The sequence below is a fragment of the Mycobacterium ahvazicum genome (genome assembly GCF_900176255.2).
GTDB lineage: Bacteria > Actinomycetota > Actinomycetes > Mycobacteriales > Mycobacteriaceae > Mycobacterium > Mycobacterium ahvazicum.
In genome coordinates this window covers 905467-1020809 of the sequence record NZ_FXEG02000005.1, presented here as the reverse complement: position 1 = coordinate 1020809, position 115343 = coordinate 905467, and the positions used below count along the sequence as shown (strand labels likewise).

Below are 115343 nucleotides of genomic sequence, written 5' to 3'. Positions count from 1 at the left end.
CGACTGGCATTCTGGCGGCACGGCAACGCCGAGGGCCGCACCGTCGGCGTCGGCACCGTGCGCACGGTGGCCGGCGAGCGGCAGGTTTTCATCGAAGTGGTCGCCGTGTCGGGCGAGACGTTCATCGGCCGACTGGCGCGCTGCGAGGACGACCTGGACGTGTCGGTGCTGCGGCCAGGCCTTGTGGTTCTGGTCGCGTTCGATCCCGCTGCCCGCGAAGAGCTTTCGCTGCCCGACGACGTGTTGGCCGTTCATGCGTCGTGGCTGGCCGCGGTCTGAGTGCTAGCGTGCGCCGTCGACCGCGAAGGTGACCAGCGCCGCCCAGTACAGCGGATTGGCGGACAGGTCGCCGTCGCGCCAGCGCCGCATCTGTTCGCGCTGCCATCGATTGACCGCGCACCCCGCCTCGGCGGCCTCGTGTGCGCGGTCCACGGCGACGACCACATCGGACATCGGATCGGCCGCATCACCGGCGTCAGCGGCGAACTGACGGTAGGCGGCAGTGGTGGGCAGCGACCACAGCGTGGCGGTCACCAACTGTGCGCCGCCGAGGATCATCGCCGCGACCAGACCGGTCGCCTCGTCGAATCGGTAGTCCCCGCCGGACCCGCAGGCCAGCAGGGCCACCCGCGGCGGCATCGGCAGCCGCAGCGCCATCAGGTCCGACGCGGTGAGCGGGCGGTGGTCCCCGATGGTGTCGGCGTCGCCCCGCGCCGCCGCCGTACACGCGAGATGCAGGGCCGCGCGGTCGGCCTGGGTGGCGTGATCATGTTGTGCGTCAGCAGAACTCGCGTGGCCGACGTAGAGCAGCCTGCTGGGGGCCCGCGCCAGCAGGCCAGCCAGCCAGCCGCGGTCGGCGTCCTGACGGCGGAACAGTTCGACCGCCCCGTCGACTCCGGGCAAGACCGCGCGGTTGCCCATCAGTTCGGCGAAGTGGCGGGCCAACGGCGTTTCCGCGGACGGCTTGCCGAGCACCGAACCGAGTGCGGAGTCGGGCCGTTGCCCCGGTACCCGCGGGTCGAGGACCAGCACCGGTGGACCGTTCTGACGGGCATCCCATCGCGCCGGGGCGCGTGGCGCGTGCACGATGTTGGCCGGCACCGCCATCAGCACGTCGACCAACTCCATCAGTCGATGGCCGTCGGTATGGTCGGCGATATTCGCGAGCTGCCAAGGGATCCGGGCGGCCACCCGACCGCTGGACGTGATGGCGTCCTGGCGAGCACGCACCAATTCCTCTTTGCTGGGGCCCGATTTCGGTACCGCCAGCAACCCCCACGGGACGCGGGCCAACCGCGCGCTGGGGGCCACAAACAACGTGGCGCGCGGCGAGGACACACACTCGTCGAGCAGTTGCCAGCCCTGCGCCGAAATCAGCAGTACACCCAGGATGTAGGCGACGGTGAGTTCGGTGTCCGGATTCGCGAAAGGGCCAGTGGCCAAAGCACGCTCGATGGCGTCGCGACGGCTCTCGGTGCCATGCGGCTCGGGGATGGCCTCAGTCAGTTCTTCGAGGGCCGCCAGCAGCAGCGGTTCTTCCACCACCCAGGTGACGGTCCGTGATGGCTGTCCGATGATCCGCAGGCTGCCGTAGGTCGCGATCCCCACGTCGGCGTAGCGCAGGACCAGAGTGAGCCGGTCGCTCATGGCCAGGTCGACCAGGGGGCTTCGGCGGCGGTGACGTCGCGGCCGTAGCGCTGCAGCGCCAGGGCGCGGTAGTGGCTCATGATCGGCGGGCTGTCCGGCTGCATCTGTAACGGCGGCAGCGGGCCGAGTCTGGTGAGTGAACGTCCGGCCGCCGGCGGACCGGCCGCGGCCAGCGCCGGTTCCAGGTCGGCGTCGACCAGCACCGTGGCGGTGCCCGTAGACGCCCACTCGCCGATGGCCGGACGCTGCGGATCGTTGTCGAAAGTGCCGCGCGCACTGTGGTATTCGACGAGCTCACTGATCAGTTGGGTGTTCTCCCACTCGTACGCGACGGCGAAGGCCCCGGCCAGGATGGGTGCCGAAATGCTGGTTGCCCAGCGCGCTCGCGCGTCGGCGTCGGCGATCGAAAACCGCACGGAGTCGACCGCGAGCGCTGCCGGTACCTTGAGCTCGGCGGCCTGTTCGAGTTTTTCCATGCCGCGCCAGTATTCGGGAGTTCCGACCTCGCCCTTCAGGATGCCGAGTCCCTCGGCCTGCCGCGCCTCGGTTTCCTCCAGCGTTTCGCCGGGGTCGCCCGAACTGTCGAAACCCAGGTCCGCCAAGGCATCCGCGCGCCACACCGTGCCCAGATGACTGTCCAGTTGGGCGTACTGCAGCCAGCTGCTGCGTGGTGAGGAGTCGAGCAGTTCCCGGGCCTGGGCAATCAACTCGACAGCGTCGGCGAACTTACTCCAGAAGATCGCTATCCAACTGCGCTGCAACAGGATACGGTGCAGGTGTAATGGCTTGCCCAGCTCGCGCCAGTGCCGCTCGGCATGCCCCCAGCATTCGTCGGCGCCTTCCAGCGCGCCGGATGCCAACCGGGTGAGCCCCATGTACAGCCAGCACCGTGCGACGTCGTGTGCTCGCTCATATCTTGCGATGACGGGATACGCCTCGGAGACCAGCTGCTCGGTCCCCGCGTGATCACTGACCAGCCAGCGCGCCGCCGCACGCTCCAATTGCGTTCTGGCCTCGGCTAATTCCCACCCGCGCTTCTTCGCCCGCGCTCCGGCTCGACGCAGCCAGGGTTCGGCTTCGCTCAGCCGGCCGGTCTCGACGCAGAATCTGCCGTATCCGGTGGACGCGTCCACCCGCAGCTGGTCGTCGAATTCGTCGTCGCCCAAGCGATCGATCGCATCAACCACGCTCTCCCACAACGGAACCGATCGAACATGCAGGTCGTCGTCGCACAACGCTGTTGCGCACAACAGTTGCGCGTGCACGATCAGGCGGGCGTGCTCGTCGGCCAGCTCGGGAAACGTCGCGTCGGACCGGCTCAACTCGGCCAGCGCCGTCTCGGCGCCTTCGTGGTCGCCCAGCGCGGCGGTCATCCCGGTCTGCAGGAACTGCGCTCGTCGCGAATAGCGACGGATCATCCGCGCGATGTCGGCTGCCGGCATCGTCACCGAAGCGGCGGCTTCGGGCATCGTGCCGGCCAAGACTGCGGAGTAGATCGCCAGGCAGTCGCGGATGCGCCGGATGCACTCGTGCACTCCGTCATTCGCGCCCCGCGACAGGTAGATACCGCCCAGCTGAGCGAAGACCTCCAGGACCAAGTCGTCACGGTCTTCGCGCTCGATCGCGGGCACCAGGGACAGCAACAGGTCCCGGGCGCCGGTCTCGTCGGCGACCAGTGTCAGGCGGCGTGCTCGCTCTAATTCGCCGGAGATCGACACGGCTGCATCATAAGTCTCGGGACAGCCCGGTGCGGCGGACGTGTGAGTGAGGCACGTCCGCCGCCCGGAGTGGAACCGATTAACCGCACGTCACCTTGATGCTGAAGTCCTTGGTGATCATTCCGGCCATCGGGTTTTTCAGGTCGGCGCCCTGCGCCTGCCCGGTGATGGTGTAGGTCTTGCCGTCGACCGCCACGTTGGCCGACCCGACCTTCGCGCCCATGTTGTTGGCGACCGACAGGGCGTTGCCGTCCACCACCAACGCCAACGATTCGACCTTCGGGGTCGCTTCGTCGGTCATCACGACGGCCAGCGCCTGCTGTGCACCGCCGGTGGAACCGCTACCGATGTCGATCTTGCCGCCCTGCCTCACGCAGGTCACCGACGCCGGGTTGACGCCCGCCAGGTCGGCCCCGCCGACCTTGACCTGGGCACCGCTCCCGGAGGCGACGCTGGCGGCTGTGCTCGACGCCGGGCTGGCCGAGTGGCCGCCGCTCGAGCAGCCCACGACGGTCGCGGCCACGCCGAGCGTTCCGATTGCGCCCACGAGAAGACGTTTCACTTGTCGTTCCTTCCTTCATGCGTCGCCCCGTTGGCGTCGTCATGACGTAAGTACAGAACTCCGGCGTTGCTACCGATCCCAATTTTCAGGTGCAGCCGGTAGGCTCCGTCGGCGGGGAGCCACGAAGGGAGAGATCCGATGGCCAGCGTGAAGTGGCTGGAAACGCCTGAGGCGCATGACTTTCCGGCAGCATCTGATTACCTGGACCTACTCGCCGACCCGCCGACGGTCAAGAAGCTCGCCAAACGGCTGCAGAGCGGATCGGTGACCCACAAGAAGGCCAAGGACATCCTGCGGGCCGCGCGGCTGAGCCTGCTACCCGTCGACAACCCGCACGTCGCCGCCGATCTCACCAAGATCGAGAAAGGCATTGCGCTGTCGCCGATCCTGCTGGTGCGCGGTGACATCGTGACCGGCGTTCCGCTGCAGATCGCCGACGGCTATCACCGCGTCTGCGCGAGCTATCACTCCGATGAGAACACCGACATTCCGGTGATCCTGGCCAGGTTGACCCACCAGCAGTAGCGCTTCCGGCGAGTGCTTGAGTGTCCTTGTGATAGAGATCCAGACTTTGAAAACGGGGCCGGCTTCGGTGCGGGTGTTGACCCTGTCGTCGGGGCGCGTCAACGCCCTCGATGTGGAAGTGCTCGAGGAGCTGACCCGAACCTTTCGTGAACTGCAGGAGTCGGGCAACGGTCCGCTGGTCGTCACCGGCTCGGGCCGGGTGTTTTCCGCGGGGGTCGATCTCAACCGGGTGGTCGAGGGTGGCCGTGACTACACCGATCGGCTGGTTCCGGCGCTGTCCGACACCTTCGACGCGCTGTTCAACTTTCCGTGGCCGACCGTGGCCGCCATCAACGGCGCCGCGATCGCGGGCGGGTGTGTGCTGGCGTGTGCCTGCGATCGCCGGCTGATCGGACCCGAAGCGGGTATCGGTGCGGCCGAGGTTCGCGTCGGCGTCTCCTTCCCGGTCGCCGCGCTGGAAGTGATGCGTTATGCCTGCGGGGATCGCGCCGAGGAAGTGTTGCTCGGCGCCGGCACCTACAAGGGGGCCGAGGCGATCACCCGGGGTCTGGCTCATCGCGTGGTCACCGACGATCTGGTCGAGGCGGCGGTCGCCGAGGCCGCGGAGCTTGGCGAGCTGCCGGTCGAGGCGTACAGCGATACCAAGACGCAGCTGCGCGCCCCGGCCGTGGCGCGGATTCGGCACGGAGCTGCGACCGACGCCGGCGTGCGCGAGCTGTGGGGTTCAGACGAGACGCAGCAGCGCCTGGCCGCCTACGTGGAAAGTCTTAAGCGCCGCGACTGATCACTCGTCGAGCGCGACGCCGCCGCGGGTGCGCCTGCGCCGCATGCGGTGCGAGCCCTTGCCCTCCGGGCGACGGTTACGCAGCCCGGAGCGAGGTTCGTCGGTGTCGTCGCCGGACTCGTCGGACGGCTCCGCGGCGTCGTCGGTCAGCGGCTTCTCGGCTTTGACGGCGTCGACAGCCTTCGCGGTGGGCTCGACGGATTCTGCTGCGGGCTCGTCGGCTGGTCCCGGTTCGGCTTCTTCGGCGGTGACGGTCTCGGCCTCTGCGACGTCGGCGGCCTCGGTGTCCTCGGCTTCGTCGGTTTCCGCCTCGTCGGCGTCGGTGGCGGCCTCGGCGTCCGCCTCGTCGCCCTTCTTACGGCGCAGACGACGCTTCTTGGGCTTCTTCGCCTTGATCGGCTTCGGCGGAGGCGGCGGCAGCTCGGCGACAAACGACAGATAGAACGCGAAAAATCCGAGCAGGGCGATCGCCGCGGCCGCGCCGTAGATCCCGAACAGATACTGTCCGGCGGCATCCAGGCTGAGCCAGATCTCGCTGATCGCGGTGCCGATGATCAGCACCCCGGCCAGCACATGCCCCACGATCGACCAGACCCGCAGCGTCAGGGCCATTTGCGGGACGCCCAGCTCCGGCTTGCGGGTGCGCAGCTGGGTGAACACCACGGGCAGCGCGGCCAGGGCGATCAGCGCGCCCGCGCCGATGCGGCCCGCCATCCCCAGTCCGCGCGAGGTGTCGCCCATCAGCTCGGACCAGCGGGGCAACACGCAGAGGAAATAGAGGACGCCGGCACCGATCGAAAACACCAAGTGCCACGGTATGGCGACCTTGCGCCCCATACGCCTCCCTCATACTGGTGAGCCCACGTCAGCCTAAAGGCAGCCAAACAGATTCCAAACAACCGTTTGGCCGCGTCTGCCAACCGAGTGGACCCGATTTGCGGAGGATGCGGGATTTGAACCCGCGAGGGCTGTTAACCCAACCCGCGTTCCAGGCGAGCGCCATAGGCCACTAGGCGAATCCTCCGTGGCAATGGTAGCGGCTGGGTCAACGTGGAATGTCGGTCGGCCGTCATCGGCTGCCCCGAGCCAGGTATTACACTCGCCATGGACCCCGCGCGGCGTCTATCCTGTGAACTCCCCCAGGGCCGGAAGGCAGCAAGGGTCAATGGGCTCTGTCGGGTGCGCGGGGTCCCCTATGTGCGGGGCCGGGCAACCAGCGCTTACGCCGCGAGCCGGCCCGTCACCCTCCGGCGTTCGACAGTGAAGGGGCCTCCAAAAACATGGCGGCGTTCGATTCCCTCAGTCCCGACGAGCTCACCGCGTTGCACTCCCGCAACCAGCAGGACTACGCGGAATTGCAGGCCAAGAAGCTGCACTTGGATCTGACCCGTGGGAAACCCGCCCCCGAGCAGCTCGATCTGTCCAACCAGCTGCTGAGCCTGCCCGGCGACGACTTCCGCGATGCCGAGGGGACCGACACGCGCAACTACGGCGGCCTGCACGGCCTGCCCGGACTGCGGTCCATCTTCGGCGAGTTGCTGGGCATCCCGGTGCCCAACCTGATCGCCGGGAACAATTCCAGCCTGGAGCTGATGCACGACCTCGTCGCCTTCTCGATGCTCTATGGAGGCGTGGACTCGCAGCGTCCCTGGAGGGACGAGCCGGGCATCAAGTTTCTGTGCCCGGCGCCGGGCTACGACCGGCACTTCGCCATCACCGAGACCATGGGCATCGAGATGATCCTGGTCCCGATGCGCGACGACGGCCCGGACGTCGACATGATCGAGGAGCTGGTGGCCGTCGACCCGGCGATCAAGGGGATGTGGACGGTGCCGGTGTTCGGCAACCCAACCGGCGTGACGTATTCCTGGGAGACCGTTCTTCGGCTGGTGCAGATGCGAACGGCGGCGCCCGACTTCCGGATCTTCTGGGACAACGCGTACGCGGTGCACACCCTGACGCACGACTTTCTGAGCCAGATCGACATCCTCGGGCTGGCCGCCGCGGCCGGCAACCCGAACCGGCCGTACGTCTTCGCGTCCACCTCGAAGATCACCTTCGCCGGCGCGGGCGTCAGCTTCCTGGGCGGATCGTTGGGGAACATCGCCTGGTATCTGCAGTACGCGGGGAAGAAGTCGATCGGCCCGGACAAGATCAACCAGCTGCGGCACCTGCGCTTCTTCGGCGACGCCGACGGGGTCCGCCTGCAGATGCAGCGCCACCGGCAGATCCTGGCGCCGAAGTTCGACCTGACGCTCGAGATCCTCGAGCAGCGGCTCGGCGACTCCAAGATCGCGTCCTGGACCGAGCCCAAGGGCGGCTACTTCATCAGCCTCGACGTGTGGCCCGGGACCGCGCGCCGGACCGTTGCGCTGGCCAAGGACGCCGGTATCGCCGTCACCGAGGCGGGTGCGACGTTCCCCTACCGCAAGGATCCGGAGGACAAGAACATCCGTATCGCGCCCACCTTCCCGTCACTGCCGGACCTGCGCGACGCTGTCGACGGGCTGGCGACCTGCGCGCTGCTGGCGGCGTCCGAGGCCCGGCTGGGCGCACCGGCGCCGAGTGTCAACTGAACTGACGCCCTGAGTGTGCGCTGAGGGCGGCGTCCACGCACACTCGACGCCGCTAATGCACACTCGACGCCCGGCCCCGGCCGTAGTCACCGCGCGCCGGTAGCCTGCTGACCGTGGCTCTCTACCGCAAGTACCGACCGGCAACCTTCGCCGAAGTGGTGGGGCAGGAGCATGTCACCGAGCCGTTGTCGATCGCACTGGAAGCCGGCCGGATCAACCACGCGTACCTGTTCTCCGGGCCCCGGGGCTGCGGAAAGACGTCGTCCGCCCGCATTCTGGCCCGGTCGCTGAACTGTGCGCAGGGGCCGACGGCCACCCCGTGCGGGGTGTGTGACTCGTGTCAGGCGCTGGCGCCCAATGCGCCCGGCAGCATCGACGTGGTGGAACTCGACGCGGCCAGCCACGGCGGCGTGGACGACACCCGCGAACTGCGCGACCGCGCCTTCTACGCGCCGGCGCAGTCGCGCTACCGGGTGTTCATCGTCGACGAGGCGCACATGGTGACCACCGCAGGGTTCAACGCGCTGCTCAAGATCGTTGAGGAACCGCCCGAGCACCTCATCTTCATCTTCGCCACCACCGAACCGGAGAAGGTGCTGCCGACGATCCGGTCGCGCACCCATCACTACCCGTTCCGGTTGTTGCCGCCCAAGACCATGCGCTCGCTGATCGGGCGGATCTGCGAACAAGAAGGTGTCGCCGTCGACGACGCGGTGTACCCGCTGGTGATCCGGGCCGGCGGTGGTTCGCCCCGCGACACGCTGTCGGTGCTCGATCAGCTGGTGGCCGGCGCCGACGACAACCACGTCACCTACCCGCGGGCACTGGGCCTGCTGGGCGCCACCGACGTCGCACTGATCGACGACGCCGTCGACGCGCTGGCCGCCGGGGACGCCGCCGCGCTGTTCGGCGCGGTCGAATCGGTGATCGACGCCGGCCACGACCCGCGCCGCTTTGCCACCGACCTATTGGAGCGGTTCCGCGATCTCATTCTGCTGCAAGCGGTTCCGGATGCGATCAGCCGCGGCGTGGTGGACGCTCCGGAAGACGTGCTGGACCGCATGCGCGATCAAGCGGCCCGAATCGGTGCCGGGACGCTGACCCGCTACGCCGAAGTGGTGCAGGCGGGCCTGGGGGAGATGCGCGGTGCGACCGCACCGCGGCTGCTGCTCGAAGTGGTCTGCGCCCGTTTACTGCTGCCGTCGGCCAGCGACGCCGAATCGGCTCTGCTGCAACGCGTCGAGCGCATCGAGACCCGGCTGGCCATGTCCATCCCCGCCTCGGAAGCGGCGCCGGTCGCCGCACCCGCGGCCACACCACCGCCGGCCGCTACCCCGGCCGAGCCCGTTGCCCGCCCCGCCGCGCGCCCGCTGGTCGCGGCAACGCCGGTCGAGCCCTCCGAACCCGAGCGCGAGCCGACCCCCGAACCGGTGGTGGCGCCGCCGCCCGATCCGGTGCCGAACCCGGAACACACTTCGGTCACCGTATCCGAAACATCCTCTGCCCCAGGCGAACTCAATGCCGCAGCGGTGCGCACGATGTGGCCGACGGTGCGGGACAAGGTGCGCGAGCGCAGCCGGACCACCGAGGTGATGCTGGCGGGCGCCACCGTACGCGCCGTGGAGGGCGACACCCTGGTGCTCACTCACGAGTCGGCGCCGTTGGCCAAGCGGCTCTCCGAACAGCGCAACGCCGACGTCATCGCAGAGGCACTCAAGGACGCGCTGGGCGTGAACTGGCGGGTCCGCTGCGAGGCCGGCTCCCCCGCGGCGGCACCGTCCGCGCCGCCACCGCCCGTCAACGCGGTCGCGCCGCCACCCCCTCGTCGCAGAGTCGTGCCGCCACCCGTCGAGGACGAGACCCCCGTAAAAGATGCTGCCGCAGCGGAATCCGCTCAACGTGACGAAGAAGAACACATGCTCGCCGAAGCCGGTCGCAGCGACCCGTCGGCACCGCGCCGCGACCCGGAAGAGGCCGCGCTCGAACTGCTACAGAACGAGCTGGGGGCACGCCGGATCGACGGGTCTTAGCCTCGTTAGGGTCGCCACCACGGGCGCAGCGGCAGATCGTCGGCGCCGCGCCGCTCCACGTTGGCGGCCAGCACGTGATGGAGCTGAAGGTTGTTCTCGTCGAACGCAACTCGTGATGCCGCCATGTACAGGCCCCACACCTTGGCGACGGGAAGACCCACCTCCTCCACCGCCTCGTCCCAGTGCTCGACGAGGTTGCGGCACCAGTCGCGCAACGTCATCGCGTAGTGGTGGCGGAAGTTCTCGGTGTGCAACACCTCGAAACCCGAGTCCTGAATGTCGATCATGATGCGTCCCGAACCGGTGAGCTCCCCGTCGGGGAAGACGTAGCGGTCGGTGAAACCGCCGGCAAAGGTGTGCTGCTCGTTGTCGTGACGGGTGATGCAGTGGTTGAGCAGCAGCCCGCCGGTGCGCAGCTTCGACTTGAGGAAACTGAAATACGTGGGGTAGTTCTTCACCCCGACGTGCTCGGTCAGCCCGATCGACGAGACGGCGTCAAAGCCCGACTCCCGCACGTCGCGGTAGTCGGAGTGGCGCACCTCGGCCAGGTCGGCGAGGCCCTCGTTCTCGATCGCCCGTTGGGCCCACTTCGCCTGTTCGGCCGACAGCGTGGCGCCGATGGCCCGGACGCCGTGGCGAGCGGCGTAGCGCACCATGCCGCCCCAGCCGCATCCCACGTCCAGCAGTCGGTCGCCCGGTTGCAGCTTGAGCTTGTCGAAGATCAACCGGTACTTGTTGTCTTGCGCCTCTTCCAGAGTCGCGTCGGCGTCCGGATACACCGCGCAGGTGTAGGTCATCGACGGCCCCAGTACCCATTCGTAGAACGTGTTGGACACGTCGTAGTGGTGATGGATGGCTCCCGCGTCGCGGGACTTGCTGTGCAGCAAGCCTTCTGCGAACCGGCGCCACCGCGGCGGGGTTTCCAGCGCCGGCGGGGCAATCGGCAGCAGGTGCTCGATACCGATCGAGCGGACCACCTGAGCCAGGGTCCACGCCGACGGCCGCTTGAAATCCACGCGGTCGGCCAGCATTCGGAGCAGCTCGTAGGGATCGCCCGGATGCACGCCGATGGGCTGCAGGTCTCCCGAGATGTAGGCGCGGGCGATGCCGAGCTCGCCGGGCGCCGTCGCCAGGTAGGTCGTGCCGCGCGGCGAGCAAAGGTCCAGTCCCAGCTTGGCGTCTGCGCTTCCGGCTGTGCTGCCGTCGTAGGCGGTGAACTTGAGTGGGTGCCCACCGCTCGCGGTGAAGATGGCCAGCACCTCGGCCATATTCAGTTTGCCCGTAATGGAGTGGTCGGGCTCTTTGGTTGTCGTCATCGCCGTTGCACCGCCTTTGCATAGAGATCGAGCAGACGAGAGTCGGGATCGTAGGACTTCTTGACCGTCTTGTACGCCTCGCCGCCGTACAGCTGGTCGAATTCCTCACGGCTGTAGAAGGAGTCGGAGTACAACGACTTGTGCCCGTCGAGCTCACTGACCTTCGCCTCGATCGCCCGGTTGGTGACTCCCGCACCGTCACCGGCGGGCACCGAAGACCAGAACCCGATGTTGACGTAGCTGACCTCGGCCGGTATCGGATACAGCGGCCAGCCCTCGTGATCGCGAAGTCGCAACGGGCACAACCAGATCGGTGTGATCGGCACCTTGTCCAGAAACCACTCCAGAAATTCGCAGGCACGCCCGATCGGTACCTCGACGTCCTGGACCACCCGTTCCCGGGCCGGACGCCCATGGCGGGCCTCGATCCGGTCGGGGACACCGAACCGGCGATCCATCGCCACGAGCTTGGAGTAGATGCTGCTGCGCCGGTAGCGGCGCGGCCACCAGCGGCGCAGCCGCGGGTTCTGCACGCCGAATGCGCGTGAGCACCAAAACCAGTCGGTGTCCCAGCGCCAGAAATAGTCGTGCATCGTCAGCCGGTCGTCTTTGCTGTCCGCCGGGCCTGCGGCGTCGTACTGCATCGACTGGTAGTAGATGTTTTTGCCGGTGTAGTCGCTGACCGGCCCAGGGGTGGTAGTGCGCCGGCCCACGCACAGATAGCTCTCGTCGGGACCGAAGACCACCCCGTCCAGATAGTCGACCGGGATTCCACCCTGCCCGCCGGTGTCGATGATGCGTTCGGCGGCCGCAATCAGTTCGGGCAACGAGTGAAATCGGATGTGCCGCAAGGCCACAAACGGCGCGATCGGTTCTAGCTCGATCCGCAGCCGCGTCGAATAGCCGAGTGTCCCATAGGAATTGGGAAAAGCCCGGAACAGATCGCAGTGCTGATCGCGCGAAGCGGTGAGTAATTCGCCGGCGCCGGTGAGGATATCCATTTCCAGCACCGATTCGTGTGGCAAACCGTTACGGAAGGACGCCGATTCGATGCCCAGGCCAGTGACCGCGCCGCCGAGCGTGATGGTCTTGAGCTGCGGAACGACCAGCGGCGACAGGCCGTAGGGAAGGGTCGCGGCCACCAAATCCTGATAGGTGCACATGCCGGCCACATCGGCGGTGCGGGTATCGGGATCGACACTCAGGACGCCGGTCAGTCCCGAGGTATCCAGGCCGCGGGCATCGCGTTTCGTGCGGGCGCGGAACAGGTTTGACGTGGGCTTGGCGAGCCGAACCGCGGACGTTACGGGGATGGAGCGATAACTCGCCATCAACCGATCGACGCCCGACGTGTGAGCCGAGAGTGCAGATCCAGAGCCTGGCACCACATATACCCTAGTCTTCGACCACATCCCGTGCACCCGCTCACGAGCGGCATCACAACAGAGGAGTCGCGCCTGATGGCACAGGTCAGCGCAGCCAGCACCATCTTGATCAACGTCGAGCCCGGGGCCACGCTCGCCGCGGTGGCGGACTACCAGACCGTGCGCCCGAAGATTCTGTCCCCGCACTACAGCGAATACCAAGTGCTGCAGGGCGGTCAGGGCCAGGGCACCGTTGTGAAGTGGAAGCTTCAGGCCACCAAATCCCGGAGTCGCGACGTGCAGGCGACCGTCGATGTGGCTGGTCACAGCGTCATCGAGAAGGACGCGAACTCGTCGATGATCACCACCTGGACGGTGGCTCCGGCGGGCCCCGGATCTAGCGTGACCGTCAAAACCAGCTGGAAGGGCGCCGGCGGCGTCAAGGGCTTTTTCGAAAAGACGTTTGCCCCGTTGGGACTGAGGAAGATTCAGGGTGAGGTACTGGCCAATCTGAAGAAGGAGCTCGAAGGCTAGGCCTCAGCGCTGCGTCACCCTGGTGTGCAGATATAGCCCGAGTTGTTCGCCGTAGGTGCTCAGCGCATCGGCGGTCAGCATCTCGAGATGCGTGCTGTCGACCGAGTAGATCGCGATCTCTCCGGCGACGTACGGACGCCAAAGCCGCTGCTGGGACCGGGCCGCTCGCCCGGTTCGGAGGCCCCGCCACCGTGACCTTCCCCGCCTGTCGTCGGTTCTGCCCCGGGCGGCGGAGAAGATGACCATGTCACCGTCGAACACGCCGGGTACGTGGTCCAGCAGGTGTCGCTGGTTGGCCTGGACGCTGTGCACCATGAACTCCAGCAGCTGCTGGGGCGGCAGCGGGATCCCCGCTCCGTGCTGATGCACCAATTCTTCGGCTTGCCGGTATCCCAGCGGTCCGGACTGCGCGGGAATGTCGATCCGATTGGTCCGCAAGATGTGTTCCAGGATGTGGCTTTCATCCAGCGCCTGATTCTGTGCAATGGCCCGGTTGGCGTTGAGTCTCGCGACGAACTTGTTGGCGCTGAACACCGGGTCGATCAGCACCAGGCTCTCGACGACGCGGCCGCGCCGCTGCAGTTCGATCGCGAGTTCGTGGGCGACGACGCCGCCGAACGACCAGCCGAGCAGCTTGTAGGGCCCGTCGGGATAGCGGGCTTGGATCCGGTCTGCGTAGTTGGCCGCGAGACCGCGAATCGAAGCCGGCTCGGCCTCGCCGTCGTGCGAGATCTGGTTGATCCCGATGATCGGGCAATCCACGTACTCGCCCAGCGCGCGATACGCCCAGCTCAGTCCGAGGCCGTCGTGAATGCAGCACAGCGGTGCGCCGGAGCCCTCCTGGAAGACCTCGACTCCGACCACCTCCGCGGCGCTGTCCTGGGCGCCGAGCTGCTCACTGAGGTTTCGCACCGACGGGGCGTAGAACATGGTGCGCACCGGGAGGTGGACATCGAGAGCGGCGTTGATCGCGGCGATCACGCGCATCGCGGATAGCGAATCGCCGCCGAGATCGAAGAACGAGTCGTCGACGCCGACCCGCTCGATCCCCAGGACCTGGGCGTAGATCCCCGCGATGACCTGCTCGGTCTCGGTGTGCGGGGCCTGGAATGGCGTGGCGGCGAACACCGGCGCCGGAAGCGCCTTGCTGTCGATCTTGCCCGACGAGGTCAACGGGAACTCGTCGATCACCACGATCTGCGCCGGCACCATGTACTCGGGTAACCGCGCGCTCAGCCGCTGGCGCACCGCGCTGATCTCCATGTTGGTGTTGGGGTTGTTGGCGTGCGTGCCGCGCTGGTGGGTCTCGGCGCGGGGCAGGTAGAGGTCGGTCAGCGGAACACCGGCGGAGACGAGGAAGACGGCGTCAAGGCTGCCCGGCTCGGTGCCCCAGGTGACCGCGACCTGGTAGCCGGCGTTTTCGCCGAGGCGGTGCAGTTGTTCGGGAGTGACGCTGTCGGGGCCCGGCGGGGGCGGGGTGAGCGCATCGGCCAACGGCAGCCCGTCGGCGAGGGCGCGTTCGATGCGCACGTCGTCGGCCAGTCCGGCCCGCGGGATCCCGGTGACGCGCACCGCGGCGGGACGTTGCGAGGCCAGGCGGGTGTGCAGGCCGAGCAGGCCCGCGCATTCGCTCCACGTCCAGCTGGGCGCCGACGCCACGGAACGTACGGGCCCCGGGGTCTTGCGGATGACGACGTCGTAGCGGTACCGGTTGAGCTCGTTGTCGGCAACCCCGCGCTTGACCTGGATGTCGAGTCCGGCAGCGGACGGGTGGTCGGCGGCCCAGGTGGTGAAAAACTCTGGGGCCAAGAGTAATTCAGGTTCGCTGACGACGGCGCGGTGGACCCGCTGGCGGATCTCGGCGACGTCGGCGGTGGTGGTGCGGGCCAGCGCGACCCCGGTTTGGAAGGCGTCCTGCAGGGCGTGGTTACGGATGTCGCCGAGGAACAGTGCGCCGCCCGGCGCGAGCAGCTCCATGGCGTTGCCGATCACGTCGGCCAGGTATGCCGCGTTCGGGAAGTACTGGACGACCGAGTTGACGATGATCGTGTCGAAGTCGCCGGCACGCAATCCCTCGGTGACGTGGGCGGGCCGGGCCAGCAGCTGGACCCGATCGCGCCACGGGATCTGCAGCCGCTGTAGCGAACGGGTGAGGTTCTCGACGGCCACCGCCGACATATCGGTCGCGACGTAGCGCTCACAGTGCGGGGCGATCTGTGACAGCAGCAGCCCGGAACCGGCGCCGATCTCCAGTACCCGGCTGGGCCGCAGGCTCATGATCCGGTGCACCGTGGCCGCACGCCACTCGTACATCTCCTCTAACGGAATCGGCTCGCCGGTGTAGCTGCTGTTCCAACCCCGGAAATCCATGCCGAATTGCGGCACCGCGTCGTGGCCGTCGTACAGGTCGTCGTACACGTCCTGCCACTGGCCGACGATTTCGGCATCGTGGTCGGCGGTGCTGGTACGCCGCAGGGTGAGGTAAGCGACGAGATGCTCGCCGGCGTTGCCGTGGTGCACCATCGTGACGGCCTGGGTGACCTGCGGGCAGTCCAGCAACGCATTTTCGATCTCGCCGAGTTCGATGCGATAGCCGCGGATCTTGACCTGCTCGTCGGCGCGCCCGACATACCGCAACTGCCCCTCGGCGCTCCAGGACACCAGGTCGCCGGTGCGATACATCCGTGTCCCCGGCTCCCCGAAGGGGCACGCCAGGAACCGTGACGCCGTCAAGTCGGGCCGGCGCACGTATCCGTCGGCCAGCCCGGCACCGGCCACGTACAACTCCCCGACCACACCGGCCGGAACCCGGCGTAACCAATTGTCCAGCACGAAAAACGCCAGATGTGCCAGCGGACCGCCGATGGGGCTGACCGGGCTGTCCACATCGCCGTCGACGAGCTCCCGGAACGAGGCGTGCACCGTCGTCTCGGTGATGCCGTACATGTTGATCAGTCGTGGCGAGCGCGGATGCCTCTGCAACCACGTCCGAAGACGTTGTGGCTCAAGGGCTTCACCGCCGAACACCACGGTCTGAAGCTCCAGCTGTTCGGCGAGCTCGGCCGACAGCCTATCGGCGGTTTGCAGCGCATAGAACGCCGTCGGGGTTCGGCTCAGCACGCCGACGCGTTCGGCGACCAGCAGCGCGTGGAAGTCCTCGGGCGAACGGGCCACCGATTCGGGCACCACCACCAGGCGCCCGCCATAGAGCAGCGCACCCCAGATCTCCCACACCGAGAAGTCGAACGCCAGCGAATGGCATTGTGTCCAAGCCTGTTTCATCTCCAGCTCGCTTTCTAGCGAGTGCAGTAGGCGGGTCACGTTGCGGTGCGCGACGGCGACACCCTTCGGAGTGCCGGTGGTGCCCGACGTGTAGATGATGTAGGCGGTGTCATCGGGGGCAGGCATTGGCAGAGCGGTGCTCGGGTAACCGGAGATGCGGGGATCGTCGACCGAAATGACCGCCAGGTCGTGCCCGTCCAGACGGCCGGACAGCGCGGCGGTGGTGATCGCGGCGACCGGCTTGGCGTCGGCGACCATGAATCCGATGCGGGCGTCGGGGTGGGCCGGATCGATCGCCAGGTAGGCCGCCCCGGTTTTCAGCACCGCCAGGATCGCGATGATCGCCTCGGCCGAACGGGTAAACAGCAGTGCCACGGTCTGTCCCGGGGCGGCTCCGTGCGCGGTCAGCAGATGCGCCAACCGGTTCGCGTCCTCCTCGAGTTCCCGGTAGGTCATCGACAGTCCGGCGAAGGTGACGGCGAGCGCACCGGGAGTGCGTGCGACTTGCTCGGCCCAGCGCAGCGGGATCGACGCGACGTCGGAACTGCGCCCGCTCAGCACTGCCCGGTTGCCCCAACGGTCCAGGCGCTCATATTCTTCGGGTTCAAGGAGATCCGCCGACGACAGCCGTTGAGTTGGGTCGGTGGTGATGGCCACCAACACCCGTTGCAGGCGCTCGATCAGCGCACTGATGGTGGCCGCGTCGAACACGTCGGTGCGATATTCGACCGTCCCGCCGATCCCGGCCGGGTCACCGGCGTCGTCCCAGTGCTCGGCGAGGTGGAACACCAAATCCATTCGGGCGGTTTGGGTGTCCATCGGCAACTGAGCGACCTGCAGATCATCGAGGGTCAATCCGGTGGCGGAGTCGACCCGGGGTCCCGGGGCGCTCTGCCAGGCCAGCATCACCTGGATCAGCGGGTGATGGGTCAGGGAACGGGTGGGATTGATGCGCTCGACGAGCACCTCGAAGGGGACGTCTTGGTGCTCGTAGGCGGAAAGGCTGCGTCGGCGGACCTGCGCCAGCAGCTCGGCATAGGTGGGGTCACCGGCCACCTCGACGCGCAACACCAGGGTGTTGACGAAGAAGCCGACAAGTTCGTCGAGCGCGGGGTCACGCCGCCCGGCGATCGGGAAGCCCACCGCCACATCGCAACTGGCGCTGACCGCCGAGAGCAGTACCGCCAGGGCGGCCTGGATCACCATGAAGCTGGTCGCGTTGTGCTCGCGGGCGGTCTCGCGGATGCGCTGTTGCAGCTCGGCCGGCCACTGCAACGCCACGTGGGAGCCGCGGTAATCGGCGACCAGCGGGTAAGGCCGATCGGTGGGCAGCTGCAAGCGCTCGGGCATTCCGGCCAGCGCGTGTTCCCAGTAGGCCAGCTGCGCGGCGATCGGGCTGCCGGCGTCGGCCAGATCACCGAATTGTTTGCGCTGCCACAGCGTGTAGTCGACGTACTGCACCGACAGCGGCGCTTGTTGCGGGTTCCGGTGCTGTCGTCGAGCCCGGTAGGCTTCGCCGATGTCTCTGACCATCGGCGCCAGCGACCATCCGTCAAAAGCAATGTGGTGCACCACAATCCCGATGTAGTATTCCTCGGCTGTGACCGAGTAGATCTGGGCACGAATCGGGATCTCGGCCGACAAATCGAACCGGTAGTTCGCCAATGCCACCATTTCGGAGACCATGTGGTGGCGCGCCAGCGGTACCACCGCGTCGCGGCCGCGCCGCCACATTCCCGCCGCGGCCGGTAGCACCTCCTGGTAGGGGACGCCGTCGATCTCGACGAAAATGGTGCGCAGTGATTCGTGCCGCGCGATCACGTCGTCGAGGGCCGCGTCCAGTGCCTCGATGTCCAGTGACCCGCTGATCCGGAACGCGGTCGGCATGTTGTAGGTCGCGACCCCGCCCTCGAACTGATACAGGAACCACAACCGGGATTGCGCGAACGACAGCGGAATCAGGGCCGGCCGCTGACCTGCGACCAGCGGCTGACGCCGCCCGGTTCGGTCGGTGCCGATGCGGGGTGCCAACCGCGCGATGGTGGGTGCGTCGAACAAGGTGTGCACTTCGAGGCCGGCGTCGAGAGCGGAGTTGATCGCGGTGATCAGGCGCATCGCCGAGAGCGAGTCGCCGCCGAGGTCGAAGAAGGAGTCGTCGGTGCCGACGTGCTCGAGCCCCAGGACTTGGGCGTAGATGCCGGTCAGGATTTCCTCGACGGCATTGGTCGGGGCGCGGTAGTTGCTACGGTCGTGGTAGTCCGGCGCCGGTAAGGCGCGGACATCGAGCTTGCCGTTTGTGGTCAGCGGCAATGCCTCGAGTGCCACGATGGCAGCCGGGATCATGTAGGCAGGAAGCCTGTCCGCCAACGCATTTCGCAGCACGGCGGGGTCGGCCGTTCCGGTGATATACCCGACCACACGGGTGGTGGCGGGCGCGTCCTCGCGGGTGATGACCGCGGCTTGTTCGACGCCGTCCAAATTGGCCAGCGCGGTTCGGATTTCACCCAGCTCGATACGGTAGCCGCGGATCTTGACCTGCTCGTCGGCGCGCCCGACGTAGTCCAGCTGCCCGTCGGGATGCCAACGGACCAGGTCTCCGGTGCGATACATTCGTGCACCGCGCTCGCCGAAGGGGCAGGGCACAAATCGTGATGCCGTCAATGCCGGTCGGTGCAGGTATCCGCATGCCACGCCGTCGCCGGCGACATACAACTCACCGACCACGCCGATGGGGACCGGGCGCAGCCAGTCGTCAAGCACGAACAGCGCCGCGGTCGAAACCGGTCCGCCGATGGGCGCCGTCCCCGACCCCGCCGTCAGGGGCGCACTCATCGAGGCGTAGACGGTGACTTCGGTGGGGCCGTAGGCGTTGATCACCACGCGGCCGTCCGCCCATTGGTCCACGACGTCGGCGGGGCAAGCCTCGCCGCCCAGCAACACCGCCATCGAGCCCAATCGGTCTGGCGTCAATGTCGCTGCGGCTGAGGGGGTTTGGGTGAGAACCGTGACCCGTTCATTGACGAGTAGATCGTGGAAGTCCTCGGGTGAGGCGGCTACCGACTCCGGCACCACGACGAGGCGTCCGCCGCCGAGCAGGGCGGCCCAGATCTCCCACACCGAGAAGTCGAAGCCGTAGGAGTGACACTGCGTCCACACCTGTGCCAGCGGCAGGTGTGTGGGCGTCGAGCTGACCAGGTGGGCCAGGTTGCGATGAGTGACCGCAACACCTTTGGGAACACCGGTGGTGCCGGAGGTGTAGATCAGGTACGCGATATTGTCGGGCGACGGTGCCGCCGGCGGGGTGGCGGGCTGGGTGTGCACGACGGGGTCGTTGACGTCGACGATCGATACGTCGTAGCCGTCGAGTCGCGGGCGCAGATCGTCGGTGGTGAGCGCCGCGATCGGGGTGGCGTCGGCGAGCATGAACCCGATCCGTGCGTCGGGCAGCGCCGGGTCGATCGCCAGATAGGCCGCTCCGGTCTTGAGCACCGCGAGCATCGCGACAATGGCTTCAGGTGAGCGCGTAAACAGCAGTGCCACAAACTGTCCCGGGCCGGCACCGTGGCCGGCCACCAGGTGCGCAAGCCGGTTGGCCGCCGCATCCAGCTCGCGATAGCTGTGCGAGCGTCCCCGGAAGCTCACCGCCACCGCATCCGGGTCGCGTTGTACGTGCTCGGCGAATAACTCGGGGATCGACACCGGCGTGGCCGCGCGCCGGGCCAACATCGCCCGGTTGCCGACCTCATCCATCAGGGCCTGCTCGTCGGAGTCCAACAGCTGAACCGACGACAACCTGCGGGTGGGTGCGGTGGTCATGGCCAGGAGTACGTCGTGCAGCTGCGGGATGAGGGTGTCGATGCTGTCCGCCGCGAAGATGTCGGTGTTGTATTCGACGCGCAGCCCGAGTTCCTTGCCGGGCATGGCTTGCAGCGTCAGGGGGTAGTGGTTGTATTCGCGCGCGGTCATCTCGGTGATGGCCAGCCCGTCGACACCGGCGAGGCTGGCGGCGTCGACAGGGTAGTTCTCGAACACGAACAACGTGTCGAAGAGTTGGTCGTGACCCGTCACGCGGTGGATCTCGGACAGCGCCAGGTGCTGGTGCTCGAGGGTGTCGTTGTTGGCGCGATGCAGTTGGTTGAGCAGGTCGGCGGTGGTGGTCAGTGGCGTGCAGTTGGCCCGCACCGGGACCGTGTTGATCAGCAGGCCCACCATCGAATCCGCGCCGGGGAGCTCGGTGGGACGGCCGGAGACCGCGGTGCCGAAGGCGACGTCGTGCTGACCGGTCAGCCACATCAGCAGCTGTGCCCAGCCGACCTGCAACACCGTATTGAGCGTGGTGTGATGTGCGCGAGCCAGGTCACTCAGCGACTGGGTCATCTGTTCGCCGACCCGAGATGTCCGTACCCCTCTGCGCCCCAGCCCGATTCGCGCTGGTGGACCCACCAGGGTGGGAATCTCGAACCCCGCGAACGCCGCTCGCCAGGCCGCTTGCGCGGCACCGATGTCTCGTTCGGCCAGCCAACTGACGAACCGGCGGTAGGGCGTGGGTGCGGGGAGTCGATGCCCGAAATAGCCGGCGAAGATCTCCTGGGCCAGGATCGGTAACGACCAGCCATCCAGCACGATGTGGTGGTTGGTGAGCAAAAGTCGATGGCGATCCTTGGCGGTGTGGATCAATGCGACCCGGAATGCCGGTGGCTCAGTGAGATTGCAGACCGCGCTACGTTCGGCGGCGGACACTTGCCCGACGGACTGCGCATCATCGCCGAGTTCGATGTATTGCCACGCCGGCACCGGATCGGCCGGGATGACCTGGACCGGTTCGTCGAATTCACGGCAGAAGCGGGCGGCCAGGTTGGGGTGGCGGCCGACCACGGTGTGTACTGCCCGGCGCAACCGGTCAGGGTCCAGCGGGCCGGTGATGGTGATGCCGAGTTGCATGGCGTAGACATCGTCGGTGTTGCCGTGGATTGTGTTGGCGTGGAACAGCAGTCCCTGCTGCAGCGGGGTGAGCGGCAGGATATCGGCGGTGGGGTCCTGCCGGCACAACTCGTCGATCTGCTGCTGATTCAGTTGCGCCGGGACGATATCGGACGGGGTCAGTCCGCCGCCACCGCGCTGGACGTGAGCGCAGATTCCCGCCAGGGCGTCGAACCACAGCTGGCTGAGCCGGCTGATCTGCGCCTCACCGATCGCCGAGGGCGCCCAGGTCCAGTTCGCGTGCAGCGCAGGTCCGGCGTCGGTGTCCAGCGTGCTCGCGTTGAGTTCGACGGTGTGCCCCAACGGCATTGGAATCGCAGCCGATGCCGCGGCCATCGAGAGCCCGTCTTGGCTGATCTGCCACAGGTCGTCGGAGAGTTCGGCCGCGCCGCCGAGCCGCCCGAGATAGTTGAACCCGATTGCCGGGTCGGGCCCGGTCAGGTCGACCTCGGGGTTAAGATAGCGCAGCAGCCCGTAGGTGAGTCCGTCGGGCAGCGCGCGCAGTTGTTCTTTTGCATCCTTGATCAGCGCACCCAGCGGCGGGTCGCCGGCGCGCACCCGCGTCCAGTTCAGGCCGTCGACACTCAGTGCCACCGGGTATTTGGTGGTGAACCAGCCCACGATGCGCGACAGGTCCACATCGTCGGCCAGCTCCTCGTGTCGGCCGTGGCCCTCGACTTCGATGCCGATCGGCGAGTCGCTGTTCAGAAACTCTGCCCAGGCCATTGCGAACGCGATCAACAGAATGTCTTGCACGCCGGCGTGAAACGCGGCGGGCACCTCCCCCAGCAGCATTCGGGTGGTCTCGATGTCCAGCTCCACCGCCAGCTGGCCGGCACTTGCGTAGGTGTCGACGTCGGGGTTTGGTGCGGGAATCGCGGCCGGGGTCGCCAGCGCGCGCGTCCAGGCGTCGGCCTGCTCGACGACCGCCGCGGCGCGCGCGTATTCGGACAGCAGTGACGACCAGCGGGCGAACGACGTTCCGCCGGCGGGTAGCGCGATCGGTTGCCCGTTGTGCTGCTGACCCCAGGCGATATTGATGTCCTCCAACAGGATTCGCCATGACACCGCATCGACGGCCAGGTGATGGATGATCAGCATCAGCTGACCGGTGCGGGTCGCCCACACGGCGCTCAACATCGCCCCGGCGGCCGGGTTCAGCCGCGCCCGGGCCGCGACCAGCGCCGATTCGGACAGTTCGTCGACGGTGTCCAGGCACCCGCGGGCATCCGCCGAACCGACCTCGGGTACTTCCAGGGAGCCGTCGGTGGCTACGCGCAACCGCAGCATGGCGTGCCGATCGAGCAACGCCTGGAGAACGAGCACCACGTCGTCCTCGGTCACCGCGGCGGGCGCCTGCACCACCAATGCCTGGTTGAAATCCTCGACCGGACCGTCGGTGTTCAGCAGCCAGCGCATAATCGGGGTAGCCACCGCGGGCCCGACGCCGTCATCGACGATCACTTGATCGCGGGCCACCGTGGCAACCTGGGCCAGCCGCGCGACCGTCTGTTCGACGAAAATGTCGCGCGGACGGCATACCACACCGGCCGCCCGCGCCCGGGCGACCACTTGCATCGACAAGATGCTGTCGCCGCCCAGATCGAAGAAGGAATCGTCGACCCCGACCCGCTCCAGGCCGAGGACTTGGGCGTAGATCGTGGCCAGGATTTCCTCGGTGGCGCTACCAGGAGCGCGGTAGCGATCCACATCGCGATACTCCGGAGCCGGCAGGGCGCGGGTGTCGAGTTTCCCGTTGACCGTCAACGGCAGCGCGTCGATCAGCACCACCGCCGACGGGATCATGTACGGCGGCAGCCGATCGGCCAGCGCCGCGCGTATCTGAGCGGGGTCGGCGGTGCCGGTGATGTAGCCGACCAGGCGGGCAGTGCCGGGGCGGTCTTCGCGGGTGACCACCACCGCCTGGTCCACGCCGTCCAAACTGGCCAGCGCTGACCGGATCTCGCCGAGCTCGATGCGGTAGCCGCGGATTTTGACCTGCTCGTCGGCACGCCCGAGGTAGTCGAGCTGTCCGTCCGCCCGCCATCGCACCAGGTCTCCGGTGCGATACATCCTTTGTCCAGGCGATCCCGGTTCACCGAAGGGGCACGCAATGAACCGTGCTGCCGTCAGGCCGGCTCGTCCGACATACCCGCACGCCACGCCGTCGCCGGCGATGTACAACTCGCCGACCACGCCAATGGGCACTGGGCGCAACCAGCCATCGAGGACGAACAGCGCAGCTGTCGACACCGGCGCACCGATCGGTACCACTGCCGTGTCCGGCGCCAACGGGGCGCTCATCGATGCGTACACGGTGGCCTCGCTGGGGCCGTAGGCGTTGATCACCACGCGACCGTGCGCCCATTGCCGCACCACCTCGGCCGGGCAGGGCTCGCCGCCGAGCAGCACCGCCGTCGACTCCAATTGCCGCGGCGCCAACGCCGCTATCGCAGAAGGAGTTTGGGTCAGCACATTGACACGCTCGGTGACGAGCAGGGCGTGGAAGTCGTCCGGTGAGGTCGTCACCGCCTCGGGCACCACCACCAGCCGGGCTCCGCCGAGCAGGGCGGCCCAGATCTCCCACACCGAGAAGTCGAACGCATACGAGTGGCACTGCGTCCACACCTGGTCGCGCGGCAGCTCTCGCGGTGTCGACTCCGCCAAGTGCGCCAGGTTGCGGTGCGTGACCGCCACCCCCTTGGGAGTGCCGCTGGTACCCGAGGTGTAGACGAGGTAGGCGATCTCGTCGGCCGACGGCGCCGGCAGCGCGGTTCCGGGCTGAATGCCCACCGCGGGGTCGTCGATGCTGATCACCGCGAGGTCGTGACCGTCCAATCGGTGCAGCAGCTGCCGGGCGGTGATCGCGGCGGACGGCGCGGCATCGGTGAGCATGAAGCCGATCCGAGCGTCGGGCAGCGCCGGGTCGATCGCCAGGTAGGCAGCACCCGTCTTCAGCACCGCGAGCATCGCGACGATCGCCTCGGCCGAGCGCTCCATCACGAGCGCCACACACTGTCCAGCCCGCACGCCGTTAGCAATCAGCAAGTGCGCCAATCGGTTCGAGGCCTCATCGAGGCCGCGATAAGTCAACGAGTCGCCCTCGAAGGTGATCGCCACCGCTTCGGGTGCGCGGGCCACATGTGCGGCGAACAGTGCCGGGACCGACTTCGCGGTCGCGGCAGGCCGGGTCAATATGGCGCGGTTGCCGATCTCGTCGAGGCGGCCGCGCTCGCCCACATCCAGCAACCGGATCGAGGAGAACCGCCGGGTGGGGTCGGTGGTGACGGCTTCCAGCACCCGCTCGAATCGCCGGGTCAGGGTATGGATACTGTCGGCGTCGAACACGTCGGTGCGATACTCCACCGTCCCGCGGATACCGGCAGGCTCACCGGCGCGGGTCCAACGTTCCACCAGTGAGAACGCCAAATCCATTCGTGCGGTGCGGGTTTCAATCGGCAGCGGGGTGGCCCGGACTTCACCTAGCGCCAACGCGGCGGCGGGGTCGTCGCCGTACAGGTTCTGCCAGCCCAACATCACCTGGACCAGCGGGTGATGCGCGAGGCTGCGGGAAGGGTTGAGGCGTTCGACGAGAACTTCGAAGGGTACGTCCTGGTGTTCGTAGGCGCTCAGGCTGCGCTGGCGGACCTGGGCCAGTAGCTCGATGATGGTGGGATCGCCGTTGACCTCGACGCGCAGCACCAGGGTGTTGACGAAGAAGCCCACCAGCTCATCGAGTGCCACCTCGCGGCGCCCCGCGATCGGGAAGCCCACGGCGACATCGGAACTCGCGCTGACGGATGCCAGCAGCACGGCGAGGGCGGCTTGCACCACCATGAAGCTGGTCGCGTTGTGCTCGCGGGCCAGCGTACGCACCCGCTGCTGCAATTCGGCCGGCCACTCGATGTCCACGGTCGCGCCGCGCTGGTCGGCCACCGCCGGGTAGGGCCGATCGGTGGGAAGCGTCAAGCGTTCGGGTATTCCGGCCAGCTCGTCTTGCCAGTAGGACAGCTGGGTGGCGATGGGGCTGCCGGGGTCGTCCAGACGGCCGAACTGCGCGTGCTGCCACAGTGTGTAATCGGCGTATTGCACCGGCAATTGCATCCAGGCCGGTGGTTGTCCGGCACACCGCGCGGCGTACGCCACGCCCAGATCGCGTACCAGCGGGGCGACCGAGGAGCCGTCGGCGGCGATGTGGTGAACCACGCCGACCAGTACGTGCTCATCGGTGGCCAGGTGGAAAAGAGTTGCGCGTAGCGGGATTTCGTTTGTCAGATCGAAGGTGTATCCCGCTGCGGCCTCGAACGCCGCGTCCTGCTTCGCGGTGGTCCAGTCGCGGGCATCGACCACCTGCCAGGTGAACTCGGCGCGCTCGGCGGCCACCACCACCTGCTGGGGGACGCCGTCGGGCGCCACATACAGCGTCCGCAAGCTCTCGTGCCGGGCGACCACATCGTCGAGCGCGGCTCCGAGCGCGTCGACATCGAGGCGACCGGACAACCGCAACGCGACCGCCATGTTGTAGACGGGGGACGGCCCTTGCAACTGATCCAGGAACCACAACCGGGATTGGGCGAAGGACAGCGGCACCACCGCGGGTCGCGACCAGGCCGCCAATGGCTCCAGCCATCCTCGACCGGTCCCGACACGCGGTGCCAGCCGGGAGATCGTCGGGGCATCGAACAGGGTGTGCACCTGCAGACCTGCGTCGAGGCCCGAGTTGATCGTGGCGATCAGGCGCATCGCCAGCAGCGAGTCGCCGCCGAGGTCGAAGAAGGAATCGTCGACACCGACCTGTTCGACACCGAGGACTTGCGCGTAAATGCCGGCGAGGATCTCCTCGATGGCCGTAGACGGGGCGCGGTGATCGCCGCCGATACCCTGATATTCGGGTGCGGGCAGGGCACGGATGTCGAGCTTGCCGTTGGGCGTACGCGGCAGTGTCTCCAGGGCGACCAACGCGGACGGCACCATGTAGGACGGCAGCCGCTCGACCAGTGCGCTGCGCAGCGCGGCCGTGTCGGCGGATCCGGTGACGTAGCCGACGAGCCGTTTGGCGCCGAGGCGGTCCTCGCGGGTGATCACCACGGCCTGTTCGACGCCGTCGAGGCTGGCCAGGGCGGTTTGAATTTCGCCGAGTTCGACCCGGTAACCGCGGATCTTGACCTGATCGTCGGCACGGCCCAGGTAGTCGAGTTGCCCGTCGTCGCGCCAGCGCACCATGTCTCCGGTGCGATACATCCGATCGCCCGGTCGTCCGTAAGGGCATGCGACAAAACGGGATGCGGTCAACTCGGTGCGGCCTAGATATCCACCTGCCACGCCCGCCCCGGCCACATACAACTCGCCGACCACTCCGGGTGACACCCGGCGCAACCAGCCGTCGAGGACGAACAGGGCCGCGGTCGATACCGGCGCTCCGATCGGGACGACGGCGGTGCCCGGTGTCAGCGGGGCGCTCATCGAGGCGTACACGGTGGCTTCGGTGGGGCCGTAGGCATTGATCACCACCCGGCCGGGCGCCCACTGATCCACCACCTCCGCGGGGCATGCCTCCCCTCCCAGCAGCACCGCTACCGACTCGAGGCCCTGCGGAGTCAAGGCCGCTGCGGCCGAGGGTGTTTGGGTGAGCACGTTGACCCGTTCGCGCACCAGCAGGGCGTGGAAGTCCGGTGGCGAGCTGGTCACCGCCTCGGGTACCACCACCAGGCGGCCACCCCCGAGCAGCGCGGCCCAGATCTCCCATGCCGAGAAATCGAAGCCATAGGAATGGCATTGCGTCCACACCTGTGGCACGGGCAGCGCAGCGGGCGTCGACTCGGCCAGGTGGGCCAGGTTGCGATGAGTGACCGCAACACCTTTCGGGACACCAGTGGTGCCGGAGGTATAGATCAGGTAAGCGACGTCGTCCGGCGACGGCGTTGCTTCTGGCGCACTGGCGGGTTGCAGAACGACGGCGGGGTCGTCGACGTCGATGATCGGTAGGTCGTGCCCGCGCAGCCGCGGCCGCAGGCCCGCAGTGGTGAGCGCGGCGACGGGCGCGGCATCGGTGAGCATGAACTCGATGCGGCTGTCGGGATGCGCGGGGTCGATCGCGAGGTACGCCGCGCCGGTCTTGAGCACCGCCAGCATAGCGACGATGGCCTCGGCAGAGCGTGAAAAAAGCAGTGCCACCGAATGTCCCGGGCGAGCACCCTGGTCGGCGAGCAGATGCGCCATCCGGTTGGCGGACTCGTCCAATTCGCGGTAGGTGATCGAGTGGCCGTCGCAGGTGATCGCGATCGCATCGGGGGTGCGTACGGCCTGCGCGGTGAACAGCTGCGGAATCGGCTTGGGAGCGGGACCATGTCGCGTCAGCGCCGCTCGGTTGCCGAGCTCGTCGAGCCGGGCGTGTTCGGCGTCGTCCAGCAGCTGGATCGAGGACAGCCGTTGTTCCGGATCCGCGGTCATCGCCGCCAGTACCCGGTGCAACCGCCCGATCAGCGCCTCAACGGTTTTCGCGTCGAATAGCTCGGTGTCGTATTCCACGCGCAGGCCGAGTTCGTCGGCGGGCATCGCCTGCAGGGTCAGCGGGTAGTGGTTGAATTCGCGGGCGGTCATCGCGGTGATGGCCAAGCCGCCGCCGAGCGCGGTGGACGTGTCGATGGGGTAGTTCTCGTAGACGAACAGGGTGTCGAAGAGTTGGTCGTGGCCTGCGGCGCGCTGGATTTCGGTCAGCGCCAGGTGCTGGTGGTCGAAGGTGTGGTTGTTGGCGCGGTGCAGCTGATCCAGCACGTCGGCGGTGGTGGTGACCGCGGTGCTGGTGGCCCGCACCGGCACGGTGTTGATCAGCAGGCCGACCATCGAATCGGAGCCGGCCAGCTCGGGCGGGCGGCCCGAGACAGCGGTGCCGAAGACGACGTCGCGCTGGCCGGTCAGCCACATCAGCACCTGCGCCCAGCCGGCCTGCAACACGGTGTTGACGGTGGTGTGATGCGCGCGGGCCAGCGCGCCCAGCGCGTGGGTAGTCTGCTCCGACAAGGCCGAACCGGCGCTGCCGCGGCGTCCGGGCCGCACCCGACCCGGCGGGCCCACCAGGGTGGGCGAATCCAAGCCGGCCAACACTTCTCGCCAGGCCAGCTCCGCGGCGCCGACGTCTCGTTCGGCCAGCCAGGCGACGAACCTCCGATAGGACCTGGCCGCGGGTAGCCGCTGCCCGTGGTAGCCGGCGAAGATCTCCTGCGCCAGGATGGGCAATGACCAGCCATCCAGCACGATGTGGTGATTCGTCAGCACACAGCGGTACACGTCGTCGCCGGTGCGGATCAACGCGACCCGGAATGCCGGCGGTTCGGTCAGATCGCAGACCGCGGTGCGTTCGGCGGCACAGATCTGCTGGATTCGCTCCTCGGAGCTCAGCACGTAGAACCGCCAGGCCACAACGGGATTGACGAGCATGACCTGCACCGGCTCGTCGAACTGCCGACAGAATCGGGCGGCCAGGTTGGGGTGCCGGTTGACCACTGTACGCACCGCTTCGTGCAGCCGGTCCGCATCGAGCGGCCCCGCGATGGTGAGATCCAGCTGCATCGCGTACAGGTCGTCGGTGTTGTCGTTCGCGGCGCTGGCGTGGAAGAGCAGCCCCTGCTGCAGCGGGGTGAGCGGCAGGACGTCGGCGACGTGGTCTTGCCGGCACAGCTCGTCGAGCTGCTGCTGGGTCAGGCGGGCCGGGAGAATATCCGACGGTGTCAGCCCGCCTCCGCCGCGGCGAACGTGTGCGCAGATCCCCGTCAACGCGTCGAACCACAACGCGCTGAGGCGGTCGACCTGCTCGCCGCCGAGCACCGAGGGCGCCCATGTCCACGTCGCCTGCAGGCGTGGACCGGTGTCGGTATCAATGGTGACGGCATTGAGTTCTACGCTGTGTCCCAACGGCATTGGGATCGCCGAGGCGGTGGTCGCCACCGCTGCGCCGTCCCGGCTGACCCGCCACAGATCGTCGGACAGCTCGGCGGCGCCAGCGCCGAGTCGTCCGAGGTAGTTGAACGCGATCGCGGGGTCGGTTCCGGTCAGCTCGGCGTCGGGATTGAGATAACGCAGCAGCCCGTAGCTGAGCGGATCGGGCAGCGCCCGCAGTTGTTCCTTGGCGTCCTTGACCGCCGCACCCAGCGCGGGATCACCGGCAATCAGCTGCGCCCAATCCAGATCGCCGATGCGCAGCGCCACCGGGTATTTCGTGGTGAACCACCCCACCGTGCGGGACAAGTCGACACCGGCGGCCAATTCGTCGTGGCGGCCGTGGCCTTCGACATCGATACCGATGGCCGCGCCGGTGTCCAAGAACTCCGCCCAGGCCAAGCCGAACGCGATCAACAGAATGTCTTGTACGCCTGCGTGAAACGCCGCGGGGACCTCGGTGAGCAGCATGCGGGTCGTCTCGGCATCGAGTTCGGCCGACAACTGTCCCGCGCTGGCGTAGGTGTCCAGCTCGGGCCGGGGTGCCGGCAATGCGTTCGGCACGGCGGCGACCTGCCGCCACGCGTGCGCGCTTCGAAGCACCGCCGCGGAGTGGGCGTGCTCATCGAGCAGCGAAGCCCACCGGGCGAACGAGGTCCCGGGCGCCGGCAGTGTTATCGGCTGCCCGCTGCGGTGCTGGGCCCACGCGATATTGATGTCCTCCAACAGGATTCGCCACGACACCCCGTCGACGGCCAGATGGTGAGCGATCAGTACCAACTGGGACGTCGAGGTGATCCACAGCGCGCTCACCATCGTCCCGCTGCCCGGATCCAACCGCTCACGCGCCCGCACCAGCACCTCATCGGAGAGCACTTCCACGGATTGCAGACAGCTCCGCGCGTCGACCGCTCCGGCCTCGCGCACCTGCAACGACCACGCATCGCCGACCCGTAGCCGCAGCATCGCGTGCCGATTCAGCAGGGCTTGCAACACCATTGCCACGTCGGCCTCGGTCACGCCCGCCGGTGCCTGCACGACGACCGTCTGGTTGAACTGCGCGACCGGGCCGTCGACGTCGCGCAGCCATCGCATGATCGGGGTGGCCACCACCGGTCCGATGCCCGCATCGTCGCCGGCGGCTTCGTCGTCGACCACGCTGGCCACCCGGGCCAGCCGCGCCACGGTCTGCTCGACGAAAATGTCACGCGGACGGCACAACACACCGGCCGCGCGCGACCGGGCAACCACTTGCATCGACAAGATGCTGTCGCCGCCCAGGTCGAAGAACGAGTCATCGATGCCGACGCGTTCGAGGCCGAGGACTTGGGCGTAGATACCGGCCAGGATTTCTTCGATAGCGTCCGCGGGGGCGCGATAGCGACCGGCATCCTCGTAATCGGGTGCGGGCAGCGCGCGGGTGTCGAGTTTTCCGTTGACGGTCAGCGGCAGCGCGTCCAGCACGACGATCGCCGACGGGACCATGTACGCCGGAAGCTGCTCGGCCAGCGCGGCGCGCAGCCCGGCCGGGTCGGCCGTCCCCGTGACGTAGGCGACGAGCCGGGTGGCGGCGCGCTCGTCGCGGGTGACGACGACGGCCTGATCCACGCCGCCGAGGGCGGCGAGCGCGGTTTGGATTTCGCCGAGTTCGATTCGGTAGCCGCGGATTTTGACCTGCTCGTCGGCGCGGCCGAGGTAGTCGAGTTGCCCGTCGGCGCGCCAGCGCACCAGGTCGCCGGTGCGGTACATCCGGGTGCCGGGTTCGCCGTACGGGCAGGCGATAAATCGCGAGGCCGTCAACTCGGCCCGGCCGAGGTATCCGTACGCCACCCCGGTGCCGGCGACGTACAGCTCGCCGACCACTCCGGCCGGTACCGGGCGCAGCCAGGGGTCCAATACGAACAGCGCCGAGGTGGCCACGGGTACGCCGATGGGTGCGGCGCCCGATCCCGCCGCGAGAGGGTTGCTCATCGAGGCGTAGACGGTGGCTTCGGTGGGGCCGTACGCGTTGATCACCATCCGCCCGTGCGCCCACTGATCCACCACCTCGGCGGGGCAGGCCTCCCCGCCGAGGAGCAGCGACACCGACTCCAGCCCGTCCGGAGTCAATGCCGCTGCAGCGGAGGGGGTTTGGGTGAGCACGTTGACGTGTTCGGCAACCAACAAAGCATGGAAGTCGTGCGGCGAGGCCGCCACTACTTCGGGGACGACGACCAATCGTCCGCCGCCGAGCAGGGCGGCCCAGATCTCCCAGACCGAGAAGTCGAATCCGTAGGAGTGGCATTGCGTCCATACCTGCATCACCGGCAGCTGGCTGGGCGTGGACACCGCGAGGTGGGCCAGGTTGCGGTGGCTGACCGCAACACCTTTGGGTACACCGGTGGTGCCCGACGTGTAGATCAGGTACGCGATGTCGTCAGGCGAGGGCGCCGGCAGCGCCGTCGCCGGCTGCGATCCCACGACAGGGTCATCGATGTCGATGACCGCGAGGTTGTAATCGCTGAGCCGCGGTCCCAGCTCCGCGGTGGTGACGACGGCGACCGGCGCGGCGTCGGTGAGCATGAACCCGATTCGCGCGTCGGGATGCGCCGGATCCATCGGCAGATACGCTGCCCCCGTCTTCAGCACCGCCAGCATCGCGACAACAGCATCGGTGGAACGCGAAAATAACAGCGCCACAATCGTTCCCGGCCCAGCACCTCGGGTGGCCAGTAGATGTGCCAGCCGGTTGGCGGATGCGTCGAGTTCGCGATAGCTCAGTGACCTGCCCGCGTAAGTAATGGCTACCGCGTCCGGGGTGCGCTGCGCATGCTCGCCGAAGAATTCCGGCACCGACACCGCCACCGGCGCGGGCAGTGCCAACATCGTGCGGTTACCCAAGATATCCAGCCTGGCATGCTCGTCGGCGCCCAATAGCTGGATCGACGAGAGGCGTTGCGCCGCATCGGATGTCATAGCCGTTAACACCCGCTGAAGGCGCTCGGCCAATTCCTCGATGCTGTCGGCGTCGAATACGTCGGTGCGATATTCAATCGTGCCGGAAATCCCGGCCGGCTCACCGGCCGCGGTGAAGAGTTCGGTCAAGGAGAACGACACGTCCATGCGTGCGGTGTGGGTATCGATCGGGAGCGCCGTGGCCTTCACATCGCCCAGTCGCAGCTCGGCGGGCTGGGCGTTTTGCCAGCCCAGCATCACCTGGATCAGCGGGTGATGTGCCAGGCTTCGGGTCGGGTTCAACCGTTCGACCAGCACCTCGAACGGTAGGTCGTGGTGTTCGTAGGCGGCCAGGCTGCGCTGGCGAACCTGCGCCAGCAGCTCGGCGACGGTGGGATCGCCGGTCACGTCGATGCGCAGTACCAGGGTGTTGACGAAGAAGCCCACCAATTCGTCCAGTGCCGGGTCAGGGCGCCCGGCGATCGGAAAGCCAACGGCCACATCCGAACTCGCGCTGACGGCCGACAGCAGTACCGCCAGCGCCGCCTGGGCCACCATAAAGCTCGTCGCGTTGTGTTCGCGGGCCACCTCGTGTACCCGCCGCTGTAACTCGGCCGGCCACTGCAACGCCACCGTGGCGCCGCGCTGATCCGCGACCGCCGGGTACGGCCGGTCGGTCGGCAGTGCAATGCGCTCGGGCATCCCGGCCAGGGCGTCACGCCAGAACGCCAGCTGGGCGGCGATCGGGCTGTCGGGATCGGCCAGATCACCGAACCGCGTGTGCTGCCATATCGCGTAATCGGGGTACTGCACCGGCAATTCGGTCCAGGCGGGCGCTTGTCCTCGGCATCGGGCGGCATACGCCTGACCCAGATCGCGCACCAGCGGAGCGATCGACCACCCGTCGGCGGCGATATGGTGCACGACACCCACCAGCACGTGCTCGTGATCGCTGCGCCTGAACAGGGTGGCCCGAAGGGGCAGTTCGGCAGACAGGTCGAAGCGGTGACCCACCGTGGCGTCGATGGCGTCGTCGAAAAGAGTCGCGGACCATCGGGTGGAATCGACGAAGCGCCAGCCGAACTCGGCCCGGTCGGGATCCAGCACGACCTGCCGCGGGATGCCGTCGGGTGCCGAGAAGACCGTTCGCAGACTTTCATGGCGCGCCACCACGTCACCCAGTGCCGCGGCCAGCGCGTCGACATCGAGGCTTCCGGACAGCCGCAACGCCACCGCCATGTTGTACACGGCGGACGGTCCTTGCAGCTGATCCAGGAACCACAACCGAGATTGGGCATACGACAGCGGCACCACCGCCGGTCGTTCGAGAGCGACCAGCGGCTCACGGCGGCTCGCCGGCGCGCCGAGATAGGGTGCCAGCTGGGCGACAGAGGGTGCGTCGAAAAGCCTGCTCACCTTGAGGTCCGCGTCCAGAACCGTATTGATCGCGGCGATCACCCGCATCGCCGACAGCGAGTCTCCGCCGAGATCGAAGAAGGAATCGTCGACTCCGACCCGTTCCACATTCAGCACCTGGGCGTAGACCCCGGCCAGGATCTCCTCGACGGCGCTGGCCGGCGCCCGGTACCGACCGGCATCGCGGTAGTCCGGTGCCGGCAAGGCCCGGGTGTCGAGCTTGCCGTTGACCGTCATCGGCAACGCGTCGACCACCAGTACCGCCGACGGCACCATGTACGGCGGAAGCAACTCGGACAGCTGGGCACGGACCAGGGCCGGGTCGGCGGTCCCGGTGATGTAGCCGACGAGACGCTTGGTGGCGAGGCGGTCCTCGCGGGCGATCACCGCAGCTTGTTCCACGCCGTCCAAACCGGCCAGGACCGCGCGTATTTCGCCGAGTTCGATGCGGTAGCCGCGAATCTTCACCTGCTCATCGGCGCGCCCGACATATTGCAACTGCCCGTCGGCGCCCCACCGCACCAGGTCGCCGGTGCGATACATGCGGGCACCGGGACTCCCAAAAGGACAGGCCATGAATCGCGATGCGGTCAACCCGCCGCGGCGCCAATACCCGTATCCCACCCCACGCCCGGCCAGGTACAACTCGCCGACCACGCCGACGGGTACCGGGCGCAACCAGCCATCGAGCACGAAGAACGCCGCGCCCGCTGTCGGCGAACCAATCGGCACCACAGCGGTTTTCGGGATGAGGGGCGCACTCTTGGACAGCCACATCGTGGTCTCGGTGGGCCCGTAGACGTTGACCATCGTCCGCCCGGGCGCCCATCGATCCACCACCTCGGGTGGGCAGGGTTCGGCGCCGATCACCAGCGCCGCCGATTCCAAACCGTTAACGGAAAGGGCGGCCACCGCGGACGGGGTTTGGGTCAGCACCGTGACGCGTTCGTTGACGAGCAGGTCGTGGAAGTCGTCGGGTGAGCGGGTCATCTGCTCGGGCACCACCACCAGCCGCCCGCCGTGGAGCAGCGCGCCCCAGATCTCCCACACCGAGAAGTCGAACGCATAGGAGTGGAACTGCGTCCACACCTGCTCCGCGGTCAGTTTCAGCCCGATCTCCAGTGAGTCGAAGAGCTGGGTGACGTTGGCGTGGTTGACCGCAACGCCTTTGGGCGCCCCGGTAGTGCCCGAGGTGTAGATGATGTGGGCGACATCGTCGGGCTCCGGCATCGGTAGCGCGGTGGCGGGTTGAGCACTGAGCGCGGGATCGCGGATATCGATCGTCGTCAGGTCGTACCCGTCGATTCGCGCGCGCAGCTCGGTGGTGGTGAGTGCGGCGATCGGCGCGGCGTCGGTCACCATGAATTCGATCCGTGCCGCGGGGTGTGCCGGGTCGATCGGCAGGTATGCCGCGCCGGATTTCAACACCGCCAAGATCGCGACGATGGCCTCGGCCGAGCGCGAAAACAGCAGTGCCACAAACTGTCCGGGGACCGCCCCGTGCGAGGTCAGCAGGTGCGCCACCCGGTTGGACTCTTCGTCGAGCTCGCGGTAGGTGATCGAGCGGCCGTCGAACGTGATCGCGATCGCGTCGGGGGTGCGCGCGGCCTGTGCGGCGAACAATGCCGGCACGGATATCCCGGTTGCCGGCCGAGTCAGCACCGCTCGGTTACCGATCTCATCGAGGCGGTGGTGTTCGTTGGCGTCGAGCAGATCCATCAGCGACAGCCTGCTGGTGGGATCGTTGGTGATGGCCACCAGGACCCGCTGCAACTGCCGGATGAGGGTGTGGACGCTGTCCGCGGTGAAGACGTCGGTGTCGTACTCGATCCGCAGGCCCAGTTCGTCGCCGGGCATTGCCTGCAAAGTCATTGGGTAGTGGTTGTTTTCGCGAGCGCTGTACCCGGTGACGGCCAGGCCGTTGACGCCGAACAATGCGGGATCAACGGGGTAGTTCTCGTAGACGAACAGCGTGTCGAAGAGTTGGTCGTGGCCTGCGGCGCGGTGAATCTCGGGCAGTGCCAGGTGCTGGTGTTCGAGGGTGTGGTTGTTGGCGCGATGCAGTTGGTCGAGTAGGTCGGCCGTGGTGGTGGCCGTGGTGATCGTGGCGCGCACCGGCACCGTGTTGATCAGCAGGCCGACCATCGAATCGGAGCCGGCCAGCTCGGGCGGGCGGCCCGAAACCGCGGTGCCGAAGGCGACGTCGCGCTGGCCGGTCAGCCACATCAACAGCTGCGCCCAGCCGGCCTGCAGGACGGTATTGACGGTGGTGTGATTCTGCCGCGCCAGCTCGGTTACGGCCTGGGTCGTGTCGGCGGGCACTCGCGACGTCACCACCGCTCGCCGCCCGAGCCCGGCGCGCCCCGGCGGGGCCACCAGGGTGGGAACCTCGAAACCGGCGAACATTTGCCGCCAGGCCGTCTCGGCGCTGCCGCGGTCCTGGTCGGTCAGCCAGGACACGAACCGGCGGGACGGCGCCGGTGCCGGGGGTCGCTGGCCGGAATAGGTTGTGGAGATCTCTTGCAACAGGATTGGCAGTGACCAGCCATCGAGCACGATGTGGTGGTTCGTCAACACCAACCGGTGCAGGTCGCTGCCGATGCGGATCAGCGCGACCCGGAACGCGGGCGGCTCGGTCAGGTCGACGACTGCCGTGCGTTCGGCAGCGCACAGCCGCGCGAGGTGTTCCTCGGTATCGACGGCCCCGTCGAGTTCCAGGTATTGCCAAGCTGATTCGGGGTCGATCGGAATGACCTGGATCGGGTCGTCGAACTCCGGGCAGAACCGGGCTGCCAGGTTGGGATGGCGGCCGACCACCGTGTCGACCGCGGCGCGCAACCGGTCGGGTTCCAGCGGGCCGGTGATGGTGATATCCAGCTGGACCGCGTAGAGCTCGCCCAAATCGCTTGTGCCGTGGGTGTTGGCATGGAACAGCAGGCCCTGTTGCAGCGGCGTGAGCGGCAAGATGTCGGCGATGTGGTCGCGTCGGCACAGCTCGTCGATCTGCTGCTGGCTGAGCCGCGCCGGGGCGATATCCGACGGAGTCAGACCGCCACCACCGGCGCGGACATGAGCGCAGATCCCGGTCAGGGCGTCGAACCACATTTGGTTGAGCCGGCCGATCTGCTCACTGGTGAGCGCTGAGGCAGCCCAGGTCCAGGTCGCGTGCAAGCGTGGGCCGATGTCCGTGTCGAGCGTGCCGGCGTTGAGTTCCACGGTGTGCCCCAACGGCATTGGGATGGCCGAGGCCACGGCGGCGACCGTCACACCGTCCTCGCCGATCAGCCACAGATCGTCGGAGAACTCAACGGCGCCGGCGCCCAGGCGTCCGAAGTAGTTGAACCCGATCAACGGGTCGGCCGAGTCCAGATCCACTTCGGGGTTCAGGTAGCGCAACAGCCCGTAGGTCAGGCCGTCTGGCAGTGCGCGCAGTTGCTCTTTGGCGTTCTTGATCAGCGCGCCCAGCGCGGGCGCACCGGCGAGCACCTGTGCCCAGGACAAGCCACCGCCGTCCAGGGCCACCGGATATTTGGTGGTGAACCATCCCACCGTCCGTGACAAGTCCATGTCGCCGGCCAGCTCACCGTGGCGCCCATGGCCCTCCACGTCGATGCCGATCGGGCCGGCGCCCAGAAACTCCGTGCAGGCCAACCCGAACGCGATCAGCAGAATGTCTTGCACGCCGGCGTGAAACGCCGCGGGCACTTCGCCCAATAACATCCGAGTGGTGTCGACGTCGAGGTCCACCGACAACCGGCCCGCACTGGCGTAGGTGTCCAGCTCGGGCCGGGGTGCCGGCAGTGTGGACGGGACCGCGGCTATCTGCCGCCACACCTGCGTCTGGGCGACGACTTCGGGATCGCGGGCGTGCTGATCGAGCCACGACGCCCAGCGGGCAAACGACGTTCCCGGTGCGGGCAACGCCACCTCTTGGTCGGCGCAATGCTGTGCCCAGGCAAGGTTGATGTCTTCCAACAGGATTCGCCATGACACCCCGTCGACGGCCAGATGGTGAATGATCAGCACCAGCTCACCGATCGGCGCCACCCACAATGCGCTCAGCATCTTTCCGGTGACCGGATCCAGCCGGGCCCGCGCTTGGACCAGTACCTCATCGGTGAGCTCGTCGACGACGCGCAGGCAACCTTGCGCGTCCACCGAACCGGGCTCGGGCACCCACAGTGACCAGCCGCCGGCGAAGTCGTCGTCGACGCGCAGCCGCAGCATCGCGTGCCGGTCCAGCAACGCCTGCAGCACCACCACCACGTCGGCTTCGGTCACCGTGACCGGGGCCTGAATGGCGACGGTCTGGTTGAACTCCTCGACGCGACCCGCGACGCCCTCCAGCCAGCGGATGATCGGGGTGGCCGGCACCTCGCCCACGCCTTCATCGACGACTCCGGCGTCATCCGTTGCGACACTGGCTACTCGGGCCAGCCGGGCGACAGTCTGCTCGACGAAGATGTCCCGAGGTCGGCACACCACCCCGGCCGCGCGCGCCCGGGACACCACCTGCATCGACAGGATGCTGTCCCCGCCCAGGTCGAAGAACGACTCATCGACCCCGACGCGCTTCAACCCCAGCACCTGCGCGTAGATCCCGGCCAGGATCTCCTCGACGGCATCGGTGGGGGGGCGGTAATGATCGGCATCCTGATATTCGGGTGCGGGCAACGCGCGGGTATCAAGTTTGCCGTTGACCGTCATCGGCAGCGCGTCGAGCACCACCACCGCCGACGGAACCATGTACGGGGGAAGGCCGTCGGCAAGCGCGGCCCGGGCGTGGTTGGGGTCGGCGGTTCCGGCGATGTAGCCGACGAGGCGGTTGACGCCGGGCCGGTCCTCGCGGGCGACGCCGACCGCCTGCTCCACGCCTTCCAAACGTGCCAGGGCCGCTCGTATTTCGCCGAGCCCGATGCGGGAGCCGCGAATTTTGACCTGTTCGTCGGCGCGGCCCAGGTAGTCGAGTTGCCCGTCGGGACGCCACCGCACCAGGTCGCCGGTACGGTACATCCGGGCGCCGGGCTCCGCGAACGGACAGGCCATGAAACGCGACGCGGTCAGCCCGCCCCGGCGCCAGTACCCGCACCCGACCCCGCGCCCGGCCAGGTACAACTCACCTACCACGCCGACGGGCACCGGGCGCAACCACTGGTCGAGCACAAAGAACGCGGCCCCCGAGACCGGCGAGCCGATCGGCGGAACGCCCGAACCCGTTGCCAGCGGCGCACTCTTGGCCGCCCACATCGTCGTTTCGGTCGGTCCGTAGACGTTGATCATCAGTCGGCCGCGTGCCCACCGATCCACCAGTTCCGCCGGGCAGGGTTCGGCGCCGATGACCAGCGCGGTCGATTCCAAGCCCTGCGGGGAGAGCACGCCGACCGCGGACGGGGTCTGAGTGAGAACGGTGACGCGTTCGGCGACCAGCAGGGCGTGGAAGTCTGCCGGTGAACCGGTCACGGCTTCGTGCACTACCACCAGTCGGCCACCGTGTAACAGCGCGCCCCAGATCTCCCACACCGAGAAGTCGAAGGCGTACGAATGACATTGGGTCCACACTTGTCCGGGTGACAGTTCCAGGCCGGTGTCGAGCGAGTCGAAGAGTTGAGTGACGTTGTGCTGAGTAACCGCAACGCCTTTGGGCATGCCGGTGGTACCCGAGGTGTAGATGATGTGAGCGATGTCGTCTGGCGACGGTCCGGGCGGCGCGGTCGCGGGCTGGGCGTCGATGCGGGGGTCGTCCACGTCGATGATCCGCAGCTCGCATTTCTGCAGCCGCGGCCGCAGCTCGGCGGTGGTGATCGCGGCGATCGGCGCGGCGTCGGCCACCATGAACGCGATACGTGCCGATGGGTGGCCGGGATCGATCGGTAGGTAGGCCGCACCGGATTTGTGTACCGCCAGGATCGCGATGATCGCTTCGGCGGATCGCGAAAACAGCAGTGCCACAGACCCTCCCGGTGCAGCGCCTTCGGCGCGCAGGAGGTGTGCCAACCGGTTGGCGGCCGCGTCGACCTCGAGATAGGTCATCGACCGGCCCTCGAAGGTTACGGCTACCGATTCCGGGGCGCGGGCCACCTGCGCGGCCCACAGTGCCGGAACTGTGGTCGGGGTCTGCGGCCGAGCCAGTACGGCGCGATTGCCGAACGCGTCGAGCTGGTTGCGTTCGGCGTAATTCAACAGCTGGATCGACGAGAGCCGTTGGGCAGCATCGGTTGTCATGGCGGTAAGCACGCGCTGCAATCGCCCGACCAACGCCTCGATGCTGTCCGGGTTGAACACGTCGGTGCGATACTCCACCGCCCCGCCGATTCCGGCCGGTTCACCGGACGCGGTGAAGCGCTCGGTCAGAGTGAAGGCCAAATCCGTTCGTGCGGTGCGGGTGTCGATTGGCAATGGGGTGGCTCGCACATCGCCCAAGGCCAGTTCGGCCGGCTCCGTGTTCTGCCAGCCCAGCATCACCTGCACCAGCGGGTGGTGCGCCAGGCTGCGGGTCGGGTTCAGCCGCTCGACCAGAACCTCGAACGGCACGTCCTGGTGTTCGTAGGCGGCCAGGCTGCGTCGCCGTACCTGAGCCAACAACTCCGCGACGGTGGGATCGCCAGCCACATCGACCCGCAGCACCAGGGTGTTGACGAAGAAGCCCACCAGCTCGTCGAGCGCGGGATCGCGGCGCCCGGCGATCGGGAAGCCCACGGCCACATCGGAACTCGCACTGATCGCCGACAGCAGCACCGCCAGGGCGGCCTGGACCACCATGAAGCTGGTGGCGTTGTGCTCCCGGGCCACTTCGCGGCCCCGCTGCTGCAATTCGGCCGGCCACTGCACGGCCACACTGGCCCCGTGCTGATCGGCCACCGGCGGGTAGGGACGGTCGGTGGGAAGCGGCAGTACCTCCGGCATCCCCGCCAGCGTCTCTTCCCAATAGGACAGTTGCGACGCGATCGGGCTTTCTGCGTCGGCCAGGTCTCCGAATTGCGCGTGCTGCCACAGCGTGTAATCGGCGTACTGCACCGGCAATTCGGCCCAGTCCGGTTCGCGTCCGAGGCACCGAGCGGCATACGCCTGCGCCAGATCACGCATCAGCGGCGCAATCGACCAGCCGTCGGAGGCAATGTGGTGCAGCACGCCGATCAGCAGATGATCGTCGTCGCCGCAGCGGAAAAGCGTTGTCCGTAAGGGTATCTCGCTGGTCAGGTCGAAGGTGTGGCGCGCCGCCGCATCGACTGCCTCATCCAGCCGGAATGCCGGCCAGCCGTTGGCATCCACGACCTGCCAACCGAACTCGGCACCGTCGGCGGCCAACACCAGTTGCCGCGGGGTGTCCTCGGTCGCGGGGAACACCGTACGCAGGCTCTCGTGCCGGGCGATCACATCGGCCATCGCGGCGCCCAGCGCGTCGACGTCGAGGCTGCCCGACAGCCGCAACGCGACCGCGATGTTGTACATCGGCGATGGACCTTGCAGCTGGTCCAGGAACCACAGCCGCGACTGGGCGAACGACAGCGGAACCACCGCCGGGCGCCAGCCGGCCGTCAATGGCGTCAGTCGCTCCTGCCCGGTGTCGATGCGGGGTACCAGCTGCGCGATCGTCGGGGCTTCGAACAATGCCCGCACCGAAAGCCCGGCGTCCAGGGCGGTGTTGATCGCGGCGATCACCCGCATCGCAGAAAGCGAGTCTCCGCCCAGATCGAAGAACGACTCCTCGATTCCGACCCGGTCCACTCCCAGAACCTGGGCATAGATACCGGCCACAATCTCCTCGACCGCGGTGGCCGGTGCGAGGTAGTTCTCGACGTCGCGGTAGTCCGGTGCCGGCAGCGCGCGGGTGTCGAGCTTGCCGTTGACCGTCAAGGGCAAGGCGTCGATCGCCAGCACCGCGACCGGCACCATGTACGCGGGCAACCGCTCGGCCAGTGCGCTGCGCAGCTCGGCCGGATCGGCGGTGCCGGTGACATAACCCACCAAGCGCTTTTCACCGGGGCGATCCTCGCGGGAGATCACCGCGGCCTGCTCGACCCCGTCGAAGCCTGCCAGTGCGGCGCGGATTTCGCCGAGCTCAATGCGGTAGCCGCGAATCTTGACCTGCTCGTCGGCGCGCCCGACATAGTCCAGCTGTCCGTCGGCGCCCCAGCGCACCAGGTCTCCGGTCCGATACATACGGGCGCCGGGTCCGCCGAAGGGACAGGCCACGAACCGCGATGCTGTCAACGGGGACCGCGCCAGGTAGCCGTATCCGACGCCGCTGCCTGCCACGTAAAGCTCGCCGACCACCCCGGCGGGCACCGGGCGCAGCCAGTCGTCGAGCACAAACAGTGCCGACGTGGAGACCGGCGCACCGATCGGTACCGCATTCCCGGCCGACAGCGGCGCGCTCATCGCCGCGTAGATCGTGGTTTCGGTGGGGCCGTAGGCGTTGATCATCACGCGCCCGGGCGCCCACCGGTCGACCACCTCGGCCGGGCACGCCTCGCCGCCGATCAGCAGCGCCGCCGATCCCAGACCTTCCGGCGACAGCGCCGCCACCGACGACGGTGTCTGCGTCAGTACGCTGACCCGCTCGGCGATCAGCAGGGCGCCGAAATCGTCGGCCGAAGCGGTGACCAACTCGGGGACCACCACCAGCCGGTCGCCGTGCAGCAGCGCAGCCCAGATCTCCCACACCGAGAAGTCGAAGGCGTAAGAGTGGCATTGGGTCCAGACCTGTCCGGGGGGCAATCCGGCGCTCAGCGAGTCGAGTTGCGCGGCGACGTTGTCATGGGTGATGGCCACGCCTTTGGGGACACCGGTGGTGCCGGAGGTGTAGATGATGTGCGCGATGTCATCTGGTGACGGACCGGGCGGCGCGGTGGCGGGCTGGGCGTCGACCGCCGGGTCGTGGATATCGATGATCTCCAGGCCGTAAGGGTCCAGCCGGTCCGCGAGCGCGGTGGTGGTCAGTGCGGCCACCGGCGCGGCGTCGGCGAGCATGAACTCGATCCGCGTCGCGGGGTGAGCCGGGTCGATCGGCAGGTACGCGGCTCCGGTCTTCAGCACCGCCAAGATCGCGATGATGGCGTCGGCCGATCGCGAAAAGAGCAGCGCCACAGACTGTCCCGGCCCCGCGCCCCGGTCTGCTAGCAGGTGGGCCACCCGGTTGGCGTTCTCGTCGAGTTCGCGGTAGGTGAGCGAACGGCCGTCGAAGCTCACCGCTGCCGCGTCCGGGGTGCGCGCGACTTGTGCTGCGAACAATGCCGGGATCGACGCCGCGGTCGCGGGCCGCGTCAGCACCTCCCGGTTACCCAACCGGTCCACGCCGGTGTGTTCGTCGTCGTCCAGCAGATCGATCGAGGCGAGCTCGTGTTCGGGTGCCGACGCCATGGCTTTCAGCACCCGCTGCAACCGTTGCGTCAGTTCCGCGACGTCGAAGTTCGAATATGGTTGCCCGGCCCCGGCAGTGGTGACGAACTGCTCGTCGCCGGCACCGACGAAGAACAGCCCGAAGTGACCTATCGGTCCAAAGCTGGTGTACGTCGCGGTGCCCGGAACTCCGGCGAAGTTCAGGGTGATCCTGGACGGAACGAAGTTGAGGACCACTCGATTCGCCGTCTGCCCGGCGCCGCGAAGACCGCCCTCGTCCCCCAGGACCTGCACCGGAAAACGCTGATGCCGCAAAGCTTCTCGCGTTCGCTTATCGACGTGCTTGCAGAAGTCGGCAACGGTCGACCCCGGTGACGTCTTGAGCACCAGGGGAACCACCCCGGCGACCATTGCGGGAAGGGATTTGGACTCCGGGTGGACCCGCCTGCTGACCGGGAAGTCGAGCACGACCTCCGAGCCGCCGGTGCATCCGCGCACCAACAGCGCACACGCCGCCGTCAGGATCGAGGTTCGACGTACACCCAGCGTTTTGGACAGCTGTTTGATCTGGCCGACGACGGACGGATCCAGCTGAACCGGCGTGGTCGGCTGATTCGGATCCGGCCGCGAGGTGGCCGGCGCCAATCGATAGTCCGGTCCGTTCTCCGACGGCAGGTTGGCGTTCCAGTAGGCCTGGTCTTCCAGGTATTCCGCGGACGCCTCGTATTCCAGCTCGCCGCGAACGAGGTCCTGTAATGAGCCGAAGAACGCGGGCGAGCTGGCCGTGCCGGACGCGAGTGCGGTGTAGAGAGCCGCAATCCGGCGGCCGACGAGCCCAATACCCAAGCCGTCGAGGACGATGTGATGGCAGCAGGCAGACCAGTAATATTCATCGGCTTTCGTGCGGAATAACGCAAATTTGAGTAGCCGGCCATCCAGCGGCATCAGGGTGTGCTGGATCGATGACGCAATCTCGCGGGCCTCGGCCACGGGATCGCTGCAGCCGCGGAGATCGTGGAAGTCCAACTCGAATTCCGGGTAATCGACTGCCTTTTGGAAAACCTGACCGTCGACTTCGAAGAATGCGGCGCGGCACGGTTCGGCCTCGTGCAACGTTTTGCTGATTGCTTGTCTGAGCAAATCAGGCTCGACCGTGCCCTCGATTTTGATGAATAGGCCGAGTTGCCAGTCGGTGCCGGAGCGTCCCGTTTCCTGTGCGAGCCAGATATCCAATTGCCGGCGCGTCAGCGGGAGGGCACGGGCGTCAAATTCCATCCGACCGCCCCTACCCGAAAGGCTTACGCAGTAAAGGCCTTATCCGGTTCCGGGTGCCGCAGATTCCATGGCCGTGTATCGGTGCGACAGCGTGGGACGCGGCCGAAAACCGCCGCGGCTTAGGCCCTGTGGTGAACCGCTTATCCACAGGTGGCGACGTCCGCGGAAGCCCACCCCGGGCGGTGCGGATGGTCGTCGTTGACCTGGACGAATGTGTCGCCGACGGTTTGTTGCTCACCGATTCTCCCCACACGTCTAATCGACATGAGTGGAACAAACCCTAGTGGACCAAAACGGGCTCCAACAGGGGTTTCGGCAAAGTTCTTGATGTTAGCGAGGTGTTAGCCGCGAGTTTCGCGCAGGCGAGTTCACACTGCGAAACCGCTAGGGCCGCAAGCAATCTGGTTTCGTGACCGCCCAAGCCAGGGGTCCGAAAACTGCCGACAACGCTACCGGGTGGATGGCATCGGCGCTACCCGAAACCGCGGAACCGCCGCGGTCAGCGCGCCTGGCCCTGGGTGGCCAGGAAGCCCGCCACGCCACGGACGAGTGCGTCGGCGTACTTCTGCCGGCCATCCGGGGACTCCATCAGCGCCGAATCCACCGGGTTCTTCATGTTGCCGCACTCGACGAGGATCGCGGGGTATTGCGCCAGGTTGAGCCCGGTCAGGTCGGAGCGTCCGTACAGCCCGCCCTGGCCGATGTAGGTGGACGGCGGGATACCGGCGGCCTGCATCTGGTCGCGCATGATCCGCGCGTACTGCACCGACGGTCCGGCCTGCACCTGGTTGAGCGGCGGGGCCGAATAATTGACATGGAATCCGCGCCCGGACGGTGGACCGCCGTCGGCGTGGATGCTCAGGATCGCGTTGGGCCGCAACGAGTTGGCCACGTTGGCGCGCTCGTCGATACACGGTCCGAGGGCGTTGTCGTTGCCGCGGGACAGGGCGGTCCTGACGCCGAGTGCTGTCAGTGCGGCGCGAACCCGCAGCGCGGTGTCCCAGGTGAAGGTGTGTTCCTGGTAACCGCTGTTGGTCGCGGTGCCGCTGGTCTGGCAATCCTTGGTGCCGCCACGGCCGGTCGTGACCTGCCGGCCGATGGACGCGTCGTTGGCGCCGTTGTGGCCGGGATCGATGAAAACGACCATGCCGGCGATGTTGGATGGGGTCGCGGTCGCGGTCGGCACGATCAGGGTCGATGCGGCGACCAGCATGCTGATCGCCGTCTTGATGCCGACACGCCTGCTCACTCGTTGGTCCACGGCGCAAAGGTAACGTCGCGCGGTCTACGCTGGGTGTTTCGAATCGCCCGACATCCACAGGCGAAACCAACTCGAGACCAAGATGCGAAGGGATTGTCATGCAACCCGGAGGCGATATGTCGGCGCTGCTCGCTCAGGCGCAGCAGATGCAACAAAAGCTAATGGAAGCTCAGCAACTGCTCGCGAATGCCGAGATTCGCGGTCAGGCGGGCGGCGGGCTGGTCGAGGCAATCGTCAAAGGCAGTGGTGAGGTCGTCGCGGTCAAGATCGATCCCTCGGTCGTGGACCCCTCGGACGTCGAGACGTTGCAGGACTTGATCGTCGGCGCCATGGTCGACGCCTCCAAGCAGGTCACCAAGATGGCGCAGGAACAGCTGGGATCGCTGACCGCCGGCCTGAGCGCGCCGCCGGCCCCGCCCGCCCCACCGACTCAGATACCGGGGCTCTGACCTCTTAGATGTTCGAGGGACCGGTCCAGGATCTGATCGACGAACTCGGCAAGCTGCCGGGTATCGGTCCAAAGAGCGCGCAGCGCATCGCCTTTCACTTGTTGTCGGTCGAACCGCCGGAGATCGACCGGCTCACCGCCGTGCTGGCGAAGGTCCGCGACGGCGTCCGCTTTTGCGCGGTCTGCGGCAACGTGTCCGATGACGAGCGCTGCCGGATCTGCGGCGATCCGCGCCGGGACGGTTCGCTGGTGTGCGTCGTCGAGGAGCCCAAGGACGTCCAGGCCGTCGAGCGCACGCGCGAATTCCGCGGTCGCTACCACGTGCTGGGCGGCGCGCTGGATCCGCTGTCCGGCGTGGGCCCCGATCAGCTGCGGATCCGCGAGCTGCTCAGCCGCATCGGCGAGCGGGTCGACGGTGTGGATATCACCGAGGTGATCATCGCGACCGACCCCAACACCGAGGGGGAGGCGACGGCCACCTACCTGGTCCGGGTGTTGCGCGACATTCCCGGCCTGACGGTCACGCGGATCGCGTCCGGGCTGCCGATGGGCGGCGACTTGGAGTTCGCGGACGAGTTGACGCTGGGCCGCGCGCTCACCGGCCGCCGGTCCATGGTCTGACCCGTCGGAACGTCACGCGGTCACGACCGTGAAGTTGTCGCTGGCGGCCCACGCTTCTTCGAACGTCGCGACCGAGACCTGCTCGTCGCGGCCCGCGCGGGCGCCGCTGTCATTGAGGTGCACCACACCGGCGTCGTAGTCGATCCCGATGACGACCACGAAGTGGTTTTCCTTGGTGCGGTTGCCCGGCCTGTTCCAGATCACGTTGTCGTTGACCCCGACGATGATCTTGCGGCCGCGATCGAGATCGACAGCCAGCGCTTCGGTGTCCGGGTGAACGGCGCTGGCGTGCACGCCGTAGTGCTCCAACAGCGGGACCAGGTCGCGATTGCTGGTTCGGCCGCCCGGGTGGTAGATCGGCCCGGGGTGGGCCACGCTCGGGATGTTCTCCGCCGCGGCGGTGATCTCGTCCTCGCTGGGCTCGTGGCCGCTGATCTGGCCGATCACGTCGGCGACCGCCATCTCGCCGCAGTCGAGGTCCTGTTGCTGGTAGCGCCAGTAGGGCGCGGCGGCGGCCGGGTCGCCGTGCGTTCCGGCGACGAGGTGTGGGGCGGGAATGCTCGGGGCGGCGTGCGCGATTCCGGCCGCCCAGCCGGCGGCGGCCGCGGCCATCAACGCCGCGAGGGCGCCGAAGCGTACCGCCCTGGCCATGCTTGCGGGGGTGCTGGTCATGGGGACCCTTTCTCGGGCCGCCGCGGGGCGCGTCGGCGTAGCGGAAGGGTGGGCTAGTGCCCTATAAAGAACCTTGTCGCCCAGGTAGGGCGGGTCTGACGTTCCTCAGGCCTTGCTCAACTGGAACGGCCTGGTGAAGGTCTTGCCCGGCTCCGCGCCGCACCCGTCCGAGGCCGTCGTCCGGGCTTCGCCGGCGAGCGACACGGCATCGAAGCTGTAGTCGACGGTCACCGGGGCCTGTGAGATCGATGCGCCGTTCGGGCATGGTGCCTGGGCCGTACCGCTGTGCGTCCAGCGCCCATTGGCCAGGTGGAATTCCCAGCTGATGACGAAGGTCCCGCCATCTTGCGAGGTTGCCCGGGTGCAGTCCGATCCGCAGGGGGCGAAAAGCCAGGCGGTCGATTTGCCGTTGTCCGGATAGAGCACGTTGTACCGGCCGCTCGGGACGTCCGGGTCGGCGTGTGCCGGTGCCGCCGACGCGATGAACGCGGCGAGCAGCGCGCCGCTGGCAGCGATCTTCACGACCGGCACTAGCGCGCCGCCAGTCGTTCGCGGCGCAGCAGGTCCACCTCGGGCAGTCGCAGCGGCGCCAGCTCGCCGACCACCTTGCTCAGCAGCAGGTCGGCTAGCTCCGGGTTGCGGGCCAGACACGGCCCGTGCATGTAGGTCGCGACGACGCTGCCCTGGATCACGCCGTCGAATTCGTCGCCAAGCCGGTTGCCCGCGCCCTTGACCACGGCCCCCAGCGGTGCGGCGGCGGGGCCGAGCACGGTGCCGCCGCGGTGGTTTTCAAAGCCGGTGAGCGGCTGGGTCAGCCCGGCCAGCAGCGGCTTGCTCACCAGTTCGCCGATCGTGCGCGCCTGCTGTGGCGAGGTCGTCGCGTCCAGCAAGCCCACCCCGTCCACCCGCTCTCCCGAGGACGTCTCGTACCAGTGCCCGAGCACCTGGACGGCCGCGCAGATCGACAGCACGGGTGCACCGCGCTGCGCGGCGCGCTGCAGGCCCGGGTACCGCAGCAGGTGACGGGTGGCCAATCGCTGCGCGTAGTCCTCCGCGCCGCCCAGGGTGTAGAGGTCCAGGGACTCCGGCACCGGCTCGTCCAGCGTGATCTCGACGATCTCGGCGGCGATACCCCGCAGCCGCAGTCGTTGCCGCAGCACCACCGCGTTGCCGCCGTCGCCGTAGGTGCCCATCACGTCGGGCAACACCAGCCCGATCCGCACGCTCGACTCAGCCATGACGTCCCAATGCCCGGTGCAGCTGCAGGAAGGCGGTGTAGTTGGCGACGACCTCGACGCGTCCCGGCGGGCAGGACGCGATCGCCGCCAGGGTGTCGTGCACCAGGGTGTGCTCGACGCCGGCGTACCCCAGGCGCACCGCCAGGTCGGTCCCGCGTTCGCCGGCGGCGACAACGGCCGTCTCACCGAAGTGTTCGAAGCGTACGTCCCACAGCCACGACAGATCCTCGCCGTCGGGCACCTGCCCGTTGACCGAGATGACCACCCCGGCCGCGTGTTTGTCGACCATCGACAGCGCCTCCTGCCAGCCGGCCGGATTCTTGGCCAGCAGGATCCGGGCGTCGTGCGGGCCGATCCGCACGGTCCGGTACCGGCCCGCGACCTCGTCCACTCCCGAGACCGCCGCGACGGCGGCCGCGGGGTCGGCGCCCAGCGCGACCGCGGCCGCGACGGCCTGGGCGGCATTGCCGCGATTCACCGCGCCGGGCAGCGCCAGCCGCATCGGCAGGGCCAGCCCGCCGGGCCCGTACAGCGTGCCCCCATCTTCGGGGTCGAACCACCACTGCGGGCTGGGCCGCTTGAAATCGGCGCCGGTGGAATACCAATGGCCCTGCTCGCGGACGATCACCTCGCCGCTGCGCGGGCAGCTGACCGAGTCGTTCGCCCACGTGCCGCCGGCGGCCACCCACACCACGTTCGGGGCGTCGTAGGCGGCCGAGGTCATCAGCACGTCGTCGCAGTTGGCGACGACGACGGCGTTCGGGTGACGGGCCAGCCCCGCGCGCAGCGTGCGCTCGATGACGTTGATCTCGCCGACCCGGTCCAGCTGATCGCGCGACAGGTTCAACAACACGATGACGCTCGGTTCGACGGCATCGGAGACGTGCGGCACGTGCATCTCGTCGACTTCCAGGGCCGCCAGCCCCGCGTCACGGTCGGCGGCCAGCGCGGCGACCAGGCCGGCGTCCATGTTGGCGCCCTCGGCGTTGGTGGCGACCGGTCCCAGCGTGCCGAGAGCGGCCGCGGTCATCCGGGTGGTCGTGGACTTGCCGTTGGTGCCGGTGACGATGACCGTGCGCCGGCCCGTGCCGAGCTGGCGCAGCACCGAGCGGTCCAGTGTCATCGCGACCAGGCCACCGATCATCGCGCCGGCGCCGCGCCCGGTCATCCGCGACGCCCAGCGCGCGCTCGCTCCTGCGGCGAGGGCCAGACGTGCGCGGGTGGTGACCACCCGCGCAGTTTAAGGGTGGCCGCTCGGATCCAACTAACCGCCGACACGGCCGCGCAGCGGCGCGGTGATGTCGGTCAGACGTGCGATTCTTCGTCTATGAGCCCCACAAATCCGACGCCCTGGGGCCGGCCCGCGAGCCATCCGGATGCGGGTTGGGCCGTCATCGATGTCGAGACCTCGGGTTTCCGTCCCGGTCAGGCCCGGGTCATCAGCCTGGCGGTGCTCGGGCTCGACACCGAGGGCCGCGTCGAGCAGTCCGTCGTCAGCCTGCTCAACCCCGGGGTGGATCCCGGTCCCACGCACGTGCACGGGCTGACCGCCGCCATGCTCGAGGATCAGCCCCAGTTCGGCGACATCGTCGGTGACGTGATCGAGGTGCTGCGCGGGCGCACGCTGGTGGCCCACAACGTCGCCTTCGACTACGCGTTCCTGGCCGCGGAGGCCGAGCTCACCGGCATCGCACTGCCCGTCGACAGCGTCATGTGCACGGTCGAGCTGGCCCGTCGGCTCAACCTCGGTGTCGAGAACCTGCGATTGGAGACCCTTGCCACGCATTGGGGCGTGACCCAGGAGCGGCCACACGACGCCTTCGACGACGCCCTGGTGCTCACGGGTGTGCTCGCGTCCGCGTTGGGACGGGCCCGCGAACTCGACATCTGGTTGCCGGTGCGCCCCGTCACGCGCCGTCGCTGGCCCAACGGCCGGGTCACCCACGACGAGCTGCGCCCGCTGAAGGCGCTGGCCTCGCGGATGCCGTGCCCCTTTCTCAATCCCGGGCCGTATGTCCGCGGCCGGCCGCTGGTCCAGGGCATGCGGGTGGCGCTGGCTGCCGAGGTGCGGCGCACCCACGAGGAACTCGTCGAGCGGATCCTGCACGCCGGGCTGGCCTACACCGATGTGGTCGACCGCGAGACCTCACTGGTGGTGTGTAACGCCCCCGCCCCCGAGCAGGGCAAGGGCTACCAGGCTCAGCAGCTGGGTGTGCCGGTGGTGTCCGACGCGCAGTTCATGGCCGGCGTGGGCACCGTGGTCGGAGGCACCAGCATGGAGGAGTTTGTCGACGCTGCCAGCGCCGACGACCAGCTTGCGCTGTTCTAACTGCTCCGACTGCCGACCAGATCGTTCCCGGATTCAGCATATTCTCAGCTGGCACCCGGCAACTCCCCAGCCGTTGGGCAGAGGCTGATCGTTACTATCGGCGGGCCATTACGGAGCGCAAACACGGGCTGCGCGTGGCGTTTTGGGGAAACGATCGAAAAGAAACGCCGCATTGGGGCAGTTCTCGTCGCGGCAGTGAGGAAATCTGTGGTGAGTGGACCGTTGGCGGATTTCGCCGTCGATCGGCGGGTATTGCTGATCACCGGGGTTGCGCTGTGCATCGGCGCCCTATCGGCGGGGGTGGCATGGTGTCTGGTCCAGTTGATCGGACTTGTCACCAATCTTGTTTTCTACCATAGATTTTCGGATGCTCTGGTGTCACCCGCCGCCAATGAGCATCCATGGTGGCTGATCCTGGGTGCGCCGGTTGCCGGCGGTTTGGTGATCGGCTTGATGGCTCGGTACGGGTCGGATCAGGTCCGCGGCCACGGCATGCCCGAGACCATCGAGGTGATCCTCACCGGCAGCAGCCGGGTCGAACCCAAAGTCGCTGTGTTAAAGCCAATCTCGGCGGCCATCAGTATCGGTACCGGCGGCCCGTTCGGCGCGGAGGGGCCGATTGTCATGACCGGCGGCGCGATGGGTTCGGTTGTCGCCCAGTTCCTGCATTTGACCGCGGATGAGCGAAAGATCCTGCTCGCCTCCGGCGCTGCGGGCGGCATCGCGGCCACCTTCAATGCTCCGCTGGCGTCCATCTTGTTGGCGGTCGAGTTGCTGCTGTTCGAATTCCGGCCTCGCAGCCTGGTCCCGGTCGCCGGTTCGGTCGCCGTCGCCACCGTTACGCGGCTATTCATCATGGGCGGCGCGCCGATATTTCCCGTCGCTGCACGGATGGCCGAAGTGCATTGGCAAATAGATGTTTTGGCGGTCGCGGTCGGAATCGCCGGCGCCGCAGTGGCCATCGGCGCGACGCACTTGGTCTATTGGGCCGAGGGCGCTTTTCCGCGCCTGCCGATCCACTGGATGTGGTGGCCGGCGATCGGCGGTCTGATCATCGGCGTGGGCGGGCTGATTGAACCGCGCGCTCTCGGGGTTGGTTACAACGTGATCGATGCGCTCCTCACCGGGCATGCTGGCCTGTCGCTGATCGTCGGCATCCTCGTGGTGAAGACGGCAATCTGGGCTCTGTCGCTCGGCTCGGGAACTTCGGGTGGTGTTTTCGCTCCGGTGTTCATGATCGGCAGTGCGCTCGGAGCATTCCTCGGGCACTGGTTTCCGCACGTGTTTCCAGGTTTCTGGGCGATGTTGGGCCTGGCGGCCGTGGTTTGCGGCATCATGCGGGCACCGCTGGCCGCCATCATGTTCACCCTGGAACTCACCCGAGCCTGGCCCGCGATGCTCCCGGTGATCATCGCCACGATCACCGCCTACGTGATATCCGTTCTGGTGCTGGCGCGTTCGGTGCTCACCGAGAAGATCGCCCGCAGCGGGATGCACCTCACCCGTGATTACACAACGGACCCGCTGGAAGCATTCCTGGTCGGCGAAGTGGTGCGTCCCGGGCCGTCGCCCACACCGGCGGGCGCCTCGATCAGCTCGCAGGCCACCTTGCGGCACGCGGCGAATGTCTTCGCCGAATCGGACGGCCGGCCACTGCGCGTGATATCGCCGGACGGCTGCGACCAAGGCCATCTGCTGATGAAGGATTTGCTCACCGCCCGCCTGCACGATCTCAACGAAGACACCGAACGGACACGGCACCTGACCCCGTACTTCCCCCGGCCGCCGCAGAGTGCGGTGCGACGCTGGGCATCGGCTCGGCGCAACGGCCGTGCGAGCTAACCGGCGCTCCTCGCGGTACCTCAGGGTCCGCCGCGCCAGTGTTCGATGCGATGGTGGTCCGGCATAAAGCCGTGGTCGACTCCCCACAGCACGGCCTGAGTCCGGCTCGCCACACCGATCTTGCGGTAAACGCTTCGGATATAGGACTTCACGGTGTTGGGACTGAGATAAGTCAGCCGCGCCACTTCGGCGTTGCTCTTGCCCTGGGTTATCAGCGCCAGGATCTCCGCCTCCCGGTCGCTGAGTCCTTCACCGCGTCCGGGCCAGTCGAGACCCAGTGCGCTGCGCGCCCGCGGCGGAGCCTCGCTTATCACCGTCTCACCGGCATGCACCGCCTCTAACGCTGCCACCAGTTCTCTAGCCGGCAACGCCTTCGACAGGTAACCATCGGCGCCCTTGTCGCGCGCGTGGCGAATCAGATCGGGGTGAAAGTTCCAGGTGTACACCACAACTCGGGCCGCACGGGGATTCGCCGCCAGCTCGGCGATCTCGTCGTAATCCGATTCGGGCTGTGCGAACGAGTCGTACATGACGATGTCGACGGTGTCGTCCAGGGACATGTTCGAGTCCAGTTCGGCGACGACGATGCGGTCTTTGTATCGGTCGAACATGTTGGCCACGCCCATCACGACGACGTCGTAGTCGTCGACCAGCGCCACCGTGATCGGTTCTGCGTTACGAGCGGCCATGGGCGTAGAACTTACCCCCCTAGGGGTGTAGTGCCACCACCCTTTGGGGTTGTTGTCTGGGAGATGTGTCGGGCATCCGCTCGGCCACGCAGGTACGAAACGCCGCTTGCGGCACAACGCGAAAGGCTCGCATCATGATCGGACTTATCGTTACCCTCCTCGTCGTCGGGCTCGTCGCCGGAGCGCTGGCGCGGTTGCTGGTTCCCGGCAACCAGCCGATGTCGATTCTGTCGACGATGGCCTTGGGGATCGTCGGCTCGTTCGTCGGTGGCTTCCTCGGCTATGTGCTCTTCCACAAGGATGCTGAGCAGGGCTTTTTTCAGCCCGCCGGACTCATCGGGTCCGTTATCGGCGCTGTGATCGTGTTGCTGATCTGGACTCGGGTCGGCGCCCGCACCTCCGGGCGAATTCGCTGAGGTCCACATCCACCCGCCGCGTAAGCGACCCGCTCGGCACAATTGGTGCGGAGCGGGTCGCGTCGCGGGTTATCGATCGGCGGGCAACAGGATGGTCTTGCCCGGCAACCGGCCGGCGTCGGAGGCTTCGTGGACCGCGGCGGCCTGGTTCAGCGGGCGACGCTCGGCGACGTCGATGCGCAGCTGGCCGGCGTCTACCCGGCTGACCAGGTCGGCCAACTGCCTCGCGTCGCTGCGGACGAATATCCGCTGCGCACGGACGTTTCGGCCGGTGTCCTCCGTCCCCGACGTCATGGTGCCGACGTAGAAGCCGCCGTCGGCGACCACGTCGACGAGCGCTTCGGTTTCCTGGGGCGTGGTGCTCACCAGGTTGAACACCACATCAAACGGGCCCCCGGCGACGGCGATCGGTGTCTGCGTGTAGTCGATGTAGCCGATGATCCGGTCGGCTCCGTATGCACGTAGCCGGTCCGCGCTGCGCGCCGATGCGGTAGCCGTGACGATGGCACCGGCGTGTTTGGCGAGCTGGACGGCGTAGCCACCGACCGCTCCGCCCGCGCCGTTGATCAGGATGGTCTGCCCGGCCTGCAGGCCCGCCATCTCGAACAGTGCCTGCCACGCCGTCAAGCCGACGGTCGGCAGCGCGGCCGAATCCGCCAGGCTCCCGGTCCGCGGCGCCGGCGCCAACGCCTCCGCCGGTGCCAGCACGTACTCGGCGGCGGCACCGTCGGCATCCATCGGAAGCAACGCCACGACCGCGTCACCGACGCTCCAGCCTGTTACGCCGCCGCCGAGCTCGGCGACCGTGCCCGCGACGTCGATCCCCGGCACGTGCGGGAAGGTGATCTCGTACACCTCGGACAGGTAGCCGCCGCGGATGCCCGCGTCGACCGGATTGAACGACGTCCCGGCCACTTTCACCAGAACTTGGCCGGCGCCCGGAGTCGGTCGCTGGACCTCGGAGTACTCCAGCACCTCGCTGCTGCCGTACCGGTGGTAAAGCACTGCCTTCATGATCTTCTCCGTTCCTTGTTTGCTTCGAGATTGAAGCAGTTACCCATGCAGTAACTTGCTTCGAGATCGAAGCAATCCCGAGATAACTGTGGCCTTCGTCTCTTTGCTTCGACATCGAAGCAGTACGATCGCGGCATGGTCGAACCACTCAAGCCGGAGCAAATGCGGACGTACTTCGCCCTCACCGAGGCGGTCAGCCTGCTTCAGTACGCGGTGCGCCAGCAGCTACAGGCCGAAGGCGATCTCAGCTACGTGCAGTTCGAGATTCTGGCCCACCTCGCCGACGCCGACGGGCAACTGACCATGACCGATCTGGCGGACAGAGTGGTCTACAGCCGCAGCGGCCTCACCCATCAGGCGGGACTGTTGGAGAAAGCGGGGCTTATCGCTCGCGCGGCCAGTCCGCATGATCAGCGGGCGACCATCGTCGATATCACCGAGGCGGGCCGGGCTCGTCTCACCAAAGTGCTACCCGGGCACATCGAGGTGGTGCGCGGTTTGCTGTTCGATCCGCTGTCAGACGGCGACGTCAGCAACCTCGGCGACATCATGAGCAGGGTTCGCGACCATATGCGAGCCCGCCCGCCCCGCTCCGTTGTCAGCCGCGCGATGCGCGGTTGACCGCAGACACCACAGCACGCAGCGACGCGGTGGTGATCGACGGCGCGATGCCAACCCCCCACACCGTGCGGCGCTCGCCGTTTGCATGCCGACCCGCTTCCCCCGGCTGCGCCGCGCTCGCGATCGGCATGGCGTTTGCATGCCGACCCGCTTCCCCCGGCTGCGCCGCGCTCGCGATCGGCATGACCACCGACGCCTCCACATACGCCGCGGCCTGCGCGTCGTCGCCGGAGCTCATCGCGTGTTCGGAGTAGTCGAGGACGGCGACGTCGAACCCGACATCGCCCAGCGCGTGGACGAACGCGGCGAGCGGACCGTTGCCGGCACCGGTGATCTCGGTCTCCGCCCCGTTGATCTTGACGGTCGCGGCGATCCGGGTGGTGCCGCCGTCTTCCTCCGAGGCGTCGACGCGCTGCTTGATCCGTTCCAGCGGCAGGATCGGCGCCAGGTACTCCTCGGAGAACGCGTCCCACATCTCCTTCGGCGACACCTCACCACCCTCGCCATCAGCGATCTTCTGGATCACCTGCGAGAACTCGATCTGCAGCCGCCGCGGCAGGGCCAGGCCGTGGTCGGCCTTCATGATGTAGGCCACCCCGCCCTTGCCGGACTGCGAGTTGACCCGGATCACCGCCTCGTAGGTGCGCCCGACATCGCGCGGGTCGATCGGCAGATACGGCACCTGCCAGAGCATGTCCTCGACGTCGGTGTCCGCGGCGTCGGCGTCCGCCTTCATCTGGTCCAGGCCCTTGTTGATGGCGTCCTGGTGGCTGCCCGAGAACGCGGTGTAGACCAGATCGCCGCCGTAGGGGTGCCGCTCGTGCACCGGCAGCTGGTTGCAGTACTCGACCGTGCGGCGGATCTCGTCGATGTTGGAGAAGTCGATCTGCGGGTCCACACCGCGGGAGAACAGGTTCAGCCCCAGCGTCACCAGGCACACGTTTCCGGTGCGCTCACCATTGCCGAACAGGCAGCCCTCGATCCGGTCGGCACCCGCCTGGTAGCCCAATTCGGCTGCCGCCACGGCGGTTCCGCGGTCGTTGTGCGGATGCAGGCTCAGAATCACCGACTCCCGGTTGGCCAGGTTTCGGCTCATCCACTCGATCGAGTCGGCGTAGACGTTGGGTGTCGCCATCTCCACGGTGGCGGGCAGATTGAAGATGATCGGGTGCTCCGGCGTCGGCGCGATGATTTCGCCGACGGCGTCGCAGACCTGCTTGGCGTACTCCAATTCCGTTCCGGTGTAGGACTCCGGCGAGTATTCGAAGCGCCATCGCGTGTCCGGGTATTTGGCCGCCTCTTCGACGCACTTGCGCGCGCCGTCGGTGGCGATGGCCTGTACCGCGGCGCGGTCGGCGCGAAATACCACGCGGCGCTGCAGGATTGACGTCGAGTTGTAGAAGTGCACGATCGCGCGGTGCACGCCGCGGCACGCCTCGAAGGTGCGCTCGATCAGTTCCGGACGGCATTGCGTCAGCACCTGGATGGTGACGTCGTCGGGAATCGCGCCGTCGGTGATGATCTCGCGCACGAAGTCGAAGTCGGTTTGGCTGGCCGACGGGAACCCGACTTCAATCTCCTTGTAGCCCATGGCAACCAGTAGGTCGAACATGCGGCGTTTGCGGGCCGGGCTCATCGGGTCGATCAGTGCCTGGTTGCCATCGCGCAGATCCACCGCGCACCACAGCGGTGCCTGGCTGGTGACGCGGTCGGGCCAGGTGCGGTCGGCGAGCCGGATGGCCTCCACCTCGTCAGCGAAGGGGCGGTATCGGTTGACCGGCATCGACGAGCCGCGCTGCGGATTCCACGCGGGCTGATCGGGTCGGATCGGGCCCGCGGGCTTCGTCACGGTGCGGGCTGAGGTGTATGCGTCCGGGTTGGCGGGCTGCGAAAAGTTGGTCACGGTTATTGCTCCGGGTGTCAGAAGGGACTTCAGACCGGCGCATCGCGAACACCCGCGACGGGAAGCCGGTCTGGATCAGACCCCGTCGCGGCGTCCGAGAAGGAGCACCCGCTGCACGCTGTGAACTCTACCGCGATCGGTGCCCAGGCGAAAACTACGCCCAATCGAACCCAAAACCGCAGGCTGCGGCACCCGCCAGCGGGTCTAAAAACAAGATGCGCCGCCACGTATCCTGTTGTGAACTTGAACCACGTCTGTGGGTGCGGAAGGGCAGGCAGGAAAACAGTGGCGCTCGTCGTACAAAAGTACGGCGGATCCTCGGTGGCCGACGCCGATCGGATCCGTCGTGTCGCGGAACGCATCGTCGAGACCAAAAAACAGGGCAACGACGTCGTCGTCGTGGTCTCGGCGATGGGTGATACCACCGATGACCTGCTGGATCTGGCCCAGCAGGTGTGCCCGGTGCCGCCGGCTCGCGAACTGGACATGCTGTTGACCGCCGGCGAGCGGATCTCCAACGCGCTGGTGGCCATGGCGGTCGAATCGCTCGGGGCTCGCGCCCGCTCGTTCACCGGGTCGCAGGCCGGGGTGATCACCACCGGCACGCACGGCAACGCGAAGATCATCGACGTCACGCCGACGCGATTGCAGTCCGCGCTCGAGCAGGGCGACGTCGTGTTGGTCGCGGGCTTCCAGGGTGTGAGCCAGGACAGTCGCGATGTGACCACGCTGGGCCGCGGCGGCTCCGACACCACGGCCGTGGCGCTGGCCGCGGCGCTGCACGCCGACGTCTGCGAGATCTACACCGACGTAGACGGCATCTTCAGTGCCGACCCGCGCATCGTGCCCAACGCCCGCAAGCTCGACACCGTGACCTTCGAGGAAATGCTCGAGATGGCCGCCTGCGGCGCCAAGGTGCTGATGCTGCGCTGCGTGGAGTACGCCCGTCGCTACAACCTTCCGGTGCACGTCAGGTCGTCGTACTCGGACAAGCTAGGCACCGTCGTTGTCGGATCGATCAAGGACATATCCATGGAAAGCCCCCTTCTGACCGGCGTCGCCCACGACCGTAGCGAGGCCAAGGTGACGGTCGTCGGCATCCCGGACATCCCCGGGTATGCGGCCCGCGTCTTCCGGGCCGTCGCCGAGGCCGACGTGAACATCGACATGGTGCTGCAGAACGTGTCCAAGGTCGAGGACGGCAAGACCGACATCACGTTCACCTGCTCACGCGACAGCGGGCCCACCGCGGTGGCCAAGCTGGACGCCCTCAAGGACGAGATCGGCTTCACCCAGCTGCTCTACGACGACCACATCGGCAAGGTGTCGCTGATCGGGGCGGGTATGCGCAGCCACCCCGGCGTGACCGCGACCTTCTGTGAGGCGCTGGCCGAGGTGGGCGTCAACATCGAACTGATCTCCACCTCCGAGATCCGGATCTCGGTGCTGTGCCGCGACACCGAACTAGACAAGGCCGTCGTGGCGTTGCACGAGGCGTTCGGCCTCGGCGGCGAGGAAGAGGCCACGGTGTATGCGGGGACGGGTCGATAGATATGGGCGCCGATAGGCTCGCAATTGGTGTAGTGGGCGCCACCGGCCAGGTGGGCCAGGTGATGCGCAGCCTGCTGGACGAGCGCGACTTCCCGGCGAGCACGGTGCGGTTCTTCGCGTCCGCCCGCTCGCAGGGCCGCAAGCTGGAATTCCGCGGCCAGGAGATCGAGGTCGAGGACGCCGCGACGGCGGATCCGAGCGGCCTGGACATCGCGCTTTTCTCGGCCGGCAAGACGATGTCGCTGGTGCAGGCCCCGCGGTTCGCCGCGGCCGGGGTGACCGTGATCGACAACTCGTCGGCCTGGCGCAAGGACCCCGAGGTGCCGTTGGTGGTCTCCGAGGTGAACTTCGCACGCGATGCGGCCAACCGGCCGAAGGGCATCATCGCCAACCCGAACTGCACCACGATGGCCGCGATGCCGGTGCTGATGCCGCTGCACGAGGAAGCTGGGTTGCAGCGCCTGGTGGTGTCGAGCTACCAGGCGGTATCCGGCAGCGGGTTGGCCGGTGTCGAGGAGCTGGCGACGCAGGCACGCGCGGTGATCGACGACGCCGAGCAGCTGGTGCACCATGGTCATGCGCTGCAGTTTCCGGCGCCGAAGACCTATGTCGCGCCGATCGCCTTCAACGTGCTGCCGCTGGCCGGTTCGTTGGTGGACGACGGTTCCGGGGAGACCGACGAGGACCAGAAGCTACGGCACGAGAGCCGCAAGATTCTCGGCATTCCCGATCTGCTGGTGAGCGGGACCTGCGTGCGGGTTCCGGTGTTCACCGGTCACTCCCTGTCGATCAACGCCGAGTTCGCCCGGCCCCTCTCACCCGAGCGGGCCCGAGAATTGCTCAGCGCCGCCCCTGGGGTGAAAGTGGTCGACGTGCCAACAGCTTTGGATGCCGCGGGCGTCGACGACTCGTTGGTGGGCCGGATTCGCCACGACCCCGGGGTGCCCGACGGGCGTGGTCTGGCGCTGTTCGTCTCGGGGGACAACCTGCGCAAGGGGGCTGCGCTCAACACCATTCAGATCGCCGAGCTGCTCGCCGCGCAGCTGTGACCCGCGGGTGAGCGGCGCGCGGGTATCGCTGCTCACTGCGCTGTTTTTGCTTGGGCCGCAAGCTGTTTCGATCGCACGCGCCGATCCTCCGGCGCCTGTCCCGCAGCCGATAGTGCAGCCATTGGCGCCCGGCCAGGTGTTGCGAATGGGTCCGACGGCCGGAACCGGCACTCCTACAGGCGATTACGGTGTCGGCGCCACTGATCTCTGCGAATTCCTGGAGTTTCCGACCGAACTGCTGCAGGTCTGCGGCGATAGCTTCGCCGGGCAGGGCGTGGGGTTCGGCGGCTGGTACGCGCCGATCGCGCTGCATGTCGACACGTCGTCGGTCGACGATCCCGCCGGGGTGCGCTACACCGGCGTCACCGGAACCACCAAGCCGCTGCTGGCCGACCCAACGCCTTCGGGGGATTCGCAACTGCCCGCCGGAGTCGTGCAGATCAACCGGCGTAACTACCTGATGGTCACCACGACAAAGGATCTCAAGCCGCAGAACTCTCGGTTGGTGGTAGCCGAAGCGGCGCGCGGGGGATGGCAGACAGTAGCCGGGTCGAAGCGCGACGCCACCTATCAGGGTGGTTCGCAGACCCAGATCAGCGGGTATTACGACCCGATTCCGACCGGTGACTCGCCCAGTGGCTGGGTGTATATCGTGGCCAACAGCTTCACCCGCAGTCAGTCGGTGGTGCTGTATCGGGTTGCGCCGCAGAACTTTACGGACCGTTCGCGATGGCAGGGCTGGGCGGCCGGGTCCACCGGCGGTTGGAACAAGGCGCCGACGCCGCTGTGGCCCGACCAGGTAGGGGAGATGTCCGTCCGGCAGATCGACGGAAAAACAGTGCTGTCCTACTTCAACGCCAGCAACGGCAACATGGAGGTCCGGGTGGCCAACGACCCGACGTCGCTGGGCGAGGCGCCGGTGACCACGGTCGTACAGCACGACGAATGGCCCGAGCCGGCGGAGAGCCTGCCGCCGCCGTCCGACAACCGGCTCGCGCAACCATATGGCGGCTACATATCGCCTGGTTCCACGCTCGACGAGCTGCGAATCTTCGTCAGCCAGTGGGACACTCGCGCGCGGGTGTCCGCGCCGTATCGGGTGATCCAGTTCGCGGTGAACCCGTTCAAACCGGAATAGGTCCTCAGCCGGCCGCCTCGGCGAGACCCGCGGCAAGGTCGGCACCGGAGATGCCCCGAACCCATTCCGCGAGTCCCGCCGGGTTGAGCTGCGGTTGGATCCCCGCCGTCCCGGCCGGGCCCGGCGTGGCCGCTGCCGCGGGTGCCGCCCCGACGCTGCTCGACGAGACGCTGGCGATCGGGGTGGTGGTGATGGAAACGACGCCTTGCAGGTTGGTGATGGTGGCGCCACCTGCGTCGACCGTGACGGTAACGGCCGAATTGCCGACGGCTGCGACAACACTGAGCGCTGAGGCATTACCTGGGACGGTTACCGAGCCACTGACAACCGTGCCTTCGACGGCCTGACCGGCGGCGACCGGGGCGAGCGTGACGGGATTGGCGCCGGCGGTCAGTGTGGCACCCGCGGGGTAGACGACGCCGTCCGACGTGATGGCGCCGCTGTCGAAATTGAGGATGATGCTGCTACCGGCGTTGAGGATGATCGAGGATTCGCTGCCGACCGCGGTGCCGGGTGTAGCGGTCACACTGCCGCTGCTGATGTAGGCGTCAGAGCCCGGTTCCAGGGTCACGGTGCTGCCGGCCGGCGCGGTCACGGTATCACCAACAGGGACGTTGGTCGAGGCGACCTGAGTCGCCTGCGACGAAGCCAGTTGGATCGAGGATTGCGCGCGGCCGCTGGTTGCGTCGGCAGCGGCCCGCGCGGCCGCGTCGGCCTGGCCGTTCGGGTTGGTGGTCTGCGATGGTTCGGCGAAAGCTTCCAGGGTGCCGGCGGTTTCGGACGCGGCGGCATAGCCGTACATGGCCGCGGCGTCCTGGCTCCACATCTGCATATACTGCGCTTCGGTCGCCGCGATCGATGGGGTGTTCTGCCCGAAGAAGTTCGACGCGACCAGCACCATCAGCCGCATCCGGTTCTCCACGATGACCGGCGGGGGCACCGTCATACTGAACGCGACCTCGTAGGCGGCTGCCGCGGCGTACGCCCGGGCGGCGGTCTGTGCAGCCTGCGCGGCACTGACGTGTAGCCACGTCACTTGGCGGGGCGCCGCGGCGACCATCCTCATCGACGAGGGGCCCGACCACCGCCCGCTCAGCGCGGCGATCTCCGATGAGTAGCCGCCGGCGGCGGACTCCAGCTGTGCGGCCACCGCCGCCCAGTTCGCCGCCGCCGCCAGCATTGGCCCCGAGCCGGGCCCGGTGTACATCAGTCCCGAGTTGACCTCCGGCGGCAGCAAACCAAAGTCCATGCCTTATCCCTTTTTTGAGCTAAGAGCGACCGTTTGCTCGGCACCCTAACGTGTGTCTAATAAGGCTGAGGTGAACGCGCGGTGATCCCCCGCTGAAGCCCGAAAACCGTGGTGCGCCGCAAGCGTTGCCTGGCCCGGCTGGAGCCAGCCGGGCGCCGTGGCCCCAGACCCGGAACGCTTGCGAGATCTGCGGACTGGTGCCTGTTGTGCACTAATACAGCGAAGAGGGCCGTACGCCGTCCATCTGATCGCCGCGCTAGGAGGTTGTGCAGCAATGGATTTCGCAACAATTCCGCCAGAATTCAACTCTGGCCAGTTGTATGCCGGCCCTGGAGCGGGCTCGCTGCTGGCCGCTGCGGCGGCCTGGGACGAGCTGGCCGCTGAGTTGCACATGGCGGCGGCGGGTTACACATCGGTGATCGCCGGGCTGGTTGCCGGGCCCTGGCTGGGTCTGGCATCCGCGTCGATGGCGGCCGCTGCTGCTCCCTATGTGGCTTGGATGCGCAGCGCTGCCGGCCAGGCCGAGCAGGCCGCCAGTCAGGCCAAAGCGGCTGCGGCCGCGTACGAGGTGGCGTTTGCGGCGGTGGTGCCCCCGCCGGTGATCGCGGCAAACCGCAGCACGCTGAAGGCGCTGGTGGCGACGAACATTTTCGGGCAGAACACCCCGGCGATCGCCGTCACCGAGACCGGCTACGCCGAGATGTGGGCACAGGACGCCGCGGTGATGTACAGCTATGCCGGGCTGTCGGCGGCCGCGACGACGCTGACTCCGTTCACCCCGTCACCGCAAAGTACCCGCCCGGGCGGGTACAGCGACCAAGCCGACGCGCTCGCGCGGACCACGGCCACGTCGGCCGCCACCGAGACCCAGACGGCGCTGGCGCAATTGAGTTCGGACGTGCCCACGACGCTGCAGGCGCTTGCTTCGTCCCCGACCTCCACAGCCGGCGCGGTGTCACCCGCGTCGGGAATCTTCGACGCGCTGCAGAGCCTGGACCTGATATCGCCTTCGACGTTCTTCGAGCCCGCGAGCCTGGGTGTCGCGACGAGCGAATTGGGTACCGCGTCGGGGGCATGGGCCGACGCCGCGAAAGCCGATACCGAGATCGAGGCCGCCGGCCGCGAAATCGCCGACGACCAGGATGCGCTCACCCGTCAAATCTCGGGTGCCGAGATGCGGATCTTGGGCAGGTTCGATCAGTTGGGGACCGTCGGCCAGGCGGCCTCGGCAGGGTTGGGACAGGCCGCCACGATCGGGGCGTTATCGGTGCCGCCCGGCTGGACCACCGCGGCACCGCAGCTCCGATTGGCCACGCTGGCGTTGCCGGCGACCGGCCTGGGCGCCGTGCCGGAAGCCTTCGCCGCCGGCCCGGCTGCCGTGTTCGGTGAGATGACCCTGGCAAGCATCGCCGGCCAGGCGATCAACGGCACGGTGAGTCCGGCTCGCCGTGAGCGTGTCGGGGCGGCTGCTCATCCATACTCGCCGGGCCCGTCCGCCGCGGCTGGCCAGATCAGCGGTATCGCCTCCGACATGCGTGAATTCGCTGAGCTTTTGGGCAAACTCGGTGATCTGCGCGACTCGGGGCTGCTGACCGACGAGGAGTTCAACGAGCAGAAACAACGCCTGCTCAGCCGACTCAGCTGAGCCGAACCGCCCGCGCGACGACTGGTTCATTTCCCCCATTCGGCGCCGACGAGGCTGGGCGCCCACTCGGTCGGCCATTTCGGCGTCGAGCTGGGACCGAATACCGGCGGTTTCAGCCGCTGAGCAGGGGTTTCGGCTCACAGCTGCTACATAAGTAGCGCATAGCCAGAACCATTGTTTACCCCCGCATCATTTGTCTCATGAGTGAAACATCTGAAACCCCCACTGTGCGGTCCTCGACCGCAACGGCACCGGCGCCTGCCGAGCCAGTCGTCGTCCACCGGACCCCCAGGGTCTTCCAAGCCGCGGCTTACGTCGCCATCGCCGCCGGGACCGTGTTCATCATCGCGGTCATCTTCTTCACCGGCTTCCTGCTCGGTAAGTCGACCGGGCACCACGGCCACGGCCACCACCACAAGCACCACGCGATGGTGCATCCCCACCGATTCGGCGGTCCGGGTGGCCCCGGCGGTCCGGGTTGGCCCGGTGCGAACCAGCAGCCGGGTGGACCCGGGGCCGTAACCCCCGGTGCTCCGGGGCCCAGCCAGGTTCCGTCCTCGGTCGCGCCGTCTCGCACGCCGTAGCCCAGACCCCAACCATTCAGATGCTCACGGAGTAATAGGAGGACTCCGGGGGGCCACTAATTCACACGCACTGGCCCGGCGCTCACCAGAGCGCCGGGCTACCAGTGGTTTCGCCGCAACCCGCTCGCTGATCGCATTCGGATTAATTCACAGCAACTTTGTCGCCGGAATCTGTTGCAGCAGTTGCATTCAGGGGCAGTATTCAAGCCATGAGTGAAACACCTGAACGCGGGATACAGCCGGCGGCCGTCGACACGGCTGCGCCCCCACCGCCGCATCTGGTCAAGCCACCCAAGGTCTATACGGCCGCGGCGTGGGTGGTGATCGTGGCGGGAATCGTCTTCATCTTGTCGGTCGTCTTCTTTTCCGGCGCCATGATCTTCGGATATCACAACCACCACTGCCGCCATCACCACGGCCAGATGTGGAAGCCCGGTGGCCCGGGCGGCCCCGGACCGTGGCAGTACGGCGGCCCGGGGGGCCCCGGAATGATGCCGCCCTACCAGTACGGTCCGCCTCCGGGATACGGCCCGGGTGGTCCCGGCGGCCCCGGCGCCGGCCCGACTGCTCCGGCCGCGCCCGCTCCCGCGACCAGTGCCCCCGCGCCACGTCCCTAGCACCGGTATCGCGAACGGCCCGGCGTCCCGCGAAGAGATGCCGGGCCGTTTCCTGCCCTGAACGCGCTTGCCACCGATTTGGGTTCACACTGGATGGGTACACGTCGCACGGCCCTCGGATTCAGTCCACTTAGCGAGGAGATGGCGAGATGACGGAGCGCTTCACCACGACCGATGCGGGCATTGCCGCGCCCAGTGACGACCAGTCGTTGACGGTCGGTCCCGACGGTCCGATCCTGCTGCAGGACCACTACCTGATCGAGCAGATGGCGCAGTTCAATCGGGAACGCATCCCGGAGCGTCAGCCGCACGCCAAGGGTGGTGGCGCCTTCGGTCATTTCGAGGTGACCAATGATGTCAGCCAGTACACCCGGGCCGCGGTATTCCAGCCCGGCACCAAAACCGAGATGCTGGGCAGGTTTTCGACCGTGGCCGGCGAACGCGGCAGCCCAGACACCTGGCGCGACCCGCGCGGCTTCGCGCTGAAGTTCTACACGACCGAGGGCAATTTCGACATGGTCGGCAACAACACGCCCGTGTTCTTCATGCGCGACCCGATGAAGTTCCAGCACTTCATCCGTTCCCAAAAGCGGATGCAGGCAACGAATTTGCGTGACCACAACATGCAGTGGGACTTCTGGAGCCTGTCGCCGGAATCCGCGCACCAGGTGACCTGGTTGATGGGCGATCGGGGAATCCCCAAGACGTGGCGCAATATGAACGGCTACAGCAGCCACACCTACAGCTGGATCAACGCCGGCGGTGAGATCTTCTGGGTGAAGTATCACTTCATCACCGATCAGGGCATCGAGTTCCTGACCCAAGAGGACGCCGACCAATTGGCCGGTGAGGACGGCGATTACCACCAGCGGGACCTCTACGACTCGATCGAGAGTGGCAACTTCCCGAGCTGGACGCTGAAGATGCAGATCATGCCGTACGAGGAGGCCAAGACCTACCGGATCAACCCGTTCGACCTCACGAAGGTATGGCCGCACGGCGACTACCCGCTGATCGACGTCGGCAAGATGACGTTGAACCGCAACGTCACCGACTACCACACCGAGATCGAGCAGGCCGCGTTCGAGCCCAACAACACCGTGCCCGGCACCGGTCTCAGTCCGGACAAGATGCTGCAGGCCCGCGGCTTCTCCTACTCCGACGCGCATCGCGCCCGGTTGGGGGCCAACTACCGGCAGATCCCGGTCAACGAGCCGAAGGTGGAGGTCAACAGCTACTCCAAAGACGGCGCGATGCGGATGAAGAACGTGTCGGATCCGGTATATGCGCCCAACTCCTACGGCGGCCCGCAAGCGGACCCGCAGCGCGCTGCCGAGGTGCGTTGGCAGGCAGACGGCGAGATGATCCGCGCCGCATACACGCTGCGCGCCGAGGACGACGACTTCTCGCAGGCCGGCACCATGGTCCGCGAAGTTCTGGACGACGCGGCCCGGGATCGCTTGGCCCACAACATCATTGGGCACGTATCCAAGGGTGTCAAAGAACCGGTGCTGTCCCGGGTCTTCGAGTACTGGCGCAACGTCGACCCCGATCTCGGCAAAAAGGTCGAGGAGGGCGTTCGGGCTCAATAGTTGTGGCGCCATCAGGCGCCCTGTTCGGCACGGGCCGCCGCCCTGGCATGATCGAGATTCATGATGCGGATCTCCGCTGTGGCGGTAAGCGTCGGTCTGGGCTTGGGGGCGGCTTCGGGTGTGCCCGTCGCGGCGGCTCATCCATCCGATCCCGGGGTGGTGTCGTATGCGGTCCTGGGCAAAGGGTCGGTGGGCAACATCGTCGGCGGGCCGATGGGGTGGGAAGCGGTGTTCACCGCGCCGGTGCAGGGCTTCTTCGTCGACTTGGCCGACTGCAACAACTGGGCCGACATCGGACTGCCCGACGTGTACGACGATCCCGACCTGGCGTCCTTCAACGGGGCCACGTCGCAGACGTCGGCCAACGATCAGACCCATCTCGTCAAGCAGGCCGTCGGCGTGTTCGCCACCAACGATGCCGCAGGCCGGGCATTCCATCGGCTGGTGGACCGCACCGGGGGCTGCTCCGGCCAGACCACCACGATGCACCTGGACAACGGGCAGACGCAGGTGTGGTCGTTTGCCGGCGCACCGGCCACCGCGACCGACGCGAACTGGACCAAGCAAGAAGCGGGCACCGATCGTCGCTGCTTCAATCAAACCCGGCTGCGTGAAAATGTGTTGCTGCAGGCGAAGGTTTGCCAGTCTGGCAACGCGGGGCCCGCGGTCAATGTGCTGGCCGGGGCGATGCAAAACGCGCTGGGGCAATAATCGGTGAAGTGGGTATGCAGGTAAGCCGTGCGGCGAGAACCTGCGGGAACGGGAATATGTCGGGGCGATCTGGAAGATGAAGAGACGGCGGCTATCGTTCGGATAGCTGCCCAACTTGGCGCTCGGCCCGGTGATGTTCCGGCGTGGTCGGGCCCGGAGGGATCGTGATATGACGCTCGCCGCTATCACCGCCGCGGCCTCGCAGCTAGATGCCGCCCGCCCGGCCGACTCCGAATTGACCAGTTCCGAGGAAGCCGCCCAGTACATCGCCGATGGCTGTTTGATCGACGGCCCGCTGGGGCGCGTCGGGCTGGAGATGGAAGCGCATTGCATCGACCCGGTCGATCCCTACCGGCGGCCGAGCTGGGACGAGATCACCGAGGTCATCGACCAGCTACCGCCACTGCCCGGCGGCAGTGCGGTGACCGTCGAGCCCGGTGGCGCGGTCGAACTGTCCGGGCCGCCCGAGGACGGCGTCGTCGGCGCCATCGAAGCGATGAGCAACGACCAGGCCGTGCTGCGCAAGGCCTTCGCCAATGCCGGGCTGGGACTGGTCTTTCTGGGTGCCGACCCGCTGCGGGCACCCGGGCGGGTCAACCCGGGCGCGCGTTATCGCGCAATGGAGGAGTTCTTCGCCGCGAGCAACTCCGCCGACGCGGGCGCGGCGATGATGACGTCGACGGCCTCGGTCCAGATCAACCTGGACGCCGGCCCGCAGGCGGGCTGGGCGGCGCGGGTCCGGCTGGCGCACGCGCTGGGCCCCACGATGATCGCGATCGCCGCCAACTCCCCGATGCTGGGCGGCGACTTCTCCGGGTGGGTGTCCACCCGGCAGTGGGTGTGGGGCCAGATGGACTCCGCGCGCTGCGGGCCCATCCTGGGCGCCAGCGGGGACGACCCCGGCACCGACTGGGCGCGCTACGCACTGAAGGCACCGGTGATGATGGTGCACAACCCGGAAGTCCCGGACTTCCGAGCGCTCACCCACTACGTGTCCTTCGCCGATTGGGCGGACGGCTCGGCGCGGCTCTGCGATCGTCGGCCCACCCTCGCCGATCTCGACTATCACCTGACCACGCTGTTCCCGCCAGTGCGTCCCAGGCAATGGCTGGAGATCCGCTACCTCGACAGCGCACCGGACGCCCACTGGCCCGCGATCGCGTTCACGCTGGCCGCGCTGCTCGACGACCCGGTCGCGGCCGACGCCGCCGCCGCGGCGGTCGAACCCGTGGCCACCGCGTGGGACAACGCAGCGCGGCTCGGGTTGAGCGACCGGCGCCTGTACGAGGCCGCCATCGCCTGTGTGGCCATCGCGGCCGCGAAGGCGCCGCCCGAGCTCACCGACGCGATGGACCGGCTGATCCGCAACGTCGAGCGGGGCCGATGTCCCGGCGACGACTTCTCCGACCAGGTAATCGACCACGGCATCGCGGCCACGGTGTCGCAGTTGGCGCAAGGGGGGCTGTGACTCCGCGACAACGGATCGCCGACGATCTGGAGCGGGCGCGCACGCGCACGCTGCGGTTGGTCGATTTCGACGACGCCGAACTGTGGCGTCAGTACGACCCGTTGATGAGCCCACTGGTGTGGGACCTCGCGCACATCGGTCAGCAGGAGGAACTGTGGCTGCTGCGCGGCGGTGACCCGAGCCGCCCGGGGATGCTGGATCCGTCGGTCGAAGGTCTCTACGACGCCTTCGAACACTCCCGCGCCAGTCGCGTCGATTTGCCGCTCCTATCTCCCGACCAAGCCCGATCTTATTGCCGCACAGTGCGTTCCGCCGCGCTGGATGCGCTGGACGCATTGCCTGACGACCCCGCCGCAGACCGCGCGGCCTTCGTCTACGCGATGGTGGCCAGCCACGAAAACCAGCACGACGAGACGATGCTGCAGGCGTTGAACCTGCGCACCGGCGCCGCGCTGCTGCGTGACCCCGCCGTCCTGCCCGGGGGCAGGACGGGCCTGGCCGGGACGTCGGTGCTGGTGCCCGGTGGCCCGTTCGTGCTGGGCGTGGACGCCACCAGCGAGCCGTTCTCGCTGGACAACGAGCGCCCCGCCCACATCATCGATCTGCCGGCGTTCCGCATCGGCCGGGTCCCGGTCACCAACGGCGAATGGCAGCAGTTCATCGACGACGGCGGCTACCGGGACCGGCGCTGGTGGTCGGACCGCGGCTGGGAGCACCGCTGCGGCGCGGGGCTCGGCGCGCCGCAATTCTGGGGGCCCGACGGTCGCACCCGCACCCGCTTCGGCTACATCGAAGACATTCCGGCCGACGAACCCGTGCAGCACATCACCTACTTCGAGGCCGAGGCATACGCGGCCTGGGCGGGCGCGCGGCTGCCCACCGAAATGGAATGGGAGAAGGCTTGCGCGTGGGACCCCGTCACCGAGTCCCGGCGTCGCTACCCCTGGGGAGCGCAGGACCCGTCGCCGGAGTTCGCCAACCTCGGCGGCGCCGCGCTGCGGCCGGCCCCGGTCGGCGCGTACCCCGCCGGCGCGTCGGCGTATGGCGTCGAGCAGATGCTGGGTGACGTCTGGGAGTGGACCAGTTCACCGTTGCGGCCCTGGCCCGGCTTCGTCCCGATGATCTACGACCGCTACTCCCAGCCGTTCTTCGACGGCGACTACCGGATTCTGCGCGGCGGATCGTGGGCCGTCGAATCCGCGATCCTGCGGCCGAGTTTCCGCAACTGGGACCACCCGATCCGTCGTCAGATCTTCTCCGGCGTCCGCCTGGCCTGGGATGTCCCCGACGCGGGGGACTGCGCCTGATGTGTCGTCACCTCGGCTGGCTCGGCGCCGACGTCAGCGTCTCCTCGCTGATTCTCGATCCGCCCTTCGGCCTGCGCGTGCAGTCGTATTCCCCGCGCCGGCAGAAGCACGGCTTGATGAACGCCGACGGTTGGGGCGTCGGGTTTTTCGATCGTTCGTCCGGCGGCACTCCAGCAGACGGTGTGCCGCGGCGCTGGCGCAGCACCGCCCCGCTGTGGGGCGACACGTCACTGGAATCGGTCGCGCCCGCGCTGCGCAGCGGCTGCGTGGTGGCCGCGGTCCGTTCGGCGACCGTCGGCATGCCGCTGGACGTCAGCGCGACGGCACCTTTCACCGACGGACAGTGGCTGCTGTCGCACAACGGTGTCGTCGATCGCGGCGTCCTGCCCTTGACCGCGACAGCCGAATCCGTCTGCGACAGTGCGATGTTGGCAGCCACCATATTCTCGCTGGGGCTCGAGGTGCTCGGCGAGACCATCGCGCAGATCGGGACTCTCGATCCCAACGCCCGGCTGAACGTCTTGGCCGCCAATGGGTCTCGCCTGCTGGCTACCGCCTGGAGGGACACCCTGTCCATCCTGCGCCGCGACGACGGTGTGGTGCTGGCCAGCGAACCCTACAACGACGACTCCGAATGGGAGGACGTACCCGACCACCACCTTGTCGAAGTGAGCACTAAAGGCGTAACGATGACCCCGCTGGACGAGCCGAAAGGATTTTGATGACACTGACGTTGTCCAACCATCTCGCCGCCGACTCGGCGTACCACGCATTGCGCCGCGACGCGCTCGACGGTCTGCAGCGCACGCCGAAGAGCTTGCCGCCCAAGTGGTTTTACGATTCGGTCGGTAGTGATCTCTTCGACCAGATCACCCGCTTGCCGGAGTATTACCCGACTCGGGCCGAGGCGGAGATCCTGCGCGGCCGGGCCGCCGAGATCGCCTCGGCCAGCGCGGCCGACACCCTGGTCGAACTCGGCAGTGGCACCTCGGAGAAGACGCGCCTTTTGCTGGACGCGCTGCACGGCCGCGGATCGCTGCGCCGTTTCGTACCGTTCGACGTCGACTCGACGATCTTGTCGACCGCGGCGGCCGCCATCCAGCGGGAGTATGCGGGTGTCGAAATCAAAGCTGTCTGCGGCGATTTCGAGGAGCACCTCGGCGAGATTCCGCGCGGCGGTCGGCGCCTGTTCGTGTTTCTCGGGTCGACGATCGGCAACCTCACGCCCGGGCCGCGGGCGGAATTCCTCAAGTCCCTCGCCGACGTGATGCAGCCCGACGACACCCTGCTGCTGGGCACCGACCTAGTCAAGGACATCGGTCGGTTGTTGCGCGCCTACGACGATTCCGCCGGGGTGACGGCCCGGTTCAATCGCAATGTGCTCGAGGTCGTCAACCGCGAACTCGACGCCGATTTCGACGTCGAGGCCTTCCGGCACGTGGCGCGCTGGAACGCCGACGAGGAGCGCGTCGAGATGTGGCTGCGGACCGACCGGCCGCAGACGGTCCGGGTCGGCGCCCTGGACCTGACCGTCGAGTTCGCCGCCGGCGAGGAGATGCTGACCGAGGTGTCGAGCAAGTTCCACCCGGGTGGCGTGAGCGCCGAGTTGGCCGGCGCCGGACTGCGTCGCGTCCGCTGGTGGACCGACGCCGCAGGCGATTTCGGGTTGTCGTTAGCGGTCAAGTGAGCGATGGCGGGTCGCTGGCCGACCGATGGCGGGAGGCCCGCCCGCCCGTAGCCGGTTTACACCTGGACAGTGCCGCCTGCTCGCGCCAGAGTTACGCGGCCATCGACGCCGCCGCGCAGCACGCCCGCCACGAGGCGGAGGTCGGTGGATATGTCGCGGCGCAGGCCGCGACACCGACGCTCGACGCCGGGCGTGCCGCGTTCGCCGCCCTGGCCGGGATGACCGACGCCGAGGTGGTCTACACGACGGGATCGCTGCATGCGCTGGATCTGCTGCTGGGCAGCTGGCCCGCCGAGCGCCGGCGGCTGGCCTGCCTGCCGGGCGAATACGGTCCCAACCTCGCCGTGATGGCTGCCCACGGATTCGACCGGCAGTTGTTGCCGGTCCTCGAGGATGGCCGCCTCGCGCTCGACGACGCGGCCTACGCCCTCGGCGACGACCCGCCCGATTTCGTCCACCTAACCCCGGTCGCCAGCCATAGCGGTGTCGTGCAACCGATTTCGATGATCGCGAAATTGTGTCGCGAGTTGGGGCTGCCGCTGGTCGTCGACGCCGCCCAGGCGCTGGGCCAGGTCGACTGCGCGGTCGGCGCCGACGTCACCTATTCCTCGTCGCGCAAATGGATCGCGGGTCCACGCGGGGTGGGCTTCCTGGCGGTGGAGCCCGACGTGATGCGGCGGCTCCATCCCCGACTGGCCGCCCCGCAGTGGTCTGGGTCATTCTCGGTGGCCCAGCAGCTCGAGTTCGGCGAAGCCAATATTGCTGCGCGAGTGGGTGTTTCGGTGGCGTTGGGTGAGTATCTGGCGTTCGGTCCCGATGCGGTGCGCGCGCGACTGGCCGAACTCGGCGGCATCAGCCGCACGACGCTGGCTGACGTACCGGGGTGGGCGGTGCTCGAAGAGGTCGAAGAGCCCAGCGCCATCACTACTTTGGCGCCGGTCGAAGGCGCCGACCCGCAGACCGTGCGGGACTGGTTGCTCGCCGAGCGGCGAATCCTGACCACCTTCGCCGGTGTGCAACGGGCGCCACTGGAGATGACCGCGCCGCGGCTGCGGATCTCGCCACACGCCGACACTACCGCCGACGATCTGGAACGCTTCGCCGAAGCGCTGATCGCCGCGACCGCCGCAACGGCGACGTGACGGAAGCCGCGATGTCCACCCTGACCTGGCTCGGCGTACCTGGTGACGAAAGTTCCTGGAGTGCACTGGGATTCGTTGTGAATGACGGCACGATCCGGATCGGACGGGTGGGCTGTGCGCTAACGGTCGAGCGGGGCTGGGGGTTCGACGAAATCTGCGCGCAGCCCGACGCCCTCGGGGTGCCGACGGCGGTCCACCCGCCGGTGACCGGCGCGGTGCACCCTTGCGGTGTCACTCACGTCGACCACATCGTCTACACGGTGCGCGAATTGGAGGCTGCCATCACCGCTCTCACCGCGGTGCTCGGTGCGCCGCCGCGTCGACGGTTCCACCCGCGGGGTGCCCAAGGTCCCGAGATGGCGTTCTACCGGGTCGGCGAAGGCTTCATCGAGGTGGTTGCCGCGGGCGGCGAGCCGGCGCTGATCGGGCTCGCGCTTTGGTCGCCCGACCTGGACGCCACCGTCACCGCGATTCGTGCAGCCGGCGGTCCGATCGGTGATCCGAAACCCGCGGTGCAGGGCGGGCGGATCGCCGGCGTATGGCAGGGCCACCTGGACTGGGGTCTGGCCATTATGGGGCCGTGACCTGAATCAGCCTGCCTTGTGCGCCGTCAGCAGATAAGCGGGAAGCTTCGTCCGTCCCTTTTCGTCGCGGTCGTGCGGCGGGAACTGGAACGGCGCGTCGGGCATGGCGTGGATGTTCGCGTGGATGTAGGCGGGCCGAATCTCGTCGATCTCCCAGTATTTGCTCACCGCGGCGCGCAACTCGTCCTCGTCCACCTCGTTGGGCTTCTCGTCCATCTCGGCAGGGAAGGCACCCTTGGCGAACACGAGCACGTAATAGTTGGCGCCCGGGGCGGCCGCGCGGTGCACCGAACGCAGGTAGTCGTCGCGGCCCTCAACCGGCAGCGAGTGAAACAGCGTGCTGTCGGCGATCGTCGCGAACCGGCCCTCGGAGCCGGGCGGGTAGTCGGTGAACGAGGTGATGTCGGCCTGGACGAAGCTGGCGGTGCGCAAGCCGCGTTCCTCGGCGGCCTTGGTGGCCGCCGCGACAGCGGTAGGCGTGAGGTCGATGCCCACCACCGTGTAGCCCTGGGCGGCCAGCGTCAACGACAGCTCGGCGACGCCGCAACCGGCGTCCAGCACGTCGCTGTGGAATTTCCCGGCCGCGATCAATGCGGCCAATTCGGGCTGTGGCTCACCGATATTCCACGGCGGAGGCCCCGCGAACTCGCCCTGCTCCCGATAAGCGCTGTCCCAGTCCATGACCTCGTCGGTTGCCATGAATCCAACCTACCCGCGGTCAGCAGGGCCAGGTGTGGACCGGTTCGTTGGCGTGCATGTGGTCGCAATACCGGCGCAGCATCTCGGCCAGCGCCGCGCGCCGCGTCATGCCGGAGTCCTGCAGCGCGCGCACCGTTGCCACCTGCCAGCTGGCCCCGTTGCGGCCGGCCTTGGCCCGGCCCTCGACGACGCCGAGGAAACGGTCGCGCACCTCGACGTCTACCCCCCACCGGCGCAGTCCTTCGTCGGCGATCGGTAGCAGCGTGTCCAGTACCAACTTGGTCGCCGCCACCTCACCGAGCCCGGGCCAATGCAGCACGGTGTCCATCCCGTGGCGGGCCGCTTCGAGAAAATTGTGATGCGCCGCAGCGAAACTCATCTTCGCCCACAGCGGGTGCTCTTCCTCGGACAAGGTGCGCAGCGTGCCGTAGAAGAACGCGGAGTTGGCCAGCATGTCTATGACGGTGGGCCCGGCCGGCAACACCCTGTTCTCCAGCCGCAGGTGTGGGCGCCCGTCGACCACGTCGTACACCGGCCGGTTCCATCGGTACACGGTGCCGTTGTGCAGGCGAAGTTCGGAAAGCCGGGGGATGCGGCCCGCGGCGATCTCGGCGGCCGGATCCTCGTCGGACAATTCGGGCAGCAGGGACGGAAAGTAACGGATGTTCTCCTTGAACAGCTCGAGGATCGAGCTGATCCAGCGCTCGCCGAACCACACTCGCGGCCGCACCCCTTGAGTCTTGAGTTCCTCGGGCCGGGTGTCGGTGGACTGCGCGAACACCTCGATACGGGTCTCCGACCACAGCTGATGACCGAAGAAGTAGGGCGAGTTGGCGCCGAGCGCCAGCTGCGGGCCGGCCATCACCTGCGCCGCGTTCCAGTTCGGGGCGAAGTCGTCGGGAGCCACCTGCAAGTGCAATTGCATGCTGGTGCAAGCGGATTCGGGAGCAATGGTCACCGATTCCCAACTCAGCGGCTCCGGGCCGGAGATATGTATCGGAATGTCCTCACCGCGCGCACTGAAGATCGAGTCGTTGAGCGCGGCGTACCGCCTCGAATCGCTCATCCAGCCGTCGCGCGACAGATGCTCGGGCATCAGCGTCGGCAGGATGCCGATCATCACTATGCGGGTGCCCTCGGCACCGGCCTTGGTCTGCGCGTCGTTGAGGCTGGCCCGCACTTCTGCCTCCAAGTCCAATCCGGTGTGTCCCGGCAGCGGGCGGGGAGGCACGTTGAATTCGATGTTGTAGGCGCCTAATTCCTTCTGGTAGGCCGGATCTGCGATGGCATCGAGCACCGGCCGGTTCGACATGGCGGGCTGATAGTCGGCATCGACGAGATTGCATTCGATCTCCATGCCGGTAAGCGGACGGTCGGAGTCGAAGCGTGACTGGGCGAGCATCGTCTCGAAGACGTCGAGACACAGCTGCACCTTGCGCCGGTACTCCCGCGCGTGGGCGCGGTCGTACGTGGTGCGCTTGACCTCTTCGCCCACATCGCCGATGGAACAGGGTTACCGGCGGTAGCGCAAGGGCGACCGGACTCCTCGGCGGCGGATTGCGCCGGCGCGGGTGCGCCCACCAATCGCGAATCGGGTCGGTTAGCTGCAGATCTGGTGGGCCGGTCCTCCATCATGGACGATGGCAGGAACGTGTCGCAGTTCACGACGAAGGAGACAGGTGGCCGAGTTCGTCGCAGCTATCGATCAAGGCACCACCAGTACCCGCTGCATGATTTTCGATCACGACGGCGCCGAGGTCGCACGTCATCAGCTCGAGCATGAGCAAATCCTGCCGCAGGCCGGCTGGGTCGAGCACAATCCGATCGAGATCTGGGAACGTACCTCCTCGGTATTGATGTCGGTGCTCAATACCTCGAAGTTCTCAACGAAAGACATTGCCGCGCTGGGAATTACAAACCAACGCGAGACGACTCTGGTGTGGAATCGGCGCACCGGCCGGCCGTATTACAACGCGATCGTCTGGCAGGACACCCGTACCGACCGGATCGCGTCGGCGTTGCAGCGCGACGGGCGCGGCGACGTGATCCGCCGAAAGGCCGGCCTGCCGCCGGCCACCTATTTCTCCGGCGGGAAGCTGCAGTGGATCCTGGAGAACGTCGATGGCGTGCGCGCGGCGGCAGAAAACGGTGACGCCTTGTTCGGCACCCCGGACACCTGGGTGTTGTGGAATCTGACCGGCGGTGTGCGGGGCGGGGTGCACGTCACCGACGTGACCAATGCCAGCCGGACCATGCTGATGGACCTGGAAACGCTGGACTGGGACGACGAGCTGTTGTCGTTCTTCTCGATTCCGCGCGCGATGCTGCCGGCGATCGCGTCGTCGTCACCCACGCAGCCCTACGGCGTCACGACCGCGGATGGGCCGCTCGCCGCCGAGGTGCCGATCACCGGCGTGCTGGGTGACCAGCACGCCGCGATGGTCGGGCAGGTGTGTCTGTCCGCGGGAGAGGCGAAAAACACCTATGGCACCGGCAATTTCCTGCTGCTCAATACCGGCGAGACCATCGTGCGCTCCGACAACGGGCTGCTGACCACGGTCTGTTACCAGTTCGGGGACGCCAAGCCCGTCTACGCGCTGGAGGGCTCGATCGCGGTCACCGGCTCGGCGGTGCAGTGGCTGCGCGATCAGCTCGGCATCATCAGCGGTGCCGCGCAAAGCGAATGGCTGGCCCGCGCGGTGCCGGACAATGGCGGGGTGTACTTCGTCCCGGCGTTCTCCGGGTTGTTCGCCCCGTACTGGCGTTCCGATGCGCGCGGTGTGATCGTCGGGCTGTCGCGGTACAACACCAACGCGCATCTGGCCCGCGCGACGCTCGAGGCGATCTGCTATCAGAGCCGCGACGTGGTGGACGCGATGGCAGCGGATTCCGGTGTGCGCCTTGAGGTGCTGAAGGTCGACGGCGGCATCACCGGCAACGAGCTGTGCATGCAGATCCAGGCCGACGTGCTGGGCGTGGACGTGGTGCGGCCGGTGGTCGCCGAGACCACCGCGTTGGGTGCCGCGTATGCGGCCGGGTTGGCCGTCGGGTTCTGGGCCGACCCCTCCGACCTGCGGGCCAACTGGCAGGAAGACAAGCGGTGGACGCCGGCTTGGGACGACGATCAGCGCGCGCAGGGATATGCGGGCTGGCGTAAGGCGGTGCAGCGCACGCTGGATTGGGTCGACGTGTCGTAGCGAAGTGCCCGTCGGCGAATGGCCGACGGGCACTTGCCAGCGCAAGGTCAGTCCTCGCCGAGGATGCCGTAGACCTCGCGGCGCGCGTTGTTCAGAATCTCGATGATGCGCTGCTGCTGTTCGGCGGTGGCGGTGTGCGCGGATTGCGCGACCGCCCCGAACAGCTGGCCGATGGCCGACCGCAGGTTCATCTGGCCGGGGTCGGCGCCTTCGGCGATCTCGTCCCACGGCGGGGTCTCGACCTTCTCGGCGGCCGCGCGCCCTTCTTCGGTCAGCTCGAAAAGCTTCTTGCTGCCGTCGGTTTGGCTCGCGGTGATCAGGCCCTCGTCGTCGAGCAGTTGCAGCGTCGGGTACACCGAGCCAGGGCTGGGCTTCCAGATTCCATTGCTGCGTTCGGCGATCTGCTGGATCATCTCGTAGCCGTGCATCGGCCGCTCGGCGAGCAGTGCCAGGATGGCCGCCCGCACATCACCGCGTTTGCCGCGGTTGTGGCCGCCGCGACGCCAGCCGCCGCGTCGTCCGCCGGGCCCGAAACCGAACCCGGGGCCAAAGCCCGGCCCGAAGCCGGGGCCGAAGCCCGGGCCGAAACCGGGGCCGAAGCCCTGATCGCCGGCCTGGTCGCGGAGGGTTTCGAAGAATTCCCGCCGGGCCTGTCGCCGTGTGCCGTGTAGCGCACGTCGCTGCTCACGGCCGTGGCCGTGGCCGGGGCCGAAGCCGAATCCAGTGCCGGGATGACCCGGGAATGGTCCCTCAGGGGGAGTGAATGGGTTGCTCATTGTCTAGTCCTCAATGTTTTCGGGTTGCGCACTGTCTGTGCGCTTCGGAATATCACGATATATCGCAAACGATCGCGATGCAACGACGGATTCCGGGCAGCTTCGGATCGAAGCGATATTTTGCGGCGCTGAACTGCGGAAAAGACTCGTTGCGAGGTTTCGTTTGTCCCGGATGGGCGACGGGTACGGACTTCGGGATGAACGCAGAGAACCCGACGTTCAGCGACACGCATCGCAGGGCACCGGGGCGCCACGACGACGGCCAGGACCGGCCCGTGTGGCCGTGGGTGAACTGGGGTTTGGCGCTGTCGACGGTGCCCGCCGCCGCGATCGTCATGCTCTTCGCGCTCGGCGCCGCGATGAGTAACGACGGATGCACCGGCCGCAGCTGCCCCAACCTGGGCGGCGGAATTGATTTCGGCGTGGCCTTTTACGGGGCGCCGCTGGTGGCCTTCGTCGTCATCCTGATCACGTTTTTCACGGCCAAACGCCGCGGCGGCATCGCGGTGCCGCTGCTCGGATGGGCGTTATTGGTCGCCGATGTGGCGCTGATGGCGGCCTCTGTCGCGCGCTAGTCGCGAGGTGACTAGCGCGGCGGCGCGAAGCCGCCCGTTTGCTGTTCCTGCTGCGGCGGCGTCGGCTGCGGTGCTGCCGGCTGTGGCCACGGGACCGGTGCCGGCTGCGGCATGGCTGCCGGCGGTGCGGCGGGCCACCCGGGCGGAGCGTGGAATTGCGGCCCGGCAGTCCAGGGTCCCGGCGGTGGGGCCGGTGGCATGGCCGTGCGCAACCGCGCCAGCTCGCGACGGTGGCGTTCGGCCAGGACAGCGGCCAGGATCTGCTCGGGCGCAGTGCCGGGCGGCGGCGGCGGTGCGATCCGGGAGACCACATCGCCGGCGATTCGGTAGGACATCTGCATGCGCAGCGCAGGGTCGAGTTGGTGTGCGCGGGAAAGGAATTGGCGCGCGACTTCGGCCTGGCCGGCATCGAGATTCGACAACTGCAGCGACGACGCCCACCACGCCAGCGACGGAGGCATCATCGGGGGCGGCCCCAATCGTGGCCCGCGTTCACTGACGACGACCGTGCCGGCGAAGATGTCCCCGACGCGCTTGGCCTTCGACGAGAAAATGCTGCAGATCACGGCCGGGCTCCCGGCGAGCATCCAGATTTCCACCACCGATGCCAGCGCGCGAAAAAGGGCCTGCCGGAAGCGTTCCGGGCCGCCGTCGTCGGACACCACGCGCAAGCCCATGATGATCTTGCCTACCGAGCGTCCCCTGGTGGCCGTTTCGAATGCCATCGGATAGCCGACCATCACCAGCACCGTGAAGATGATCAGGATGGCCCCGCTGAGCGCGCCGTCGAATTGGGTCAGCGTCGCCGCCCAGAGCATCAGCCCGACGACGTACAGGAGGAAGATCACCGTGATGTCGATCAGCGCGCTCAGGGCTCGCACCGGCAGCTGGGCGATCTGCACGTCCAGCACCACGGCGTCCCCGGTCACCACCTCCGACATAACACCGAACGGTACAGGTTCGCCGGGTGCGACCGGCTGTCGTCGGTGACCCCGAAAAACCGATTAGGCTGCCAAAGGTGGACGTCGACGCATTCGTGCTGACCCATCGCCCCACTTGGGACCGGCTTGACCAGTTGATCAAGCGGCGCAGGTCACTGACGGGCGCGGAGGTCGACGAACTCGTCGAGCTTTACCAGCGAGTGTCCACCCATCTGTCGATGCTGCGGTCGGCGTCCTCGGATTCGCTGATGATCGGTCGACTGTCCAGCCTGATCGCGCGTGCCCGTTCCGCGGTCACCGGCGCCCATGCGCCGCTGACCAGCACGTTCACCAGGTTCTGGACGGTGTCCTTCCCGGTGACCGCATACCGTGCCTGGCGGTGGTGGTTGGCCACCGCGGTGGCCTTCTTCGGCGTCGCGGTGATCATCGCGGTATGGGTGGCGAACAATCCCGATGTACAGGCCGCGGTCGGAACACCCAGCGACATCGACCATTTGGTCAACCACGACATCGCCGAGTACTACAGCGAACATCCTGCCGCGGCGTTCGCCCTGCATGTCTGGGTGAACAACTCCTGGGTCTCTGCCCAGTGCATCGCGTTTTCGGTGTTGCTGGGCCTGCCGATTCCGTTCGTGCTGTTCCAGAATGCCGCCAACCTGGGTTTGATCGCGGGGCTGATGTTTCAGGCCGGCAAGGGCGGCATCCTGTTGGGTTTGCTGCTCCCGCACGGGCTGCTGGAGCTGACCGCCGTGTTCCTGTCCGGGGCAGCGGGGATGCGCCTGGGATGGTCGGTGATATCACCCGGAGATCGGCCCCGCGGACAGGTGCTCGCCGAGCAGGGCCGGGCCGTGGTGTCGGTAGCGATTGGGCTCGTCGGCGTGCTGCTGGTGTCCGGGCTGATCGAAGCCATGGTGACGCCGTCACCCTTGCCGACGTTTATTCGTATCGCCATCGGGGTCCTCGCCGAGGCGGCGTTCTTGACCTACGTCATCTACTTCGGGCGCCGCGCGGTGCAGGCCGGGGAGACCGGCGATATCGACGATGCGCCCGACGTGGTTCCCGCTGCCTGAAACTTATAGCCGCCCAGTCGCTTTCATCGCCAAGTAACGGTCGGCCAGCGCGGGCGCCAATTCGTCGGGTGGCGCATCGACGACTTCCACCCCGCTTTGGCGCAGGCGTGTCGCGATCGCACGGCGGTCGTTGCGGGACCGTTCGGCGGCCGCCGCGTCGTAGACCGCCGCCGCATCCGAACGCCCGGCCGCCATTTGGTCCACCCGAGGATCGGAGACCGCGGCGACCAGCAGATGGTGCTTGGACGACAGCTGCGGTAGCACCGGCAGCAGTCCCTCGTCCAGAGCGGTGGCGTTAAGGTCGGTCAGTAGCACCACCAGCGACCGCCGCCGGGTACGCCGTGCTATCGCGGCAACCATTGCACGCCAGTCGGATTCGACCAGTGTGGGCTGCAGCGGGGCCATCGCCTCGACCAGCTGGGCGAGCAGCTCGGTACGCGATGCGCCGAACACCCCGGCCCGAGTCAACCGGTCGTGAGCGAGGAAGTCGACATGATCGCCGGCCCGCGATGCGAGCGCCGCCAGCAACAAGGCGGCGTCCATCGACCAGTCCAGCCGGGGCCAGCCCGCGGGGTCGGACGCGGTCGGATCCACACCCACGCGGCCCGCCGCCATGCGCCCGGTGTCGAGCACGATCACCACCCGCCTGTCACGTTCGGGCCGCCAGGTGCGGACCATCACGTCGGAGCGCCGCGCCGAAGCGCGCCAGTCGATGGACCGCACGTCGTCGCCGACGACATACTCACGCAGCGAGTCGAATTCGGTTCCCTGGCCGCGGATCAGCGTCGGCAGCAATCCGTCGATCTCGCGCAGTTTGGCCAGTCGCGACGGCAGGTGCTTTCGGGACAGGAACGGCGGCAGCACCCGGACCTGACCGGGCACCGGCTGTGAACCCTGCCGTCCGGCCAATCCCAGCGGGCCGATCGACCGGGCGGTGACCGCCGCCGCGCGCTGGTCGCCCCGGCGGACCGGTCGCAGGTGCGTCTGGACCTGCTGGACATTCCCGGCGGCGATCTTGACCGCGTGAATGCGCGGTTCGGCGCGCGCGCTGGGAGGCCAGGCATCGCGGATCTGGCCGCGGAAACGGCGGGAGCCGTCGTTGTGGATCTCCAGCCTGATGTCCACCGGTTGACCAAGCCGTACCGAACAGTTCGGCGAACGGACATAACGCAGTTTGCGGGTACTCGCGGCGAGCGCGATATCGACAACCACGGCGACCGCCAGCGTTGCCAACAGCACCTCGAAAACCTTTGCCGGCCAGGGAGAGAGCGCGATCGGGATGATGCAGATCAGCGCCACCAGGCCGGTGCGCCCGGTCAGAATCACTAGCGCGGCACCGGGACCGATGCCAGGATGCCGTCGAGCACTCCGTCAGGCGTCGCGCCCTCGAGTTCGGCTTCGGGGCGCAGCATCACCCGGTGCCGCAGCGTCGGGCGGGCCATCGCCTTCACGTCGTCGGGAGTGACGTAGTTTCGGCCCGACAGCCACGCCCAGGAGCGCGCGGTGCCCAGCAGGGCCGTCGCGCCACGCGGTGACACGCCCAGTTGCAAGGCAGGGGAGGAGCGGGTCGCTCCAACGATGTCGACGATGTATCCCAGTACCTCGTCGGCGATCAGAACCTGTTGCACCGCTTGCCGTCCCGCAGCCAGTTCGGCGGGCCCGGCGACCGGTTTGATCGCGGACAGATCGCGGGGATCGAAGCCGTGCGCGTGCCGGCCCAGGATGGCGATTTCGGAATCACGAGACGGCAGCGTCACATTCAGCTTGAGCAGGAAGCGGTCGAGCTGCGCTTCCGGCAACTGATACGTGCCCTCGTATTCGATGGGGTTCTGGGTGGCGGCGACGATGAAAGGGTCTGGCAGCGGCCGAGCTTCGCCGTCCACGCTGACCTGCCGTTCCTCCATGGCCTCGAGTAGCGCGGCCTGCGTCTTGGGTGGGGTGCGGTTGATCTCGTCTGCCAGCAGCAGATTGGTGAACACCGGGCCCTGTCGGAACGCGAACTCGGCGGTGCGCGCGTCGTACACCAGTGAGCCGGTGACGTCACCGGGCATCAGGTCGGGGGTGAACTGCACTCGCTTGAATTCCAGTTGCAATGCCGCGGACAGCGCCCGGACGAGCAGTGTCTTCGCCACGCCCGGAACACCTTCCAGCAACACATGCCCGCGACACAGTAGCGCGATCACCAGGCCACTGATCACCCCTTCCTGTCCGACGACGGCCTTGGCAAGTTCGCCGCGCAACGCCAGCAGTGCGTCGCGCGCCGAGTCCGCGAGTGGGGATTGTGCCGTAGCGGCTGGTGGGGCGGAAGGGGACTGTGTCACGAGTGGGTGACCTGCCTTTCGATGTCGTCGAGCGCACGGGAGAGTTGGAGCAAGTCGTTGTCGGTGCCCGGCGGCGGGCCGAACAGGTGGTAGGAGACGAATCCCGGGTCGATCCCGGTGCGTTGGGCGACGGTCATCACCACCGCCTGTGCCGGGGCGCCGGTACCCAGGCCGAGCCGGGGCAGCAGCCGCTGCAGCGTCGCGGTGCGCAGCGCGGCGGCGGCGCGATCGCGTGCCCGCCGGGATCGGTACAGCCGGCCGCGGCCCTCCACGGTCTCCGAGGCGCGCACCACGACGGGCAGGTCCTCGGCCACCAGCGGGCCGGGCCGTCGGGCCTTCCACAGCGCGAACAACAGCACGACGACCCACAGTTGCCAGACGATCCAGTTAACGTTGTCCGGGATCAGGTCGAAAATCGATGTGGCGGAATTTGTTTCATCTTCGGTATGGTGCGGGGCGTACCAGATCAAGCGGGGCCGGTCGCCCGCGAGATTCATCGCCAGCGCGGCATTGCCCGCCTGCGTCAGGGCTTGGTTGGTCATGAAGTCGCTGCTTCCGACCGCGGTGATGGTTCGGCCGTTGTCCCGGAAACGAATCAGCACACCGTCGTAACAGCGGGTGATCACCCGGGTGTCTTTGACGTCGAATGTGTCGGCGGGGCCGAAACGAACCGATCCGGCCCGAGCGGCCTCGCGCAGCGTGCAGTCCGGATTGCTGTCAAAAGAACTGGCGCCCGAGATGCGCACGCCGGGCAGCAGGGCCTCGCGGGTCCGCGCCGTTGGTTCGACCAGGAGCAGATCCCCGGGTGCCTTGGCCAGCCGGTCCAGCATGTCTTCGGAGAGGAATTGGCTCTGCGCCAACAGGATTTGCGTGTCGGGACGGGCCGCGTGTTCGACGTCGGCGAGGTTGTCGGCCACCACGACGTCGACACCGCCGTCGCGCAGCAGGGTGACCAACGCGTGGGCGCCGTCGGTTCCGGTCGACTCCGCGTCCAGACGGGCACCCGGTCGCGGCGCGGTCAGGTAGGCACCGAGCCAGGCGATGGCTGCCAGCACAACCAATATGAGGATGACGCCGCGCCACGACCGCCATCGGCCGGTGCTCGCCGTTGCGGGTTGAGATGCGGTGGTGGCCATCACCGCACCTGAGCCCATGATTCGGCCGGGGTGTACTGCCCGGACGTGGATGGGGTGGCCGGAGCCCGCATCCGCAAATGGTCGTCGAGGTCGGCGATCATCTGATATGCGGACTGGGTGCCCGGCACCTCCCCGTACGTGACGTCGTTGAACGCCGTTGCCGCTTGCGGCAATTCACCGGTCAGGTGAGGCAACACCTCGCCTGCGTCTCGGGCCAGCTCGTTGGCGGTGCGCCCAGGCGCCGGATTCAGCACCCCGGTCTCTTCGAGTTGGCGCGCGATGGCTCGCAACCGGTGTCGAATGGCGGCGGTCCAATTCCCTTCCGCCGCATAGCTTTCCGCCGTCGCACGATGCTGAGCCGCGGTCAGCTGAGCGGCTTCGAATAGTTGGTAGTCACCGCGGCGCCTGCTGCGCATGGTGCGTCGCGCGGTGTGGATGGCAACCACGATTGCGATGGCCAGCAGGGTGAGCAGCACCGCGGTGGTCAACCAGCCGCCGGGTAGCGAGGAGGTCTTCTGTAACAGCCGGTACAGCAACTCGTTGATCCAATCCATGAGCTGCTGGGTCGCGGACGCCTTGGTATAGATCGGCTTGCTGAGCTCGTCGGCTGCGGCCTGGTGAGCGGCATCACGGTCGATGTCGATAGAAGGCACTGTGGTTCTCGCTCAGCCCGCTAATGGCCGGGTCAGCCAGAGGTGGTCGGTCGAGGCGGCTGCGTACGGTCCGCTCGCCGCACCGGATTGCAGTACCAGATCGAATGCCTCGGCGCGGATGCGGCGGTCGGTGTAGAGCAGCACGATGACGCCGGCGTTGAACGGCGCCGTGATGATCTGGCCGATCGCCGATCCGATCGACGTGATCATGGTGCCCAGCAGCAGAAGTCCCGTGGACGGCATTCCGGCCAGCATCACCTGCCCGACGATGCTGAACGGTGCGCTGATCGCCCCGGAGACGACACCGGCCACGATGAACGTCAGCACCCGGATGCCCAGCACCCGCCAGAAGCCATTACGAAGCAGCGCAAAGGATCTGGTGATCGCATCGAGGACCGGCAGCCGCTCCAGCACGATCAGCACCGGCGCGAACAGCACGACCATGTACAGGTACATCATCAACGCGATCAGGGCCAAGAACATCGGGATACCGATCAGCACCGCCGCGGCCCCGTTGCCGATCGCCGCGATCAGCGCGATGATCACGGCGGCGAGCCCGAACAGTGCGGCCACGACGGCGAATTCCAGCAGCGCCAGGCCGAGCAACGGGAGCAGCCGCCCACGGATCTTGGCCCACGTCTCGCCGATCGTGATCGACGATCCGAACACCGCCCGCCCGACGATGACGGTGAGCATTCCGGACAGCAGCATGCTGCCCAGCCAGGTGACCAGCACGCCGACACCCATCGAGCCGAACCACGCGCCGACCACTCCCCAGTTCATTTCTGCCGATCGGTCGTCGGTGATCCCGCCGAACGCGGCAATGGGCCCCACGGTCGCGACCAGCGAAATGATCTGCATGACCACAACGACGATGGCGGTCAACCCCAGCGTGGCCTTCGGGTTGGTGCGGATGTAGCCGACCGCGCCGTTGAAGATGTCGCTGAGGCTCAGCGGGCGCAGCGGGATGATCCCGGGTTTGATGCCTCCCGGCGCCAGCTGGGGCGATCCGTAGCCGGGCGGCGCGCCGTAGCCGGGTGGTGGCCCGTAGCCGGTTGGGGGCCCGTAACCGGGAGGTGGGCCGTAACCGGGTGGTGGGGTGTAACCGGGTGGTGGGGTGTAGCCCGGTCCGTAGCCAGGCGGCCCGTAAGCGGGCTGTGCCCCGTACCCGGGCGGTGGACCGCTGCGCGCGGGCGGCCCCGGCGGAAAGGCGCCGGGTGTGGGCCCTGCAGGCGGCGGGCCGGCCGGATAGCCAGGCGGAAGCGAGCTCACCGTGTCCGGCAGCCGTCGTGGTTCGTCATGGGGTCCATCCTGTCGGCGGTCGGGGCTTTTCTCAATCTTGCCCAGTGTCCGGTCCCGCCACCGCTGGCCTGCACAGTCCGGGCGCGTAGCGTCTCTGGGCATGGCGGAACTCAAAGCCCGGCTTCGGGCGGACCTCACCGGGGCGATGAAGGCCCAGGATAAGTTGCGGACCGCGACCCTGCGCATGTTGCTGGCCGCTATCCAGACCGAGGAAGTCTCCGGCAAGGAGGCCAGGGAGCTTTCCGATGACGAAATCCTCAAGGTATTCGCCCGGGAATCCCGCAAGCGCGGTGAGGCTGCCGAGATCTACACCCAGAACGGCCGCGGCGAGCTGGCCGCTAACGAGCATGCCGAGGCCCGGATCATCGACGAGTATCTGCCCACGCCGCTCACCGAGGCGGAGATAGCCGATGTGGTCGACACCGCCATCGCCCAGGTTGCTGAGGCCATCGGCGAGCGCCCCAGCATGAAACAGATGGGACAGGTCATGAAGGCCGCGACCGCGATCGCGGCCGGCAAGGCAGACGGTTCCCGGCTGTCGGCGGCGGTCAAGGACCGGCTTTAACCGTCGTTTGCGTCCGTGGACCGGGGGTATCCGGTCGGGTATGACTAAGTTCGGCTACACCTTGATGACCGAGCAGAGCGGACCCAAAGACCTTGTCCGATACGCGGTTTCGGCCGAGCAGCGCGGGTTCGACTTTGAGGTCTGCAGCGATCACTTCTTCCCGTGGCTGACCTCACAGGGGCACGCACCCAACGCCTGGGCGGTGCTGGGCGCGGTGGCACACGCGACCGAGCGAGTCGACCTGTACACCTACGTGACCTGCCCGACGATGCGGTATCACCCCGCGGTCGTCGCTCAGCAGGCCGCCACCGTGCAGATTCTGGCCGACGGCCGGTTCACCCTCGGGTTGGGCAGCGGGGAGAACCTCAACGAGCACGTCGTCGGTAAGGGCTGGCCAACGGCCGAACGGCGCCAGGACATGCTTCGCGAAGCCATCAAAATCATTCGTGAGCTGTTCGGCGGCCGGCTGGTGAGCTGGCGCGGCGACTACTTTCAGGTGGATTCCGCGCGGCTCTGGGATCTGCCCGACGTTCCGGTCGGCATCGGTGTGGCGATGAGCGGCCTGAACAGTGTCGAGAAATTCGCCAAGCTCGCCGATCACCTGATCGCGGTGCAGCCGGACAAGGATCTGGTGGACTCCTGGCATGCCACTCGGCAGGCCGCCAATGGAGCCGAGGGCGGGCGGGTGGTCGGGCAGATTCCGGTGTGCTGGGACCCCGACCGCGACGCCGCGATCGCACGCGCACACGACCAGTTCCGGTGGTTCGGCGGTGGCTGGGCGGTCAACGCCGACTTGCCGACCCCGGCCGGTTTCGCCGGCGCGACCCAGTTCGTACGACCCGAAGACGTCGCAGATTCCATTCCGTGCGGGCCGGACCTGGACGCGATCGTGGACGCCGTGCGGCCGTACTGGGAAGCCGGTTTCACCGATATCGCGCTGATTCAGATCGGTGGGCCGACACAGGATCTATTTCTCAAAGAAGCGGCAGAACCTTTGCTGAACGCACTGCGCGAGGCGTCGTCTCAGACACGCGTTTGACGCGTTCCGGCAAGGGTATTCGGGCCGGCATCACGCAAGGGAGATACCGATGACCGATCCATCCGGTAAGACAACCACGGCGTTGGTGAACGGCCTCGGCGGAGCCAGTGTCGGCCTCGGGCTGAGCGAAATCGTGGCGCCCGGGAAAGTCGCCGCCCTCGCGGGGGTGGACGACACCAGGCTGGCACGCCGGGTCATCCGAGCGCTGGGTGTGCGCGAATGTGGCCATGGCGCAGCCCTGTTGGGAGGCCCCGACAGGTTGGTGTGGACCCGGGTCGCCGGTGATGTCCTGGACCTGGCGCTGCTGGTGGTGGGAGTGGCGCGCCGCGAACGCGGACACCGACGGCGCGGAACCATTGCCGGTGTGGCTCTTACCGGAATCGGAGCGTTGGACCTCTACACGGCGTTACGCACCACCCGCAACGGCGCAACCTACGCCGTCTAACCGTGAAGGAGAACACGATGGCAAACGAACTGCAAGGCAAGACGATCGCCATTCTGGCGGCCGACGGAGTGGAAAAGGTCGAACTCGAGCAGCCGCGCGCGGCCCTCAAGCAAGCGGGCGCGCACGTCGAGGTCCTCTCGCTGAAGGCCGGCGAAATCCAGGCGCGCGAACATGATCTCGAGCCCGCCGGACGATTCACGGTCGACCGTGCGGTGTCGGATGCCTCGGTGGAGGAGTTCGACGGACTGGTATTGCCGGGCGGCACCGTGAACCCCGACAAACTGCGCAACGACGCGACCGCGGTCTCGTTCGTTCGCGACTTCGTCGGATCGGGAAAGCCGGTTGCGGCCATCTGCCACGGGCCGTGGACGCTGGTCGAGGCCGGGGTGGCCGCCGGGCGAAAACTCACCTCTTACCCGAGTATTCGCACCGACTTGCGCAATGCGGGCGCGCAGGTGGTCGACGAGGAGGTCGTCGTCGACGGCAACCTGATCACCAGTCGTTCCCCGTCGGACCTGCCGGCATTCTGCTCCACGCTGATCAAGCAATTCGCGCACGCAGCAACGGGTTAGGCCTCGTCAGGCCGCTTTGGCGTTTCAACGCATTGTTTGTGGGAATTACCCACGAAATGCCGTGATCGCCACGGCGATCTTGCGAAAGGCCCGCCGTTGACGAGCACGTACCCCGTTACCGCCGACGTTCTAGTTGAGCCGACTGTGTATCAGCCACAAGCCGATTCCAGATTGCTGGTCCGCGCAATGCAATACAGCGGCCTGATTCCGGGTCGTCGGGTTCTGGATCTGTGTACCGGAAGCGGGTTCGCCGCGATCGCCGCGGCTGAAATGGGTTGCGCCAGTGTGACGGCGTTCGATATCTGCCCGCACGCGGTGAGTTCCACCCAGGGCAATGCGGGCGTCGCGGGCGTCGATATCGATGTCCGGGAAGGCTCGTGGATCGCCGCGCTGCGATGCGAACCGTTCGAGGTGGTGGTGGCCAACCCGCCCTACGTGCCGACCCCGCCGGAGGACGACATCGACATGGTCTCGCCGGGAGTGGGCCCGTCATGGGCGTGGAATGCCGGCCGGGACGGCCGGCGGGTGCTGGACCCGCTTTGCGCGGCGGCATCAGATTTGTTGTGCGACGGCGGATCCCTGCTCCTGGTCCAGTCGGCCCTGGCCGGCATCCACCGCTCGCTGGACTACCTGCGCTCTACCGGGTTGAACGCCGATGTCGTTGCCTCCGAACGCATTCCGTTCGGTCCGGTGCTAGCCCAGCGCGCCCGTTGGCTGGAGCAGATCGGTCTGGTGCCGCAGGGCTGCCGGGAGGAGGACCTGGTGGTGATCAGGGCGGACAAGCGATGACCGGCACGCGGGTACGTGTGGTCCCCAAGGGGCCCATCCTGTTACCGGGTCCGGTGCGTATCGAAGTCGACGACGGCCGGGTCGTCGAATCCGACCGGTTCATGGTGGCCATCTGCACCTGCGGGCGCAGTCGCGAATACCCGTTGTGCGACACCAGTCACCGCCGCTGCCGGCACGTCGAAGGCGTTGGCACCAGGCCGGATTGAGGCCTGATTGAGGCCTAGTTAAGCGGTCGCCGCAATGAGGTCTGGTCCTGCTTCCAGGACGTCAGGATTGTGTCGGCGAGGCGATCCTCCACGGCAGCGAGCGCCCGGATCCCGAAAACGATGTCGCGGTCCAGCTCCGGTTCGCGGGCGACCAGATCACCGACCACGTCGTAGCGCACCACTTGTTCATGCACGGCGTCAGCCTCGACGTGTTCGCGGTAGAACGCGACGCACGCCGGTGGTGCATCCATCCGCTCGAGCGCTTGAGCCATCCGCCGCGAGCCGGGCGACGACGTGATCTCCGTGGCGGCGAAATGTCCGATCGCCGCGCCACGCAGCCGACGATGCAGGCCGAACAGTGACATCAGGTTGACCACGGCAAGCGCTTCGGCGGGCACGGCGTCCAGGTACCCCAGATAGGTCGCGTCCAGATCCGCCGCCGCCATCAGGTCCGCGAAGAGCTGTTGGTGGACTCGGTGGCCCTGCCCGGCGCCGTACTCGTCGAATTCGATCGCCACGAATGCCGCCTTGGCGCCGCCCGTCAGTCGCGGGATGGCCCAGGCATGCGGATCGCCCTCCTTGAGGTGATACAGCGATCGGTGCACGAAGTACTCGCGCATCTGCTGCCAGGTCCCGGTGCCGCGCAAATAGTAGGACGGCCCGGTGCCGTTGACGGGCTCGACGGAAATCGCTTCCATCTCCGCCGTCGCGGTCCGGTCGGGTTCGATCGGGCCGACATCGCGACGCACACCCGCCAGGAAGGCACGCTCGAGTTCGCCGCGCAGTCGCAGCAGGTCGGGATTCCATTCCCAGGCGGGATCCACGCCCGCGAAACCCCGGTAGTGCAGCTCGTAGCACATGCACAGGGCCAGTTGCAGGTCGAGGCCGTACGGATCCGAATCGCCGACCGACGAACCGATCCGCGCGAGGTGGTCTACGGATGACGGCCCGGCCAGCGCCCGATGCACGGCCGTCGACAGTGGGCCGTGTGCCGCCGGCAGGGCGGGCTCGATGCTGATCGACGCGCGGGTCACGTCGTTGGACATACCACGGAAGGGGTCATGGCAAACGGTGCCCTTTCTAACGGCCGCCGGACCAGTCGTCGTCGCCGGCGGGTGCTGCGGGCAGCCGGAAGGTGATGTCCACGACCGTTCCGGTTGGGCTGCTGTCGATCTGCATCACGTCGCTGATGGCCCTCATCAGGATCAGGCCGCGACCGCTGTTGCCCGGGTTGATCGCCGGCGGTTTCCAGGAACCGCGGTCGGTGATGCGGGCACGGACCTGGCCGTCCACGGTCTCGACTTCGAGCAATGTTGACCCGCGGCCGTGTCCGCGGTAGGCGTGCTCGACGCAGTTGGTGCATCCCTCGTTGACGACCAGCACGATGTCGTCGACGAGTTCGTCGGGGACATCGGCGGCCCTGAGCCAGTCGGCCAGCCGATGCCGGATGCTGGCCAGTTCGTCTGCGATGGCGTGTGTTTCTATCCGCAGCGGTGCCTGCTGGTGCCGGTAGATCACCATCGCCACATCGTCGTCGTATCCGCCCGCCGGCGCCAACTCGCGCAGCACCGCATCGGCGACGGCGTCCAACGGCAACGTCCTTGTCTCCACCAAAACGTCTGCGGCGCGGGTTATTCCATCATCGAGCGCCTCGTGTTTGCGTTCCACCAATCCGTCGGTGAACACCATCAGCGTCGAGCCGGACGGCAGCCGCCGGGAGACTTGCGGGCGAGGTTCGTCTCGAAGGACCGCCAGTGGCACCGACCGGGCATCGGTGAGCACCGTGTTGCCCGAGGGTCCGGCGAGCACCGCGGGCATATGTCCGGCATTGCTGTACTCCAGGATGCCGGATTCGGTATCCAGGATCGCCAGAAAAACAGTGGTGCAGTACGCGTTCGGAATGAGCGAGGCCGCCAGGTCGAGTTGCTCGAGCACCACTGCGGGGCCGGCGCCGTTGATCAACAGCGCGCGCGCCGAACTGCGCAACTGACCCATGATGGCCGCGGCCGGCAGGCCTCGCCCCACGCAGTCGCCGACGACGAGGCCGATGCGATGATCACCGATCGAGAGCACGTCGTACCAGTCGCCGCCGATCTCCAGCGGCGGGACCGCGGGCTCGTAGCGCATCGCGAATCCCGGCGGCGACTCGATGGGCGGCAACATCGCGCGCTGCAACGTCAGCGAAGTCTCACGGGCACTTTCGAATTGGCGCACATGCTGCATGGCCAGACTGAGATGACCGATCAGCACCGTGACCAACAGCCGATCCTCCGCGCTGAGCCAGCGTGGTGCGCCGAGCTCCAGCCACAAGGCGAGGTCTCCGGTGCCGGAAAGCACCGCGACCAATCCCTGCGCCTTGCCCGGTTTATTGTTCCGCTCAACGGTTTTGGCTGTCAGAGGCAGCTGCTGGCGGGCATCCTGAAAGGTGTCACGCAACCAGGGATCCAGCCCGCGCCAGGATGTCACGGCGGGTTCGCCGGCCACCTGCACCGTCGGCTCGCCGTCGCCGCCCGGCCACGTCACGGCGATCACACGCTGGACGCCGATCGCCGTGCGGCATTCGTCGAGGGTGATCGCCAGCAATTCGGCCACGCTTTTTGCCACTGCCACGGCGGTGGCCAAGCGCAACACCGCACTCTCGCGAGCCGCGAATGCCCGTTCGGCGGTGACGTCGCGAATCGTGCCCACGTAGACCGCTTCGGCGGTGTCGGATTCTTTGACGGCATTGATGCTCACCATCACCCAGGCCAGGTGCCCGTCCCGATGCCGAATCGGTGTCTCGTACTGGGTGCCACCCTCGCTGCGGACCCGGGACTGGTGTTCTCGCGCGGTCTTCTTGTCGACCAGCCAGGGGTGCGGCCAGCGGTAGGGCAAGCCCTCGGTGGGGTAGCCGAGGATGTCGATGAAGGCATCGTTGATCTCGATGATCGAGCCCTCATGATCGGCGACGAAGAAGCCTTCCTGTAACGAATTCACAAGGGCGGTACGGAATTTGTCTCGGTCAGCGAGCCCGTCGGCTCGGGCCCGCTGCTCCGCGTAGCGCTTGGTGCCGTCCAGGAATCCGCGAGTCGCGACGTCGAGCGGCGCCAGGGTTTGCAGCAGGAATTCCAGCGCGACGGGTGCGTCGACTTGGATGTCCTCGGACATCTCCAGCACCAGCCGGACGTGGTTCTCGATGATGTCGAGCATGCTGATCTGTTCCTGCAACGCCCGGCGTCCTAGCTCGTGGGCAAGGGCCAGGATGTTGTCGTCGCGCTTGTCCACATAGCTGCGCAGCGCGGCGAGATATTGGTCGTGGAATTCCACTGCTTGGGTCATGTCGGCGCTCCCCGGTGACGCGCTGCGAGCACCATGGCGTCGTCGGTGTCCTTGGCGTGTTTAACCAGAATATGGTCGGCTATCGCCGTAGCCGAAGCGGCGAAGTCGATATGGTCCAGATGGTCCTCGGTGATGCCATCGCTGGCCAGCACGATCAAATCGCCCAGCCGAATCGAAACTACCTGAGCAGGCCTGATTTCCGGGATCCGGTAGCCGACGATGCCGGCGGCAAGGCGAGCCGTGGATCGAATACGAACGCCGGCCACCTCCTTGGAGACCAGGTTGGCGGTGACGTTTCCCACCCCGCTCCAGGTCAACGTCTGGGCCGCGAAATCCACCCGCGCCAACGTCATCGCCACTCCGCGGGTCCCGGCCAACACCCGGTGGCACAGCTGGATCAGGACTTCGAGCCGCTCCCTGGGAGCCCGCTGGACCGCGTCGACGGCGCGCATCGCGGCGCTGGCGGCAGCAGGCCCGTGACCGAGGCCGTCGACCACACCGAACAGAGCGGCATCATCACCGATGGCGACCGCGATTTTTCGGTCGCCGCTGCTGTGCTCGCCGGCCAAAGGGCGTCCCGCGTTCGCCCACTCGATCGGCCCTAGTCGACCGTTTTCACGCACGGCCGGGAACCCATTTCCACATTTCGATGACGGTTCCCTTGCCCAGCGCGGACTCCACAATCAACCGATCCATCAAACGGCGCGACCCCGGCAACCCCATGCCCAACCCGCGTCCGGTCGAATACCCGTCCTCCATCGCCCGCTCGATATCGGCGATGCCCGGGCCGTCGTCCTCGGCGCGAACCACCAGCGCCTGGCGGCCGTCGCGCTCGTCCACCGTGACCCGCACGGTGCCCCGCCCCGCGTAGCTGGTGATGTTTCGCGCGATTTCGGAGATCGCCGTGGCGATCATGGTGACATCGGTCAGCGAAAACCCGAGGTCTAACGCGAGCTGATGTCCTGCTTTGCGGGCTTCGACGATGTCGTCGGGGTTGTTGATGATGACGACGATGTCACACGCCACCGTCGCGCCCGATCGTCGGCTTTCCCGCTCCGCGTTGGCGATTCAACAGGGCAATGCCCTCCTCGAGATCCAACGCGGTGTTCATGTCGTCGAATGCCAGCCCCAGTTGAACCATGGCGAAGGCCACTTCTGGCTGCAGACCCACGATCACCGTGTCGGCGCCACGCAGCCTGGTCATGTGAGCGATAGTCCGCAGCGACCGGGCCGCGAACGAATCCATCACGTCGATCGCGGTGACGTCGACGATGATGCCCTGGGCGCGGAATTTGCTGACCCGCTCCATCAGGTCGTACCGAAGTCGTTCGGCGTCCGAGTCGGACAGTGCGGCCTGCACCGAGGCGATGAGGATCGAGCCCTGCTTCAGGATGGGTACTGGCATACGGCGCCCGTATCAGTTGTGCTCACCCGGTCAGCTCGCCGGTGCGCGTGACTTCGTAGCCGAGCAGGCGCTCGGCCTCTTCGATTCCACCCTGCAGGTCACCGACGGCATTCATCTTCGACAGATCCAGGCCGATCGTCACCAGCGTCAGGGCGATCTCCGAGGACAAACCGGTGATGATCACGCTGGCGCCCATCAGGCCTGATGCGTCGACCGTCTGCACCAGGTGGTTGGCCACCGTGGAGTCGATGGTCGGCACACCGGTGATGTCGATGACGACGACTTTCGCGCGGTTCGCGCGGATGGCTCGCAGCAACTGCTCGGTGACCTGGCGGGCGCGCTGGCTGTCCAGCACGCCGATGATCGGCAGAATCAGCAGCTGCTCGCGCACCTGCAGCACCGGGGTGGAGAGCTCGCGGATCGCCTCCTGCTGCTGGCGGATGATGCGCTCGCGCTCCTGCACGAAGGAGACGCCCACGGTGTTGGCGATGCGGTTGGCGGCCGGTTCATAGGCGTCGAGCACCCGGTTCAGCATCTCGAACTCGGTTTGATACTTCTCGAAGAGCGAGCGTGCCAGCACGTCACGCAGCAGCAGCACGATGCCGAGAACCTCGTCGGTTTCCACCCCTCGGGGGATGATGCGCTCGGACAGGTCGCGGGCGTAGGCCTGCAGCGCCTCGACGCTACCGGTTTCGAGCACCTCGACGTAGTTGTCGTAGACGGCGGTCGCCTCGGAGAAGAGTTCCTCGGGCGTCATCGCGGTAAGCAGTTCGGCCTCGGTTATTCTTCGGGCCCACTCCTCGCGCAGAACCGTGCGATTCTGTCGTAGGTGCTGCACTAGCTGGGGAAGCAGACCTTCGCTGGAGACACTTGCGATGGTGCCGGTGCTGCTGGAATCTGACATCTGGCCTCCCGTGTGCCGCGTCGCGCTCCGCAGTGCGCAGGTTCTATGGGGAGACTAGCCTGGTTTGACGCGGGGCAGGTGTTGAGGTCTTCTTCTTCTCGCAGTTCGCAAGGCAGGTTAGGCTTGCACCACACTTAAGGCCCAGACGAAGGATCGCCATTGTCAGCTCCTGATTCGATTACCACGTTGGTTGCGGACCACGATGGGGTGTCCGTGGTCAGTGTCAGCGGTGAAATCGATTTGGTCACCGCTCCGGCCCTGGAGCAAGCCATCGGTGCGGTCGTTGCGGAAGGGCCGACGGCGCTGATCATCGACCTGTCCGCGGTGGAGTTCCTCGGCTCGGTCGGGCTGAAGATCCTCGCGGCGACCTACGAGAAACTCGGCAAGTCGGCGGAGTTCGGGGTGGTCGCGCGGGGCCCGGCGACCCGGCGCCCGATCCACCTCACTGGTCTGGACAAGACGTTCCCCCTGTATCCGACGCTCGACGACGCGTTGACCGGCGTGCGAGACGGCAAACTCAACCACTGACGTTCGCCGCTATGGATGTCGACCACCCGGAAGACGACCAGCGGTGGGACCGCGTTAAGCGCGGTGAGACCGAAATCGAGCGGCTGGACCGCAACTGGAACAGCCTGTTGCAGGAACTGCGGGTGGTGCAGACCGGCGTGCAGTTGCTCACCGGCTTCCTGCTGACGCTTCCGTTTCAGCAGCGGTTCGACGTGCTCGATCAAAGGATGCGGATCGCCTATCTGGTGACGGTGGGATGTTCGGTGGGGGCGACGGTGCTGCTGATCGCCCCGGTCGGCATCCACCGGCTGTTGTTCCGGCGGCATCGCCTGCAGGTGCTGGTGAAGGCCGCGCACCGGTGCGCCTTCGCCGGGCTGGCGCTGCTGGGATTGGCGCTGACCGGGGTGACGGCCATCATCTTTGTCGCGGTGGCCGGAACGACCGCGGGAGTGATTGCCGGAGTGTGTGCGCTCACGCTGTTCACCTTCTTCTGGTGGGCGTTGCCGCTGGCGTTGCGCACCCGCGGCATGTAGATCAGCGGCTGCGCGCGAGCGCCGCGACGCGGGTGGAGTTCAAATGATCGAGAAGGTCCTGTGGGTCGTCGAAGATCGGTGCTGCGCCGGCCGCCTGCAGTTCGGCATCCGAGACACCACCGCTGAGCACGCCGATACACGGCACTCCCGCCGCCTTGGCGGCGTGCGCATCCCAGACGGCGTCGCCGACGAACACCGCTTGCTCGGCGGTGACCCCGGCCCGGTCCAGCGCCACCTGCACGATGCCCGGCTCGGGTTTGGCGGTGTCGACGTCGTGGGATGACGTCGTCGCTGAAATCACGTCGTCGCAGTCGAGCACCTTGCGCAGCGTCTCGAGTTCGTCCTCGGGCGCCGAGCTGGCCAATACCACCTGCAGGCCCAGCTCGGCGACCCGGTGCAGCAGTTCTCGTGCACCGGGCAGTGGTGCGAGCAGACCGGAGATCTCGCGGTAGTAGCGGCTGTGCCCATCGCTGAGCCGCTCTTGCACGTCCGCCGGGGCATCGCCGGACAGGCTTCGCACCAGCGTCGAGCCGTCCATGCCGATGCCCCGGTGGATCTTCCACGCCGCGACCGCGAGGCCCTCGGCGTCGAAGGCGCGTTGCCACGCATAGACGTGCAGATAGGCGGAATCGACCAGGGTTCCGTCCACGTCGAATAGGACAGCGGGAGCATTCATCGCTGCGGCATACCCACCTGGGGGCCGCCTGACACGGTCGTTTAGCCGCCCGGAACATGCGGGCGCGGTGCTCTGGGCGTCCAACTTTGAACCGTATGCGTGGACTCGACGTGAATGGTGATAGTCCACAACGTGTTTCGTGAGGAGTTGGGATGGACCACCCGGCTGACCATGCCCGCACCACGCGCCCCCACCGAGCAGCCGATCGCGTTCGCTCGACCGGGTGCTCACACCGAACTGCCGTTCAGGCAATTTTCTTAGATTAGCCACAGTGTGGGGCGCCGGGAAATGGGGTAACGACTGTGCCACGGGGGAGTACATCGGACGTGCGTCATCCCGCCACTTTGCAGGAAAGGGTAAGCCCATGAAGACCGCAAGCGATTACGACGCACGTCGCGTGACCGACACCGACGGCCAGGAATCCGAGCTGCGCCAACTGGATCCGAGCTTGTCGGGATCGTCGACGGCAGTTGTCGACGAGGACCCCAACGACGTGCATTTCTTCGAGCTGCCCGGCGCGGATCTGTCCGGTGAGGAACTCGCCGTCACGGTTATCCCGCAGCGGTCCGACGAATTCACCTGCTCGAGTTGCTTCCTGGTTCAGCACCGGCACCGGATGATCCTGTCTATCTCGGGGCGGCCCATTTGCACCGATTGTGCCTAGTGCGTCGGGAATTACAATCGAAGGATGCACGGCGTTCTAGTTTTTGACGGCCGGTGCGGGGTGTGCACCCGCGCGGTCAACGCGCTGCGTCGGTGGGACCGGACGGGGATGCTGCGCGTCGAACCGATGCAGACGCCCGGGATGGCCGACCGACTCGGCGTCACCGACGACCGAATGCTCGAATCCGCCTGGTGGGTGGATTCTTCCGGCGTCGTCCTGGCCGGGGCGCACGCAATGAACGCGGCCCTGTCGGCGGCGCTGGGTACGCACATCCCGCTATGGATCTACCGGATCCCCGGCGTCGGGGCCGTGCAGAACGGCATCTACCGGTGGGTTTCGTCGCACCGCTACCGTTTCCGCGGTGCGACGCCGCTGTGCGAGGCCGAGCCCGAGCGTTGCGCGTAGTCGCCATCGCCTGGTTGTCGAGTGCATGAAATGTGTTCTGCGGGTTGGCTTTCCGATCAACTACGGCGAGTAGCCTAACTCTGTGCCCACTCGCGCCCGCAGGCGCGGCACTGGCGAATGGCCGTCGACCATTCCGGCTCACCCTCGACGGGCTGGCGAACCAGATGGGTGGACTCGTCGCCGCAGCCGGGGCAGGTACAGACCGCGAGGTACGGCTCGACGGGTTGCGCGTTCATCAGGTACAGGTTCTCCGCCCGTGAGAACGGCACGATCGCCAGGCGCTCCGGGCGGGGGCCGGCTTTCGGAGTGTCGAACCACAACAGGCCACAGACCACCATGGCCACGGCGCCGAAGATGGCCACGATGACCAGGGGGATGTTCCATGGCCAATTCGGCGGGATCGGCGTGAGTGCGAGAACCAGCATGACGGCGGAGATCAGAAAGCTGATGATCGTGCCCGGCCTGGCGAATCGGTAGCCGCCAACCTGCAGCGCCTCCCAGACGTCGAGCTCCTGCTGCCGTTGGGCGATCTCTAAAAGAGTTGGGTGGTAAGGAAATTCGTCCCTCGACCCGGAGGCGGGCAGGTTGGCGCCGCGCGGACTCGTCTCGCGCAGCTCCGGGATCGGCCTGACCGCCGCCATGCGCGCCAAGTTTAATGCGGGGTTCCCGCCGAGGCGAGGTGACGATTGCTGACCCGGCCGTCGGCCACGCCTGCGCGAGCCGGTCGTGGCGCGCCGGAGTTAGCCGGAACGCTGAACGCGGCGCTGGCAGCGCAACGCCCGTAGCAAATGCCGTAAATATCGTGGCATGGACGGTCGGAGAGGTTACGGCGAGAACCTAACAGCTGATACAGGCCATATTCCAATAATTCCTCAGCGATGACTCAGCGACGAATCTGTAGCCTCGGGCACTGTGAGCAACACCCGGGGACTGCTCATTAACGACGATTCTCACTCGCCGCGGGGCCGGATCGATTTGCGAGATCCGCTCGGCGGTCGGCAGAAAGACTCATGTGAAGCATCCGCCGACGCTGCGGTACCGCACGCGCCGCGGCACCTAGTACGGAGACCACCGATGAAACCCGATATCCAGTCCGACCGACGCGGCGCGGCCTATCAAGGCGCCGCCGCGGCCTGTTAGCGCCGAGGAGCAACCATGCTGGATTTTGCGGCGTTACCGCCGGAAGTCAATTCGACCAGAATGTATTGCGGCCCCGGATCGGGGCCATTGCTGGCGGCCGCCTCCGCCTGGTACGCGCTGGCAGCCGAAATGCGTTTGGCAGCAACAGCCTACGGTTCGGTGATCGGGGACCTGATCAGCGCAGGCTGGTACGGTCCGTCATCGACGTCGATGTTCGCCGCAGCCGCGCCCTATATAGCGTGGCTCAACAGCACCGCCGCGCAGGCCGAGCAGACCGGCATGCACGCCAACGCGGCCGCGACCACTTTCGAGGCCGCGTTCGCGATGACCGTGCCCCCGCCGGTCGTAGCGGCTAACCGCACGCTGCTGGCAAACCTGTTGGCTACCAACATCGTCGGTCAGAACACGCCGGCGATCGCGGCCACCGAAGCCCAGTACGCCGAAATGTGGGCCCAGGATGCCGGGGCGATGAATGGCTACGCGACGGCATCGAATTCGGCGGCCCAGCTGACGCCGTTCGCCTCGCCGCAGACGAACACCGCCCCCGACGCGGCGGCCGGACAGAATGAGGCCGTCTCCCAAGCGGTCAACACGGCGGCCGGGAATGCTCTTGCTGGCGCGGCGCCCCAAGGATCCTTGACCGATTACCTGACCGGTCTGTTGGACGGGTCGAACAACAGCGCGCTCGGAAGCTTTCTGGGAAGCACCTTTTTCAGCAACTCGGTCGTCACCGGTTCGCTTGGCGGCGGTCCGTTCAACCCGCAGACCATCCTGGCATCGGCGGTGGGGGTGGGGGCCATGGGGTCGAGCGCCACGATCATGTCGGGTCTGGAGGAGGTCGGCTTCGGCGCGGAGGGGGCCGGGACTGCCGCGCTGGCATCCAACAGCGTCCCGTTGGGCGGCTTGTCCGGAGCATCGGCCGGGGTCGGCAACGCGCATCTGGTCGGGTCGATGTCGGTGCCCCAGAGCTGGGTCTCCGCTGCCAACATCACCTCCGCTCAAGCGGCGGCGCCGGTCACGGGGCTGAGTGACATCGGGTCGTCCGCGGCGGGCGGGCCGGGCGGCGTCGCCGGACAGCTGGCCGGCAACGGCCGCAGGTTACGCCGCTCCATCCCCAGGTACGGGATTCGTCCCGTCGTCATCCCGCGTCCGCCGGCCGCCGGTTAAGAGACTTCAGGAGAAATGTCATGCTGAATTTCGGGGCGTTACCGCCGGAAGTCAACTCGGCGAAGATGTACGCCGGCCCCGGGGCGGGATCGATGCTCGCGGCCGCGGCGGCATGGAACGCGACGGCCGCTGAATTACGTTCCGCAGCAATCAGTTACGATGCGGTCATCGCATCGCTGGTCAGTGAGGGCTGGCTGGGGCCGGCGTCGGAGAAGATGGCGGCCGCGGTCCAACCCTATGTCGAGTGGATGATCGCCACCGCCGCGCAGGCCGAGCAGGCCGGCGCTCAGGCCAACGCGGCCGCCGCCGCCTATGAGGCGGCGTTCGCCGCGACGGTGCCACCGCCTGTCGTCGCGTCCAATCGCACACTGCAAGCAAACCTGTTGGCACGCAACATCTTCGGACAGAACACTGGGGCGATCGCGGCGACCGAAGCCCAATACGGCGAGATGTGGGCACAGGATGCCTCAGCAATGACCAGCTACGCCAGCGCGTCGCGCGCGGCCAGTGAGATGACGCCGTTCAGCCAACCGCAGTCCGACACCACCGCGGCCGCGACGGCCCTGCAGGCCGACGCGGTCAACAATGCCCTGGCGGCTCCGGCGGCGACTCAGGCAACCAATATCTGGGATTGGCTTGGCTTTTCGCCCAATTCGAATACGCCCACCGAGGGCCTGGCCGGCATCATGAACCTTGTCAGCAACTCCAACCAGAACCTGCTCGGGGCTTTCCTCAACAACCCCTCTGTCTCGGGCCTGTCGAACGCCTTCACCACCAACGGGATCCTGAATCCGACGGCATTCATCGATTCGGCGGTGACGATCAACGGCCTGGGCGCGGTGGGCGCAACCACGTCGGGGCTGGAGGATCTGGCGGCCGGCCTTGGCGGCGCCGCTGCTGTGTCATCGACCACGAGTCTGCCCGGCGCGGCGGCATCGGCGGCCCTGGGCGAGGCCAACCTGGTGGGAGCCCTGTCGACTCCGCCGAGTTGGTCCGGCGCCGGGGCGACGGTCAGCGCGGTTGCCACCACGACCCGGATCGGGGCGGGGGCCTACCAGGGCTTTGGCGCCGCCACCCCAATGGTGATGGAAGAGGTCGGGGCCGTTGGTATGCCCGGAGTGCCACTGGCCGGCATTCCCGGTCCACCCGAAGACGAATTCTCCGACCCCATCTATGGGTTTCGCCCCCGCGTCATCGGGCGCCCACCGGCCGCGGGTTAGGGGATCGATGAAAGCCTTCCCGCTCCTGGCAAGCGTCGTCGCCGTGGTCGGCCTGGCCGCACCCGCCCACGCCGATGCCACCGACGATGCGTTTCTCGCCGCGCTCATTAACGCGGGCATCACCTATCCGAGCCCGGACCGCGCGATCAAGGCGGGCCAAAAGGTCTGCGACTTGGCCAATTCCGGGACCTCGCAGCTCGATATCGTCCGCGACATCAAAGATCTCAACCCGGCCTTCACCATGGCCAAAGCCGCTCGGTTCGCCCACGCCGCGGCTAGTGCTTACTGCCCGGAACTCCTCGGCAGCGGCGGCGGAACCTAATCAGCCGTCAGGTCCGGCTCCGCCTGCACCGATTCCACGCCGGGATGCCGGCCCGGCCGCTGCGGCAGCACGATGATCAGGACGATGATGACGACGGCGAGAACCGCGGAAGCCAGTGGGCGGCTCAGGTTCAGGCCGCCGTGGTCGACGGGCTTGTCGAGGAAATCGCCGACCGTTGCGCCGAGCGGCCGGGTCAGGATGAAAGCGACCCAGAACAGGGTGACGCGCGAGATGCTCGTCCAGAAATACAGGCCCGCGACCACGAGCAACGCTACGCCGAACACCAGCGCACCGCCCTCGTACCCGAGGCCCCCATCGTCGGCGAGCCAATCGCCGAGGGCGGTGCCCAGGGTCTGGGAAAAGGTGATGGTGGCCCAGTAGAAGGCCTCGACTTTCGGCGTCGAGACGGTGTTCACCGATACCGTTCCCTGCGACCAGTGCCACAGCCCCAGGGTGGCCAGCAAGAGAATTAGCAGTAGGAGCGAGCCGCCGGCGTAGCCGATCCCGAGCGAGCGGTCGGCGAAGTCAGCCAGCACGGTGCCGAATGTCGTCGAGGCCACGATCGTGAGCCAGTAAAGGACCGCGTGAAAGCGCTTGGCCAGAATCTGTGCGACCACCAGCGCGATCAGCGTGCCGCCGAACAGGGCCACGCCCGCCAGATATCCCCAGTCCAGCGTCATCGTGACGGTATCGCCACCCGTCTCGCCCAGCGTCGTCGCCAGCACCTTGATGACCCAAAAGCCAAGGGTCACCGCTGGTACCTTGCTCAACGCATGCTTCGTCATCTCGCTCATGGGTGATCACCTGTCGATGTGCGGACCGTCTGTCTTCATACTTGCCGAGTCGAGTTGAGAGGACGCTGAGAGAACGTACTAAGCGCTCTCTCAGCGTTCCCGTGCCACCGTGGCCTTGACGAACAGGCGCAAGATGATTGCCAGGGGTCTACCGGACTCGCGCCGCTGAAGAAGGAGTCGTGCGGGTGAAGGTGCTGGTCGTCGAGGACGAGCCACGGCTGGCGGCGACGCTGACGATGGGCTTGCGCGCCGAGGGTTGTGTGGTGACGACCGCCGACAACGGTAACGACGGGTTGTGGGAAGCCACCGAGCACCGTTTCGACGCCATCATTTTGGACATCATGCTGCCCGGGCTCAGCGGCTACGAGGTGGTGCGCCGCATGCGCGCCGCCCAGGTATGGACACCGGTGTTGATGCTGTCCGCTAAAGACGGTGACTACGAGCAGGCGGACGCGTTCGACCTGGGTGCCGATGACTATCTGACCAAACCGTTCTCGTTCATCGTGCTGGTCGCGCGGCTGCGGGCATTGGTCCGTCGCGGCGCCCCGCACCGCCCGGTGGTGTTGACCGCCGGCACGTTGTCGCTGGACCCGGCGCGTCGCATCGTGCGGCGCAACGAAGACACGATCGCGCTGACACCGCGCGAGTACGGGCTGCTGCACTACCTGATGCGCAACAAGGGCACCGTGGTGAGCAAGACCGACATCCTGCACAACGTCTGGGATCCGCACTTCTCCGGTGACGACAACCTCGTCGAGGTCTATGTCTTCTATGTGCGACGCAAGATCGATCTCCCGTTCGGTACCAACACAATTGCGACGGTGCGTGGGGTCGGCTACCGACTGGAGGCCGGCGACGACGCCGGCGTCGCGGTGACCAGCGGCAGCTGAACGACCACCGCGGTGCCGGCACCGGCGCGGTCGTCGATGTGCACGCTACCGCCGTGCGCGGCAACGATTTCGAACACGATAGCCAGTCCCAGTCCGGTGCCGCCGCCGCTGCGGGAGCGATCGTTGTCGAGGCGGACGAACCGCTCGAACACCCGTCGCCGGTCGGCCGGTGCGATCCCGGGACCGTCATCGGCCACGGTCAGCCAGGCTCGACCGTCATCGGGGCGCACCGTCACCTCCACCCGCGATGTCGCATGGCGCGCCGCGTTGTCGAAAAGGTTGCGCAGCACGCGCGCCAGGGCGCTCGCGTCGCCGACCAGCCGAGTCGGAGCGAGTTCGGCATGCACGTCCAGCGTTGTCTCGCGCCGCAGCCGGGTGACCTCGGCGAGGGCCAGGTCGTCGAGGTCGGTGTCGGTGCGGCGCAGCGCCAGCCCGCGTTCGTCGGCGCGGGCCAGCAGCAGCAGGTCCTCCACCAGCGCCTGCATCCGATGCGCTTCCGGCAGCAGCGTGTCCGCGGCGAGCCGATCGTCGAGCAGCTCGGGGTGGGCGACGCCGACCTCAAGTGCCGAGATCACCGTGGACAGCGGGCTGCGCAGTTCATGGGAGGCATCGGCGATGAACCGGCGCTGGACGGCTTGGCTGGATTGAAGCCGGGACAGCATCTCGTTCATTGTCGTTGCCAGCGTGAAGATCTCGTCGCGTTGCGGTGGTACCGGCACCCGCTCGGAGAGGTCGGAGGCGCTGATATCGGCAACCTGGGAGCGAATCGCTTCCACCGAACGCAGCGACCGTCGCACCAGAATGTAGGTGGCTACGCCCGCCGCCGCGATGACCAACGGCGCGGCCGCGGCCAGCCCGATCGCCACGGTGGAAACGGTGGCTTCCACGTCGTCAGTGCCGGCCCCGACGAGTACGACGTACCGTCCCGTCGGCGTCTCGAGTGACTGCGCGGCCACCCGGACGTCGTGCATCCGCACTGCGGCGCCGGTGATTCCGATCCGCGGGGTGCTTCCGATCGCGTTGAGCATCATCATCGGCGGCTCGGGGGTGGAACTCGACGAAGCCACCGAATGCCCTGCGCCGTCGAAGATTTGGACGGCGACGATGCGTTGGTCGGTGGCCAGCAGGGGTGGGTCGAGGTCGGGTGTGGTTTCGGATTGCAGGGTCTTGACGATGTCGCGCAGCCGACTCGCCGCGGCGTCGTCAGCGGCCGAGATCAGCGCGAAGTACAACACCAACAGCAGGATCGCGCCGGCCATGATGAGAGCCACCAGGATGACCGTCGCCGACACCAACGCCGAGCGCGCCGAGATGCTCCACGCGCGCGGGTGTAGCAGTGTCGGCGTTCGGCCTGAATGTGCCATCAGCACGGACCGTACTACTGCAGCGCGCTCAACAATGCGGTCACGCGCTGCTTCTCGGTGACCGGGTTGGGCATCGGGGCCCGCACCGCGGCCAGTGCGCCATCGATCTGCTTATCGAGGGTGTGCCATGCGTTTTGGTCGATCGGCTTGAGTTTGGACTCGTCGTCATCCCATGCGGTTTCCAGGTCCTTGATCCGGGCCTTGGCGCCGGCCTGATCGCCGGCCTGCAACTTCGACAGCGTGTCCTGCGTGATGGATCGGAATTTGGCGACCTCGACCGCCGGGAAGGCCGAGGCTGGCTGCCCGGGCTGCGCGGGGGCGGTGATCGTGGAAGTGGTGGCCGAGTCCGATTCCTCGTCGGTTTCAGCGCCGCCTTCGTGGCCATGGCTGCTCCAGAGCAACAGTGCGCCGGTGGCGACCGCCGCCGCGGTGTAGTAGCCCAGCATCATCCGCTCCCGCGTCGGGGTGGTGGTGACAGTCGTTGCGCGGGTTGGGCTTTCGTCGTCGATGATGTCGCTGCGGCTGACCGTCAGATAGCCGACCGTGGCCAGGATCGCGGCCAGGAAGATCGCGCTGGTGACCGCGGTCCCCCACCCCAGACCGTGATTGGCCGGCGAGGAGGCCAGCCAGTCGCCGAGGTTGGCGCCCAGCGGGCGGGTCAGGATGTAGGCCAGCCAGAAGGACAGCACCGGGTTGGCGCCCATCCGCCAGCCGAGCGCTATCGAGGCGATCAGCGCGGCCGGCAGCAGCACCGAGGTGCCCGGCCCCCAGCCGGTGAGCTGCAGCGTCCAGTCGCCGACGGCAGTACCCAGGGCGAAGGTCACCAGCACCGCCAGCCAATAGAACAGCTCACGCGGCGTCGTGACGATGCTGTGGATCGACAGCGTGCGCTCCCGCGCATACCAAACACCGAAAACGACCGCCAATATCGCCGCGAACACCGCCGTGCTGACCGCCAGCGGCACGTGCAGCTTGTCGGTCAGCAGGTCGGTGTAGAGCGTGCCCGTGATGCTCAGCACCACAACCGCCAGCCAGTAAGCGATCGGCAGATAGCGGTCGAGGATCAACTGGAAACTCAAGACGATGCCCAGGGCGACGGTGAAGATCAGCGCCGTCACGTTCAGGCCTAGGCCGACCGTGGTGCTGATCCAGTCGGCGAAACTCTCGCCGACGGTGGTGCACAGGATCTTGATGATCCAGAACCACACGGTGACCTCAGGGACCTTGCTGAGCATCCGGCGGGGTGTGCGGAGGGTGAGGGAACGCAGCATCTGGCTCATGGCGCCCGAAGGTACAGAGGGGTCGCTGAGTTAACGCTTAGGAATTGCCAGCCGCAAAACTGGTCGGGGTGGCGGGATTTGAACCCACGGCCTCTTCGTCCCGAACGAAGCGCGCTACCAAGCTGCGCCACACCCCGCTTGAAGCCACGACAGCCTATCGCACCGGCCCGCCGACTGCCCAAACCGCTGGCAGCGGGCCCCCCCGAAAGCTAAGTCCAGCTGCAGTTGCGTTCGAATTCGACCAGCGCCATGGCCGGGCCGGTGAGATCGAGCCCCTGCGCGGCGACCCATTCGTCGCTGAAATACGTATCGGCGTAGCGTTCGCCGCTGTCGGCGATCAGCGTCACCACCGAGCCGCTGCGGCCCGCGGCGACCATCTCGGCCAGCAGCCCGAACGCACCCCACAGGTTGGTCCCCGTCGACGGCCCCACCCGGCGCCCCAGCACGGCGCTGACGTGACGGGCGGCGGCGATCGACCCGGCGTCGGGCACGGCGATCATGCGGTCCACCACGTCGGGCAGAAAGGACGGCTCGACCCGCGGCCGCCCGATCCCCTCGATCCGCGACGACGTCTCCATCACGAGGTCGTAGCGCTGTTCGGCATAGGCGGGAAAGAACGCGGAATTCTCCGGGTCGACGACGCACAGCCCGGTGGCATGCCGGCGGTAGCGCAGGTAGCGCCCGATCGTCGCGCTGGTTCCGCCGGCGCCCGCGCCGACGACGATCCACTCCGGGATCGGGTACTTCTCGTCGCGCATCTGCGCGAAGATCGACTCGGCGATGTTGTTGTTGCCGCGCCAGTCGGTGGCCCGCTCGGCGTGGGTGAACTGGTCCATGTAGTGGCCGCCGGTCTCCCGCGCGACGCGTTGCGCCTCGGCGTACACCTCGCTGGAGTTCTGCACGAAATGGCAACGGCCGCCTTGTGATTCGATCAACGCCACCTTGGAGGGGCTGGTTTTCTCCGTCATCACGGCTACGAACGGCAGGCCCAGCAGCGACGCGAAGTACGCCTCGGAGATCGCCGTGGATCCCGACGAGGCCTCGACGACCGTGGTGCCCTCGCCGATCCAGCCGTTGCACAGCGCGTACAGAAACAACGAGCGCGCCAGCCGGTGCTTGAGGCTGCCGGTGATATGCGTCGATTCGTCCTTGAGGTACAGCGCGATGTCGACGTCGGTGCCCCAGGCCGACGGCAGCGGGTAGCGCAACAGGTGGGTGTCGGCGCTGCGGCGGGCATCGGCCTCGATCAGCCGGATCGCGTTGTCTGTCCAGCCGCGGGACACACTGTGGACCGCGATCTGGGTCCGGTCGTTCAACGCAGCGATGCCGCGGGCTGCGAGCGGCCCAAGTTGCTGCTGGAATCGCGCCCACCCATCGGGGCGGCGATCAACGTCAGCAGGGTCGCTTCGGGACGGCAGCAGAACCGCACCGGCGCGAACGGAGAGGTCCCCAGTCCCGCGGACACATGCAGCTGCATGTTGGCGCCCCAGCGCGACGGCCCCTTGGCCCGGGTGCGGTCCAGGCCGCAGTTGGTCACCAGGGCGCCGTAGAACGGCAGGCACAGCTGCCCGCCGTGGGTGTGTCCGGCCATCACCAGCTGGTAGCCGTCGGCCGCGAAGCGATCCAGCACCCGCGGCTCGGGGGAGTGCACCAGGCCCAGCCGCAGATTCGCCGCCGGGCTGGCCGGGCCCGCGATCGTCTCGTAGCGGTCGCGATCGATGTGCGGGTCGTCTACGCCGGCCGCGGCCAGATGCAGGCCGGCCACTTCGAACTCGCGGCGCGTGTGGGTGAGGTCAAGCCAGCCGCGCTCGGTGAACGCCGCCCGCAGGTCCTGCCAGGGCAGCGGTTCGCCCTTGATCCGGTGGGACGGGTTGGTCAGGTAGTTCAGCGGGTTCTTCAGCCGTGGCCCGAAGTAGTCGTTGCTGCCGAAGACGAAGACACCCGGGCGCGACAGCAGGTCGCCCAGCGCTTGGATCACCGCGGGGACCGCTTTGGGGTGGGCCAGGTTATCGCCGGTGTTGACCACCAGGTCGGGCTCCCAGCCGGACAGCTCGCGCAGCCACGCCTGCTTGCGGCGCTGGTTGGGCAGCATGTGCAGGTCGCTGATATGCAGTACGCGCAGCGGCGTGGAACCCGGCGACAAGACGGGCATGGTTATCTCGCGCAGGACGAAGGCGTTGCGTTCGACGACCGCGGCGTAACCGATGCCGGCGACCGTCGAACCGAGCGCGACGGCGCCGGTACGGATCAGAGCGGGCAAAACATCAGCCATGCACGCAGCCTACTGCCGGTTGCGGCCTCAGGAGCGTCTTGCGCGGCTACGGAGGCGGCTGTCCGGGCGGTGGTGGCGGCGGTGCCAGCAGCGGAATGGTGATCGGTGGCAGACCGGGGATCTCCACGACCTGCGAGCCGATCGGCAGCGGCGCCCCGTCCGGCGGCGGAGGCGGCGCCGGCGGGATGCCGTTACTGACCTGAATGGTGACGACCGAGCCGGGGATCGTGTTGCCCGACGGCGACGTCCCGACCACTTCGCCCAACTTCGCGGTGCTGTTGACCGAATTGGTCTGGTCGGCGACCTGGAAGCCGGCCTCTTTGAGGCGCGAGCGCGCGGCGTCGACGTCCATGCCGGCCACGCTCGGCACCCGCGACCCGGGCGAGCCCTCGACGTAGCGCGGATCTGTCGGCGGCAACTTGATGTCGCCGAAGCTCAGCGCGATCGGCTTCATCGCGGTGAACCAGGTTCGCGCGGGCTCGTTACCGCCGTAAAGGTCGCCCTCGCCGCAGTGGCGCAACGGCGCCGAGCACAGATCCGTCGGCGAGGTGGAGTCGTCGTAGATGTAGTTGGCCGCGGCGTAGCGGCTGGTGAACCCGACGAACCCGGAGGAGCGGTGCGCCTCGGTGGTGCCGGTCTTACCCGACACCGGCAGGTCCCAGCCCGCGGCGCCGGCCGAACCGGCCGCGGTACCGCCGCCGGTCGCGTCCTTGCTCATCGCGTTGGCCAGGGTGTTGGCCAGCCCTTCGGGCACCACCTGGTCGCACGTCTGGGTGGTCACGGCTACTTCATTGCCGTTGCGGTCGATCAGCTTGTCGATCGGGTTGGGCGGGCACCACACCCCGCCCGACGCCAGCGTGGCGGCGACGTTGGACAGCTCCAGGGCGTTCACCTCGATCGGGCCGAGGGTGAACGACCCGATGTTCTGCCGCTTGACGAAATCGGCCAGGCTTTCGTTGCTGTCGGGGTTGTAGTCACGGGCCGTGCCGGGGTCGGCGTAGGACCGCAGCCCCAGCTTGACCGCCATGTCGACCGTGCGCGTCACCCCCACCTGCGAGATCAGCTTGGCGAACGCGGTGTTGGGCGAGGTGGCCAGCGCCTCGGTGACGTTCATCGAGCCCCGGTAGTTACCGGCGTTGACCACACACCAGGTGTCCTTGGGACAGCCCTTGGCGCCACCGCTGCCCAGGCCCTTCTGCTGGAACCGCGGCGGCACGTCGAGGGTGGCGTTGATGCCCATGCCCATGTCCAGCGCGGCGGCGGTGGTGAAGATCTTGAACACCGATCCCGCGCCGTCGCCGACGAGCGAGAACGGCTGCGGGCGCATCGTCTGCCCGGCGTCGACGTCGAGGCCGTAGGTGCGGTTGCTGGCCATGGCCATCACCTTGTGCGAATCCTTACCGGGCCTGATCACGCTCATCACGCTTGAGATGCCGGGCAGGGTCGGGCTGGCGAACTTGTCGATGGCGCTCTTGACCGGGATCTGCACGTCGGGATCGAGCGTCGTGCGGATCAGATAGCCGCCCCTGGCCACCTGTTCCTTGCTGATGCCGGCGCGCGACAGGTACTCCTGGACGTAGTCACAGAAGAAGGCACGGTCGCCGGCGGCGATGCAACCGCGCGGCAGCTCGTTGGGCTGCGGCAAGATGCCCAGCGGCGTCGCCTTGGCGGCGCGCAGCGCGTCGGTCTCCTGCGGAAGGTTCTCGATCATCGTGTCGAGCACCAGGTTCCGCCGGGCCAGTGCACCGTCGGGGTTGGTGTAGGGATTCAGCGTGCTGGTCGACTGCACCATGCCGGCCAGCAGCGCCGCCTGCTGCCAGTTCAGATCCGACGCGTTGATCCCGAAGTAGGTCTGCGCCGCGTCCTGCACCCCGAACGAGCCGTTACCGAAGGAGACCAGGTTCAGGTAGCGGGTCAGGATCTCCGGCTTGGTGAACGTCTTGTCGAGCGTGAGCGCCATCCGGATCTCGCGCAGCTTGCGGGCCGGGGTGGTTTCGACGGCAGCGCGCTTTTCGGCGTCCGTCTTCGCGGTCACCAATAGTTGGTAGTTCTTGATGTACTGCTGCTCGATCGTCGAACCCCCTCGGGTGTCGACGTCGCCGGACGCATAGCCCGCCAGCCCGGTCAGCGTGCCCTTCCAGTCCACCCCGTTGTGTTCGGCGAATCGCTTGTCCTCGATCGAGACGATCGCCAGCTTCATCGTGTTGGCGATCTTGTCGGTGGGCACCTCGAACCGGCGTTGCTCGTACAGCCAGGCGATGGTGTTGCCCTTCGCGTCCACCATCGTCGAAACGGCGGGCACCTGTCCCTCGAGCAGCTGGGCTGAGCCGTTGGCGACCACTTCGGAGGCCCGGTTGGACATCAGTCCCAGCCCGCCGGCCATCGGGAACAACAGCGCCGTGGTTACCACACCTGCCAGCAGACAGCAGCCAGCCAGCTTAAGAATCGTGAGAGCTGCCGGGGGGCGGTCTGACATGCGTACTACAGTAACCGCCGTTTGTCGCGTGACGCGCCGCCGATCCGCACAGCGGATCCAGAAGGTGTGACCTGCAGCTTTGCTGTCAATCGGGATGCGATGTTCTCGATCGCGTTACATATCAGCTACCCAAAACGGGTACCCAATCTCATGATCCCGCCTACGCTCAACGACAAGACGGCACGCCCGTCCCAAAAAAAGCGTTATCAGACTGTTGCGCAATTGACTGCTGACCACCTAACTTATACAGACGGTGAGATTCAGGTAACACCGATCAGCACAGTGTGGTGTAGATCGCAACAATGATCTGCTACCCGAGGAGGGCGGTCGTAATGCGACCGGGAGGAAGGGAACAGCTCGTGTCAGGAACACGACCGGCAGCACGCCGAACCAACATTGCAGCGGCGCAGGGGGTGCTTCGCAGTGTTGATGCTGAAGAACGAATTGCCTGGGTTTCTCAAGCACTATGCCGGACCACTGACCCCGACGAACTGTTTGTTCGGGGGGCCGCCCAGCGTAAAGCCGCGGTGATTTGCCGGCACTGCCCGGTGATGCAGGAATGCGGCGCCGACGCACTGGACAACAAGGTCGAGTTCGGCGTCTGGGGTGGCATGACCGAACGGCAGCGGCGGGCGCTGCTCAAGCAGCACCCCGAGGTCGTTTCGTGGTCCGATTTTTTCGACAAGCGCCGGAACCGCGGCGTCAGCTGACGCGTGGAGCGCGGGTGCGCCGCAGCGTCGCGGCGCACTAGTAGTTCGAAACTTATTATTACAAAACCGTTACAGCGTCCCTCGGGTTTAGCGCATGTGCAATAGCGACCCTAGCGCGAACTAGCTTGTGCCAGATGGCAATTCGCCGTTTCAACTGGGTCTGACTCCAATCGTCGTCACCCGCTCCAATGTTTGGCGGCCGCTCAGCGGCTTATTGAACCGGCCGTATCGCAGCCCTGTGCAGGACAGATCCGCCCTAAACGAGCGTTCCTTTGTGTCAGCGATCCGCCGCGCGGGCCGCATCGTCACCGGCAGGGTTCGGATTCGCCGGTTCTTCAGCGCCCCGCCGCGCGGGCCGCATCGTCACCGACGGCGGTGATCTGATCGGCGAGCGCACGCAGGGCCTCCAGGTCCGACACGTCGAACGGCAGCGACGGAACGCCCACGACCGGCACGTTGGGGTTGGCCCCGGTGAATCGGGACAGCAGCCGGATCTCCCGTTTGGCGGTCTGGCCCCGGTCGGCGTGAATCCGCAATACCGCCGTGCCCAGCGATGCCGCGTCGGGGTTCGCATCCGACTTCAGCGACTCGATCCCGTCTATGGCCCGCTCCACCGGCAGTGCGCACAACAGGGGATGGGTGCGGTTCAAGATCAGGCCCGCCAGCGGCATGCTCTCTTGCGATAGCCGGTCGACGAAGAACGACGCCTCACGCAGCGCGTCGGGTTCGGCCGCCGACACCACCACGAACTGGGTGCCGCGCCGCTTCAGCAGCGCGTAGGTGCGGTCCGCCTTCTCGCGAAAGCCGCCGAAGGTGGCATCCAGAGACTGCACGAAGGCGGCCGCGTCGCCCAGCATCTGCGAACCGAGCACGGTCGAGAGTGCCTTCATCGCCAAACCCATTGCGCCGGTGACCAATTTGCCGATGCCGCGACCCGGCGCGAGCAGCAGCCGCCACAGTCGGCTGTCCATGAAGCTGCCCAGGCGTTTCGGCGCGTCCAGGAAGTCGAGTGCATTGCGAGACGGGGGAGTGTCCACCACCACCAGGTCCCAGCGGTCCTCGCCCAGTAGCTGGCCGAGCTTCTCCATCGCCATGTACTCCTGCGTGCCGGCCAGAGAGGTGGCGACCGTCTGGTAGAACTGGTTGTCCAAAATCGTTTGCGCCCGAGCGTCTCCGGAGTACTGGATCACCATTTCGTCGAACGTGCGGCGCATGTCGAGCATCATCGCGTGCAGCTCGCCGGTCACCTCGGGTGCCAGCGGCACCCGCTGTGGTGTATTGCCGAGGTCGTTGACGCCCAACGCCTGCGCCAGCCGTTTGGCCGGGTCGATCGTCAAAACGCATACAGTGCGGCCATATTCGGCAGCACGTAAAGCCATCGCCGCCGCGGTGGTCGTCTTGCCCACACCGCCTGCACCGCAGCAGACGACGACGCGGTTCGCGCGGTCGGCCAGAATTTCAGCCATGTCAAGGGTTTTCGGTGTAGTAGTCATCGAACTCCCTGCTGTGCAAGTGATTCCGACAGTTCGTACAAGCTGCCGAGGTCGACACCGTCGGAGATCGCGGGCAACTCCAACCGCGGCACTTTCAAAGCATCGAGCTGCTGTGCGGTCTCGGCCCGTGCCGTGATCCGGCTCGCGTGCTGAATGGTTTCTGTCAGTAAGCCGGCAAAGTCGTTGTCGCCCAGCTCGATTCCTGCCGTCTTCAACCCGGCGCGCACCGCGTCGGCGTCGATGTCGCCCTCGGCGGCCTTGGCCAGGTCGCGCGGCTCCAGGTATGCCGGAATATTGCGGTTCACGATCACGCTGCCGATCGGCAGTTGCATCTCGGCAAGCTCCTCGATGGCTTCCATCGTCTCCTGCACCGGCAGCGCTTCGAGCAGCGTGACCAGGTGGATGGCGGTCGCATCGGAGTGCAGCAGCTTGACCACGCCCTCGCTTTGCGAGTGCACCGGGCCGCCCTTGGCCAGATCGGACACCGCTTTGGTGACGTCGAGAAAGCGCGCGATGCGCCCGGTCGGTGGTGCGTCGACGACGATCGCGTCGTATACCGGCAGTTTGTTCTTGTCCCTGCGGACGACCGTCTCCTTGATCTTGCCGGTGAGCAGCACGTCGCGCAGGCCGGGCGCGATCGTCGTCGCGAACTCGATCGCACCGATCCGGCGCATCGCCCGTCCGGCGATCCCGAGGTTGTAGAACATGTCGAGGTATTCCAGGAACGCGGCCTCGATGTCGATCGCCAGGGCGTTGACCTGACCGCCGCGCTCGGCGGTGGCGATCTTCACCTCCTGGTAGGGCAGCGGCGGGACGTCGAAGAGTTGCGCAATCCCTTGGCGACCCTCCACTTCGACGAGCAGGACTTTGCGTCCGCCGGCCGCCAGGGTGAGCGCCAGCGCGGCCGCGATCGTCGATTTGCCCGTCCCGCCTTTGCCGGTGACGAAGTGCAAGCGGGCCTTCGACAGTCGCGCCGGCCAGCCGACGGCAGCGTTGCCGCTAGAAGTGGTTGCCACCATCGCATGCTAGCCCGAGCTCTGCGCGGCCCCGGCAAATCGGGTAGCCACACCGGATCGCGGTCCACCGGGCTGACCCGTGGGGTTCACGCCCGACCGATAAGCTCGCGTCATGAGCCAACCGACCCCGTGGGAATACGCCACGGTTCCGCTGCTGACGCACGCCACCAAACAGATCCTCGACCAATGGGGTGCCGACGGCTGGGAGCTGGTCGCGGTGCTGCCCGGGCCGACCGGTGAGCAACACGTCGCCTATCTGAAGCGCCCCAAGTAAAGAGGACAGCGGCAGATGACTGCTTCGGCCCGGCTTGAGCAGCTCGGCGTCGTGCTTCCGGACCTGGTTGCGCCGCTGGCCTCCTACGTTCCCGCGGTGCGCACCGGCAACCTCGTCTACACCTCGGGTCAGCTGCCGATCGTGGCGGGAACGTTGGTGGGCACCGGCAAGGTGGGCGCCGACGTCAACCCCGATGACGCCAAGGCGATGGCGCGGCTGTGTGCGCTCAACGCTTTGGCGGCGGTGAATTCCATGGTGGGTATCGACGCGGTGACCCGGGTGGTCAAGGTCGTCGGATTCGTCGCCTCGGCGCCCGGCTTCAACGGTCAGCCCGGCGTCGTCAACGGGGCCTCGGAACTGCTCGGTGAGGTGTTCGGCGACCAAGGTGCGCATGCACGTTCGGCGGTGGGCGTATCCGAGCTACCGCTGGATGCGCCGGTCGAAGTCGAGCTGATCGTGGAGGTCGGCTAACGGCCGTGACCGAGACAGTTGAGCCGCTGACTCATCCCGCATACGGCAGTTTGCGGGCGGTCACCGACACTGCCTCGGTCCTGCTGGCCGAGAACCCGGGCCTGCTGACGCTGGAGGGCACCAACACCTGGGTGTTGCGCGGACCCCGCAGCGACGAGCTG

The 115343-nt window shown here is 67.2% G+C and carries 87 protein-coding genes, 2 tRNA genes, 1 other RNA gene and 1 pseudogene (2 of these 91 only partly in view); 48 read left to right on the top strand and 43 right to left on the bottom strand.

Features of this window, described 5'->3' with window-relative positions; genetic code table 11:
* Positions 1–279, top strand: the 3' portion of a protein-coding gene (locus MAAFP003_RS25935; protein ID WP_423790945.1) for a hypothetical protein. 66 nt of this gene lie to the left of the window's left edge; 279 of the gene's 345 nt are visible here — the last part of the coding sequence; the start codon falls outside the window, past its left edge; its stop codon occupies positions 277–279.
* 3 nt (positions 280–282) lie between these two features.
* On the opposite strand, the gene MAAFP003_RS25930 is transcribed toward MAAFP003_RS25935, so the two are convergent.
* The 3 genes from MAAFP003_RS25930 to MAAFP003_RS25920 all read right to left on the bottom strand — a co-directional run bounded on the left by MAAFP003_RS25930 (position 283) and on the right by MAAFP003_RS25920 (position 3927).
* The gene (locus tag MAAFP003_RS25930) at positions 283–1647 is read right to left on the bottom strand and encodes a CHAT domain-containing protein (RefSeq protein ID WP_423790944.1); all 1365 of its coding nucleotides are present in this window, start codon (positions 1645–1647) and stop codon (positions 283–285) included.
* A complete protein-coding gene (locus MAAFP003_RS25925; RefSeq protein ID WP_096290465.1) occupies positions 1644–3365 on the bottom strand; it encodes a hypothetical protein in 1722 nt (573 codons plus the stop codon). Before MAAFP003_RS25925 ends, MAAFP003_RS25930 begins: the two co-directional genes overlap by 4 nt.
* 79 nt (positions 3366–3444) lie before the next feature.
* A complete protein-coding gene (locus MAAFP003_RS25920; protein WP_096290464.1) occupies positions 3445–3927 on the bottom strand; it encodes a lipoprotein LpqH in 483 nt (160 codons plus the stop codon).
* Positions 3928–4065: 138 nt separating this feature from the next.
* Here MAAFP003_RS25920 and MAAFP003_RS25915 point away from each other — a divergent pair, with 138 nt between their 5' ends.
* Complete coding sequence (locus MAAFP003_RS25915) at positions 4066–4452, top strand: hypothetical protein (protein ID WP_096290463.1); 387 nt, start codon at positions 4066–4068, stop codon at positions 4450–4452.
* 28 nt (positions 4453–4480) lie between these two features.
* Entirely contained in the window at positions 4481–5236 is a 756-nt protein-coding gene (locus MAAFP003_RS25910) for an enoyl-CoA hydratase/isomerase family protein (protein ID WP_096290462.1), read from the top strand.
* Here MAAFP003_RS25910 and lucA read toward each other — a convergent pair whose 3' ends face one another.
* Together lucA and MAAFP003_RS25900 are read right to left on the bottom strand one after the other, a co-directional pair.
* The gene (lucA, locus tag MAAFP003_RS25905; RefSeq protein ID WP_096290461.1) at positions 5237–6073 is read right to left on the bottom strand and encodes a lipid uptake coordinator LucA; all 837 of its coding nucleotides are present in this window, start codon (positions 6071–6073) and stop codon (positions 5237–5239) included. It abuts the gene before it with no gap.
* Positions 6074–6174: 101 nt separating this feature from the next.
* A tRNA-Ser gene (locus MAAFP003_RS25900) sits at positions 6175–6260 on the bottom strand.
* Positions 6261–6339: 79 nt separating this feature from the next.
* On the opposite strand from MAAFP003_RS25900, the gene ffs reads away from it, so the two are divergent.
* The 3 genes from ffs to MAAFP003_RS25885 all read left to right on the top strand — a co-directional run bounded on the left by ffs (position 6340) and on the right by MAAFP003_RS25885 (position 9842).
* Positions 6340–6434, top strand: an RNA gene (gene ffs, locus MAAFP003_RS25895) — signal recognition particle sRNA small type.
* Between the two features lie 82 nt (positions 6435–6516).
* The gene (locus tag MAAFP003_RS25890) at positions 6517–7812 is read left to right on the top strand and encodes an aspartate aminotransferase type Ic (RefSeq protein ID WP_096290460.1); all 1296 of its coding nucleotides are present in this window, start codon (positions 6517–6519) and stop codon (positions 7810–7812) included.
* A gap of 113 nt (positions 7813–7925) precedes the next feature.
* The gene (locus MAAFP003_RS25885; protein ID WP_096290459.1) at positions 7926–9842 is read left to right on the top strand and encodes a DNA polymerase III subunits gamma/tau; all 1917 of its coding nucleotides are present in this window, start codon (positions 7926–7928) and stop codon (positions 9840–9842) included.
* Positions 9843–9847: 5 nt separating this feature from the next.
* On the opposite strand, the gene MAAFP003_RS25880 is transcribed toward MAAFP003_RS25885, so the two are convergent.
* Complete coding sequence (locus MAAFP003_RS25880) at positions 9848–11158, bottom strand: class I SAM-dependent methyltransferase (RefSeq protein WP_207768614.1); 1311 nt, start codon at positions 11156–11158, stop codon at positions 9848–9850.
* Positions 11155–12489, bottom strand: a complete 1335-nt coding sequence (locus MAAFP003_RS25875; RefSeq protein ID WP_243394204.1) for an FAD-binding oxidoreductase — start codon at positions 12487–12489, stop codon at positions 11155–11157. Before MAAFP003_RS25875 ends, MAAFP003_RS25880 begins: the two co-directional genes overlap by 4 nt.
* Positions 12490–12618: 129 nt before the next feature.
* On the opposite strand from MAAFP003_RS25875, the gene MAAFP003_RS25870 reads away from it, so the two are divergent.
* The gene (locus MAAFP003_RS25870) at positions 12619–13056 is read left to right on the top strand and encodes an SRPBCC family protein (RefSeq protein ID WP_096291426.1); all 438 of its coding nucleotides are present in this window, start codon (positions 12619–12621) and stop codon (positions 13054–13056) included.
* A gap of 3 nt (positions 13057–13059) precedes the next feature.
* On the opposite strand, the pseudogene MAAFP003_RS25865 reads toward MAAFP003_RS25870, so the two are convergent.
* Together MAAFP003_RS25865 and MAAFP003_RS25860 are read right to left on the bottom strand one after the other, a co-directional pair.
* Positions 13060–44190: pseudogene (locus MAAFP003_RS25865) on the bottom strand (non-ribosomal peptide synthase/polyketide synthase); the annotation flags it as partial.
* Between the two features lie 526 nt (positions 44191–44716).
* On the bottom strand, positions 44717–45478 hold the full coding sequence (locus tag MAAFP003_RS25860) for an Rv3717 family N-acetylmuramoyl-L-alanine amidase (protein WP_243394203.1): 762 nt from the start codon (positions 45476–45478) through the stop codon (positions 44717–44719).
* 98 nt (positions 45479–45576) lie between these two features.
* Between MAAFP003_RS25860 and MAAFP003_RS25855 the strand changes: the two genes are divergently transcribed.
* The gene (locus MAAFP003_RS25855; protein WP_096290456.1) at positions 45577–45927 is read left to right on the top strand and encodes a YbaB/EbfC family nucleoid-associated protein; all 351 of its coding nucleotides are present in this window, start codon (positions 45577–45579) and stop codon (positions 45925–45927) included.
* Between the two features lie 8 nt (positions 45928–45935).
* A complete protein-coding gene (recR, locus tag MAAFP003_RS25850; protein ID WP_096290455.1) occupies positions 45936–46547 on the top strand; it encodes a recombination mediator RecR in 612 nt (203 codons plus the stop codon).
* A gap of 12 nt (positions 46548–46559) precedes the next feature.
* On the opposite strand, the gene MAAFP003_RS25845 is transcribed toward recR, so the two are convergent.
* The 4 genes from MAAFP003_RS25845 to MAAFP003_RS25830 all read right to left on the bottom strand — a co-directional run bounded on the left by MAAFP003_RS25845 (position 46560) and on the right by MAAFP003_RS25830 (position 49688).
* Positions 46560–47219, bottom strand: a complete 660-nt coding sequence (locus MAAFP003_RS25845; protein ID WP_096290454.1) for a C39 family peptidase — start codon at positions 47217–47219, stop codon at positions 46560–46562.
* Between the two features lie 105 nt (positions 47220–47324).
* Positions 47325–47741 (bottom strand): hypothetical protein, encoded by a 417-nt coding sequence (locus tag MAAFP003_RS25840; protein ID WP_243394202.1) that lies wholly within the window; start codon positions 47739–47741, stop codon positions 47325–47327.
* Positions 47742–47749: 8 nt separating this feature from the next.
* Positions 47750–48457, bottom strand: a complete 708-nt coding sequence (locus MAAFP003_RS25835; RefSeq protein WP_096290452.1) for a type 1 glutamine amidotransferase — start codon at positions 48455–48457, stop codon at positions 47750–47752.
* Entirely contained in the window at positions 48450–49688 is a 1239-nt protein-coding gene (locus tag MAAFP003_RS25830; RefSeq protein WP_096290451.1) for a Mur ligase family protein, read from the bottom strand. The genes MAAFP003_RS25835 and MAAFP003_RS25830 overlap by 8 nt, the downstream gene beginning before the upstream one ends.
* A gap of 96 nt (positions 49689–49784) precedes the next feature.
* On the opposite strand from MAAFP003_RS25830, the gene MAAFP003_RS25825 reads away from it, so the two are divergent.
* Together MAAFP003_RS25825 and MAAFP003_RS25820 are read left to right on the top strand one after the other, a co-directional pair.
* Positions 49785–50786, top strand: coding sequence for a DEDDh family exonuclease (locus MAAFP003_RS25825; protein ID WP_096290450.1), 1002 nt, complete (start codon positions 49785–49787; stop codon positions 50784–50786).
* Positions 50787–50996: 210 nt separating this feature from the next.
* Complete coding sequence (locus tag MAAFP003_RS25820) at positions 50997–52628, top strand: chloride channel protein (protein ID WP_243394201.1); 1632 nt, start codon at positions 50997–50999, stop codon at positions 52626–52628.
* A gap of 20 nt (positions 52629–52648) precedes the next feature.
* On the opposite strand, the gene MAAFP003_RS25815 is transcribed toward MAAFP003_RS25820, so the two are convergent.
* On the bottom strand, positions 52649–53317 hold the full coding sequence (locus MAAFP003_RS25815) for a LuxR C-terminal-related transcriptional regulator (protein ID WP_096290448.1): 669 nt from the start codon (positions 53315–53317) through the stop codon (positions 52649–52651).
* 134 nt (positions 53318–53451) lie between these two features.
* Between MAAFP003_RS25815 and MAAFP003_RS25810 the strand changes: the two genes are divergently transcribed.
* Positions 53452–53733 carry a GlsB/YeaQ/YmgE family stress response membrane protein gene (locus tag MAAFP003_RS25810; protein ID WP_096291424.1) on the top strand — a complete coding sequence of 94 codons (282 nt, stop codon included), beginning with the start codon at positions 53452–53454 and terminating at the stop codon, positions 53731–53733.
* 69 nt (positions 53734–53802) lie between these two features.
* Here MAAFP003_RS25810 and MAAFP003_RS25805 read toward each other — a convergent pair whose 3' ends face one another.
* Positions 53803–54747: an NADP-dependent oxidoreductase gene (locus MAAFP003_RS25805; protein WP_096290447.1), complete on the bottom strand. Its 945-nt coding sequence runs from the start codon at positions 54745–54747 to the stop codon at positions 53803–53805.
* 135 nt (positions 54748–54882) lie between these two features.
* Here MAAFP003_RS25805 and MAAFP003_RS25800 point away from each other — a divergent pair, with 135 nt between their 5' ends.
* Positions 54883–55368, top strand: a complete 486-nt coding sequence (locus tag MAAFP003_RS25800; RefSeq protein ID WP_096290446.1) for a MarR family winged helix-turn-helix transcriptional regulator — start codon at positions 54883–54885, stop codon at positions 55366–55368.
* Here the strand turns inward: MAAFP003_RS25800 and leuA are convergent.
* On the bottom strand, positions 55346–57271 hold the full coding sequence (gene leuA / locus MAAFP003_RS25795) for a 2-isopropylmalate synthase (RefSeq protein ID WP_096290445.1): 1926 nt from the start codon (positions 57269–57271) through the stop codon (positions 55346–55348). The genes MAAFP003_RS25800 and leuA overlap by 23 nt on opposite strands.
* Before the next feature lie 285 nt (positions 57272–57556).
* On the opposite strand from leuA, the gene MAAFP003_RS25790 reads away from it, so the two are divergent.
* Genes MAAFP003_RS25790 through MAAFP003_RS25780 form a run of 3 tightly spaced genes read left to right on the top strand, consistent with a single transcriptional unit; the run spans position 57557 to position 61009 of the window.
* Positions 57557–58822, top strand: a complete 1266-nt coding sequence (locus tag MAAFP003_RS25790) for an aspartate kinase (RefSeq protein ID WP_096290444.1) — start codon at positions 57557–57559, stop codon at positions 58820–58822.
* 2 nt (positions 58823–58824) lie between these two features.
* Positions 58825–59871 (top strand): aspartate-semialdehyde dehydrogenase, encoded by a 1047-nt coding sequence (locus MAAFP003_RS25785; protein ID WP_096290443.1) that lies wholly within the window; start codon positions 58825–58827, stop codon positions 59869–59871.
* 7 nt (positions 59872–59878) lie between these two features.
* Positions 59879–61009 carry a DUF4185 domain-containing protein gene (locus MAAFP003_RS25780; RefSeq protein ID WP_096290442.1) on the top strand — a complete coding sequence of 377 codons (1131 nt, stop codon included), beginning with the start codon at positions 59879–59881 and terminating at the stop codon, positions 61007–61009.
* 4 nt (positions 61010–61013) lie between these two features.
* Here MAAFP003_RS25780 and MAAFP003_RS29980 read toward each other — a convergent pair whose 3' ends face one another.
* A complete protein-coding gene (locus MAAFP003_RS29980; RefSeq protein WP_096290441.1) occupies positions 61014–62258 on the bottom strand; it encodes a PPE family protein in 1245 nt (414 codons plus the stop codon).
* Between the two features lie 274 nt (positions 62259–62532).
* Between MAAFP003_RS29980 and MAAFP003_RS25770 the strand changes: the two genes are divergently transcribed.
* From MAAFP003_RS25770 to MAAFP003_RS25720, 11 genes are all read left to right on the top strand, one after another.
* Entirely contained in the window at positions 62533–63903 is a 1371-nt protein-coding gene (locus MAAFP003_RS25770) for a PPE family protein, SVP subgroup (RefSeq protein WP_096290440.1), read from the top strand.
* Between the two features lie 200 nt (positions 63904–64103).
* Positions 64104–64487 (top strand): hypothetical protein, encoded by a 384-nt coding sequence (locus tag MAAFP003_RS25765; RefSeq protein WP_243394200.1) that lies wholly within the window; start codon positions 64104–64106, stop codon positions 64485–64487.
* Between the two features lie 209 nt (positions 64488–64696).
* Positions 64697–65104: a hypothetical protein gene (locus tag MAAFP003_RS25760; protein ID WP_096290438.1), complete on the top strand. Its 408-nt coding sequence runs from the start codon at positions 64697–64699 to the stop codon at positions 65102–65104.
* Positions 65105–65253: 149 nt separating this feature from the next.
* A complete protein-coding gene (locus MAAFP003_RS25755; RefSeq protein WP_096290437.1) occupies positions 65254–66696 on the top strand; it encodes a catalase in 1443 nt (480 codons plus the stop codon).
* A 63-nt stretch (positions 66697–66759) separates the two neighbouring features.
* The gene (locus tag MAAFP003_RS25750) at positions 66760–67407 is read left to right on the top strand and encodes a sensor domain-containing protein (RefSeq protein ID WP_096291423.1); all 648 of its coding nucleotides are present in this window, start codon (positions 66760–66762) and stop codon (positions 67405–67407) included.
* Positions 67408–67576: 169 nt separating this feature from the next.
* Positions 67577–68875, top strand: a complete 1299-nt coding sequence (gene egtA, locus MAAFP003_RS25745; RefSeq protein ID WP_096290436.1) for an ergothioneine biosynthesis glutamate--cysteine ligase EgtA — start codon at positions 67577–67579, stop codon at positions 68873–68875.
* Positions 68872–70182, top strand: coding sequence for an ergothioneine biosynthesis protein EgtB (gene egtB / locus MAAFP003_RS25740; RefSeq protein ID WP_096290435.1), 1311 nt, complete (start codon positions 68872–68874; stop codon positions 70180–70182). Before egtA ends, egtB begins: the two co-directional genes overlap by 4 nt.
* Positions 70182–70904: an ergothioneine biosynthesis protein EgtC gene (gene egtC, locus MAAFP003_RS25735; RefSeq protein ID WP_096290434.1), complete on the top strand. Its 723-nt coding sequence runs from the start codon at positions 70182–70184 to the stop codon at positions 70902–70904. Before egtB ends, egtC begins: the two co-directional genes overlap by 1 nt.
* On the top strand, positions 70904–71869 hold the full coding sequence (egtD, locus tag MAAFP003_RS25730) for an L-histidine N(alpha)-methyltransferase (RefSeq protein ID WP_096290433.1): 966 nt from the start codon (positions 70904–70906) through the stop codon (positions 71867–71869). Before egtC ends, egtD begins: the two co-directional genes overlap by 1 nt.
* Positions 71866–73011, top strand: a complete 1146-nt coding sequence (egtE, locus tag MAAFP003_RS25725) for an ergothioneine biosynthesis PLP-dependent enzyme EgtE (protein WP_096290432.1) — start codon at positions 71866–71868, stop codon at positions 73009–73011. The genes egtD and egtE overlap by 4 nt, the downstream gene beginning before the upstream one ends.
* 11 nt (positions 73012–73022) lie before the next feature.
* Entirely contained in the window at positions 73023–73595 is a 573-nt protein-coding gene (locus tag MAAFP003_RS25720; protein WP_133160890.1) for a VOC family protein, read from the top strand.
* Between the two features lie 6 nt (positions 73596–73601).
* Here the strand turns inward: MAAFP003_RS25720 and MAAFP003_RS25715 are convergent, their stop codons facing one another.
* Both MAAFP003_RS25715 and MAAFP003_RS25710 read right to left on the bottom strand, forming a co-directional pair.
* Positions 73602–74294, bottom strand: coding sequence for a class I SAM-dependent methyltransferase (locus MAAFP003_RS25715; protein WP_096290430.1), 693 nt, complete (start codon positions 74292–74294; stop codon positions 73602–73604).
* Between the two features lie 19 nt (positions 74295–74313).
* Positions 74314–75789 (bottom strand): glutamate-cysteine ligase family protein, encoded by a 1476-nt coding sequence (locus tag MAAFP003_RS25710; RefSeq protein ID WP_096290429.1) that lies wholly within the window; start codon positions 75787–75789, stop codon positions 74314–74316.
* Between the two features lie 145 nt (positions 75790–75934).
* On the opposite strand from MAAFP003_RS25710, the gene glpK reads away from it, so the two are divergent.
* Positions 75935–77491 (top strand): glycerol kinase GlpK, encoded by a 1557-nt coding sequence (gene glpK, locus MAAFP003_RS25705; RefSeq protein ID WP_096290428.1) that lies wholly within the window; start codon positions 75935–75937, stop codon positions 77489–77491.
* 47 nt (positions 77492–77538) lie between these two features.
* On the opposite strand, the gene MAAFP003_RS25700 is transcribed toward glpK, so the two are convergent.
* Positions 77539–78267 (bottom strand): PadR family transcriptional regulator, encoded by a 729-nt coding sequence (locus MAAFP003_RS25700; RefSeq protein WP_096290427.1) that lies wholly within the window; start codon positions 78265–78267, stop codon positions 77539–77541.
* 197 nt (positions 78268–78464) lie between these two features.
* Here MAAFP003_RS25700 and MAAFP003_RS25695 point away from each other — a divergent pair, with 197 nt between their 5' ends.
* Positions 78465–78842 (top strand): hypothetical protein, encoded by a 378-nt coding sequence (locus tag MAAFP003_RS25695; RefSeq protein WP_341477113.1) that lies wholly within the window; start codon positions 78465–78467, stop codon positions 78840–78842.
* Positions 78843–78853: 11 nt separating this feature from the next.
* On the opposite strand, the gene MAAFP003_RS25690 is transcribed toward MAAFP003_RS25695, so the two are convergent.
* On the bottom strand, positions 78854–79783 hold the full coding sequence (locus MAAFP003_RS25690) for an RDD family protein (protein WP_096290426.1): 930 nt from the start codon (positions 79781–79783) through the stop codon (positions 78854–78856).
* Positions 79784–79860: 77 nt separating this feature from the next.
* On the opposite strand from MAAFP003_RS25690, the gene MAAFP003_RS25685 reads away from it, so the two are divergent.
* Positions 79861–80853 carry a stage II sporulation protein M gene (locus MAAFP003_RS25685; protein ID WP_096290425.1) on the top strand — a complete coding sequence of 331 codons (993 nt, stop codon included), beginning with the start codon at positions 79861–79863 and terminating at the stop codon, positions 80851–80853.
* A 3-nt stretch (positions 80854–80856) separates the two neighbouring features.
* Here MAAFP003_RS25685 and MAAFP003_RS25680 read toward each other — a convergent pair whose 3' ends face one another.
* From MAAFP003_RS25680 to MAAFP003_RS25660, 5 genes are read right to left on the bottom strand one after another with little or no spacing between them, the layout of a single operon-like run.
* On the bottom strand, positions 80857–82179 hold the full coding sequence (locus MAAFP003_RS25680; RefSeq protein WP_096290424.1) for a DUF58 domain-containing protein: 1323 nt from the start codon (positions 82177–82179) through the stop codon (positions 80857–80859).
* Positions 82179–83174: an AAA family ATPase gene (locus tag MAAFP003_RS25675; protein WP_096290423.1), complete on the bottom strand. Its 996-nt coding sequence runs from the start codon at positions 83172–83174 to the stop codon at positions 82179–82181. Before MAAFP003_RS25675 ends, MAAFP003_RS25680 begins: the two co-directional genes overlap by 1 nt.
* Positions 83171–84310 carry a DUF4350 domain-containing protein gene (locus tag MAAFP003_RS25670; protein ID WP_096290422.1) on the bottom strand — a complete coding sequence of 380 codons (1140 nt, stop codon included), beginning with the start codon at positions 84308–84310 and terminating at the stop codon, positions 83171–83173. The genes MAAFP003_RS25675 and MAAFP003_RS25670 overlap by 4 nt, the downstream gene beginning before the upstream one ends.
* The gene (locus MAAFP003_RS25665; protein ID WP_096290421.1) at positions 84310–84963 is read right to left on the bottom strand and encodes a DUF4129 domain-containing protein; all 654 of its coding nucleotides are present in this window, start codon (positions 84961–84963) and stop codon (positions 84310–84312) included. Before MAAFP003_RS25665 ends, MAAFP003_RS25670 begins: the two co-directional genes overlap by 1 nt.
* Positions 84964–84975: 12 nt before the next feature.
* Positions 84976–86367 (bottom strand): DUF7847 domain-containing protein, encoded by a 1392-nt coding sequence (locus tag MAAFP003_RS25660; protein ID WP_423790943.1) that lies wholly within the window; start codon positions 86365–86367, stop codon positions 84976–84978.
* Here MAAFP003_RS25660 and MAAFP003_RS25655 point away from each other — a divergent pair.
* The 6 genes from MAAFP003_RS25655 (at position 86366) to MAAFP003_RS25630 (ending at position 89881) form a co-directional block, all read left to right on the top strand.
* Positions 86366–86830, top strand: a complete 465-nt coding sequence (locus tag MAAFP003_RS25655) for a GatB/YqeY domain-containing protein (RefSeq protein WP_096290420.1) — start codon at positions 86366–86368, stop codon at positions 86828–86830. The two genes, MAAFP003_RS25660 and MAAFP003_RS25655, sit on opposite strands and share 2 nt — an antisense overlap.
* A 40-nt stretch (positions 86831–86870) precedes the next feature.
* A complete protein-coding gene (locus MAAFP003_RS25650) occupies positions 86871–87869 on the top strand; it encodes an LLM class F420-dependent oxidoreductase (RefSeq protein WP_096290419.1) in 999 nt (332 codons plus the stop codon).
* A 49-nt stretch (positions 87870–87918) separates the two neighbouring features.
* Entirely contained in the window at positions 87919–88314 is a 396-nt protein-coding gene (locus MAAFP003_RS25645; RefSeq protein ID WP_096290418.1) for a malate dehydrogenase, read from the top strand.
* Positions 88315–88331: 17 nt separating this feature from the next.
* Positions 88332–88886, top strand: a complete 555-nt coding sequence (locus MAAFP003_RS25640; protein WP_096291420.1) for a type 1 glutamine amidotransferase domain-containing protein — start codon at positions 88332–88334, stop codon at positions 88884–88886.
* Between the two features lie 96 nt (positions 88887–88982).
* Positions 88983–89675: a HemK2/MTQ2 family protein methyltransferase gene (locus tag MAAFP003_RS25635; protein ID WP_096290417.1), complete on the top strand. Its 693-nt coding sequence runs from the start codon at positions 88983–88985 to the stop codon at positions 89673–89675.
* Positions 89672–89881 carry a CDGSH iron-sulfur domain-containing protein gene (locus tag MAAFP003_RS25630; protein WP_096290416.1) on the top strand — a complete coding sequence of 70 codons (210 nt, stop codon included), beginning with the start codon at positions 89672–89674 and terminating at the stop codon, positions 89879–89881. Before MAAFP003_RS25635 ends, MAAFP003_RS25630 begins: the two co-directional genes overlap by 4 nt.
* 14 nt (positions 89882–89895) lie before the next feature.
* On the opposite strand, the gene MAAFP003_RS25625 is transcribed toward MAAFP003_RS25630, so the two are convergent.
* The 6 genes from MAAFP003_RS25625 to MAAFP003_RS25600 are packed head-to-tail and all read right to left on the bottom strand — an operon-like array spanning position 89896 to position 95508.
* Positions 89896–90915 carry an iron-containing redox enzyme family protein gene (locus MAAFP003_RS25625; protein ID WP_096291419.1) on the bottom strand — a complete coding sequence of 340 codons (1020 nt, stop codon included), beginning with the start codon at positions 90913–90915 and terminating at the stop codon, positions 89896–89898.
* 46 nt (positions 90916–90961) lie between these two features.
* A complete protein-coding gene (locus MAAFP003_RS25620; RefSeq protein ID WP_096290415.1) occupies positions 90962–93199 on the bottom strand; it encodes a SpoIIE family protein phosphatase in 2238 nt (745 codons plus the stop codon).
* A complete protein-coding gene (locus tag MAAFP003_RS25615) occupies positions 93196–93822 on the bottom strand; it encodes a SpoIIE family protein phosphatase (RefSeq protein WP_096290414.1) in 627 nt (208 codons plus the stop codon). Before MAAFP003_RS25615 ends, MAAFP003_RS25620 begins: the two co-directional genes overlap by 4 nt.
* Positions 93815–94225 carry an anti-sigma regulatory factor gene (locus MAAFP003_RS25610; RefSeq protein ID WP_096290413.1) on the bottom strand — a complete coding sequence of 137 codons (411 nt, stop codon included), beginning with the start codon at positions 94223–94225 and terminating at the stop codon, positions 93815–93817. The genes MAAFP003_RS25615 and MAAFP003_RS25610 overlap by 8 nt, the downstream gene beginning before the upstream one ends.
* The gene (locus MAAFP003_RS25605; RefSeq protein ID WP_096290412.1) at positions 94215–94604 is read right to left on the bottom strand and encodes an STAS domain-containing protein; all 390 of its coding nucleotides are present in this window, start codon (positions 94602–94604) and stop codon (positions 94215–94217) included. The genes MAAFP003_RS25610 and MAAFP003_RS25605 overlap by 11 nt, the downstream gene beginning before the upstream one ends.
* Before the next feature lie 22 nt (positions 94605–94626).
* Positions 94627–95508: an STAS domain-containing protein gene (locus MAAFP003_RS25600; protein WP_096290411.1), complete on the bottom strand. Its 882-nt coding sequence runs from the start codon at positions 95506–95508 to the stop codon at positions 94627–94629.
* Positions 95509–95667: 159 nt separating this feature from the next.
* On the opposite strand from MAAFP003_RS25600, the gene MAAFP003_RS25595 reads away from it, so the two are divergent.
* Positions 95668–96036: an STAS domain-containing protein gene (locus MAAFP003_RS25595; protein ID WP_096290410.1), complete on the top strand. Its 369-nt coding sequence runs from the start codon at positions 95668–95670 to the stop codon at positions 96034–96036.
* An 11-nt stretch (positions 96037–96047) separates the two neighbouring features.
* The gene (locus MAAFP003_RS25590; RefSeq protein WP_096290409.1) at positions 96048–96548 is read left to right on the top strand and encodes a DUF6328 family protein; all 501 of its coding nucleotides are present in this window, start codon (positions 96048–96050) and stop codon (positions 96546–96548) included.
* Between the two features lies 1 nt (position 96549).
* On the opposite strand, the gene MAAFP003_RS25585 is transcribed toward MAAFP003_RS25590, so the two are convergent.
* The gene (locus MAAFP003_RS25585) at positions 96550–97224 is read right to left on the bottom strand and encodes an HAD family hydrolase (protein WP_096290408.1); all 675 of its coding nucleotides are present in this window, start codon (positions 97222–97224) and stop codon (positions 96550–96552) included.
* Between the two features lie 364 nt (positions 97225–97588).
* On the opposite strand from MAAFP003_RS25585, the gene MAAFP003_RS25580 reads away from it, so the two are divergent.
* Positions 97589–97888 (top strand): DUF4193 domain-containing protein, encoded by a 300-nt coding sequence (locus tag MAAFP003_RS25580; RefSeq protein WP_096290407.1) that lies wholly within the window; start codon positions 97589–97591, stop codon positions 97886–97888.
* A 24-nt stretch (positions 97889–97912) separates the two neighbouring features.
* Positions 97913–98293 (top strand): thiol-disulfide oxidoreductase DCC family protein, encoded by a 381-nt coding sequence (locus MAAFP003_RS25575; RefSeq protein ID WP_096290406.1) that lies wholly within the window; start codon positions 97913–97915, stop codon positions 98291–98293.
* Between the two features lie 74 nt (positions 98294–98367).
* Here the strand turns inward: MAAFP003_RS25575 and MAAFP003_RS25570 are convergent, their stop codons facing one another.
* Positions 98368–98934, bottom strand: coding sequence for a hypothetical protein (locus tag MAAFP003_RS25570; protein ID WP_096290405.1), 567 nt, complete (start codon positions 98932–98934; stop codon positions 98368–98370).
* Positions 98935–99448: 514 nt separating this feature from the next.
* On the opposite strand from MAAFP003_RS25570, the gene MAAFP003_RS25565 reads away from it, so the two are divergent.
* Genes MAAFP003_RS25565 through MAAFP003_RS25555 form a run of 3 tightly spaced genes read left to right on the top strand, consistent with a single transcriptional unit; the run spans position 99449 to position 102142 of the window.
* Entirely contained in the window at positions 99449–100600 is a 1152-nt protein-coding gene (locus MAAFP003_RS25565) for a PPE family protein (protein ID WP_096290404.1), read from the top strand.
* A 20-nt stretch (positions 100601–100620) separates the two neighbouring features.
* Complete coding sequence (locus MAAFP003_RS25560; RefSeq protein WP_103175428.1) at positions 100621–101820, top strand: PPE family protein; 1200 nt, start codon at positions 100621–100623, stop codon at positions 101818–101820.
* A 7-nt stretch (positions 101821–101827) separates the two neighbouring features.
* On the top strand, positions 101828–102142 hold the full coding sequence (locus MAAFP003_RS25555) for a DUF732 domain-containing protein (protein WP_096290403.1): 315 nt from the start codon (positions 101828–101830) through the stop codon (positions 102140–102142).
* Here MAAFP003_RS25555 and MAAFP003_RS25550 read toward each other — a convergent pair.
* Positions 102139–102936: a COG4705 family protein gene (locus MAAFP003_RS25550; protein ID WP_096290402.1), complete on the bottom strand. Its 798-nt coding sequence runs from the start codon at positions 102934–102936 to the stop codon at positions 102139–102141. The two genes, MAAFP003_RS25555 and MAAFP003_RS25550, sit on opposite strands and share 4 nt — an antisense overlap.
* A 185-nt stretch (positions 102937–103121) precedes the next feature.
* On the opposite strand from MAAFP003_RS25550, the gene MAAFP003_RS25545 reads away from it, so the two are divergent.
* Positions 103122–103826, top strand: a complete 705-nt coding sequence (locus MAAFP003_RS25545) for a response regulator transcription factor (RefSeq protein WP_096290401.1) — start codon at positions 103122–103124, stop codon at positions 103824–103826.
* Here the strand turns inward: MAAFP003_RS25545 and MAAFP003_RS25540 are convergent.
* From MAAFP003_RS25540 to ponA2, 6 genes are all read right to left on the bottom strand, one after another.
* The gene (locus MAAFP003_RS25540) at positions 103772–105190 is read right to left on the bottom strand and encodes a sensor histidine kinase (RefSeq protein ID WP_096291417.1); all 1419 of its coding nucleotides are present in this window, start codon (positions 105188–105190) and stop codon (positions 103772–103774) included. The genes MAAFP003_RS25545 and MAAFP003_RS25540 overlap by 55 nt on opposite strands.
* Before the next feature lie 14 nt (positions 105191–105204).
* Positions 105205–106470, bottom strand: a complete 1266-nt coding sequence (locus MAAFP003_RS25535; protein WP_096290400.1) for a COG4705 family protein — start codon at positions 106468–106470, stop codon at positions 105205–105207.
* A 60-nt stretch (positions 106471–106530) separates the two neighbouring features.
* Positions 106531–106607, bottom strand: a tRNA-Pro gene (locus tag MAAFP003_RS25530).
* A 72-nt stretch (positions 106608–106679) separates the two neighbouring features.
* Positions 106680–107786, bottom strand: a complete 1107-nt coding sequence (gene cds1 / locus MAAFP003_RS25525) for an L-cysteine desulfhydrase Cds1 (protein ID WP_207768611.1) — start codon at positions 107784–107786, stop codon at positions 106680–106682.
* Entirely contained in the window at positions 107783–108742 is a 960-nt protein-coding gene (locus MAAFP003_RS25520) for a metallophosphoesterase (protein WP_096290399.1), read from the bottom strand. Before MAAFP003_RS25520 ends, cds1 begins: the two co-directional genes overlap by 4 nt.
* Before the next feature lie 46 nt (positions 108743–108788).
* The gene (gene ponA2, locus MAAFP003_RS25515) at positions 108789–111218 is read right to left on the bottom strand and encodes a transglycosylase/D,D-transpeptidase PonA2 (protein WP_096290398.1); all 2430 of its coding nucleotides are present in this window, start codon (positions 111216–111218) and stop codon (positions 108789–108791) included.
* Positions 111219–111577: 359 nt separating this feature from the next.
* Between ponA2 and MAAFP003_RS25510 the strand changes: the two genes are divergently transcribed.
* Positions 111578–111928: a WhiB family transcriptional regulator gene (locus MAAFP003_RS25510; RefSeq protein WP_025736346.1), complete on the top strand. Its 351-nt coding sequence runs from the start codon at positions 111578–111580 to the stop codon at positions 111926–111928.
* Positions 111929–112263: 335 nt separating this feature from the next.
* On the opposite strand, the gene bagB is transcribed toward MAAFP003_RS25510, so the two are convergent.
* Positions 112264–113421, bottom strand: a complete 1158-nt coding sequence (gene bagB, locus MAAFP003_RS25505; RefSeq protein WP_096290397.1) for an ATPase BagB — start codon at positions 113419–113421, stop codon at positions 112264–112266.
* Entirely contained in the window at positions 113418–114440 is a 1023-nt protein-coding gene (gene bagA, locus MAAFP003_RS25500) for an ATPase BagA (protein ID WP_096290396.1), read from the bottom strand. Before bagA ends, bagB begins: the two co-directional genes overlap by 4 nt.
* Before the next feature lie 109 nt (positions 114441–114549).
* Here bagA and sp36 point away from each other — a divergent pair, with 109 nt between their 5' ends.
* The 3 genes in view from sp36 to MAAFP003_RS25485 are tightly spaced (at most 15 nt apart) and all read left to right on the top strand, a layout consistent with a single transcriptional unit that may run on beyond the window.
* On the top strand, positions 114550–114711 hold the full coding sequence (gene sp36, locus MAAFP003_RS25495; protein ID WP_090607515.1) for a Sp36 family protein: 162 nt from the start codon (positions 114550–114552) through the stop codon (positions 114709–114711).
* 15 nt (positions 114712–114726) lie between these two features.
* A complete protein-coding gene (locus tag MAAFP003_RS25490) occupies positions 114727–115182 on the top strand; it encodes a RidA family protein (protein ID WP_096290395.1) in 456 nt (151 codons plus the stop codon).
* A gap of 5 nt (positions 115183–115187) precedes the next feature.
* On the top strand, positions 115188–115343 hold the beginning of the coding sequence (locus tag MAAFP003_RS25485; RefSeq protein WP_096290394.1) for an MBL fold metallo-hydrolase. The gene runs 639 nt beyond the window's last position; only the first 156 of its 795 coding nucleotides appear in the window; its start codon is at positions 115188–115190; its stop codon lies beyond the right edge, outside the window.

What these genes read in the sequence shown, in the direction of transcription:
- MAAFP003_RS25880 (WP_207768614.1), bottom strand. Translation starts at nt 11,158, where the DNA reads ATGACGACAACCAAAGAGCCCGACCACTCCATTACGGGCAAACTGAAT.
- MAAFP003_RS25600 (WP_096290411.1), bottom strand. Translation starts at nt 95,508, where the DNA reads ATGTCAGATTCCAGCAGCACCGGCACCATCGCAAGTGTCTCCAGCGAA.
- egtC (WP_096290434.1), top strand. Translation starts at nt 70,182, where the DNA reads ATGTGTCGTCACCTCGGCTGGCTCGGCGCCGACGTCAGCGTCTCCTCG.
- MAAFP003_RS25890 (WP_096290460.1), top strand. Translation starts at nt 6,517, where the DNA reads ATGGCGGCGTTCGATTCCCTCAGTCCCGACGAGCTCACCGCGTTGCAC.
- MAAFP003_RS25715 (WP_096290430.1), bottom strand. Translation starts at nt 74,294, where the DNA reads ATGGCAACCGACGAGGTCATGGACTGGGACAGCGCTTATCGGGAGCAG.
- recR (WP_096290455.1), top strand. Translation starts at nt 45,936, where the DNA reads ATGTTCGAGGGACCGGTCCAGGATCTGATCGACGAACTCGGCAAGCTG.
- MAAFP003_RS25520 (WP_096290399.1), bottom strand. Translation starts at nt 108,742, where the DNA reads ATGGCTGATGTTTTGCCCGCTCTGATCCGTACCGGCGCCGTCGCGCTC.
- MAAFP003_RS25580 (WP_096290407.1), top strand. Translation starts at nt 97,589, where the DNA reads ATGAAGACCGCAAGCGATTACGACGCACGTCGCGTGACCGACACCGAC.
- MAAFP003_RS25810 (WP_096291424.1), top strand. Translation starts at nt 53,452, where the DNA reads ATGATCGGACTTATCGTTACCCTCCTCGTCGTCGGGCTCGTCGCCGGA.
- MAAFP003_RS25565 (WP_096290404.1), top strand. Translation starts at nt 99,449, where the DNA reads ATGCTGGATTTTGCGGCGTTACCGCCGGAAGTCAATTCGACCAGAATG.
- MAAFP003_RS25750 (WP_096291423.1), top strand. Translation starts at nt 66,760, where the DNA reads ATGCGGATCTCCGCTGTGGCGGTAAGCGTCGGTCTGGGCTTGGGGGCG.
- MAAFP003_RS25620 (WP_096290415.1), bottom strand. Translation starts at nt 93,199, where the DNA reads ATGACCCAAGCAGTGGAATTCCACGACCAATATCTCGCCGCGCTGCGC.
- MAAFP003_RS25490 (WP_096290395.1), top strand. Translation starts at nt 114,727, where the DNA reads ATGACTGCTTCGGCCCGGCTTGAGCAGCTCGGCGTCGTGCTTCCGGAC.
- MAAFP003_RS29980 (WP_096290441.1), bottom strand. Translation starts at nt 62,258, where the DNA reads ATGGACTTTGGTTTGCTGCCGCCGGAGGTCAACTCGGGACTGATGTAC.
- MAAFP003_RS25590 (WP_096290409.1), top strand. Translation starts at nt 96,048, where the DNA reads ATGGATGTCGACCACCCGGAAGACGACCAGCGGTGGGACCGCGTTAAG.
- MAAFP003_RS25835 (WP_096290452.1), bottom strand. Translation starts at nt 48,457, where the DNA reads ATGGCTGAGTCGAGCGTGCGGATCGGGCTGGTGTTGCCCGACGTGATG.
- sp36 (WP_090607515.1), top strand. Translation starts at nt 114,550, where the DNA reads ATGAGCCAACCGACCCCGTGGGAATACGCCACGGTTCCGCTGCTGACG.
- bagA (WP_096290396.1), bottom strand. Translation starts at nt 114,440, where the DNA reads ATGGTGGCAACCACTTCTAGCGGCAACGCTGCCGTCGGCTGGCCGGCG.
- MAAFP003_RS25765 (WP_243394200.1), top strand. Translation starts at nt 64,104, where the DNA reads ATGAGTGAAACATCTGAAACCCCCACTGTGCGGTCCTCGACCGCAACG.
- MAAFP003_RS25815 (WP_096290448.1), bottom strand. Translation starts at nt 53,317, where the DNA reads ATGGCCGCTCGTAACGCAGAACCGATCACGGTGGCGCTGGTCGACGAC.
- MAAFP003_RS25650 (WP_096290419.1), top strand. Translation starts at nt 86,871, where the DNA reads ATGACTAAGTTCGGCTACACCTTGATGACCGAGCAGAGCGGACCCAAA.
- MAAFP003_RS25805 (WP_096290447.1), bottom strand. Translation starts at nt 54,747, where the DNA reads ATGAAGGCAGTGCTTTACCACCGGTACGGCAGCAGCGAGGTGCTGGAG.
- MAAFP003_RS25700 (WP_096290427.1), bottom strand. Translation starts at nt 78,267, where the DNA reads ATGAGCAACCCATTCACTCCCCCTGAGGGACCATTCCCGGGTCATCCC.
- MAAFP003_RS25825 (WP_096290450.1), top strand. Translation starts at nt 49,785, where the DNA reads ATGAGCCCCACAAATCCGACGCCCTGGGGCCGGCCCGCGAGCCATCCG.
- MAAFP003_RS25575 (WP_096290406.1), top strand. Translation starts at nt 97,913, where the DNA reads ATGCACGGCGTTCTAGTTTTTGACGGCCGGTGCGGGGTGTGCACCCGC.
- MAAFP003_RS25855 (WP_096290456.1), top strand. Translation starts at nt 45,577, where the DNA reads ATGCAACCCGGAGGCGATATGTCGGCGCTGCTCGCTCAGGCGCAGCAG.
- MAAFP003_RS25930 (WP_423790944.1), bottom strand. Translation starts at nt 1,647, where the DNA reads ATGAGCGACCGGCTCACTCTGGTCCTGCGCTACGCCGACGTGGGGATC.
- MAAFP003_RS25670 (WP_096290422.1), bottom strand. Translation starts at nt 84,310, where the DNA reads ATGGCCACCACCGCATCTCAACCCGCAACGGCGAGCACCGGCCGATGG.
- MAAFP003_RS25845 (WP_096290454.1), bottom strand. Translation starts at nt 47,219, where the DNA reads ATGACCAGCACCCCCGCAAGCATGGCCAGGGCGGTACGCTTCGGCGCC.
- MAAFP003_RS25555 (WP_096290403.1), top strand. Translation starts at nt 101,828, where the DNA reads ATGAAAGCCTTCCCGCTCCTGGCAAGCGTCGTCGCCGTGGTCGGCCTG.
- glpK (WP_096290428.1), top strand. Translation starts at nt 75,935, where the DNA reads ATGGCAGGAACGTGTCGCAGTTCACGACGAAGGAGACAGGTGGCCGAG.
- MAAFP003_RS25875 (WP_243394204.1), bottom strand. Translation starts at nt 12,489, where the DNA reads ATGGCGAGTTATCGCTCCATCCCCGTAACGTCCGCGGTTCGGCTCGCC.
- MAAFP003_RS25585 (WP_096290408.1), bottom strand. Translation starts at nt 97,224, where the DNA reads ATGAATGCTCCCGCTGTCCTATTCGACGTGGACGGAACCCTGGTCGAT.
- MAAFP003_RS25785 (WP_096290443.1), top strand. Translation starts at nt 58,825, where the DNA reads ATGGGCGCCGATAGGCTCGCAATTGGTGTAGTGGGCGCCACCGGCCAG.
- MAAFP003_RS25800 (WP_096290446.1), top strand. Translation starts at nt 54,883, where the DNA reads ATGGTCGAACCACTCAAGCCGGAGCAAATGCGGACGTACTTCGCCCTC.
- MAAFP003_RS25770 (WP_096290440.1), top strand. Translation starts at nt 62,533, where the DNA reads ATGGATTTCGCAACAATTCCGCCAGAATTCAACTCTGGCCAGTTGTAT.
- MAAFP003_RS25640 (WP_096291420.1), top strand. Translation starts at nt 88,332, where the DNA reads ATGGCAAACGAACTGCAAGGCAAGACGATCGCCATTCTGGCGGCCGAC.
- MAAFP003_RS25870 (WP_096291426.1), top strand. Translation starts at nt 12,619, where the DNA reads ATGGCACAGGTCAGCGCAGCCAGCACCATCTTGATCAACGTCGAGCCC.
- egtA (WP_096290436.1), top strand. Translation starts at nt 67,577, where the DNA reads ATGACGCTCGCCGCTATCACCGCCGCGGCCTCGCAGCTAGATGCCGCC.
- MAAFP003_RS25720 (WP_133160890.1), top strand. Translation starts at nt 73,023, where the DNA reads ATGTCCACCCTGACCTGGCTCGGCGTACCTGGTGACGAAAGTTCCTGG.
- lucA (WP_096290461.1), bottom strand. Translation starts at nt 6,073, where the DNA reads ATGGGGCGCAAGGTCGCCATACCGTGGCACTTGGTGTTTTCGATCGGT.
- MAAFP003_RS25605 (WP_096290412.1), bottom strand. Translation starts at nt 94,604, where the DNA reads ATGCCAGTACCCATCCTGAAGCAGGGCTCGATCCTCATCGCCTCGGTG.
- MAAFP003_RS25690 (WP_096290426.1), bottom strand. Translation starts at nt 79,783, where the DNA reads ATGTCGGAGGTGGTGACCGGGGACGCCGTGGTGCTGGACGTGCAGATC.
- MAAFP003_RS25570 (WP_096290405.1), bottom strand. Translation starts at nt 98,934, where the DNA reads ATGGCGGCGGTCAGGCCGATCCCGGAGCTGCGCGAGACGAGTCCGCGC.
- MAAFP003_RS25915 (WP_096290463.1), top strand. Translation starts at nt 4,066, where the DNA reads ATGGCCAGCGTGAAGTGGCTGGAAACGCCTGAGGCGCATGACTTTCCG.
- bagB (WP_096290397.1), bottom strand. Translation starts at nt 113,421, where the DNA reads ATGACTACTACACCGAAAACCCTTGACATGGCTGAAATTCTGGCCGAC.
- MAAFP003_RS25540 (WP_096291417.1), bottom strand. Translation starts at nt 105,190, where the DNA reads ATGGCACATTCAGGCCGAACGCCGACACTGCTACACCCGCGCGCGTGG.
- MAAFP003_RS25535 (WP_096290400.1), bottom strand. Translation starts at nt 106,470, where the DNA reads ATGAGCCAGATGCTGCGTTCCCTCACCCTCCGCACACCCCGCCGGATG.
- MAAFP003_RS25560 (WP_103175428.1), top strand. Translation starts at nt 100,621, where the DNA reads ATGCTGAATTTCGGGGCGTTACCGCCGGAAGTCAACTCGGCGAAGATG.
- MAAFP003_RS25755 (WP_096290437.1), top strand. Translation starts at nt 65,254, where the DNA reads ATGACGGAGCGCTTCACCACGACCGATGCGGGCATTGCCGCGCCCAGT.
- MAAFP003_RS25630 (WP_096290416.1), top strand. Translation starts at nt 89,672, where the DNA reads ATGACCGGCACGCGGGTACGTGTGGTCCCCAAGGGGCCCATCCTGTTA.
- MAAFP003_RS25660 (WP_423790943.1), bottom strand. Translation starts at nt 86,367, where the DNA reads ATGCCCAGAGACGCTACGCGCCCGGACTGTGCAGGCCAGCGGTGGCGG.
- MAAFP003_RS25645 (WP_096290418.1), top strand. Translation starts at nt 87,919, where the DNA reads ATGACCGATCCATCCGGTAAGACAACCACGGCGTTGGTGAACGGCCTC.
- MAAFP003_RS25695 (WP_341477113.1), top strand. Translation starts at nt 78,465, where the DNA reads ATGAACGCAGAGAACCCGACGTTCAGCGACACGCATCGCAGGGCACCG.
- ponA2 (WP_096290398.1), bottom strand. Translation starts at nt 111,218, where the DNA reads ATGTCAGACCGCCCCCCGGCAGCTCTCACGATTCTTAAGCTGGCTGGC.
- MAAFP003_RS25655 (WP_096290420.1), top strand. Translation starts at nt 86,366, where the DNA reads ATGGCGGAACTCAAAGCCCGGCTTCGGGCGGACCTCACCGGGGCGATG.
- MAAFP003_RS25550 (WP_096290402.1), bottom strand. Translation starts at nt 102,936, where the DNA reads ATGAGCGAGATGACGAAGCATGCGTTGAGCAAGGTACCAGCGGTGACC.
- MAAFP003_RS25760 (WP_096290438.1), top strand. Translation starts at nt 64,697, where the DNA reads ATGAGTGAAACACCTGAACGCGGGATACAGCCGGCGGCCGTCGACACG.
- egtD (WP_096290433.1), top strand. Translation starts at nt 70,904, where the DNA reads ATGACACTGACGTTGTCCAACCATCTCGCCGCCGACTCGGCGTACCAC.